This window comes from Haloferax sp. Atlit-6N, from assembly GCF_003383195.1.
Taxonomy (GTDB): domain Archaea; phylum Halobacteriota; class Halobacteria; order Halobacteriales; family Haloferacaceae; genus Haloferax; species Haloferax gibbonsii.
This window is the reverse complement of the sequence record NZ_QEQJ01000001.1, coordinates 389041-497113: the sequence shown is the minus strand read 5'-3', so window position 1 is coordinate 497113 and position 108073 is coordinate 389041. Positions and strand designations below refer to the sequence as shown.

Genomic DNA, 108073 nt, shown 5'->3' with positions numbered 1-108073 from the left:
ACGCCGACCTCCGCCTCGTTCTCGTCGATGATGGTCGTGCCGAGGCCGGGCGTCGGCTTGCCCATGCTGCCGGGTTTCACGTCGATGCCGGGGTAGTTCGTGAGGAGCGCGACCGTCTCGGTCTGGCCGTAGCCGTCTCGCGGGATGACGCCGAACGCCTCGCGGAACGCCTCGATGGGTTCGCGGTTGAGCGGTTCGCCCGCCGACAGCGCCTCTTTCAGTCGGAGGTCGTACGAGCCGAGGTCGCGCTGGGCGAACATCCGGTACTGGGTCGGGACGGCGCAGAGGCGGGTGACGCCCTCTTCTTCCATGATGTCGAGGAACGCGCCCGGTTCGAAGTCGCCGCGGTAGACGAACTGGGTCGCGCCGGTCGTCAGGCCGACGCCGACGGGGCTCCAGAACCACTTGGCCCAGCCGGTTCCGGTCGTCGCCCAGAGCAGTTCGTCGGAGAGGTCGTCGTCGGCCGTGACGCCCCACCAGTAGGGGGCGTTGACGAGTTCGAAACAGCGCATCCAGCGGTGGCGGTGGCGGACCGGCTTGGGCTGGCCGGTCGTCCCCGACGTGTAGTTGATGGACATCGGGTCTTCGGCCCGGAGGTCGGGGCCGTCGTGGTCGGCGGACTCGTCGGCGACGAGGTCGGAAAACGAGGTCCAGCCGTCGGCGTCGCCGCCGAGGACGACGAAGTTCGAAAGCGGCGTCTCGTCGCGCACCTCGTCGACCATGCCGACGAGCGACTCGTGGACGACGGCGGTCGTCGCCTCGCAGTCGTTCGCGCGGAACGCGATGTCCTTGGGCTTGAGCATCGAGGAACTGGGGACGAGCAGCGCGCCGCGCTTGAGCGCGCCGAGCTGGACGGCGAACACGTCGGGGTCGCGGGGAAGCAGGTGGATGAGCCGGTCGCCCTTCCCGACGCCCATGGATTCGAGCGCGTTGGCGAAGCGGTTCATGTCGTCCCGGAGGTCGCCGTAGGTCCGCTCCTCGCGGCCGCCGTCGGCGTCGCGGAACTTCAGGGCGACGCGGTCGCCGAAGGCGTCGGCGTGCGATTCGATGACCGCGGGGATGTTGTAGTCCTCGGGGATGTCCCACTCGAACGATTCCGACTCGGCCTCGTACTCGACTGCCATGGCTCGACAGACAGAACAGACCATAATAATTGTTCGTCCGGATTGTGCGAGGTCGCCGAGCCGTCAGGCCATCGGCGAGCCTTCCTGGGGGCCCTCACCGGGGGCGCTCACGCCCTCGTCGCCGTCGTCGGCGGACTCCCCGCGGAGCGCCAGCGCGAACGCGCCGAGGCCGACGAGCAGCACGACGAACTCGAGGACGCCCCCGAGGGGGACGAAGTCGAGGACGGCGAGGACGAACAGGCCGGCGAACAGCGCGGCCCAGCGGTTGTCGTAGTCCGCGAGCGACAGGAGCCACGTCCCGAGGACGAGCGCGCCGTAGATGCCCGCGACCCAGAGGGCGAGGACGAATCCGACCCCGCCGGCCAGCGAGAGCGGGATGCCCACGATGGTCAACAGCAGGAGCAGCAGGACGATGGGTATCGCGACGATGGCGAGGAGGCCGACGCCGCCGCTCCGCACGGCCTTCTTCGTCCCGAGGCCCGTCACGCGGCGGGCGAAGTCGGGAGCGACGAGGACGATAATCGCACCGAGGACGAAGTTGGCGAGCAGCCAGTAGCCCGAGACCACCCAGCCGGGGATGACCGGGGCTTCGAACTGGCCGAACTGGAACGGCGCGCCGGCGACGACGGGACTGGCGACCACGAGGTCGTCGACCTGTCGCACGCCGCCGTCGACGACGGCCGCGGAGTCGACGGTCGCGGTCGTCGCGTCGTATTCGAGCGAGCCGCCGACCCGAGCGGTCGGGCCGACGGCGAACTCGTCGGCCCCGACGCGGACGTTTCCGGCGACCGCGCCGTCGAGCTGGACGGTGCCGCCGGCGGCGTCTAACGACCCGCCGATGTCGGCGGTGTCGCGGACGAACACCGCGCCGCCCGCGAGGCTCACGTCGCCGCCGACGGTCCCTTCGAGGGTCGCGGAGCCCGCGACGCCGTCGAGGTTCCCGTCGACGGTTCCGGTCTCAGTCAGGAGGACGGTCCCGGCCGTCGCCGACACGTCGCCGGTCACCGTCCCGGCGATGACGACCGTGCCGCCGACGGCTTCGAGGTCGCCGTCGACGGTCTCGCCTTCGCCGACGACGACGGTCCCGCCGGCCGCCGGCCCTTGTTGTGCGGCCGCGACGCCCGCGAGCGACCCCACCACGAGGAGACTCAGGAGGACCGCGACCAGTTGTTTCGTTGTGAACATCGGAATCACCGAGGCAACGCCTCGGATGAATGATACGACTCGCAGCGGCATAAATCGAGAGAGACGGTTTCAAACCCCGAGAAACGGCCGTTTTACCTGAATCTCGTGAGTCGACGACCGGCCGAGAAGGGAGGGTCCCCGCCGCGGCTACCGCTTGGTCCACCTTTTTGCCGACTCGCGGGGATGTTCCGGCATGGAGTACACGACGCTCGGAGACACCGGCATGGAGGTCTCCCGCATCTGTCTCGGCTGTATGAGCTTCGGCACCCCGGAGTGGCGCGAGTGGGTCTTAGAGGAGGAGGCGGGCCTCGAACTGGTCGACCGCGCCATCGAACTCGGTATCAACTTCTTCGACACCGCGAACATGTACTCGAACGGCGAGTCCGAGCGCGTCCTCGGGAAGGCGCTGGAGGGCCGCCGAGACGAGGCCGTCGTCGCCTCGAAGGTGTACTTCCAGATGGACGAAACCGACCCGAACTCCGGCGGCCTCTCGCGGAAGGCCATCGAGCAGGAACTCGACAACTCGCTGGACCGCCTCGGGATGGACAGCCTCGACCTGCTGCAGATTCACCGCTACGACGACGACACGCCCATCGAGACGACGATGCGCGCGCTCGACGACGCGGTTCGCCGCGGCAAGACGCGCTACGTCGGCGCGTCGTCGATGTGGGCCCACCAGTTCGCCGAGGCGCAGTACACCGCCGACTCGCTCGGACTGGACCGCTTCGCCACGATGCAGAACCACTACAACCTGCTCTACCGCGAGGAGGAACGCGAGATGCTCCCCCTCTGCGAGAAGCAGGGCGTCGGCGTCATGCCGTGGTCGCCGCTCGCCCGCGGCTACCTCACCCGCCCCCACGAGGAGTTCGAGGCGACGACCCGCGGCCGGACCGACGAGCACGCCAAGGGCCACCCGTACTTCGAGGGCGGCGGCCGCGAAGTGAACGAGCGCGTCGAGGAACTCGCCGACGAGAAGGGCGTCAAGATGGCGCAACTCGCCCTCTCGTGGGTGCTCCACAAGGACTGGGTGGACGCGCCCATCGTCGGCACGAGCAGTATCGAACACCTCGAAGACGCGGTCGAGGCCCTCGACATCAAGCTCACGGACTCCGACATCGACTACCTCGAAGCGCCCTACCGGCCGGTTCGCGTCTCCGGGCACGACTAGGGCCAAGGGAAACAGCCTTCAGCACCCGCCGAGAGCGTCGGTTGTGTACCGGACACTCGCTCGAATCGCCCGCGACGAGCCGGAGACGGCGATTCTCGGCGTCGAGTCGCTCCTCGCGGCCGGCGTCCTCCTCGGCGTCGCGCTGACGCTCGTCTCGCCGCTCGCGTCGTCGCTCCCGCTCGCAGACGTCGGCTTCGGGCTCGCGGCCGCCGCGACGGTGCTTCTCACGGTCGTCTCGCTCCTGGCCGCGTCGCGGCGAATCGCCCTCCTTCTCACCGGCCGCGGCGGTCTGCGAATCGAGACGTTCTGGCGGCTCCTCGAACTGCTGCTCGCGTTTCTCGTCGCCGGCATCGTCGCGTTCGCGGTCCAGCTCGGCGAGTTCGCGGCGACCGTCCCCGACCCGCGGGGCGGCGGCGTCTTCGTCGGCCTGTTCTTGGCGTTCGTCCTCGCGGGCGTCGGCCTCGCCGTGGTCGTCTGCCTCCGCGGGATGTGGCTCGTCGTGAACGCCGAGCTTCAGTCGGCGCTCGACGGGGTCTGAGCCGCGCCGATGCCGTCGAGTCGCTTCACCGCCCGGAGCGCGACGACGGCGATTGCGACCTCGGCGAAGCCGACGACGAGGAACGACGGGAGGTAGCCGACCGCGTCGGCGACGACGCCCCCGACGAGGAAGCCGGCGAGGAAGCCGAGGCTTCCGAAGACGTTGAACCCGCCGAGGGCCGCCCCGCGCTCGCCCGGCTCGGCGAGGTCGGTCACGAGCGCCATCGTCGCGGGCGCGACGAGCGCGCCGAAGACGCCGACGACGACCATCAGGCCCGCCGCGAGTTCGAAGACGGGGGCGAGCCCGACCGCGATGATGGCAACCCCGTAGAGCATCGACCCCGCGACGACGGGGACGAACCGGCCGACGCGGTCGGACAGCGACCCGAGGGGGTACTGCAGGAGCGCGAAGGGGACGAAAAAGAGCGCGAGCACCCCGCCCGCGACGGCGGCGTTCGCGCCGAACGTCTCGCGGAAGTAGTACACGCCGACGAGGGCGAAGAAGCCGGCCGTCATGCGGTCGATGAAGCCGAAGGCGTAGGGGACCGCGAACGCCGGGCGCGCGGCCAGTTTCTTGAGGACGACGCCGACGCCCACGCGGGTCGAATCGGGCGTCCGGTCGGTGACGGTCGTGACGAGCAGCGCGACGGCGGTGAGCGCCGCGGCGGACGCGTACAGCGGCGCGAGCGGGTCGATGGTGGTGAGTTGGCCGCCGACGACCGAGCCGAGCGCCGCGCCGAGGCCGATGGCGATGCCCGCCGCGCCCATGTTCCGTCCGTTGCCTCCGGAGAGGTCCGCGAGCATCGTAATCGACAGCGAGAACGCGCCGATGGTCATCGCGCCGCCGACGAGGCGGACGGCGAGGACCGCCCCGAAGGTCGCGTCGAGCCACGGGAGCGTCGCGAGCGCGAGGAGCGCGACGTAGCTGGCCGCGCCGCCGAGCGCGCCCGCGACGATGAGCCACGTCCGCCGACCGAGGGCGTCCGAGAGCGCGCCCCAGACGCTGGAGAAGGCGACGAACGAGGCGAACTCCGCGACGAGAAAGAGCATCCCGGCCGAGAGGTCGTACTCCCCCTGTCCGCCGCCGAGGGCGGTCACGAGGTCGGAGACGCCCGGGTAGAGGAGCACCTGCGAGACGAGGACGCCCCAGACGGCGAGGGCGAGTGTCGCTCGTTCGCGGCGCGTCGAGTCCATACGGGGTCGGTCGGTCCGGACGAAAATAGCCCTGTCCTTGTTCGACTCGGTTGCCGTTACCCGAGGCGAACGGGGTCGAATTCGAGAAAGGCCGTCTCGTAGCCCTCGTGGCGGGCGACCTGCGGCGGCACGTCCACCGCGAGGTCCGCGGTCGCGTCGTCGCCGGCGAGCCCCGGAACCGACGCGCCGTAGTGGAAGCCGAGGTCGGCGTCGAGGCCGGGTTCGAGTCGGCCGTCGAAGCGGGTCGACCCGCCGGACGCGACGGTCGCGGTGAGCCCCAGCCGCGGGACGAGAAGGCGGTTGTAGGGCGTCTGCGGGGAGACAGCGAGGTAGGGGTCGTCGCCGAAGCGGTCGGCGTCGAGGACGGTGCCGACGAGTCGGAGGCTGCCCGTCGTCGCCGACCCGAGCGCCGTCCCCGGAAGCGTCTCGGGGGCGCGGCCGAGGGGAAGCCCGTCCATCTCCATCGGCTTGACCGCGCCGGGGTCGCCCTGCTGGTCGTCGAGCGTCGTGTACGGGAGGTCGTCGCGGTCGCGGGCGCTGTACTCGAAGTCCAGCGTCGCGGTCGCCGGGGAGTCGAACCGGCCGACGAGGTCGCCGAACAGGCGCAGGGAGGGCGCGCCCACGTCCACCGTCACCTCGTAGGTCCCGTCGCCGTCGAGGCCGAAGTTCGAACCGTAGTGAAAGCCCATCCGCTGGGAGAGCATCGCGTAGACGACCTCCTCGCTCACGAGGTCGCCGTCGCGGGCGATTTCGAGCGAGAGGCCGGTGTCGGGGACGACGACGCCCGTCTCGGCGTCCCAGACGGACGCCATGAGATGCACGTCGGCGCCGGCCTCGACCGAGATTTTCGACGTGCCGAAGCCGTCGCCCTCGTCGGACATCACCCAGAACCGGTGGGGATAGCTGTAGAAGACCCCCACCCGGAGGTCGCCGGCGTCCGCGCTCCCGACCATGCGCATCCCCTCGGTGTGGGTCGGGACGTACACCTCGTCGGGGCGGTTCGAGACGACCGGCGGTTCGTTCGACGTGTAGAGTCGACCGAGCTCGGCGAGACAGCCGGAGAGCCCGGCGGTTGCGACGGTCCCGCTCGCCGCGAGAAACCGACGCCGACTCGTCATGCCTCCCGGAGCGCGGTGAGGTCGTCGATGAGCGTCTGTTCGTCCGGTTGGTTGCCGCGGTAGGTCCGCTCGACGTAGCCGTCGCCGTTGACGAGCGAGACGAGCCCGAGGTGGGTGAACATGTAGTTGCCCTCGTCGTTCGGCTCGTTCTTCTGGAAGAAGACGCCGAACTGGTCTTCGACGACCGACTTCGCCTCGGCCTCGTCGGCGGGGCGGAGGAAGTGCCAGTTGCCCGCGTCCATGTCGACGTTCATCTGGTCGGCCTCCGCGCGGAAGGCGTCGGCGTCGTCGCGAGCGGGGTCGAACGTGATGGGGTAGAACGACACCTCGTCGGCGTAGCCCTCGCTGACCGAGTGAATCTGGACCTCTCGGAGCGCGCTGATGAGGACCGGACAGACGGTCATGCAGTTGGTGAAAAAGTACGTGTGGAAGTGCGGCACGTCGATGTCGCGCACGGACACCTCACCCCCCGCGATGGGGTCCGCGAGCGTCACGTCGGGGACCTGCTGTCCCCACGCCGGGTAGGGGAGGTCCTCGCTGGACACGTCGTTCTCGCGGTCGGGCTTCGACAGCGAGACGTTGGGATTGGCGTCGCCGCCGCCGAGACAGCCCGCGAGACCGAGCGCCGCGCCCGCCCCCGCGGCGCGGAGATACGTTCGTCGTTTCATTACCCACCGCTAGCGGCCCGATACTCAAATGCCGTTTGGTGTGCGTTTCGAACGCCAGCGCGCGTGTTCTCGTCTCGCACGACCGCGGCGAAATCTTCGACGCACACACCAGAACGGACTTCCCCGAGAGGTCCCTAGCCGGGGTATGTTCGACGGGTCTCCGTCCCGCCGGGAGTTCCTGAAGGCCGCGGTCGCGGCCGGGGGCGCGGCGGCGCTCTCCGCCTGCCTCGACAGGGCACCGGACGACCCCGTCCCGGCGGGGACCGACGCGTTCGAGACGCTCCCGAGCAGACAGCACGCGTGGAACGAGTTCTGCCGGGCTGACGACCACGGCAACGTCGAGATGCCCCGGCATCAGGTGCTTCTCTACCTCGACCTCGCGGGCGAAGGACCGCCCACCGAGGCCGACCGCGAGGCCGTCGAGAACGCCTTCCGCGTCCTCGACCGCGCCTACGAGCGGAGCCACGAGGGTGTCATCTGGTCGGTCGCCTACTCCCCGCGGTACTTCGACCGCTTCGACGACCCGCTCCCGGCGGGCGTGGACCTGCCCGAACCGCGGGCGCTGTCGCCCTTCGAGACGCCCGAGTTCGACCGGCAGGACGCGCTCGTCCACCTCGCGTCCGACCGCGCCGACGCGGTCCTCGAAGCCGAACAGGCGCTCCGCGGCGAGGTCGACGAGGCCAACGGCGTCGCCGTCGACGCCGACCTCTCGGGGGTCTTCTCAGTGGACTCCAGACGGACGGGCTTCGTCGGGGCCGGCCTCCCGGCGGAACACCAGTCCGACCTGAACGGCGTCCCCGACGGGAACCCCGTCCCCGAGGAGTCGCCGCTGTTCATGGGGTTCAAAGCCGGCTTCGCCAAGAATCAGGCCACCGAGGAGTACGTCACCATCGACGAGGGGCCGTTCGCGGGCGCGACCACGAAGCACGTGGCGAACGTCCGCCAGCGCCTCTCGGACTGGTACGACGAGGAAGACCGCTACCATCGGGTCATGAAGCTGTTTTCGCCTGCCCACGCCGAGCAGGACCTCGTCGAAGGCGTCGGCGACAACCTCGGCGACGACAGCGGCATCGACGCGATGCTCGACAGCCTCCGCGACGACGCCTTCGAGTTCGGCCACGTCGGCCACGCCCAGAAGGCCGCCCGCGCCAACCGCGACGACGAGGGCAACGTCAAACTGCTCCGCAGACACTTCGAGTCGGCCGACGACGGCGTGGCGAGCCTGCACTTCCCGTCGCTCCAGCGTGGCATCTCCGAGTTCGAGGCGGTCCGCGAGGCGATGAACGGCACCGACCTGACCGACGTGCCGACCGTCCGCCAGCGCGTCAACAACGGCATTCTGGAGTACATCTTCGTCAAGCGCCGCGGCAACTTCCTCGTGCCGCCGCGGGAGATTCGGTCGCTGCCGACGCCGACCGGCGAGGCTCCGGGGCTGGGCGACTGAGTCGGCCGCCGCGGGCTATCGGGCGGCCGACCGCCCGCCCCCTCAGACGTGTCCCAAGAACGACAGCGCCAGCCAAATCTGCCAGAGACCGGCGAGCACCATCACGCCCGCGGCGACCTTCTGGACCGAGCCGACGTGGCCCGACAGCGACCGGATTCGGTCGCCGCCGAGCGCGGCCGCGACGGTGACGACCGCGAGCGGGAGCGCGGCGGCCGCGGCGTAGGCCCCCAGCGAGACGACCGCCTGCGGGGTCGGGAGCGCGAGCGACTGCGTGACGACGCCGAGGAAAATCGGGACGACGCAGCCGGCGGCCGCGAGGCCGTACACCGCGCCGAAGACGCCGAAGCCGGTCACCGACGACCGGTACTCCGGGAGGACGACGTGGAGGCTCGGCGCGCGACCGGAGAACATGAGGACGCCGAAGCCGACGAGGGCCACGCCGACGAGCGGTTCGAGGAGCGCGAGGTGCGAGGCGATGCGGCCGCCGACGACCGCGAGCGCGCTCCCGATAGCGCCGAGGACGAGCAGGGCGGCGAGCGAGGCGACCGACCCGCGGACGGCCGCGCCGCCGAGGTCGGCCTCCTCGCGGGAGAGGTAGTAGCCGACGTAGCCCGGGAGAAGCGGGTAGGCGCAGGGCGCGAAGAAGGTGGCGACGCCCGCGCTGACGGCGAACGCGAGCGTGCCCGCGAACCCGGGGTCGAGTCCCAGCACGGGACCGAGACCGAACCCGGGCATCAGGCGACGTCCTCGACGGCGGCGCGGAGGTTCTCCTCGCTGGCGAGGCCGCGGTGGGTCCACGACACCTCGCCGTCGGCGTCGAAGACGACGAGGTACGGGAGGCCGTTCGCGCGGACCGCGCGCATCAGGTTACTGTCGGGGTCGTGGCCGACCGTCCAGTTCCCGTCGTGTTCCGCCCACCACGCGCGGATGTCGTCCATCGTGAGGCCGCCGCCGAGGCGCTCGTTCGTCACCGAGACGAACGCCACGTCGTCGCCGAACTCCTCGTGGAGCGTCCGAAGCGACTCCATCTGGGCGACGCAGGGCGCACACCACGTCGCGAAGAGGTCGAGGACGGTCGGCGTCCCGTCCGCCGGGATTTGTGCCTCGCCAGCCGTCGAGCCCTGCGCCTCCACGGTGTCGACGACGAGCGGGAGGTCGCCGGACCCGGACGACGCGGTGGCCGAGGCAGTTCCGGTGCCGTCGTCTCCGGTTCCGGCGGTCGTCGCGGTCGTCTCGGCGGACCCCTCGGGGGTCGAACCGTCGCCGAGACAGCCCGCGAGGCCGGCGACGCCCGCGCCCGCGAGAAGAGAGAGGAGGGCGCGTCGTCTCACCGGTCGTCACCTCGTCGGGGTCGGCGGAGCGGTCGCGTCGCGTGCATACTCGTGGCTAGTGAATCTCTGCGTAAAGAGTCGCTGGTGTCGTGCGCGAATCCCGCGAGAGAGGTAGTGTGCGAGTCGAAACCGGTTATCGAGCGTCCTCGACGGCGCTCTGGAGGTCGGACCACCGCGGGGGGGCCTGCTCGCCGTCGACGAGGACGGTCGGCGTCCCCTGGAATCCGCGCTCGTCGACGGCCTCGGTCCGCTCGGCCTCGATGAGCGGACGGTAGCGTTCCCGGGAGGCGGCCGCGGCGACCGAACAGCCGTCGAGGTCGGCGTCGTCCGCGAGCGACCGGAGCGTCGAGAGCGAGCCCTCGGCGTCGCCGCCGGTGAACTCCGACTGGTTCTCGTAGAGCGTGTGGGCGAACTCGAAGAAGGTCTCGTCGTCGGCCTCGTCCTGGACGGCGCGGGCCGCCGAAGCGCCCTTCCACGACCACCAGTCGTCGACCGGAATCGGGAGGTCGTGGTGGCGGTAGCGGACGACGCCCTCCGAGACGTACTCGGACCGGAGTTGCGGAGCGACCTCGACCGCGAAGGTCGCGCAGTGAGGGCAGGCGAAGTCCTCCCAGACGTCGACGACGACGCTCGCGTCCTCGGCCCCGATGACGGGCGTGGGGAGCGAATCGACCGTGTCGCGTGCGGGGACCTCGCAACCGATGGCGGCGACGGCGTCGTCGCCGGAACCGCCGCTTCCGCCGCCGAGACAGCCGGCGGTTCCCAGCGTCAGCGCACCCGCCGTGGCAGCGAGGTACGCGCGTCGTGTGTTGCGCATGGTCGGGGTCGGGGACGAACGAACTTAGATTCTCCGAGGCGAATCGCGGGGTTTCGGAGGCCCTTGCCGCTTTTCGTGGTTCGGTTCGGGAACCGCGGCGGCGGCGCGATGGACGGTCGGCGGCCTTTTGCCGGCTCTCTCCCGTCGTCGCTCGAACGACACCGCTTAAGCCTCGCGTGGCGTCACCCGACACGTGCCAACCGTCCACTTTCGCGGCCGGAAAATCGAGTGCGACCGCGGAGACGTGCTCCGCGACGTGCTTCGAGCGGCCGGCGAACCGCCGCACAACGGTCACTCGTCGTGGTTCAACTGCCGCGGCGGGGGCTCGTGTGGTACCTGCGCCGTCCGGGTTCGCGGCCCTGTGACCTATCGGACGAAAAAGGAGCGCCGCCGGCTCCGGTTCCCGCCGCACGACTCCGACTCGGGGCTCCGACTCGCGTGCCAGACGGTCGTCCTCGGCGACCTCTGGGTGGAGAAGTACCCCGGGTTCTGGGGCCAACGCGTCGAAGCCGACGAGAGCGAAACGGGAGACGCGCAGGACGCGGAAGACGCGCAGGACGCAGAAGACGCGCAGGGACCGACCGGCTGAGCCGGCGGCCCGGTCAGTCGCCGGCGACGTGGTCGTACCACGACAGCAGGTCGTCGCGGTCGCGGGTGTCCGGCGGGAGCTCCGAGACGCGGAACCACCGCGCGGCCGATATTTCCTCGTCGGGGTCGTTCACGCTGAGCTCCGCGGCCTCGTCGGCGCGGGCGCGGTAGACGGGCATCACGCCCCACGTCTGGTGGCCGTCGCAGCGGATGTCGACGCGGGTGGCCATCGCGAGGCCGCCGTAGTCGGCGGTGATGCCGGCCTCCTCGGCGAGTTCGCGCCGGGCGGCCTCGGTGAACCCCTCGTCGCCGTCGACGCCGCCGCCGGGGAGGACCCAGAGGTCGACGCCCTCGTGGCGGACGAGCAGTATCTCGTCGTCGCGGCGGCGGACGACGGTGTGGACGCCGTAGGGCGTCCCCGTGGACTTCACGCGGGCGGCGAGCGTGCGAAACCGCGGGCGGGAGACGCGGCGGGTGTGGACCGGTTCGAGGTAGTCGGCGTCGGCGTGGCTCCGGCGCAGGCGGTGGTAGGCCTGCTCGGCGCGCTGGCGCGCCTCGTCGGCGAGGAACCACAGGTCGTCGACCGTCATCGGCGCACGGCCGGCGGTCGATGTGCGAGCGGGCGACTCGGCATAGCTCACGGTTCGGCGCGGCTCCACAAATCGGCTTCGACACGCGCCGTCGCGAGGTGGAGCCGGCGACTTCGCGGCCAATCATCGCCCTTTTATCCGGTGACGCGGAACCTGTGCGTATGAGCTTCGAGAAAGACGACAAGGTCGTTCTGCACGACAAGCACAGCGAGTTCGACGGCGAGACCGGGACGGTCACGCAGGTCATCGAGAGCATGTTCGGCGAGCCGACCTACACCATCAGCTTCGACGAGGGCCAGGAGGTCGGCATCGCGCAGGACCAGCTCGAAGCCGCCGACGCCGACGACGAAGCCGACGAAGAGTAAGCGACCGACACCGACCGACGCCTCTTAGACCCACTATGCCACGCGTTCCGTTCCACTACATCGACCTCCGAACGTTCTGTTACGAGACGGAAGACGAAAAACGGGTCGAGGAGGCGCTGCGGACGTTCCTCCCCGACGAGTTCGACGTCGACCGCGTCGAGAGCACCGGCCACCACGGCGACCGCATCATCGTCTTCTCCGCGCGCGTCGAGCGCGCGAACGACGTGCGGCACGTCCTCGCCAAGATTCGCGACCTCCCCGACTTCGAGACGCTCCTCGACGAACTCGACCAGCGCGTCACGGACAACACGGAGTTCTTCCTGCGGCTGGACAAACAGGCCGCGTTCAAGGGCGAGGCCCGCCGCGGCGGCGGGCTCACGCTCCGCGCGAAAGTCGAGGCCTATCCGGCGAAGAAGGAGGCCGCGGTGGAGAACGCCCGGGAAGCCCTCCTCGGCGACGAGTAGGGCCGCGAGTCGGGCGAGCGCAGTCGCGCTATTTTACTGGTCTTTCCACTTGATGGAACAGCCCTGCGAGGGGGACTCCTCGACGGGGATGTCGTCGCCGGCGAGGAGCGCCTCGACGGCCGTGCGCATCTCGTAGTCGGTCACCTCGTCGTCGGGGCTCATCGCGTCGTCGATGCGGGAGTGGAACGCGAGTTCGAACCCGTCGCCGGTGTTCTCGAAGAGGAACGGGTCGGGCGTGCAGACCGCGCCGTACTCGGCGGCGACTGCCTGCGACTCGTCGCGGAGGTAGGCGGTGTACCCAATCGTGCCGTCCTCGACGAGTTCCTGCATCTTCTCGAAGGAGTCTTCGGGGCGGTCCTCGGCGTCGTTCGGGTTGATGCCGACGACCGCGAGGTCGTCGTAGGCGCTCGCGAGGTGGTTCAGTTCCTCGAACTTCGCCTTCGCGTACGGACAGTGGTTACAGGTGAAGACGACGAGGAGCGCGTCGTCGTCGGCGAACGACGAGAGGGAGTACGTCTCGCCGTCGGTGCCGGGGAGTTCGAAGTCGGGTGCGGCGTCGCCGCGTTCGAGTTCGGAGTCGGATTCCAGGAGTACCATGTCGGCGCGTTGGCCCGCGAGCATCAAAAGCGGTTGGCCCGCGGCAGTTCCGCGTCGCCTTCGGCGGCGGTGTGAGCCCGCTCAGTCGATGGAGACGAGGGCGATCGCGAGGACGGCGAAGCCGATACCGGCCGCCTTACGAACCGTCAGCGGCTCGCCGAGCGCGACGATGCCGACGACCGACGAGAGCGCGAGGAACATCCCGAAGATGGGGGCGACGATGGAGACGGGACCGAGCGCGAGCGCCCGGTAGTACGCGAGGATGCCGACCGCGAGGCAGACGCCAGCGCCGAGGACGTAGGGGAGCTTCGAACTCACGACCGAGTCCGTGACGCTCTGCCCGGAGACGACGATGACCCCGACGGTTCCCACGACGAGCACGCTGTTAGCGACCAGCGCGGCCACGTCGCTCGGAATCTTCCCCTGTCCCGTCGTCGCCACTTTCATCAGCGGCGCGACGAGGGAGTAGGCCCCGAGCGCGACGACCGCCCACGAGATGTAGTTCACGGATAGAACGGGGTCCCGAGTCGTGTATAGGGTTACGATTCGGCGTCGAAACCGCGCGAACGAGCCGGGATAACACGGGGACGGAATCGGAGTACTCAGTTTAGAATCAAGTACAAAATACGCCCCCAAGTAGACGAAGTAGACCATATACCGGCCACGTGCAAATTTTTATCAAGTATTATCGCATATTGGTGTGTATGTCCCAGGAAGTACAACCCTCGGTCATCGCGCACACGTGGGACGACCCGACTCGGTGTCCGTTCTGTCTCGACGAACTGGAGAGCGAAGGAGAGGGGTTCATGGACCACCTCGAAGAGAGCCCCATCTGTCAACAGGGGTTCGGCATGTGGCGCGACGCGGTCGCCGACGACGTTCGCGGCGAGTGGTCCGGATAGGCGGCCAAAAACGGTCGTTTTTCGCGACTCGGTCGGCTCACTCGGGAGCGACGCCGAGCTGCGACAGCATGGTCATGATGTCGGTGCTGTTCCACTCTTCGACGCACAGGCCGCCCTCGTAGCGTGCCTGCACCATACCCCACGTGTCCATCTTGCGGTGGGTCGCGGGGATGTCGCCGCGGGCGCTTCGGAGCGTCCCGTCGTGGGTGCCGGTCAGGTGATACCGGGCGTACACGCTGTCGTCCCGCGCCGCCACGTCGAACAGTTCCACGTGGAAGTCGGAGAAGGCGTCGTGGTACCGCCGGGCCCACTCCTCGACCGCGTCGGTCCCGATGATGCCGTCGGGGTCAGAGAAGGCGTGGACCTCGACCAGCGGGTCGTACTCCTCCCTGATGACCTCGTAGTCGCGTTTGTTCCACAGTTCGTCCGCCACGCGCAGGAACGACGCTCGGTGCTGTTGTTCTTTCTCGGATGTTGCTGCCATTTCCACCACCGTTCGGAGAGACGCGAGGCGACCGCTTAGTTATGAATTGTTGTCATCATGAACGTGGCCGGAGAAGGGAATCGGGATTCGGGCTCCCGCGACCGCGAAGTGTCAATGGAACTATCACCGCGGAGACGGAATCGCGGGGCATGTCCGCTGCTGTCTCGCCGATTGCGGTGTTCGTTCCGGCGCTCGTCTTCGGCGGCGCGGGGTTCGCGTTTCTGGGGCCGTTCGGTGCCGGGTTCGGCGCGGTCGTCGGCATCGCGCTCGGGGTGCTCGTGGGTCGAGGAGACGAGTACTGAGCGCGAACCACTGGAGTAACCGCCGCGAGCGAACGCGCCGTCGTCAGTCGCTCGGGGTCGCCTGCGGCCGCCGCGCCGACCCGTCGACCCGGCCGAGGAGCCACCGGGTCAACCCGAACGAGAGCAGGCCGAGGACCGCCACGACGCCGAAGGTGACGCGCACGCCGGCGAGGTCGATGAGCGCCCCGAACGCCGGTGGCGCAACGGCCCCGCCGAGCGAGATGCCGATGGTGACGACGGCGAAGTTCTTGCCGAGGTCGGCGCGCTCCGAGAGGCGGTCCGCGAGGGTCGACCGCGCCGGCCGGGAGACGCTGATGGTCCCGCTGAAGGGGAGAATCAACACGACGAGCGCGAGCGGGAGCGACCCGCTCGCCAGGAGCGCCGCCAGTCCGGCGAGCGCGGCGTAGCCGCCGAGGGCGACGTTGCCGGGGCCGACGCGGTCGGTGAGCGCGCCGCCGACGAGAATCGTCCCCGCGCCGACGACGAGCATCCCCGAGACGAGGAGGTTCGCCGCCCCCGGCGCGAGGTCGTAGCCGGCGGTGAGCAGTTGCGGCGAGTACGTCCGGATGCACCACGCGGCCGCCGAGGTGAGAAACGAGAGGAGCGCGAGGCCCATCAGCCCCGCCGACGAGAGGAGTGCCGACGCGCCCCGCCGAACGCCCGCGAGCGTGGGGCGAGACGACGGGCGGTCCTCCGTCGCCGGCTTCTTGATTCGCTCGGGGAAGCCGCGGGCGACCGGGAGCGCGACGAGCGCGAACGCCGCGCCGAAGACGGCGATGGCCGCGACGGTCCAGCGCCAGCCGAACCCGAGCGCGCCGACGCCGGCGGCGATGGCGTACGAGACGGCGAAGCCGAGCGACCCGCCGAGGGCGTGCAGCGAGTACGCCCGCCCGCGGTTCGTCTCCGAGGAGGCGGTCGCCAAAAGCGGGTAGTGCGCGGGGTGGTGGCCCGCGATGCCGACGCCGAGGAGCGCCTGCGAGGCGAGGAGCCACGGGTACGAGGGCGCGAGCGCGGTCGCGGCGATTCCCACCGCGCCGACGACGAGCGAGACCGCGAGGACGAGCGTCCGACTCCGCGCGTCCGAGAGGTAGCCGAAGGGGAGTTGCAGGAGCGTCACGACCCCGCCCTGAACGCCGATGGCGAGGCCGACGGCGGCGATACTCACGCCGAAGTCGTCGGCGACGAGGCCGATGACGGGCGCGAGCGCGACGAGGTAGGCGTGGTTGACGACGTGCGAGCCCGCGACGAGGCCGACCACGCGGCGCTCCTGTGTCTCCGTCACACCGGCCAATGGGGGGTGATTCGTGAAAAGCCCGCGGTCCGCGGCGATGTTGGTCCCGGGGTCGGATTAGCCGCGGCCGCGACGTTCCCCGCCGAGGCGCGCGCCGAGCCAGAGGTCGGCGAACGTGTCGAAGAAGTCCGCGCCGGTGTCGACGAGTTCGCGCTCGATGCCGAGCGCCTGACACCGCTCGTCCACCGCCGCGAGATGCGATTGGAGTCGGTCCGTGTACTGCCGCGCCGCCGACCCGCCGAAGTAGGTCCGGCGGGTCGCCTCGGACTCGGGGTCCTCGAAGATGGCGTCGCCCGTCGCCTCCGGGCCGAGTTCCTCGGGGGTGAGCACCTGCGCGACGAGCACGTCGTTCCGCGCGAGCGCGGCGAGGCCGGAAGCGACGTCGTCGGGGTCGAAAAGCAGGTCGCTCACGACCACCACGAGCGACCGCGAGCGGATGGTCTCGGCGTAGGTCGAGAGCGCGGCCGTGATGTCGCCGTCGCCGCCGGGCGTCGTCTCGTTGAGGCGCTCGACGAGCCGGAGCACTTCGCCGCGGCTCGACGCGTCGGTGTCGATGCGGTCGGGCAGGTCGCCGAGGAGCGAAAAGCGGAAGTCGTTGTTCTCCTCGGCCGTGAGGTGGCAAAAGCCGAGGCCGAGCTTCGCGCCGTACTCGAACTTGTTCGCGTCGCCCTCGCCGAAGTCCATCGAGGCCGAGGCGTCGAGGAGGACGTGGACCGTCAGGTTCCGCTCGGCCTCGAACCGCTTGATGAACAGCTCCTCGGTCCGGGCGTACACCTTCCAGTCGATGAGCCGCGGGTCGTCGCCGGCGGCGTACCGCCGGTGGTCGCTGAAGGTGAGCCCCTCGCCCACGTCCGGCGACTCCTGGTCGCCCTGCCGTCGGGCGTTCGAGACGCGCTTCAGCGAGGTGTCGAAGCGGTCGAGTTCGTCGAGGAAACCGGGGTCTATCATCGGTTCGTCACTCGTTCAACAGCCGCGCAATCACGTCGTCGGGGTCGAGCCCCTCGCGCTCCGCCCGGAAGTCGAGGATGATGCGGTGTCTGATGACCGGCGGGGCCATCTCGACCACGTCCTCCCACGAGACGTGGGTGCGCCCGTGGACGAACGCCCGCGCCTTCGCGGCGAGGACGAGCGCCATGCTCGCGCGGGGGCTCGCGCCGAACTCGACCTGCTCGTCTTCGCGGGTCTTGCGGACCAGTTCGATGGTCCGGTCGCGGATGTCGTCGGAGATGGGGACCTGCCGCACGAGCCGTTGGGCCGCGAGCAGGTGGGTCCGCGGCAGGACGCGCTCGACTTCGGGCGACGCGCCGCCCTCGGCGTACTGCTTGACGATGGACCGCTCCTCGTCGAACTCGGGGTAGTCGACGAGAATCTTCATCAGGAAGCGGTCGGTCTGCGCCTCGGGGAGCGGGTAGGTGCCGCCCTGGTCGATGGGGTTCTGCGTCGCGAGGACGAAGAAGGGGTCCGGAAGCTCGTAGGTCTCGCCCGCGGCGGTCACCTGCTTTTCCTGCATGGCTTCGAGGAGCGCGGCCTGCGTCTTCGGCGTCGCCCGGTTTATCTCGTCGGCGAGGACGACGTTGGCGAAGATTGGCCCGCGCTCGAACACGAAGTCCCGACCGTCCGGCGTCTCGCGGATGATCTCGGTGCCCGTGATGTCCGAGGGCATCAGGTCGGGCGTGTTCTGCACCCGCGAGAACTGCAGGTCCGTCGCGTCCGAGAGGGCGCGCACGAGCGTCGTCTTCCCCAGTCCGGGGTTCGATTCGAGCAGCGCGTTGCCGTCGCAGAGGACGCAGACGAGGAGTCGCTCGACCACGTCGTGCTGGCCGATGATGCGCTTTCCGACCTCGTCTTTGACCGCCGCGACGCTCGCCTGGAGGTCCTCGATGCTGAGGTCAAGGTCGTCGTCTGTCTCGACCGCGATATCGCCTTCGGCCGCGGTCTGCTGTCCGTCGTCTCCGAGCCAGTCTCGTTTGTCACTCATCGTCGTTCTCTCGTATCTTCAGGGTGTAGTCGCGAATCAGGTCGGCCTCTTCGAGCGTGTCGTCGGCGAGGTAGCCGGCGCGCTGGCTCTCGACGGCGCTGTCGCCGCCGTAGCCGGTCGAGTCGTAGGCCGCGGCCGACGACTCCGGTCCGTCGCCGCTCCCGCCGGTCCCGGCGACGGTGGCGTTCAACTGCTCCGAGCCGGCGTCCACGTCCTCGGGGTCGCCGAGAATCGAGCTCCCGTTCTGGAGCCCCGTCTCCTCGTCGGGTTGGTCGAGGCCCTCGCCCGCCGGCCCGCCGTCGCCGGCGAGTCCCTCGAACTGGATGTCCGAGACGGCCACCTGGATGCTCCCCGCCGAGAGGAGCAAGGCGACGAGCAGCGCGCCGACGATGCGGCGGGTCGGCAGGAGCTCAACCGACGACGACTCCCGCAGGCGGGACAGCACGTCGTCGTAGAGCGCGACCGACATGCGCGAGTCGCGGTTCGGGTTCCCCTCGTCGGCGACGAGGTCGCGGGCGGTCCGAAGCGCCTCGGCGACCGAGGGGTTCACCGCCTCGAACTGCTCGACCGGCGGTACCCGCATCAGGATGAGGTACTCCGCGACGCCGACGAGGAGGCCCACCGCGAGGGCGATCGGGACGGCGACGTGGACCGAGACGGCCGGGTCGACCCGCGGGAGGAAGCCGAGCGACACCGACGACTGGACGGGTAACTCGACGACCCGGAACGCGATGTTCGCCAACAGCGTCGCGACCGCGGCGTCGACGACGCTGGAGACGACGGCGGCCTTCACCGCCTCGCGGCGGACCTCGCTGACGGCGTCGGCCATCGCCTCGCGGCGGGTCGCTCCCGATTCCGAGGCGGCGGCCGTGTCTGGTGCGTCGGACGCGTCGGGTGCGTCGGAAGCATCAGGAACGTCGCTGCCGTCGGTGCCCGGTTCGGGCGGGGGTGATTCAGACACCGCTGCACACCGCCGGTTCGTTGCCGTCTTCGAACTCGGAACAGGCCCGCCGGAGGTCGGATTCGAGGTCGTCGACCCGGTCTTCGAGGTCGTCGATGTCGGACTGGAGCGTCTCTATCTGGGCCTCCAGTTCGGCGTTCGTCTCCTCCAGTTCCTCGTTATCCGTTTCGAGGCCGTCTATCTGGTTTTCGAGCCGGTTGCGCTGTTCTTCGAGTTCGTCGAGCGTCGCCGTGAGTTCGCTGATACGGTTGCGGGCGTCTCGGAGATTGCTTTCGGTCTCTTGGAGTTCGCTCCGCGTCGACGACAGCTCGCTTTGGGTCGATTCGAGCTGCGACTCCGTGTCTTCGAGGTTGTTCGCGACCTGCGAGACGTCGCCGCGGGTGCGTTCGAGGCTGCTGTTCAGCTCCTGGAGCTCCGCCTGCGTCGCCGACAGATTCTGTCGGGTTTGCGAAAGGTCCTGTTCCAGCGCCTCGTTTCGCTCGCGCAGTTGCTCGTTTTGCTGGTCGAGCGAATCGACCGAGTACTGGTAGAACATCGTCGCGCCGACGGTTCCGGCGGTGAGGAGGACGACGACGAGGACGAGACCGAGGTTCAGGGACCGACCCAGGGAACTCATATCAGACCACCTTCACTTTGCGTTCGACCCCGATACACTTGAAGACGCCGGACGAGCACCTCGGCGAGGTAGAGGAGGAACGCGGCGGCGACGAACGCGGCCGCCCAGTCGTCGCGGACGGGTTGGACGCCGGCGGCGTTGTCGCGGGCGGAGGCGGCGATTTCGGCCGCGTCCTCGGAGTCGTACATCGTCCCGCCGCTGTCGGAGACGGCGGCTTCGAGCGCGGCCGACCGACCGAACCCGGCGTACTCGGCGGGGTAGTTCACCGCGAAGGCCGTGTCGAGCACGTTCCGGTAGCCCGTCTCCGTGGGGACGACCGTCGCCTCGTAGACGCCGGAATCGACCGCCGAGAAGGACAGCCCCTCGACGCCCCGCGGGCGCTCGCCGCCGCGGTAGACGACGGTCGTCGGCTGGTCGACGCGGGTGTCCGCCACCTCGGCGACGCCGGTCGCCTTCCGCTCCGGGTCGCCGATGACGTAGTTCGTGGACTTCGTGAGCAGGAGCGAGTCGGGGCTCCGGAGCAGGCCGTCGAGCGTGCCGTCGCCCGCGTACGTGGTGATGGTGGCGACGCGGCCGAGGCCGTAGCGCCACGAGGCGACTGCGGGGGTCCCGTCGTCGGCCGCGACGAGGAAGTTCGCGCCGCTCCTGACCGACACGTCGTTGACGCTGCCGGGGTTCGCGGTCAGTTCGACGCCGGCGGTGACGAAGTCGTTCTGGTCGACGACCGTGAGACCGTCGCCGGCGTACTGGCGGTTCGACCCGCCGAAGAGGATGCGGAGTCGGTCGGTCTCGTCGGCCCTGAGGTAGTTCCCGCCGGACGCCCGCGCGATGGTCCGGAGGGTCTGTTCGTTCGGGCTCGGCCCGGTCCCGATGGTGATGACGCGGACCCCGTCGCGGCCGAGTTGGTCCGCGACCCTCGCGGCGTCCTGGAACCGGTCGTGTCCGTCGCTGATGAGGATAATCGTCCCGCGCCTGTCGCCGAGTTGCTGGGCCGCGCCCTCGAGGCCGACGGAGATGTCGGTCGCGCCGCCGGACTGGAGCCGGCGGATGAGGTCGGCTGTCGACTCGCGGTTCGGCCCGAGCGGGCGGAGCGGCGAGACCTCGTAGGCGCGGTAGTTGAAGCCGACGATGCCGACCTGGTTCTCGTCGCCGAGCTGGTCGAGCGCGTCGAGCGCGACCGACTTCTGGACGCGCATGCCGCTTTCCGCGCTGCCGGACACGTCGATGGCGAAGACGAGGTTCGTCTGCTGGGACGTGCCCTCGCCGGTCGTGACCGGGAGCATCGACGCGAGGCTCGACCCGTCGTAGCCGCCGTTTTCGAACGAGTTGCGCCCGCCGACGGTCAGGAGACCGCCGCCGTCGATGACGAACCGCTGGAGCGATTCTGTGTTGCCAACGTCCTCGGCCCGGATGTCCTGCAAGACGACGGCGTGGTACGCCGAGAGGTCGGCGGGGACGGCCTCGGCGGTCTCCACGTCGTACAGCTCCGAGAGGTAGTCGCGGAACGGGTAGTCCCCACGGGAGACGTACAGCACCCGCGGCGGCTCGACCACGCGGACGGTCTTGCGGAACACGTCGTTCGTCTGGAAGCGGTCGTCGCTCTCGATGCGGGCGGTGACGCGGTGGGTGCCGGTGGTCTCGAACGTCTGGGAGAACTCGACGCCGCCGGTCGTGTTGACCACCTCGCGGGCGACTTCCTCGCCGTCGACATCCACGACGAGTTCGACGGTCGCGCCCTCGGCGTCCTCGGGAACGACCCCGTCGACCTGCGCGAGGAACGCGTTCTCGACGCCGACGCTGGTCTTCGACGGGCCGCTGACGGTGACGTAGTGTTCGGCCTGGCTCGGTTCGAGCGCGACCGCGCTCACGGTCGCGTTGAGGTCGCGGGCGAGCGTCGTCGCGGACGCGAGGCTCCGCCCCGAGGTGACCCGCCCGTCCGAGACGAGGACGACCGTCCCGTCCGGTCTGAGGTTGGCCGCGACGGCGTCGCCGATGGGCGACTCCTCGCCGCGGGCGACCGTCGAGGTCGTGACGGGGACGCCCTCGGCCTCGATGTCCGCCGCGAGCTGCGACGCCACGTCCTCGGTGACGGCCGCACTGTCGGAGTCGTCGACGAGGAGCGTCACCTGCGGGTCGCCGTCGGTCATCCGCGTCGTGACGGTGTACGGGCCCGCGGCCGCGACGACCAAGCACAGGACGACGAGGAATCGGGACGCGAACAGGAGTCGCCGGGAGCGCCCGCCGGCGGTCCCGTCCGCCCCGCGGAAGATGAGTGCCCACGCGAGGAGCGCGGCCACCGGGAGCGCGACGAGGAACAGCGGGCGCTGCACGCCGATTGTCCGACCGGCGGCCTCGACGGTCCACGCGAGGGGAGTCAGCGGGGAGCCGGAGGCGACAGAGCCGAGCGCGGTCAGCGCGGCCGACGTCGATCCGAGCGCCGCCATCAGAGGTCACCCCGCCGGCGCAGGTAGGCCAACTCGACCATCGTCGCCGCGAGCGCGACCAGCGCGGCCCACTTGGTCAGCGGGTCCGGAACCTCGCGCTCTTCGACCCGCGTCGGGTAGTCCGAGGGGGCCGACTCGCCGTCGAGCGGCGCGGCGACTACGTCGGACTCGGCCTCGCTGAGGAGCGACGCCGCGAACCGCTCGTCGCCGACGCGGTAGAAGCCGGCGTCGGCGAGGCGGACCTCGGGGCCGGTCGCCTCGCCCGCGGGTGTCTCGACGGTCTGGTTCGCGCCCGCCGCGAGCGACCCGCCGGTCGCCCGGTTCAGCTCGGAGAGCGTCGAGCGCCCGGCGAGGTAGAACACCGAGCGCTTCCAGAACACGGGGTACTGGTAGTTGTACTTGAACGCCGAGCTGTCCTCCATGAAGCCGTAGTAGAGGACGCGGCCGGCCCCGCGGCGCTCGACGGCGACGAGCGAGGTGCCGCCGGTCGTGGTCACGAGCGACTGACCCGACCGGAGGTCGCCGGCAACGTACTCGGTCGGCGGCGGGAAGGTGATGTCGCGGGTTATCTGGTGGCTCTCGACGGTCCCGATGGTCGGGTTCGTCTCGATGCTCGCCTGCGAGACGAGCTGCAGGTCGCCGTAGTTCGGCGACTCCTCCTGTGCCTGAATCGCCACGCCGCCGCCGTCGGCGACGACCTCGCGGCCGGCCTCGACGTTGCCCGAGAGCAGGCGACCGGGGTTGACGTTGCTGTAGATGACCACGTCGTAGTTCGTCGAGACGGCCGTCGGCGGGTTGTCAACGGTCAGCGACACCTCGGGGATGACCGACAGCGCGGCCGTCAGGTAGCGGTTCTCGTCGTTCGTGAGGACGAGCACGTCCACCGAGGCGTCCTCGGGTGCCGCGACGTACAGCGCGTCGTCGGTCGGGAAGGCGTCGCCCGGCGAGAGTTCGGCGCGCCCGCCGCCCGCGGGGACCGGAAGCGTCGCGGTCGCCACGTCGCCGGGGTCCATCCGGACCTCCCGCGTGACGCCGGCGAGAGAGAGCGTCCGAGTCGTCGCCGAGTCGCCGTAGTTCTTCACCGTCACGGTGACGTTCGTGCCCGAGAAGCGCCGGTCGACGATACCGACGTTGCCCTGTCCGCCGCCCGCGAACTGCCGGAGTTCGACCACGAGGCCGCGGGCGCGGGCCTCGCGGACCGCGTCGCTCCACGGCGAGTCGTCGGCGAAGTCGCTCAGGACGACGACGCGGGCGTCCTCGCCGGCGATGGAGGCGGCGGCGGTAATCGCGGAGCGGAGGTCGCCGGGTGCCGCGCTCGCGCGCAGGCCGTCGAGGGCGGCGCGGGCGTCGGTCGCGCTCCCTCGGCGGAGCACCACGTTCGCGTTCGACCCCGCCGCGACGACCGAGGTCGTGCCGGAGACCTCGTCTCGCGCCGCGGCGAGAGCGCTGTCGAATCGGGTCCCTCCGCCGTCCCGGACGCCCATGCTCGCGCTCGTGTCCACGACGAGGACGGTCTCTTGGACCGTCTCCGACTCGGGAACCATCACGTACGGCGTCGCCAGCGAGCCGACGAGCGCGACGAGCGCGAGCAGTTGGATGAGGAGGAGCAGGCTCCGGAGCAGGCGGTCGAAGATGGGGTTCGACGCGTTTCGTCCCGCCGAGTCCGCGAGGAACCGGAAGGTCGGGAGGGTGCGCCGGACCGGCTCCGGCCGCAGCAGATAGAGGATGACGAGGGGGACCGCCCCCAAGAGGGCGACCAACCCGAGGGGAAACAAGAAGAACTCGTCGAGGGCCATGCCCGACCCGTGGCGCGCCTCCGGTATGTCTGTTTCCCTATTTGTTGACACGTTCCGAAATATCGACCTATCGGAATACGTGAATGTTCGGAGCGACCGCCCGCGGCGACTCACCCGTAGGATTACTGTCGGGAATTATATTGTCAAGCGAAAGTACGTCATTGCATAACAATGCACTCAAAGCATAACACGACACAATTTTATGCTCTAAAGTTATTTGTCGAGCTACGATGGGAACTGATAGGTACACACCGCGGTCGTACGACGACATCGCCCCGGAGCAGCGCCCGACGCTCAAACAGGCGCTCGTTCCGGTGCTCGGACTCGTCGCCTTCCTCGGTCTCGGGTCGGCGTGGCTGGGACTCGACCCGCACATCCCGCTCATCTGGAGTATCGCGCTGGTCGGTCTCCTCGGTCGTTTCGTCTGGGGCTACACCTGGGAGGACCTCTACGAGGGCATCGAACGCAGCCTGGCGATGGGGCTACAGGCGATTCTCATCCTGTTTGTCATCTACGGCGTCGTCTCGACGTGGGTCGCCGCGGGGACGATTCCGGCGCTGATGTACTACGGTCTCGACCTGCTGTCGCCGCAGGTGTTCCTGCCCGCGACGGCGCTCCTCGTCGGCATCGCCACCTTCGCCATCGGCTCGTCGTGGACCGCGGTCGGCACGCTCGGCGTCGCCTTCATCGGCATCGGCTCCGGCCTCGGCGTCCCCGAGCCCATGACGGCCGGCGCGATTCTCTCCGGTGCGTACGCGGGCGACAAGCAGTCGCCGCTTTCGGACACGACGAACCTCGCAGCCGCCGTCACGAACACCGACCTCTACGACCACATCCGCGCGATGCGAAGCGGGACGGCCGTCGCGTTCGGCCTCTCGCTCGTCGGCTTCGTCCTCCTCAGCCTCGGCATCACCGGCGCGATTCCGGCCGGCCAAATCGCCGAGATTCAGACCGCCCTCGCCTCCTCGTACGACATCACGCTCCTCGCGTTCCTGCCGCTCGCGGTCACGTTCGGCCTCGCCGCGGCGGGCTACCCCGCGCTGACGGTCCTCCTGGCGGGCGCGTTCGCCGGCGCGTTCACGAGCATCCTCGTGCAGGGCGCGTCGTTCGTCACGGCGTGGCAGACGTTCATGAGCGGCACCGGCCCCGAAACCGGCTCCGAACTCGTCAACAGCCTGCTCGCCTCCGGCGGCGTCTCCGGCTCCGCGTGGACTATCGCCGTCGTCGTCGCGGCGCTGACGCTCGGCGGCCTGCTCGAACAGACCGGCGTCCTCGCCGTCCTCGCCCACCGCCTCCAGCGCGGTATTCGGAGCCCGCGCCTGCTCGTCGCCTCCACCGGCCTCTCGGCGATACTGACCAACGCGCTCACCGCCCAGCAGTACATGAGCATCGTCGTCCCCGGCATGACGCTCCGCGACACCTACGACGAGTTCGGCCTCGACAGTTCGGACCTCTCGCAGGCCATCGAGTCCGCCGGGACGCCGACCGGCGCGCTCCTCCCGTGGCACGCCGGCGGCGCGTACATGGCCGGCGTCCTCGGCGTCTCGACGCTCCAGTACGCCCCCTACTACATGTTCGGCTACCTCTCGCCGCTCGTGCTGTTCGCCTTCGTCCTCGCGGGCGTCGGCTTCTCGGGGAACAGCACGGCACAGCCCGGTCCCGCCGCTCCGGCGGCGGACGACGACTGACGCGAACCCGCGCCGCGAACCGAACCGAAAACTCCCGTTTTTCTACCGCTCTAAGGCCGCCCTGAGCGCCCGCACCTCGTCGCGGACGGCGACCCACTGTTCGACCGTACCGGGGAGTTCGTCGCCATCGCGGTCGTCGCGTCCCTCGATTCGGTCGCGGACGGCACCGGGGTCGTCAACGTCCTCGAAGCGGATTGCGCCGCCGCCCGCGGCCTCGACCGAGACGGTCCCGTAGCCGAACAGCGACCCCGCGACGCCCTGCGAGAGCGCGCTGTTCTGGACGCGGTCGAGGGAGACGCGCTGGACGGTCCGAGACAGGACGCCCGACTTCCGGTAGAGCGCCCTGTCGGTGACGACGAAGCGCGTGTTGGTGACGCGGAGGTACGACCACGCCGGCAGGAGGAGTCCGACGAGGGCCGCGAGCGCGAGCGCCGGCGCGTCGTTCACGACGGCCACGGCGACGGCCGCGACGGCGATTGCGCCCCCGACGACCGCGGCGGGGATGACGGTCTGTATCCGCGGGCGACCCGCCCAGCGGACGGTCTCGTCGTCGCCGCGGGCCAGCCAGTCGTCGATGGCCGCGGCGGGCGCAGCATCGGCGTCGCCGGCCGTCGAGTCGGTCGCGGCGCGCTCGGACGGCGAGTCCGCGGGGCTCGAATCGCCGCCCGTCATCGCTCGTCGGTCGTCGCGTCGAACTCGAAGTCGCTCGGTTCGAGCGCGTCGGCCGACGCGTCGGCGTCGGAGTCGGAGTCGGTTCCGCCCTCGTCGGGACCGTCGTCGCCCGCGGCGGCGCCCTCATCGCCTTCGACGGCCCGCCGAATCGCGCGGAGTTCGGTCAGGATGTCGTCGAGGACGGCGGCCTTCCCCTCGGCGTCGGTCTCCGGCCCCGCGCGGCGCTTGATTCGCTCGTTGATGAGCGACTGGAGCGACTGCGGTTCGGCGACGTTCTGGAAGCTCATCTCGATGCCGCTCCCACCGGCGGTGCTGATGTTGACGGAGCCGTAGCCGAACTGCGCGCCGAGGAACGTCTGGCTGTAGGAAGTGTCTTGGACCTTGTCGAACTCGATGCGCTGGACGCTCCGAGAGAGGACGCCCGACTTCCGGTAGAGCGCGTCGGACGTGACGACGTAGTTCGTGTTCTTGTGCGAGAGGTACGACCCGACGAGAAGCGGGATGCCCACGAGGACGAGCGAGAGCGGGACGCCGACGATGAAGGAGGGCACGAGGCTGTAGGGATGCGGGGTGTCGGCCCAGAGCACCTCTTCGTCGTCGTCGAGGGTGAGCCAATCGAACTCGGCGTTCATGGCGGACACGTTTCCGCCGGCGGCGGAATAGTGTTCCGCCGGACGGGTCGGCGACGACGCCCGTCGCATGACACTGAGTGACACGACAATTCCGCCCGGTTGGGCAAACCATTTTACGGATGCCTGCAACGGACTGTCCATGGACAAGCAGTCACTGCTCGACTTGCTGCGTCACGACGCTCGCGAGAGCGTAGATGACATCGCCCGCCAGCTGGGCGCAGACGCCGAAGCAGTGGCAGCAGCGCTCGAGGAACTCGAAGAAGACGGGGTCATCCGCGGCTACCAGGCGGTCGTCGACTGGAACAACGTCGACGAGGAACACGTCCGGGCGCAGGTCGAAGTCGACGTCGAACTCGACCGCGAGACGGGCTACGAGGAGATCGCCCGCCGCATCGCGCGGTTCCCCGAAGTCGCCACGCTGCGACTCGTCTCCGGCGACTACGACTTCTTCATCGAGGTCGAGGGCGCGTCGATGCACGCCGTCTCGAACTTCGTCTCCGAGCGCATCGCACCCATCCCCGAGGTCACGAAGACGGTCACGCACTTCGTGATGGACTCCTACAAGGAGGAGGGCATCGAACTCGGCGACGGCGACGACGACGACCGGCTCTCAGTGTCGCCATGACGCTCGGCGACCAGCTTTCGGACCGCGTCGAACAGGTGCCGCCGTCGGGGATTCGGAAGTTCTTCGAACTCGCCGAGGAGGTCGACGACGTCATCTCCCTCGGCGTCGGCGAACCCGACTTCTCCGCGCCGTGGGCCGCCCGGACCGCCGCCATCGACTCGCTCGAACGCGGCAAGACCTCCTACACGTCGAACCGCGGGATGCGCGAACTCCGCGAGGCCATCTCGGAGCGCGTCACCCGCTACGGACAGGAGTACGACCCCGAAGACGAGATTATCGTCACGACGGGCGCGAGCGAGGCGGTCGACCTCGCGTTCCGGGCGTTCGTCGACCCCGGCGACGTGGTGGCGATTCCCCAGCCGTCGTACATCTCGTACACGCCGGGAGCCATCTTCGCCGGCGGCGAACCGCTGCCGGTGCCGACCCGCGCCGAAGACGAGTTCACGCTCACTCCCGAGGCGCTCGAAGCCGCCGGGGCCGACGAGGCCGACGTGCTGGTGCTCTGCTACCCGAACAACCCGACCGGCGCGGTGATGTCCGACGACGAACTCGCCGACGTGGCCTCGTTCGTCAGGGACCACGACCTCGTCGTGCTCTCCGACGAAATCTACTCGGACCTCCGGTACGAGGACGACCACGCCTCCATCGCCACCCACCCCGGCATGCGCGAGCGGACCATCGTGTTCAACGGCTTCTCGAAGGCCTACGCGATGACGGGGCTGCGACTCGGCTACGCCATGGGGCCTGCCGGAGCCATCGACGCGATGAACAAGGTCCACCAGTACGCGATGCTTTCGGCGCCCACGACGGCGCAGTACGCGGCGCTCGAAGCGCTGCGGTCGTGCGACGACTCCGTCGACGAGATGCGCCGCGAGTACGACCGCCGCCGTCGGTTCGTCCTCGCCCGCTTCGAGGAGATGGGACTCGACTGCTTCGAGGCGAAAGGCGCGTTCTACGTCTTCCCCGAGGCCCCCGACGGCGACGACGAGGCGTTCGCCGAGGGCCTCCTCGAAGAGCAGAACGTCGCGCTCGTCCCGGGGAGCGTCTTCGGCGAGGGCGGCGAGGGTCACCTTCGCGTCTCTTATGCGACGGGGATGCGCGAACTCCGCGAGGCGATGGACCGTATCGAGGCGTACGTCAGCGACTGAGACGACCCCATCTGTCCACCCCGCCCGTCGGCTCCACCCGTCCGCCCCGACCTGCCGGCAACTCCGTTTTTTGACCGACCGAGCGGCGCACCGTGGTGTGCGAAGGATTCACACATTTGGGGCGCGTACATCCAGCGATGTACGACGAAATCCTGCTCCCCGTCGACGGGAGTCCGGCGGCCGAACAGGCGATACCGCACGTGTTCGACCTCGCGGAGCGGTACGACGCGACGGTACACGTGTTGTTCGTCGTGAACACGACGCGGGACAACGCGGGTATCATCGGCGGGACGGTCCTCGAAACCCTGGAGCAGGAGGGCCAACGCGTCGTCGACGAGGTCGTCGAACGCGGCGAGAGCCGCGGCATCGAGACGGTCGGGGCCGTGCGGCGGGGCGCGCCCCACGAGACCATCCTCGACTACGCGACGGAACACGGCGCGGAGGTCATCGCGATGGCGACGCACGGCCGGACGGGCGTCGAACGCGTGCTCCTCGGGAGCGTCACCGAGCGCGTCGTCCGGACCGCGCCGGTTCCCGTGCTGACCGTCCGGGCGACGGGGTAGTCTGACCCGCCGTCTCGGGCGGTCGAAGCGGCCGAACACGCCCCAATCAGAGTGCACCATCGATAATGACACTTGGTGGCACATTTCGAGAGACCAACACGCAAAGTATTATTAAATATGGTTTCGTCGTGCAACACGAATGGTTTCGGGAGGTGACACGGACATCGCCGTGACGGAGGACACGTCCACGTTCCAACTCGGGCTGGACGACCTCAAGCGACGAGGGAGCGCGCTCCTCGTCGTCGGGTCGGTTCCGACTGAACTCTACTCACGCGCGTCCAAGCAGATGCTCGGCGCTCCCGACGAGCCTCGACGCCGCCTGTTAGTTCTCAACGACTCGACGCCGCTCGACACCCGCCTCGACACGGACATCCAACGCTCGAAGGAGTGGACCCGCGTGGTGCGGTACTCGACGCTCGAACGGAGCGCAGCGGCGTCGCCGTCACCGTCGGCCGCCGTACCGACTGCGGTCGAGACCTGCGAACGCCGGGTGAGCGGAGGCCTCGGCCAACTCGGCGCGGAACTCGCGACCGACGTGACCGAGTTCGACAGCCTCGCCGGGGGGCTCTCTCCGGCCGAACTCCGCGTCGCGTTCGACTGTCTGCCGTCGCTCCTCTCGCGGTACGAGCGGGACCACGTGTTTCGATTCCTCCACGTCATGACGTCTCACGTCCGCGCGCGAAACGGGATGGTCCACGTCTGGTCCCCCGGCGGCCGCGAGGACGAGATTAATCGGATGCTCGAACCGCTGTTCGACGCCGTCGTCGAACTCGACGTCGAGGGCGCGGAAGTCCGCCAACGCTGGCACCTCCGGCGGAAGGAGGTCTCGTCCGGCTGGTTTCCGTTGGAGCCGTGACGTTCTCGCGACCAATACGTTTTTTACCCTAATCGTGTCACATAGACTCAATGGAATCGTCCGGGCAGGGCAAGCGAGCTGACGCGTCTTCCACGCTGGAAGTCGGCTTTTCGCTCCCTTCGGAAGGCGCGGGGTTGGTCGTTCGGGATAACGTCGAACGCCACCAGTTCATGCTTCGCACGCCGTCGCCTGTCGCGCCCGAGCCGGCCGACCGGCGTCGGTTCTCGCTCCCGACGGACGCGGCGGTCCGCATCGAGACCGACCGTATCGGGTTGGCGGCGAACACGGTCGTCTGCGTCCGCGACGAGGCGGGGTCGATGCTCGCGCAGGTCGACCAGCAGGGACACGAGGAACTCGACGCGGCAACCTACAGCATCGAGCTCTTCGGTGCGGTCAAGACGTACCTCAGAGTCGAGGGACCGCTGACCGTCGACGCGAAGCCGCTCGAAACCGTCCTCTCGTTCGAGGAGCCGCAGACGGTGTACGTCGGCGCGCGGTCGTCGCACGAGAGCCCCGCGACGACGGTCACGACGACCGACGACCCGCTGGACGTGATGGAGGCCGTCTCGGCGTTCAGCTCCGCGCTCAAGACCACGAGCGTCGAGCGGTCGTACCCCACGCTCCGAGGTCACCCGCCGCTTCTCGAGTTGGGCGACGAACTCGACATCCCGGAGGGGCTTCACGTCCCCGAGACCGGCGTCCGAATCGAACTCCCGCCGACGCTGAGTCACATCTTCGTGGCGACGCCGTTGGCGTACTACCTCGGCGCGAGACTCGTCCCCGGTGACGCCCCCCGACTCGTCGCCGAAGACGGGTTCGTCCACGACTTCGACGGCCCCCACGGCTTCGAGGAGTCGGTCGCGCGCGCGCTCAAACGGACGTTCTTCCTCGACTGCGTCGTTCGGACGGAGGGCATCTACGACGTGCCGCTCCACGAGCGCCAGACGGTCGAGTCGCGGACGGACATCGACGTCGAGCGGCTGTACGACGCGTCGCTCGGCGAACAGCTCTCGGCGTACTTCGAGATACCCTACGAGCACATCGCCGACCTCGTCCCGGAGTGGAAGCTGACGACGCACGTCGCGCCGCAGACCGACAACATCGAGCTCCTGCCGTTCATCACGAACGACCTCGCGGTCGTCAGGACGCCCACGGGGACCGAAGTCCCCCACTCGGAGGTGCAAGCCGCCGTCGTCGACGATTTCCTCCGCGACGACATCGTCAGGAGCGCGGGCGCGACGACCCCGAACGAGACGTACGTCAAGCCCAGTTCGACCGACTCGGTCGAGCAGGCGTGGATAAGCGACGGAACGCCGGTCGGCGCGAGCAAGACCACTCCCGCCGCCTACCGGAACCGGCTTCAGCGCAAGCCGACGCAGGGAGACATCGGTATCACGGTCGTCTGCAACGACCCGGAGATGCTCGCCGAGACGGACATCGTCGACGACGTCTACGGCTCGCGCGACGGGCTGTCGTTCGACGTCGACGCCCACTACGACCTCAGCCGGGCGGAGCTTCGGGAGATACTCGCCGAGCCGACGGACTTCCTCCACTACATCGGCCACATCGACGACGACGGCTTCCAGTGTCGCGACGGCAGGGTCGACGCCGAGACGCTCGACCACGTCGGGACGGGGGCGTTCTTCCTCAACGCCTGCCAGTCGTACGACCAGGGACTCGCGCTCGTCGAGGCCGGCGCTATCGGCGGTATCGTCACGTTCAGCGAGGTCATCAACAGTCAGGCGGTCGGCGTGGGGCGCACGCTGGCCCGACTGCTTAACGGGGGATTCCCGCTGCAGGCGTCCCTCGACGTGGTCCGAACCGACAGCGACATCGCCCACCAGTACGGCGTGGTCGGGGACGGTGGGCTATCGGTCGTTCAGACCGAAAGTGGAGTCGCCGTACTCTGTGAGGTCGCACAGCTACCAGACGACGAGTACAGTCTCTCGTACAACTCGTATCCGACGTCTCGATGCGGACCCGGGTCGCTTATCATACCCGCCTTACCCGAGACGAACGAATACTATCTCTCCTCGCAGGGCCTCTCCGACATCAGGCTCACGGAGGCGGAGCTTCGAAACTTCCTCGCGTTAGAACAGATTCCGGTCGTCTACGACGATACGGTCTACTGGGACTGCGAATTCCTCTCGTGATTACGGGCCGTAGATGACTCCGGTGTTGCCGGCTGCCACGCTTCCCGCCTGTGAGAGCAGGAGCGTGAGCGTGAACAGGACGCCCATCATGCGGGGGTTCTGACGGAGGTACGCGACCATCTGGTTGCTGTCGTCGGACATGTGCACTTACCCCAAGGAGCGAGCGCGAAATATAATTTTTCGTGTATATCTGATATGAAAATAACTTAATTAAGTGAACACGTGTCGCAAGTAATCGTCGAGGTCGCAAACGGCGCTGTAGGCGCGCGAAAGCGGGAAAGAGAGGTGAAAGGGGTCGGCGACCGGAACGCCCGCACCCGATTAGGAGCTGTCGATGTCGACTTCGCCGCCGATGTCTCGGTAGACTGCGGAGATTCCCTCGGTCTCGTCGAGTTGGCCGAGCGTCTCGTCGAGCTCGCGCCGGAGTTCGGTCAACCGGGCGGTGAGCTGTTGATACTCCTCGTTTTCTTCGAGCGCCGCTTCGTCCTTTTCGGACTCTAAGAGCGCCTTCTTCGACGCGAGGGAAAACAGGTCCTGAATCCCTACGTCGTAAGCGTTTCGCAGGATGAGGTTAGAGACGGTGTCAGTCAGCGCTTCGCGCGAGACGGGCTTGACGAGGTAGTCGTCGAAGCCCATGGCGATGATATCGAAGTCGGGCTCGACCGCGGTCACCATCGCGACGCGGCACTCGAAGCCACGGTCCCGAATCTCCGAGAGCGCTTCGTCGCCCGAGAGGTCGGGCATTCGACGGTCGAGGAGAACAACGTCAACCTCGTCGTCGAGCTTATCGAGCGCCTCGCGGCCGCCGTAGGCGACACGAACGCTGTAGTCGTTCCTAAGCCAGGTTGCGTACAGATCGGCGAGGTCAGGCTCATCTTCAACGATGAGCACCAGTGGCTGTTCTGCGCTCATTGGTAGTGTAGGGGTGTTCCGGGGACGCTCACGAAACTCAATGTCGTGCAGTGGTATATCAAAATACCTCTTGTCTAACGCCGTCCGAAACTGCGCTTGTGCGCACTAATTGCCCCCCGGAGTTGTTATACATTCCGGCGAATCGAACAGATTTCACCTGTCAGATGTCTCTGATATCTCTTCGACGGTGATTCGGTTCGCCTCGACGTCCTCCAAGACCGCGCCCCACCCGCCGACGGTGTATGTCCTCTCGTCGGTCTCGACGGTCAGACAGACCTGTCCCGCGAGTTCGGAAAACGACAGCGTGTCCGTCGGCGCGGAGACCGCCGTGTAGTACACGTCGGTCACTTCGCCGGTGAACTCTATCGGGTCGCGCTCGTCGGTCTCGTAGCCTTTGATGTGGGTGATGATACGCTTCCCGTCGCGGATGAGCGGCTCCGTGTCCTGCACGAAGTGTCTGATGTCTGAATACACGAACGGGGGTTCGTCCGTCTGTGCGTCGTAGACGACTTCCCAGACCTCCCACAGCGCCGTCTGGAAGTACCAGTGGAAGACGTACGCCAGCGTGTAGTCGTCGACGAGGACGCCGTACTGGTTCATCGAGCTGTCGTGCGGCGCGAAACACGCGCCCGTCCGGTCGACGATAGCGACGAACGGCGTCGGGAGGGTTCGGTGTCTGACCTCCGTGGCGACTCCCTCGTACTCCTGTTCTGCGAGCGGTTCGAGTTCGTCGGTCCGCTCGGGATGCAACACGACCTTCACCAGCGCGCCGTTCTCGTACGCCTCCGAGAGCGCCGGCTTGAGTTCGTCGAACTGCTCGGGGGTGACGGACAGTTGCACCTCGCCGTCTGCCTCCCGAATCATCTCCTCGGCTCGGTTGAACACCGTCTCGAAGCGCTTGACGATGCTCAGCATGTGTCGGTCGACCGCGGGCTGCTGCCAGCGCGTCTCTATCTCGGAGGCGGCCTCGTCGAGCTGGACGGCGCGGCTCTTGAGGTCCTCCATCACCGACTTCGGGTCGCACGCCCGCGCGTGCAAACTGTCCTGTTCGTAGGTCTCGATGTAGCCTTTGGCCTCGAGGTCGCGGAGAACATCGTAGATACGGGCAGTCGGTACGGCGCAGGCGTCGGCGAGTTCGGTCGCACTCGCCGCGCCGAGCTGCAGAAGCGCGACGTAAGCCTCCGCCTGATACTGTGACAACCCGGCGTTCCGAAGTGCGGTCCGTAGCTCCGCGGTATCCATCGCTTGTAGATGCACGACATACATCCGTATTAATTATCCCATGTCCTCGTCCCGCTCGCGTGACAGGAAGTGGCCGCAGACGGGGGCGGAGCGTGCGGCGAGAGAAAGAACAGCGGAGCGGCGACCGGCAAAACGAGGTACGTCGGGGAACGGTTCGGGGGCGACGAAGCCGGGGTGCGGGAGAGCGCGTTACTCGCTCGGGCTGTAGTTCGGCGCTTCGTCGGTAATCATCACGTCGTGGGGGTGGCCTTCGGTCTGGCCGGCGGCGGAGACGCGGACGAAGCGGGCGCGCTCTTTGACCTCGGGGATGGTCTCGGCGCCGACGTAGCCCATGCCGGACTGCATGCCGCCGACGAGCTGGTGGAGCTCGGACGCGAGCGAGCCCTTGTACGGCGTCGCGGCCTCGACGCCCTCGGGGACGTACTCCTCGTCCTCGTTGTCCTCCTTGAGGTAGCGGTCGGCACCGCCGGACTGCATCGCGCCGACGGAGCCCATGCCGCGGTACTGCTTGTACTTCTTGCCGTTCATCGTGATGACGCGGCCGGGGGCCTCGTCGGTGCCGGCGAAGTAGGAACCGAGCATGACGGCGTCGGCTCCGGCGGCGACCGCCTTGATGGCGTCGCCGGAGTAGCGGATGCCGCCGTCGGCGATGACCGGGATATCGTACTCGGCGGCGACGTCGGCGACCTCCGCGACGGCCGAAATCTGGGGCATACCGGAGCCGGAGACGACGCGGGTCGTACAGATGGAGCCGGGGCCGATGCCGACCTTGATGCCGTCCGCGAAGTCGACGAGTTCGGCCGCGGCCTCGCGCGTGCCGACGTTCCCGACGACGACGTCCGCCTCGACGGACTCCTTGATCTCGCGGGCGGTGTCGATGACGTTGAGGTTGTGCGCGTGGGCGCAGTCGATGAAGATGACGTCGACGCCGGCGTCGTCGGCCATCTGCGCGCGCTCACCGTCGAACGGACCGACGGCGACGCCGCAGACGAGGCGACCGTCGTCGTCGCGGGCGGCGTTCTCGTGTTCGCGGCGCTGGAGGATGCCCTGCATCGTGACGAGGCCGACGAGGCGGCTGTCGTCGTCGACGATGGGGACGCGCTCAATCTTGTGGTCGTACATGAGTTCGAGCGCGTCGCGGGCGGTGACCTCGCGCTCGGCCGTGATGACCTCGTCCGTCATGGCCTCGCTGACCTCGTCGGACTCGCCGACCTCGAGGTACGGGCGGATGTCGGTGCCGGAGATGATGCCGAGGACCACGTCGTCGTCGTCGACGACGGGCGCGCCGGAGACGCCGGCGCGCTCCATCATCTCGTCGACCTCGCTGATGGTCTGGCCGGGGTTGGCCGTGACCACGTCTTCGCGGCGGATGACGAGTTCGTCGGCGCGCTTGACGCGCTCGATTTCGTGGACCATCTGCTCGGCGTTCATGTTGCGGTGGAGCACGCCGATGCCGCCCTCGCGAGCCATCCCGATGGCCATCCCGCTCTCGGTGACGGTGTCCATCGCCGCGGAGAGGATGGGAATGTTGAGTTCGACGTTCTTCGAGACGCGCGTCGACACGTCGGCGTCGTCGGGTTCGACGCGGCTCTCCATCGGGCGGAGCAGCACGTCGTCGAATGTGAGGGATTCGGGTACCCGTAGCTTCTCGGTGAAGGGTTCTCGGTCAGGAACGTCGTTCGCCATATCAAGCGTGGTTGCGGCGACGACAAAAGGGTTGCGAGATAGCACGGGCGTGTCGATGTATCGCAAACCAGTTCGGTGATATATGCATGTGCGTGATTATTCTTCGCATCGCCGGCGGACCGAGACGACCACCAGAACACGTGACGACACCCGCGAGCGACGGACGCCGTCGGCCGCGACCGCTCGGGGGTGTTCGTCCCCTCGTCACGGTGTACCGAATCACAAGACCATCGTGAATAATCACCATATTCACGAACTTGTACCACGGTATCTTCGATATTTCAATCTATATCCGACGAATCTTCAGCTCTTTTTATAAGGTAGACAGAGATACCTATGGTCCATGCGGTCGTATCCCACACAACGTTTAATACTCCTGTCCTAATGTAATCTTGTATGGACTCCACGCGTCCCGCCGCATCGCGCATTGCCGGTCAAACGACCTCCGACTCCGGCATTCTCTTTACAGCGATGTGGCAGACATTTAAACGGGAGTTCAATTTCGGACGAAATGGGCTTCGCGTGCAGAGCGCCAGCACGCCCCTGTCCGAATTGCGTTCGTATCGCCGCTTGGGCCATGGTGAAGGCCAGTAACATCGAATGAGTGTCTCACGCCACCCGGTCGCCCTTCGCCTCGAGCAACAGGTAGGGGGTGCCACCCGTCTGCTCGCAACCGTCATGGGGCTTCCCCTCATCGACGGCATATTCCCCGCGCTCATCATCGCGGGGGCGCTGACGACCTCAGCGGGCGACCCCTCGGTCGCGGGCATCCTCCAGACCGGCCTGCTCATCTTCGGTGGGTCCGCGACGGTCGCGGTCATCCTCGCCGAGATGGACGGCACGCGCCGCGAACAGCTCACGTCAATCCTCCTGCTCGGCGCGTTGCTCATCCCGGTCGCGGTCGCCGAGGCCGCCGTCGCGGAGACCATCGAGACGCTCCTGAACTTCGAGGTGTTCCACCGCTTCGCCGGCCTCGTCATCCTGGCCGTGGCGGCGAAGACGGCCTCCTCGAAGGTCGGCGAGTACCTGCCGTCGCCGAGCATCATCATCGGTCTCGGCCTCGTCGCGAGCTTCAATCCCGCCGGGTTCGAGCTCATCGTCAACCCCGACCCGATGCGCCTGCTCAGCGCCGGCGCGGCGGCCGGCACGGGCGTCGGCTTCGCCGGTGCCATCGCGCTGTTCGCCCCGCGGCTCCGCGGCAACGTCGACATCGACCTCTTCCGCTTCGGTAGCTCGGTCGCCCTCGGCATGCTGGCGCTCGACGTGCTCGGCCTGATGCCGACGCAGGCCCCCGTCGCTCTCGGCGTCCTCGGCGTCACCGCGCTGTTCGCGTTCGACCCCGGCTCCGACGGTGCGGACCTCGACGAGTTCGTCGACGACGCGTCCGACCCCGAATCGGCCACGCCGAACGCGAACGGCGCGGCCGCGGCCGGCCCGGTCGCAGACGGCGGCGACGACGTCGAGTCGTCCGAGGACTACGAGGCGTTGGTCGACAACGCGGACGAGACCGACGACGACTCGGAGCCGGGGTACGGCTACCCCGGCGAAGAGGAGTCCCGCGCGCCCTGGCTGTAATCCGCCGGGCGACTTTTTCTCCCGGCCGGCGAATCCCGTCGCATGCGACGGACCTTCGACGTTCGAACCGAGCGCCGGCTTCAGGTCATCGACGTGACGGACGAAGTCGCCGACGCGGTGTCCGCGAGCTACGACGGCGTCTGTACGGTTTTCTCGAAACACACCACCGCCGGCGTCTGCGTCAACGAGGCCGAATCGCGGCTGCTCGGCGACATCGAGTCGATGCTCGCCGAGGCGGTCCCCGACGACGGCTGGGACCACGACGAACTCGACGACAACGCCGACTCGCACCTCCGGGCGCTCCTCGTCGGCAACGGCGTCTCGATACCGGTCGCGGACGGCGGCCTCGACCTCGGTCGGTGGCAGTCCGTCCTCCTCGTGGAGTGCGACGGCCCGCGCACCCGGACCGTGACGGTTGCGACGCCCTGAACCGGACCGGGATGCGGCCGCGCGGACGCCCGCGGCGACGTGGACCAACCGCTGGCGGAGGGCTTACTTACTTCGGGACGGTTGCACGGGTATGAGCAACCGCGTCGTACAAGGACGGATGGTCACGCCCGAGACGCTCGCCGAACTCGTCGAGGGCGAGCGCCCGATGGACGCCGAGCCGATTCAGGACGCCGACTTCGACTGCCCGGAGTGCGGCGAGAACGTCATCCAGGTGGGCTACATGCCGAGCGTGACGGAGTTCGTGACGGCCTACAAGTGCCAGGAGTGCGACTGGGCCGACGACGACCGCGACGAGTAGAATCGAAACCCCTTTAAGAAAAATCGCCATACGAGAGAGTGCAGACAGCACGAATCGGGGCTGTGGCCAAGCCCGGCATGGCGACTGACTCCAGAGGCTTGGCGCCCGGGACGACACTCCAGCTGATATACTGAGCGGCCGACTGATCATCGGTCGTGTTGACGACCCTCTGGAGTTCCGAGGTGCCCACCGGAGATATCAGTCGATCGGGGGTTCAAATCCCTCCGGCCCCACTCTAACCTTAATCCTTTCGCAGGGTTTTAACAAGGAGCAGCGGCGCTGTAATCGACCCTGTGACGCGGGGGTGGCTCCCCGTGAGTGACTCTCCAAAACAGGAGAGTCACGGCGTCAGCGACGGGGACGGCGACCTCTGGTACGACGCCGAAGTCGACGAGTCGGAGCTTGCGAAGAAACGGGCTCACGAGTTCTCAGCGAAGCCGACTGAGCACGGCCGGAAGGTCGCGTTCAGCAGGCTCCCAGTCGAAGCGACTCGGTCCGGTGGTCGATACAAGAACTACTGGACGGACCCTGAACCTCCCTACGAAGCGAAGACTGACGTTCAAGATAGTCCCTCGCGCGACCCACCTTCACCAGAGAACGCGTGGCGACTCGTCGAGTACCGCTGTGGGCCCTGCCACAAGTGGTGCCTCGTCGATCACGGAGAGCGCGCCGCGAAACTGCGTCAATGCCGTGACTGCGCGCGGGTCCCTGCTGCGGAGGATGTAATCAAGGACCACCGAGTCACATCCTTGTTGTGGGCGCATTTGGCCGCCCGGGATTCCACCGCAAGGTCCGGAGAGGCGACGACCGTCCTGCCCGCGCCGAGCGCCCCGAGGCGCGGGAGGGAGGAGCCCGCCGGAAGCGAGGGCTCGCCCCTCGACCCGGAAGCCGGGCCGCACCGAGGGGTCCCCGACCCCGAGGGACGTGAAAAGCCCCAGCGGCGTCTGAGCGATTACGAAGTCGCGGACGACGGGGAGCGTGAGTAGCGATGGTGACCAGCCTTCCGGTGGGGTCGAAGGAACTCAACCGGGGGCTGAGCCTTGGCCCTCCAAGGAGACTAACTCTGTAGAGGCTCAACGCGAGCGTTCACGGGACTCTGACGAATCCGACGAACTCGTACACGAACGAGTTCTAGAGTTCGCACAGAAGTACCCGGAACTGGCCGAGACGCCCCTGTGCGAAACACACGGGCGCAAGCTGAGACGCATCGTTACGGAAGCGGACTGGCGAGACCAGTGGGTCGAACCAGAACAGCCCACCGAAAACGCGTTCCAAGTGACGGAGCTAGCGAAACGTGAAGCCTCGACGTGGGCGGACGCTCTGAGTGCCTTCCTCACCGCGCACGCACGGTACGACGGACTCCGCGCCCGGTTCGCCAACGAGCAGGGCGACGAGTTCGAGATACCGCTGGTAGATGCGTGGGGAGAAGAGTACTCGAAGAAACAGTACGCACGGGCGATGGCGCTCCAGCGCCAGATGGCCGGCGGCGACCGACCGAGTGGCGGTGAATCAATCGCGGCGTGGGACTCGCCCGCGACCGCGATGCTCACCCTCACCGCGTCGTCGGTTCCTGACGGGACTCGGGTACCGCCGGTAGAACATGCTGACGCCGTACACGACTCGTTCTCGTACGACGGCGTACGCGACACACTGCGCAACACGATGGAGTACCATCTTGGGCTCGACGCCGACCAGTGGGGCTACTGGCTACAGGCAGAGCCGCACGGAATGGGCGGCGACGGGAGCGGGATGAACGCGTGCTACACGCATCTCCACGTGGGCGTGTACTTCGATACGGAACCGCTTGGACTCGACGACGACCTGCACAGCGTCGGCTCCGAGTTCGAGCGGGTCATCGACAAACACGTCGAAGTGTGCGAGTACGCCGGTCGGTCGGCACACGACTACGATACGATAACCGACTACGTAGAGGAGTCGAACGGCTGTATCTCCCTGAACGCGAGCGTGGAGAACATGGGTTCGTACCTCGCGGCGTACATGGGCGGATACACCGAAGAACTCCTCGACAAGCCAATCGAGTACCTCGCGTGGGGCTCGATTTACTGGTCGGCGGCGCGCCGTCGTACCTCACGCTCGAAGGTGCTCACCGAAGCGATTGCCGCGGACGCCTGCGAACAGCGGGCTGAGTCCGACGAGTCGAACCAGACTGACGCGCACGGCGACGCGGTCGTGTGGGACGACGGCCGTGGCCCTGATGTCGTCTGCGAGTGCTGTGGTTCTGGATGGGCGATAGACCAGTCACGGCTCGACGCGCCCGTCTCCGACGACGACCTGAGCGACGCCCTCGACGCCGAAGGGAAGTCGGACGAGACTGAGCGCGAGCTGACGCTGGCCGAACGCTGGCCGACCGCGACCGCGGCGGCGAGCGTCGGAGAGTCGACCACGAAGACTCGAATACGGAAGCGCGTCGAAGCGGAGTTGAAGTACTGTAACGATGTACCAACGGTAGCCGGAATGCTCGGTCGGAACATGATAGACCCGAAGCACGCCGAGTTTGTCGAATCGGTGATGAACGGCGAGGACGACTCCGAACCGGAATCGTTCCGCCGGGCGTCGCTCGATTCCGAGTGGCACCTAGAGGCCATCGTCGACCGCGACGGCGAGGAGCACGCGCCGAACGGCGGCGGCGTCGACATGGCCCCGCTGAAGCTCCCGGTACAGCGCATCCTCGACGAGACGAGACTACAGCACAGTCTCGGACGTGGAGAGATGTGGCGGTGCTCGAAGTGTAACTTCGCGTACCACGACGACGGGACGATGCACGCACGTCACTTCGTCGGGGAGCACGGTATCACGGACCCAGAGAGCGCGGACCATGTCCTGCTGGTAGATGACTACTACGACGAAGACAGAGAGTGTATGCGGCACCCAGCGGAGCGGCACGACTCCAGATAAGGTCACTTATCAGGAGACGTGAATGCACAAGCAGAACGAGACGCATCACCAGCGAAACCACCGGTTTCGCCACCCATCCACCCGCCCCCTTTACGGGTCAGGGTGGTGGGTGCTCACTCGTCTAAAGTGAGTTCGCTAGCGTCAAGGTCACCAGAGAGGTACGCTCGACCCTTATCTGTAATTGCGTAGTACGCCTCTCGTTGCCGGACACGGTCGACTAAGCCCGTCTGTTCGAGCTTCTTTAGCCGTCTGTGGATGGTCGAGTACGAAACTGAAAATCCCTCTCGTTCGAGATTGATTTCCAGACCCTTGGGTGGAAGTGCAACGTCGTGCTCTTGGAAGTATTCGAGAATCGTGTCGTCGTTTCCCGTCATCCAAGAGACGCGTGGCCGCATGGTAGCACACGTTGTCAACAAGAGGGTATAATTGCAACTGGTAGGCGACAGTATGAAAAGAAATCTATCGTCTGTGAGTAGATTTCTTGCCAAGATATAAGTGATATCTGTCGTACTGTACCCTAACGGAAGCTACACGCGGACCTGACCGTGGTCGGGTCCATCCAGAATCAAAGCGGACCCAGTGCACCAACACTGGCCCGCGGTGGCTCCCGTAATCAAGCTACGGAAGCATGTTTACCAAGAATCCGAGGGGCCTTGAACCCCTACGAATCCCGGCAGAATCGACCTCGGCGGCACGTCTGAGTTTCACTTTCGCTAAAACCTTCACTTTCACTCCGGGGAGTGGATTCGGGGTTTATACGTCTACCCACCAACGTCTCTCTCGGTTGAAGGTCCGGCACGGGGAGAACGAGTCTGACAGGACTCTCCCCGCGCGTATCGGCCCCGATACCGAAGCCATCGAACCCAGAAATCAGGAATCCGGGAGTTCGGAGCCTCGGAACCAAGACCAGGAACCCATGACACCCTACGAAAGCCCCCACCGTAAGCGTAGCGAACGGAGTGTAGCCGAACCGGAGGTGCGGCACGATGAGTAAGGAACTCACCGTGCTTCAGCTGTCCGAGGAACAGCGGGAAGCTCTCGCCGACGGTCGAAGCGCGACCTTCGGTTTCGACGAGTCGATAATCTTCGTGACGCCGGAGGAGATCGACGCGGAGAGACTGGCCGAGTTCCTCGACGCCGAGGTGAACACCCGGCGGGTGACGCGGGAGGTGCTGTGATGAGCGACGAACTGCGGGACCTCTCACCGCGTGAAGCGCGTGAGCGGTTCCTTGCTCGACGGGCGCAGACACAGGCGAAAGCGACGATTCGGTCGTACCGGAATCGGCTGAACGCGTTCGTTCACTGGTGCGAGTCGGAGAACGTGGAGTCGATGGCGGACTTGAACGGCTGGCTCGTCGACGAGTATCAGGCGTACCGTGAGAGACAGGGCATGTCGCCGTCGACGGTGAAGGGTGCGGTTGTCGCACTGCGGCAACTGGTGAAGTACTGCCACCGCATCGAGGCCGTGGACCCGGACCTGCTGGACAAAATCAAGGTGCCGAAGCTGTCGAAGGCCCAGCAGACCAGCGACGAGACGCTGGCCGCTGAGGACGCGCTGAACCTGCTGTCGATGTACCGTGAGTCTCGTCGGCTCTACGGAACGGCGTGGCACGCGTTTCTGGAGGTGACGTGGCACACGGGCGCTCGGATGGGCGGCATCCGCGCGCTCGACCTCGGTGATTTCGATAGGGAAGAACGGTCGCTGGAGTTCCGTCACCAGCCGGAGACTGAGACGCCGCTGAAGAACAAGGAGGACGGCGAGCGTGTCGTCGGCCTCCCTGAGCCGGTGGTCGATGCTCTCGACGAGTACATCGCTCGTGAGCGGTCGGACAAGCGCGACGAGTATGGGCGTCAACCGCTGTTCTCCTGCCGACAGGGGCGACCGTCGCGGACGACGATTCGGTCGTGGTCGTACCTCGGGACGCAACCGTGTCTGTACAGAGATTGCCCCCACGGTCGGGAGCGTCACGCGTGTTCGTACACGACTCGCGGCGCTGGGAGTAAGTGCCCGTCTACCCGGTCGCCGCACGCGATTCGGACGGGGTCGATTACGTGGCAACTCGACCGCGGCGTGCCTATCGAACTGGTGGCTGAGCGTGTGAACGCGACGCCTTCGACGATTCGGCGGTACTACGATAAGGCGGACGTGCACGAGCGGTTCCGTGAGCGGCGTCGTGAACTGAGCGCATCTCTCGACATCCAGAACCATGACTGAGGGATGCGAGAGTTCGGCAGTTTCACGGGACACCGTGCCGCTGTCTGCCGATTTTACTCAACCCTCCGGCCCCACTCTAACCTTAATCCTTTCGCAGGGTTTTAACAAGGAGCAGCGGCGCTGTAATCGACCCTGTGACGCGGGGGTGGCTCCCCGTGAGTGACTCTCCAAAACAGGAGAGTCACGGCGTCAGCGACGGGGACGGCGACCTCTGGTACGACGCCGAAGTCGACGAGTCGGAGCTTGCGAAGAAACGGGCTCACGAGTTCTCAGCGAAGCCGACTGAGCACGGCCGGAAGGTCGCGTTCAGCAGGCTCCCAGTCGAAGCGACTCGGTCCGGTGGTCGATACAAGAACTACTGGACGGACCCTGAACCTCCCTACGAAGCGAAGACTGACGTTCAAGATAGTCCCTCGCGCGACCCACCTTCACCAGAGAACGCGTGGCGACTCGTCGAGTACCGCTGTGGGCCCTGCCACAAGTGGTGCCTCGTCGATCACGGAGAGCGCGCCGCGAAACTGCGTCAATGCCGTGACTGCGCGCGGGTCCCTGCTGCGGAGGATGTAATCAAGGACCACCGAGTCACATCCTTGTTGTGGGCGCATTTGGCCGCCCGGGATTCCACCGCAAGGTCCGGAGAGGCGACGACCGTCCTGCCCGCGCCGAGCGCCCCGAGGCGCGGGAGGGAGGAGCCCGCCGGAAGCGAGGGCTCGCCCCTCGACCCGGAAGCCGGGCCGCACCGAGGGGTCCCCGACCCCGAGGGACGTGAAAAGCCCCAGCGGCGTCTGAGCGATTACGAAGTCGCGGACGACGGGGAGCGTGAGTAGCGATGGTGACCAGCCTTCCGGTGGGGTCGAAGGAACTCAACCGGGGGCTGAGCCTTGGCCCTCCAAGGAGACTAACTCTGTAGAGGCTCAACGCGAGCGTTCACGGGACTCTGACGAATCCGACGAACTCGTACACGAACGAGTTCTAGAGTTCGCACAGAAGTACCCGGAACTGGCCGAGACGCCCCTGTGCGAAACACACGGGCGCAAGCTGAGACGCATCGTTACGGAAGCGGACTGGCGAGACCAGTGGGTCGAACCAGAACAGCCCACCGAAAACGCGTTCCAAGTGACGGAGCTAGCGAAACGTGAAGCCTCGACGTGGGCGGACGCTCTGAGTGCCTTCCTCACCGCGCACGCACGGTACGACGGACTCCGCGCCCGGTTCGCCAACGAGCAGGGCGACGAGTTCGAGATACCGCTGGTAGATGCGTGGGGAGAAGAGTACTCGAAGAAACAGTACGCACGGGCGATGGCGCTCCAGCGCCAGATGGCCGGCGGCGACCGACCGAGTGGCGGTGAATCAATCGCGGCGTGGGACTCGCCCGCGACCGCGATGCTCACCCTCACCGCGTCGTCGGTTCCTGACGGGACTCGGGTACCGCCGGTAGAACATGCTGACGCCGTACACGACTCGTTCTCGTACGACGGCGTACGCGACACACTGCGCAACACGATGGAGTACCATCTTGGGCTCGACGCCGACCAGTGGGGCTACTGGCTACAGGCAGAGCCGCACGGAATGGGCGGCGACGGGAGCGGGATGAACGCGTGCTACACGCATCTCCACGTGGGCGTGTACTTCGATACGGAACCGCTTGGACTCGACGACGACCTGCACAGCGTCGGCTCCGAGTTCGAGCGGGTCATCGACAAACACGTCGAAGTGTGCGAGTACGCCGGTCGGTCGGCACACGACTACGATACGATAACCGACTACGTAGAGGAGTCGAACGGCTGTATCTCCCTGAACGCGAGCGTGGAGAACATGGGTTCGTACCTCGCGGCGTACATGGGCGGATACACCGAAGAACTCCTCGACAAGCCAATCGAGTACCTCGCGTGGGGCTCGATTTACTGGTCGGCGGCGCGCCGTCGTACCTCACGCTCGAAGGTGCTCACCGAAGCGATTGCCGCGGACGCCTGCGAACAGCGGGCTGAGTCCGACGAGTCGAACCAGACTGACGCGCACGGCGACGCGGTCGTGTGGGACGACGGCCGTGGCCCTGATGTCGTCTGCGAGTGCTGTGGTTCTGGATGGGCGATAGACCAGTCACGGCTCGACGCGCCCGTCTCCGACGACGACCTGAGCGACGCCCTCGACGCCGAAGGGAAGTCGGACGAGACTGAGCGCGAGCTGACGCTGGCCGAACGCTGGCCGACCGCGACCGCGGCGGCGAGCGTCGGAGAGTCGACCACGAAGACTCGAATACGGAAGCGCGTCGAAGCGGAGTTGAAGTACTGTAACGATGTACCAACGGTAGCCGGAATGCTCGGTCGGAACATGATAGACCCGAAGCACGCCGAGTTTGTCGAATCGGTGATGAACGGCGAGGACGACTCCGAACCGGAATCGTTCCGCCGGGCGTCGCTCGATTCCGAGTGGCACCTAGAGGCCATCGTCGACCGCGACGGCGAGGAGCACGCGCCGAACGGCGGCGGCGTCGACATGGCCCCGCTGAAGCTCCCGGTACAGCGCATCCTCGACGAGACGAGACTACAGCACAGTCTCGGACGTGGAGAGATGTGGCGGTGCTCGAAGTGTAACTTCGCGTACCACGACGACGGGACGATGCACGCACGTCACTTCGTCGGGGAGCACGGTATCACGGACCCAGAGAGCGCGGACCATGTCCTGCTGGTAGATGACTACTACGACGAAGACAGAGAGTGTATGCGGCACCCAGCGGAGCGGCACGACTCCAGATAAGGTCACTTATCAGGAGACGTGAATGCACAAGCAGAACGAGACGCATCACCAGCGAAACCACCGGTTTCGCCACCCATCCACCCGCCCCCTTTACGGGTCAGGGTGGTGGGTGCTCACTCGTCTAAAGTGAGTTCGCTAGCGTCAAGGTCACCAGAGAGGTACGCTCGACCCTTATCTGTAATTGCGTAGTACGCCTCTCGTTGCCGGACACGGTCGACTAAGCCCGTCTGTTCGAGCTTCTTTAGCCGTCTGTGGATGGTCGAGTACGAAACTGAAAATCCCTCTCGTTCGAGATTGATTTCCAGACCCTTGGGTGGAAGTGCAACGTCGTGCTCTTGGAAGTATTCGAGAATCGTGTCGTCGTTTCCCGTCATCCAAGAGACGCGTGGCCGCATGGTAGCACACGTTGTCAACAAGAGGGTATAATTGCAACTGGTAGGCGACAGTATGAAAAGAAATCTATCGTCTGTGAGTAGATTTCTTGCCAAGATATAAGTGATATCTGTCGTACTGTACCCTAACGGAAGCTACACGCGGACCTGACCGTGGTCGGGTCCATCCAGAATCAAAGCGGACCCAGTGCACCAACACTGGCCCGCGGTGGCTCCCGTAATCAAGCTACGGAAGCATGTTTACCAAGAATCCGAGGGGCCTTGAACCCCTACGAATCCCGGCAGAATCGACCTCGGCGGCACGTCTGAGTTTCACTTTCGCTAAAACCTTCACTTTCACTCCGGGGAGTGGATTCGGGGTTTATACGTCTACCCACCAACGTCTCTCTCGGTTGAAGGTCCGGCACGGGGAGAACGAGTCTGACAGGACTCTCCCCGCGCGTATCGGCCCCGATACCGAAGCCATCGAACCCAGAAATCAGGAATCCGGGAGTTCGGAGCCTCGGAACCAAGACCAGGAACCCATGACACCCTACGAAAGCCCCCACCGTAAGCGTAGCGAACGGAGTGTAGCCGAACCGGAGGTGCGGCACGATGAGTAAGGAACTCACCGTGCTTCAGCTGTCCGAGGAACAGCGGGAAGCTCTCGCCGACGGTCGAAGCGCGACCTTCGGTTTCGACGAGTCGATAATCTTCGTGACGCCGGAGGAGATCGACGCGGAGAGACTGGCCGAGTTCCTCGACGCCGAGGTGAACACCCGGCGGGTGACGCGGGAGGTGCTGTGATGAGCGACGAACTGCGGGACCTCTCACCGCGTGAAGCGCGTGAGCGGTTCCTTGCTCGACGGGCGCAGACACAGGCGAAAGCGACGATTCGGTCGTACCGGAATCGGCTGAACGCGTTCGTTCACTGGTGCGAGTCGGAGAACGTGGAGTCGATGGCGGACTTGAACGGCTGGCTCGTCGACGAGTATCAGGCGTACCGTGAGAGACAGGGCATGTCGCCGTCGACGGTGAAGGGTGCGGTTGTCGCACTGCGGCAACTGGTGAAGTACTGCCACCGCATCGAGGCCGTGGACCCGGACCTGCTGGACAAAATCAAGGTGCCGAAGCTGTCGAAGGCCCAGCAGACCAGCGACGAGACGCTGGCCGCTGAGGACGCGCTGAACCTGCTGTCGATGTACCGTGAGTCTCGTCGGCTCTACGGAACGGCGTGGCACGCGTTTCTGGAGGTGACGTGGCACACGGGCGCTCGGATGGGCGGCATCCGCGCGCTCGACCTCGGTGATTTCGATAGGGAAGAACGGTCGCTGGAGTTCCGTCACCAGCCGGAGACTGAGACGCCGCTGAAGAACAAGGAGGACGGCGAGCGTGTCGTCGGCCTCCCTGAGCCGGTGGTCGATGCTCTCGACGAGTACATCGCTCGTGAGCGGTCGGACAAGCGCGACGAGTATGGGCGTCAACCGCTGTTCTCCTGCCGACAGGGGCGACCGTCGCGGACGACGATTCGGTCGTGGTCGTACCTCGGGACGCAACCGTGTCTGTACAGAGATTGCCCCCACGGTCGGGAGCGTCACGCGTGTTCGTACACGACTCGCGGCGCTGGGAGTAAGTGCCCGTCTACCCGGTCGCCGCACGCGATTCGGACGGGGTCGATTACGTGGCAACTCGACCGCGGCGTGCCTATCGAACTGGTGGCTGAGCGTGTGAACGCGACGCCTTCGACGATTCGGCGGTACTACGATAAGGCGGACGTGCACGAGCGGTTCCGTGAGCGGCGTCGTGAACTGAGCGCATCTCTCGACATCCAGAACCATGACTGAGGGATGCGAGAGTTCGGCAGTTTCACGGGACACCGTGCCGCTGTCTGCCGATTTTACTCAACCCTCCGGCCCCACTCTAACCTTAATCCTTTCGCAGGGTTTTAACAAGGAGCAGCAGCGCTGTACCGCCGGTTTAGCGGAAACCGGGAGGTGCGTTCTCTGTGAGCGATTCTCCACCAGAGAAGAGCGGCAGCGCCGTTGTGGAGGACGGATTAACAGCTCGGTAGGCCAGCCAGCACAGGTTATCCCCGAGAGCCACGAAGCGACCCTCACAGTAGAAACACGAGGGAACCCAGCGCGAACCCCACGGCCACCGCGGCCGTCAACCGAAACGCCTGCTCGTCGGGCACGCGGAAGACGCCCGCCGCCATCACCGAGATGGACCCGCCGAAGAGGCCGCCCCGAAACATCTCGGCAACCCCCGTGACCGAGTCCCTGGGGACCAACACCTGAAGCGCGACCAACCCCGCGAGCCCGAGGAGGACTAACGCGCCGTCGCGCCGGACGTCCCGCGGTTGCTTCTCCATACCCCGCAGTTGTTGTCGCTCGTTTGAAAACTATTGGCGTTCGGTTCGGTTCCGATACCACAAAGATACCAATAAACTATAGGCGCTTGGAGCGACGGCGCGGTATGGTACGGGACACAGCGCGCCGACTCGCGGCGTATCTGAGCAGGCGAATCGGCGACGGACTCCGGACGGTTGTCATCGCCGACGACGACGGGTACGAACTGGAGTATCTCCGCGACGACCTCTCGGAGCGATACACCAAAGAGACGTTGACCGAAGTCGTCTCCGACCTCCGCGTCGAGACGCCGTTTGCGACGCCCGGCATCGACACCCATCCCATCGGCGAGCGCCGCGCCGTGGTCCACTACTACGAGAACGCGTTCGTCCTGCAGTTTCCCTTCTCCGAGGCGGAGCGAATCATCATCAGCATCGGGACCGACGCCGGGACGGACCTCCTCCAGTTCATCGAGGACTGCCGGCGAATCGTCGACCGGGGCGGCTGAGCCTCGGTCCGTTGGTTGTCGAAGGTCCGACGACGCCGGGACGGTCCCCGGGCGACGCCGGCGCTGCACAACGATTTTCTCTCACGCGCCCGACGTGAGAGTGATGGAACTCGTCTCTGTCGCCGCGCTCGCCGAGAACCGCGTCATCGGCCGCGACGGCGAACTCCCGTGGCCGAGCATCCCCGCCGACAAGGAGCAGTACCGCGCCCGCATCGCCGACGACCCGGTGGTGCTCGGTCGGACGACGTTCGAGTCGATGCTCGACGACCTGCCGGGGAGCGCCCAAATCGTCATGAGCCGAAGCGAGCGGTCGTTTTCGGTCGACACCGCTCACCGCGCGGCGAGCGTCGAGGACGCGGTCGACATCGCGGAGTCGCTGGGCGCGGAGACGGCCTACGTCATCGGCGGGGCCGCCATCTACGCGCTGTTCCAACCGCACCTCGACCGGATGGTGCTGAGCCGCGTCCCCGGCGAGTACGAGGGCGACACGTTCTACCCCGAGTGGGACGACGACGAGTGGGAGCTCGACGACGAAACCGACTACGAGGGCTTCACGCTCCAAGAGTGGGTCCGCGTCGACCGCGACTGAGACCGTACCGGTCGCCTCCGAGTGCGCCCCCTGTGCGTTTCTGCGCCCGCGGCGGCTACTCGTGGGCCCCGTGCGACCCCGCGTCGTCGGCGTCGACGAGGTCTAACAAAAACGAGCGAATCTCCGCGGCCGTCTCGTCCCACGTCGGGTGCGCGAGAAAGCGGTCGCGGGCCGAAAGCGAGAGCGACAGCAGTCGCCGACGGTTCCGACACAGCGGAGCCACGGCGTCGGTGAGTTCGGCCGAATCGGTCGGGTCCACGACGAAGCCGTCCTGTCGGTGGGTGACGAGTTCGCTCGCGCCGCCGGCCGAGGAGACGAGCGCCGGCAGGCCGAACCCCATCGCCTCGACCGCGGCGATGCCGAACCCCTCGTAGTGGGAGGGGAGCGCGAACAGGTGGGACTCCCGGAGCGTCGCGGCGAGGTCGGCGTCCGACAGCCGGCCCGCGAAGGTCACGCGGTCGTCGATGCCGCTGTCGGCGGCGAGGTCCGAAAGCGAGTCGGCGTAGTCGGCGTCGACCGCCGCGCCGACGACCGTCAGCTCCCAGTCGCCGCGGACGCGGGCCAGCCCGCGGAGCAGGCCGTCGACGTTCTTCCGGGGTTCGAGGTTACAGACCGTGACGACCCGGAGCGGCCCGTCGGCGGCGCGGGCCCGTATCTCGTCGTCCCCGAGGGGCGCGCCGAACGACGAAAAGCGGTCGCCGGCCGGGCGCGCCACGACGCTCGGTTCGGGGTCGGTGACGGCCGCGACCGTCTCCTTCGTCGTCTCGCTGTTGAACACGAACGCGTCCGCGGAGCGGAGATACCGGGTCTCGACGGCGCGTCTGGCGTGTCGTCGCCACGCCCGGAAGCGCTCCAGCGAGTTGAGGTGGTGGACGACCGAGACGACCGGGACGTCGTCGTCGAGCGCGGCGTTCGCGCCGACCAGCGAGGGGTGGCACAGTTCGTCTTGCAAGAGCACGTCCACGTCGAGGCCGCGGAGGCGACGCGCGGCGGAGACGTTGTCTCGGAGTCGCTTTCGGTACGACCGCTCGGGGAGCGAGACGACGGTCACGTCGTCGCCGGCGGCGCGGAGCCCATCGACGAGTTCGGAGTCGTAGCGATAACCGCCCGAGCGGTCGTCGAGCGGGCCGTAGACGACGATTCCGACCCGCACGTCAGAGCGGGGTCTCGTAGGTCGCGCTCGCGGTGTCGTCCTCCCAGATGCGAACGGAGACGTGTTGGGGCGCGTCGAGCGACGCCGCCTCGACGAACTGTTCGCACACCTCGCGGGCGAACCGCTCGACGCTCGGGTTCTGCCCGGCGAACTCGACGAGTTCGTTCATGGTCTCGTCGCGGTAGCGAGACAGCGTCGCGTCCAGCGCGGCCTTCACGTCGTCGATGTCGACGAGATAGCCGTACTCGTCGAGTTCCGGCCCGGAGAGTTCGACCTCGACGGTGAACGCGTGGGAGTGGAGCTCACCCTCCGGCCCGGGGTTCGGAACCGTCAGGTAGTGCTGGGCGATGAGGTCCCTGCGAACCGAGACGCGGTACATGAACTGTCAAGCGTCCCGGTAGGTAAAGAGGATTTGGACGGCCTCGTCGGGGGCGTCTTCGAGGAGTCGGTAGGCGCGCTCGGCGGACTCGACGCCGATTCGGTGGGTCACGAGCGGGTCCAAGGGGAGGTCTTCGAGGTGGTCCCACGCCAGCGAAAAACGGCGGTCGGCGTCCCAGCGCCCACGGAGGTCGGGGTCGATGGTGCTGACCTGACTGCTCTCGACGCTGATGCGCGAGCGGTGGAACCGCCCGCCGAGGTCGAGCGTGGCGGGCTTGGTCCCGTACCACGACCCGACGACGACCCGGCCGTCGTACCGCGTCACCGACAGGGCGTCGTCGAGCGCGTCGGGGTCGCCCGAGAGTTCGAGCGTCAGGTCGGCCCCGTCGGCGGGGGCGTCCAGCGACTCGGGGTGGACCGCCTCGTCGGCACCCAGACTCTCGGCGATTGCTCTGCGCTCGGCCACGCAGTCGACCGCGGTCAGGCTCCCGAGCGGGAACTGCGCGAGGAGCGCGGTGGTCACGAGGCCGACGACGCCCTGTCCGAAGACGACGACGTGTTCGCCGATGAGCGGTCGACCGTCCATCACGAAGTTGAGCGCGGTCTCCATCGTCGGCAGGAGCGCGGCGCGCTCGTCGGTCACGTCGTCGGGGACGGAGATGAGTTCCGAGGGGGACGCCAGAAATCGGCTCTCGTGGGGGTTGAACGCGAAGACGCGGCTTCCGAGCCGCGAGTCGGGCACGTCGTCGCCGACGGCCTCGATTTCGCCGACGGCGGCGTAGCCGTAGCGGAGCGGAAACGAGAGGTCGCCGTCGAGTGCCGCGATGGACTCGTCGGCGGCGAGGTCGGTCGGGGCCTCGCCGCGGTAGACGAGTCGCTCGGTCCCGGAGCTCACGGCGGAGGTCAGGGTGCGGACGCGGACCTCCTCCGGTCCGGGGGCGGGAACGTCGCGGTCGCGGACCTCGACGCGTTCGGGGGCCACGAAGTAGACCGCGCGACCCTCCATCGTTCAGTCGTCTGCGGTCTCAACCGCGGCGTCGGCGAACTCGACGGTCGTGCCGCGGTGGCGGCAGTCTTCGAGCGCGTGCTTCGCCGCGAAGCCGGCCTCGTGGGCGTTCGACGCCGTGCCGACGCCGACTTTGAGTTCCACGTCCGCCTCGGCCTCGACGTGGTCGATGGCGCCGCGGTACTGGTCTTCGGTGAGGTCGGGCGTGACCGAGATGATGTTGTCGCCGCCGACGAAGAACGACAGCGCGCCGTGTTCCTCACGCAGGTAGCGCATGAGCGACGCGTAGCCCTGTTCGATGTGGATGAACGTGTCGAACTCGTTGAGGCGGTCGGTGTACTTGCCGGTCGCGTCGTTCACGTCGAAGTGCGCGATTTGGAGGTCGGTCGCCGAGCGGTCGGCCTCGGGGAGCGTCTCCCCGGAGAGCACCTCGCGGCGGTCGCCGTCCTGTGCGCTTCCGGCGCGCTGGATGCGGTCGGTGGCGCGTTCGAGCGCGACCGCGGGCGACCGGTCGACGCCGATACCGAGACTGAGCGTTACGGGATAGCGATTTCCGATAGATTCCTGCAGCAGTTCGTGGTCGTCGCGGTCGAGCCCGTTCGTGACCGCGACCATGTTGTCGAACCGGGTGAAAAACGCGTACCCGTCGCGAGAGCCGACGAACTGGGCCAAGTCGGCGAAGAGCCGCGACTGGAGCGTCTGGAGGTCCATCTCCCGCCGCGGGTCCGGGGTGACCGTCCACGGCCCGTAGTTGTCGATTTGGACGAGTGTCAGCTGCGTGTTCGTCACGGTAGACGAGTAGGGCGACGCGCATATTGGTCTTTGGTTCTGTGACGGTTCCGCCGCTACGTCGAACCCGACGCACGTGACGCTCGCGGCGCGCTCACCGCCGACGCGAGCGCGTCACGCCGTCAGAGTCGTCGGCGACTCAGGTCGACGACTCGCGAATCGTCCGGCTGGCGACCACGTCGAGGACCGCCCACGTCAGCACCCACACGACGAGCGCCGCGAGGACGATGGCCGTCGTCGACAACAGCGGGACGACGACGGAAAACGTGGCCACGATGGAGTAGGTCAAAAACAGCGCGACCATCGCCGTCACGAGCCCGTAGACGCCCATGGCGCTGTTGCCGGTCGCCGGCCCGCGCAGCCACCCGACCAACCGCTTCGAAGAGACACCCATACGATGACATATGCCACCAATGAACATAATAGTTCTCTCGGGCGAACGTTCAACAGCCCCGCCTCCCTACCGAGGACGATGGACTACCGAGGCGTGGTTTTCGACGTTGACGGAACGGTCGTCCGCGGCGACGAAGCGATACCCGGCGCGCTCGACGGCCTCGCCGCCGTCGACGCCGCCGGGCTCGACCGACTGTTCGTCTCGAACAACCCGACGAAGGCCCCCGTCGCCTACGAGGCGCGGCTCCGTCGGGCCGGAATCGACGCGACCGCCGACGAGATCGTCACCTCCGGCACGACGACGACGGCGTACCTCGCCGACAGACACCCCGGCGCGCGGACCTTCTGCATCGGCGAGCCGGGCTTCCACGACCAACTTCGTGACGCCGGGTTCGAACTCGTCCGTGCCGGCGACGACCCCGAGGTCGTCGTCGTCGCCATCGACCGCGAGTTTCACTACGACGACCTCCGCGACGCCAACAACGCGCTCCGCTCCGGGGCCGCCTTCTACGGCACCGACCCCGACGTCATCATCCCGACCGCGGACGGCGACATCCCCGGGTCGGGCGCGATTATCAACGCCGTCGCGGGCGTCGCCGAGCGCGACCCCGACGCGATTCTCGGCAAGCCCTCGAAGGTCGCTCAAGAGTTCGTCCTCGACAAGTTGGGCCTGCCGCCCGAGGAAGTCCTCATCGTCGGCGACCGTCTCGATACCGACATCGCGTTCGGCCTCGATGCGGGCATGGGCACCGCGCTCGTCCGAACCGGCGTGACCGACGAGGCGGCCCTCGCGGCGAGCGAGTACGAACCCGACCACGTCCTCGACGACCTCGGTGACATCGGGCGCATTATCTCGAAATAGCCGGCCTCAGCCGCTCTCGCGGCCAGACCCTGACTCCCGAGCCGCCGCTATTCCCACCTACACAATCATTATCGTTCTGACGCGACAACTACCGCGTGGGTGATGCCCATGTCCGGAAAGAAGATTCTGCTCCTCGCCGGCGACTTCGTCGAGGACTACGAGATTATGGTACCGTTCCAGGCGCTGCAGATGGTGGGTCACGAGGTCCACGCGGTGTGTCCCGAAAAGGAGGACGGCGACCGGTGTAAGACCGCCGTCCACGACTTCCGCGGCGACCAGACGTATCTGGAGACCCGCGGCCACGACTTCGCGCTGAACGCGACGTTCGCCGATATCGACCCCGCGGACTACGACGCGCTCGTCGTCCCCGGCGGGCGCGCCCCCGAGTACCTCCGCGGCTACGACGAGGTGCTCGACGCCGTCCGGCACTTCTTCGACGAGGGGAAGCCGGTCGCCGCAATCTGTCACGGGCCGCAGATTCTCGCCGCCGCGGGCGTCCTCGACGGCTACGAGATGACCGCCTACCCGGCCGTTCGCGCGGAAGTCGAGCGCGCGGGCTGTTCGTGGGTCGACGAGGTGACCGTCGACGGCAACCTCGTCACCGGGCAGGCGTGGCCGGACCACCCCGAGTGGTTGGCGGCGTTCCTCGACGTGCTCGGCACCGAAATCAGCCACGAACCGGCCGCCGCGGCCGCTGACGACTGATTGGCCGCGGCGCTCACGCGGTATCACGCGTGAGAATGTCTGACAAAGATTTTTATTAGGTGCGACGAAGGGAGTGGTATGGAAGAGCCGAACAGCCCATACTTCCGCGAACAGGTCGACGACGTCGTCGAATCGGACCCCCAAGACCGCGAGGTTATCATCGTGGAAGGCGAGGCTATGAGTCTTCGAAGCTATAAGAAGCGCCGCTACTGACCCGGCGGGGCGTCTCCGAACCCGCCGCGACACCCGCCGCTGGCGGCTTCGACTTCTGCGAAAAGAATGCGTATCGGCCCGAGCGGCGAGCGACGCTTAGAACGCGTCGCCGACGACGGTCACGTCGGCCTGCAGTTCGCCGCGGAGCGCGTCGTGGACGTGGCAGATGTCCTCGGCGAGTTCCGTGATTTCGGCGAACTCGTCGTCCGCGAGGTCGGACTCCACGTAGACGTCGAAGCTGATGCGCTCGAGGTCGTCGCCGTCGTCGAGGTCGGCGTCGGCGTCGATCTGGACCTTACCGAGGTCGTCGAAGCCCGTCTTCTGACCACCGACGCGGAACGCGGGGAGGAAACAGGAGGCGTACGTCGCGACGAGCGCGGCGTTCGGGTTCGGGCCCGTCTCGTCGGTCGCGTCGATCTGGAGGTCGAAGTCGCCGACCTGGCTCGTGCATGCGAAACCTTCTTCGCTGACAGTAGAGGTCTGGATGTCGGACATTCGTTCCGAGGAAAGGAGCGACCGACCCTAAAAGTTCCTCAATAGGACAACGGTGTGCACAAGCGACGACCCGAGACGGGCCGTCGCCGAGCGAGGCGCGGGGTTATTCGAGCGTGAACGACTCGTCGCCGTCGAGGGCGTGGACCTCGGCCTGACTGCCGGCGGCCTTCACCTCGCGCTCGAAGTCGCGCACGTCGATTTCGATGGCCGGGAACGTGTTGTAGTGCATCGGGAAGACGTGGTCGACGCCGAGCCAATCGGCGGCGACAGCGCCCTGCCACGGGCCCATCGTGTAGTGGTCGCCGACCGGGAGCGCGGCCGCGTCGGGTTCGAAGTACGCGCCGAAAATCTCGCGCATGTCGGTCATGAGTCCCGTGTCGCCGGCGTGGTAGAACGTCGTCGAGTCGGCGTCGGTCTCCTGTGTCGGCAGCGTATCGCTAATCATGTAGCCGCCGGGCATCCCGGCCTCGTGCTCGTAGCCGGTGTTGATGCCGTTGGTGTGGTCGGCCCGGACCATCGTGACGAACGCGTCGCCGAGTTCGACCGTCCCGCCGATGTTCATACCGATAGTGTCGTCGACGCCCATCTCGGCTTCGACGTAGCCGGTGAGTTCGGGCGTGCCCACGACCGTCGCGCCGTCGAACTCGCCTGCGTGGGCGATGTGGTCCGCGTGCCCGTGGGTGAGAAGCACGTAGTCCGGCGTCTCCACGTCGCTCGGGTCGAGAGACGTGGCGGGGTTGTCGAAGAACGGGTCGATGAGAAGCGAGGTGTCTCCGACCGTGACGTACCACGTCGAGTGACCGTGCCAGGTGAGTTCCATAGCACCCGAACGTTACACGCGAAATACACAAAAAGCTATTCGCAGGGGGCGGTGTGACCGCTTTTCGGCGGGCGCGCTCGTCGGGGATTCGTAGCGACGTTCCGGGAGTTCGTGGCGACGTTCGAGGAGCCGGCCCCGCCGCTCTCGTCTCGAATCCGACAGCAGAATCGGCCGCCCGAGTCCACTCGAACGAACTGTCCGGGACGGCCGATACACGCCCGTCACCCCACGGCCACAAAAGGGATGAGAATCGTGCAAGAATGTCCCACGTCACCGAGCGACTCGCGCGATGTAAAAGCCTATCACGCCCCCCGCCGACGCGTGGGGCATGCATCACGTCCGATTCCGCGACCCCGCGGGCGCGGTTCGAACCGGCGAGTGGCACGGCGATTCGGTCTCCTTCGGCGGCGAGCGCTACGACCTCGACGAGGTCGACGTGCTTCCCCCGTGCGAGCCGTCGAAAATCGTCTGTATCGGCCGCAACTACGCCAAGCACGCCGAGGAGCGCGACGAGGAGGTCCCCGACCGGCCGCTCCTGTTCCTCAAGCCGCCGAACGCGGTCGCCGGCCACGGCGACACCGTGACGCTCCCCGCGGGCAAGGAGAACGTCGAACACGAGGCCGAACTCGCCGTCGTCATCGGCGAGCAGTGCCGAAACGTCGCGCCCGAGGACGCCGAGGCGGTCATCGCGGGCTACACCGTCATGAACGACGTGTCCAACCGCGACGACCAGGATATCGAGACGAACTGGGTCCGCGGGAAGGCGTTCGACGGCTCCGCGCCCCTCGGGCCGGCCCTCGCCGACCCCGACCACCTCCCCGATGACGCGAGCATCTCGCTTCGCGTGAACGGCGAGACGCGGCAGGACTCCAGCATCGAACACCTCATCTTCTCGATTCCCGACCTCGTCGCCGAAATCACGTCCTACATGACGCTCGAACCCGGCGACGTCATCTCGACCGGCACGCCCGAGGGCGTCGGCCCGCTGGAAGACGGCGACCGCGTCGAGGTCGAAGTCGAGGGCGTCGGCGTCCTCGAACACCGCGTCAGACAGGACTGACCCCGACCGACGGTCCGTTTTTTCATCGTCGAGCCACGACCCGACCGTATGCGTGTTCCCCGGTTGACACTCGTCGGCGTCGCGATGCTCGCGCTCAGCGCCGTCGCGGGCGTCGCGCTCCTTCCCGTACTCCCCTCCTCGGTCGCGGTTCACTTCGGAACCGGCGGCGAGGCCGACTCGTTCGTCGCCGCCCCGCTCGGCGTGCTTCTCATCCCAGTCGTCGGCGTCGGCGCGCTCGTCGTCACCCGACTCGCCGGAGCGACGGGACGCGGAACCAGCGTTCCGCCCGTCTTCGATACGATACTGGCGACGTTCCTCGCGTACGTGCAGGCGCTCGTCCTCGCGTACAATCTCGGTGCGCGGTTCGATATGCTCGTCGCGGTCGTCCCCGTCGTCGTCACGTTCGGCGTCGTCGCCGTCGTCCTCGACCGCGTGGGACGAGAGGACAAACCCTATAATTAGGCTGGCCTAATTCCCGCCGAATGCGACTGACTCGACGGGACGCGCTGGCCGTGCTCGCCGGTCTCGGCGTCACCGGCGGGGCCGTGTCGCTGACGCAGTTCGACCCGCCGACCGCCGATTCGACCGGCAACGAAGGCGGGTCGACCGGTACGGGGGGAGCGGACGCCGGCAGCGACGACACCCCACCGGCCGCGGTGCGCGAGACGATGGTCGCCGCCGCCGAGGCGGTCTACCCGAGCGCGGCCGAGGGCGTCTCGGAGTTCGTCGAGGCCTACGTCGTCGGGCGCGCGCGAGACGACTCGCGTCGGGCCGCGATGGTCGACGCCGCGACCGAGTTGGACGACGTCGCCCGCGACTGGGAGGGCGCGGCCTTCGCCGACCTCCCCGCGGCCGACCGCGACCGCCTGCTCCGCGAACTCGGCGTCGACGCGGCCGACCCGATTCCGGACGGCACGCTCTCCGAGCGCCTCCGGTTTCACGTCGTGAACGAACTGCTCTACGCGTTCTACGCCTCGCCGACCGGCGGCCGCCTCGTCGGCATCGAGAACCCCATCGGCCACCCCGGCGGGGCCGAGAGCTACCGGCGGGCGACGATAGACGAGACCGAAACGGCCGACTCCGGGGGCGAGACCGGTGGATAGGACCCCCGTCGCCGACGCCGACGTGTGTATCGTCGGTGCCGGGCCCGCCGGCGGTCTCGTGGCCCATCGGCTCGCCGAGTCGGGCGCGACGGTCGTCGTCCTCGAAGCCGGGCCGCGGTTCGACGGCGACAGGCGGGAGCAACTGGAACAGCACATCCGCCCCGGCCTCGACGGCCCGTGGGAGATGGGCGGCCCGCGGGACGCGTTTTCCTCCACCGGCGACTCGTTCTACCCGCTGAACGCCGCCCGCGTGAAGGGCGTCGGCGGGTCGACGCTCCACTGGCAGGGGATGGTGATGCGCCTCCACGAGCGCGACTTCGAACTCGACACCAGACACGGCGTCGGGGCCGACTGGCCCGTCGGCTACGACGACCTCCGGCCGTACTACGCCGCCGCGGAGCGCGAGTTCGGCGTCGCGGGCGCGGCCGACAACCCCTACGCGCCGCCGCGGGACGAGCCCTATCCGCTTCCGGCCTTCCGGCCGTCGCACTCGGACTCCATCTTCGCCGAGGCCTGCGAGCGCCTCGGCATCGACATGCACTCGGTGGGCAACGCCCGCAACTCCGAGCCCTACGACGACCGGTCGCCCTGCGTCGGCTACGGGACGTGCAAGCCGGTGTGTCCCTCCGGCGCGAAGTACACCGCCGAGTCCCACGTCGAGAAGGCGGAGGCCGCGGGGGCGCGAGTCATCGACCGGGCGCGGGTCCGGCGACTCGAACACGACGAGGCGGGCGAGCGCGTCGTCGCCGCCGCCTACACGACCCCCGACGGCGAGACCCACAGACAGGAGGCGACCCAGTTCGTCCTCGCCTGCGGCGGCGTCGAGAACGTCAGACTGCTGTTGCTGTCCGACTCCGACCGCTACCCCGACGGCCTCGCCAACTCCTCGGGCGCGGTCGGTCGGTACTTCATGGACCACCTGTTCGCCGGGATGGGCGGCCGCCTCGACCGACCCACGCGTCAGAACCACGTCGGCTTCAACACCAGCGAGTGCCACCAGTTCTACGACGACGCCGACCCGGTCAACGGCCTCAAACTGGAGTTTCTCAACTACGCCGGCCCGTCGCCGGTCATCGACGCCCTCCACGCCGACACGTGGGGCGACGACCTGCTCGACCAGTTGGACGAGAGCTACGGCACGCACGTGTCCATGGGCGCGCTGGTCGAACAGCTCCCCCGCGAGGACAACTACGTCGGCCTCGACCGGGAGACGACCGACGACCTCGGCGACCCCGTCCCCGAAATACACTGGTCCGTCGACGAACAGACTGACGCCGCGCTCTCGCGGGCCAACGAGATTCAGGCGCGCGTGCTGGACGAACTCGGCGTCGAGGACCGCTGGACGGTCGGCCCCGACGAGACCGGCCCCGCGTACCACCACATGGGGACGACGCGGATGGGTGACGACCCCGAATCGAGCGTCGTCGACGCCGACTGCCGCGCCCACGACCTCGGCAACCTCTGGATTTCGGGGTCGAGCGTCTTCCCGACCGGCGGGGCGATGAACCCGACGCTCACCATCGCGGCGCTCTCGCTTCGGCTCGCCGAGTCGCTTCGGGCCGAACTCGAATGAGGACCTCACCGTCCCGGAGTACGCACGCTTAAGAACCGCGACCCGCATTTTCCGACCATGCAACCACGGGACCTCTCCGCACACGCTCCCTACGTACCCGGCCGCGGGACAGAGGAGGTCGCCCGCGAACTCGGGATGGACCCCGAGGACCTGACGAAACTCTCCTCGAACGAGAACCCCCACGGCCCGAGTCCGAAGGCGGTCGCCGCCATCGAGGACGCCGCGCCGACCGTGAGCGTCTACCCGAAGACGGCCCACACGGACCTGACCGAGCGCCTCGCCGACAAGTGGGGCCTCGAATCCGAACAGGTGTGGGTCTCGCCCGGCGCAGACGGCTCTATCGACTACCTGACGCGCGCGATGCTCGAACCCGACGACCGGATTCTCGAACCGTCGCCCGGCTTCTCGTACTACTCGATGAGCGCCCGGTACCACCACGGCGACGCCGTCCAGTACGAGGTGTCGAAGGGCGACGACTTCGAACAGACCGCCGACCTCGTCCTCGACGCCTACGACGGCGAGCGCATGGTCTACCTCACGACGCCGCACAACCCGACGGGCTCCGTGCTCCCGCGGGAGGAACTCGTCGAACTCGCCGAGTCCGTCGAGGACCACACGCTCCTCGTCGTCGACGAGGCCTACGGCGAGTTCGCCGACGTGCCCTCGGCCATCGACCTGCTCTCGGAGTACGACAACGTCGCGGTCCTGCGGACGTTCTCGAAGGCGTACGGGCTGGCCGGCCTCCGCATCGGCTACGCCTGCGTGCCCGAGGCGTGGGCCGACGCTTACGCCCGCGTGAACACGCCGTTCGCCGCCAGCGAGGTCGCCTGCCGCGCCGCGCTCGCCGCGCTCGACGACGAGGAACACGTCGAGAAGTCCGTCGAGTCGGCCCGGTGGTCCCGCGAGTACCTCCGCGAACAGCTCGACGCGCCGACGTGGGAAAGCGAGGGCAACTTCGTCCTCGTCGAGGTCGGCGACGCGACCGCCGTCACCGAGGCCGCCCAACGCGAGGGCGTCATCGTCCGCGACTGCGGGAGCTTCGGCCTGCCTGAGTGCATCCGCGTCTCCTGCGGCACCGAAGCACAGACGGAGCGCGCCGTGGACGTGCTCAACCGAATCGTCTCGGAGGTGCCGCCGGCGTGAGAGTCGTCGTCACCGGCACCCCCGGCACCGGCAAGACCACCGCCACCGAGCGCGTCGCCGACGACCTCGACCTCGACGTGGTCCACCTCAACCGACTCGTGAAGGACGAGGGCCTCTGGAGCGAACGCGACGAGGAGCGCGACACGCTCGTCGTCGACCTCGACGCCGCCCGCGACCACCTCGGGGACTGGGACGGGCTCGTCGAGAGCCACCTCGCACACCACTTCGAGGCCGACCGCGTGGTCGTGCTTCGGTGTCGCCCCGACATCCTCGAACAGCGGCTCCTCGACCGCGGCGAGTCCGAGGCCAAGGCCCGCGAGAACCGCGAATCGGAGGCGTTGGACGTGATTCTCGGCGAGGCCGTCGAGTTCCACGGCGAGGACTCGGTGTACGAGGTAGACACGACCGACCGCGACCCAGACGCCGTCGCCGACGACATCGCGTCGGTCGTCGCGGGCGAGCGAGAACCCTCGGCGGGGACCGTCGACTTCATCGACTACCTATGACGCTCGACCAGTACCGCGACACCGCCGACAAGCTGCTCGCCCCGTTCGTCTCGGTCGCCGACGCCGCCGGCCTCTCGCCGAACGGCGTGAGCGTCGTCGCCTTCGGGTTCGCCGTCGCCGCCGGCGTCGCCTTCGGCCTCGCCGACCCGCTTTGGTACGGCCTCGGCGCGGTGTTCGTCTTCTGTAACGGCTGGCTCGACCTCGTCGACGGCGCGCTCGCCCGCGAGCAGGGCGTCTCCTCGAAGGCCGGCGACCTGCTGGACCACGTCCTCGACCGCTACGCCGACATCGTCGTCCTCGTCGGCCTCGCCGCCGGTATCGACTCGTTCGCGCTGGGTCTCGCCGCCGTCACGGGCGTCCTGATGACCTCCTACCTCGGCACGCAGATTCAGGCGGTCGGGCTCGGCCGCGCCTACGGCGGTCTCGTCGGGCGCGCCGACCGACTGGCGCTCATGGGCCTCGTCGGCCTCGCGTCCGCCGTCTACACCGGCACGCTCGGCGGGTTCACGCTCGTCGGCTGGCTGCTCGTCTTCTTCGCCGTCGTCGGCCATCTCACCGCCGCCCAGCGCTTCTGGGGCGCGTGGAGCGACCTGAGGTAACCCGACCGACTGCCCGAGGATGTTGCCCGCTACCGCGGATTTATATGTTTCAGATTATCACCAGAGAACGAATCGAATGAGACACAACCGCGCAACACACACTCACATACTCGCGCAATTTCGCCACCGGGCCCCACGATATCTGTTTTCTCGAACCGAGAGTGAGCGCCCTCGGTGCTCGGCCCTCGTCGAGTGATGTTCGTCCTCGACGCGGCGGGCGTCGTCGTCCACGCGGGAGAGGGATTCGCGGCACACCTCGGGACGGACACCGAGGCGCTCCGCGGGCGACCGTTTTCGGACCTCCTCGCCGACGGGGACTGGCCGGAGGTTCGCGAGGCCGCGGACGCCGTGCGAGCGGCGAGCGGGTGGGAGAGTCGTCGGTGCCGCTGCCGGCTCTCGGGAGTCGGCGGCGGGGCGACCGGAGCCGTCGGGGTCGAAATCGAGTTCGCCCCGTACCCCGGCGGGGAAGTCGGCAGTGGCGGAGCCGGTGACGGAAGCGGAGACGCCGACAGCGTCGCCACGGGTGCGGGCCGGGTCGTCGGCGCGGTCTGTCGCGAACTGCCGGAGCCGGCGGCCGCGCGACTGCACACGGAGCGCGACCGGTTCGACCACCTGTTCGACCTCGTCGACGACGCGGTCATCGAGTTCGAAATCGTCGGCGTCGAACCGATTATCCGGGCGGTCAATCCGGGGTTCGAGGCCGTCTTCGGCTACGACGCGGCCGAGGTACGCGGCGAGTCGCTCAACGACTTCATCGTCCCGCCGAACGCCGACGACGAGGCGGTCGACTTCGACCAGCGGACCGCCGACGGCAAGGCCAACCACGCCATCGTCACCCGCCAGACCGCGTGGGGGAGACGGGAGTTCCTCTATCGCGGCATCCCCTACAGCCGCGGCGACGGGAGGCGGTACGGGTTTTCCATCTATTCGGACATCACCGGTCAGCGCCGCGCCAGAGAGCACCTACAGGTGCTCCAGCGCGTCCTCCGGCACAACCTCCGAAACGAGATGAACGTCGTCCTCGGCATGGCGGAAGAGATACGCGAGGCGACGGCGGACCCGCGCGTCGACCACGCGGCCGCGCGAATCGCCCAGCACACCGAAACCCTCCTTCGGGTCAGCGAGAAGGCTCGGACCGCCGCCGCCGTCCTCGACGACCAACGACCCGACGAGGTGGTCGACGCGACCGCGACGGTCCGCGCGGTCGTCGAGTCGCGGCGAACCCGATACCCCGCGGCGACGTTCGACCTCGACCTCCCCCCGTCGCTCCCGGTCTCCGTCGGGCCGAAACTCGCGCAGGCGCTCGCCAACGTCGTGGAGAACGCGCTGGAACACACCCCCGAGGACGTGACGGTCCGCATCGAGGCGGCGGCGTGCGAGAACGACGCGACCCTCCGCATCAGCGACGACGGCGACGGTATCCCCGAAATCGAGTGGGCCGCCGTCTTCGGCGACGAGGACATCACGCAACTCAGCCACGGTTCGGGGCTGGGGCTGTGGGTCGTCAAGTGGGTTGTCGAGTCCGCGGGCGGCCGAGTCGACTACGACCGAAGCGACGGGTGGAGCACCGTCCAACTGGCGCTTCCGCTGGCGGACGAGGCGCGGTGCTGACTGTCCCGGAACCCCGCCAAAACTACTATGAGGTGACACGAACGACGACGATTCGTGCCCCCCATCGTTCCGTCGCCCGCGGAGGCGACGCTGTTCTTCGTCCCGGTCGTCGTCCTCGTCGCCACGTCGCTTTGGGTCTCGCAGAACGCCGCCGCCCGCGGCCACGGGTTCCCGAACCTCCTCGGGGCGCTCGTCGCCTTCGTTCCGGTCGGACTGGTCGCGTACCTTTTGTTTTTCGTCAGCGGGTCGTCGAGGCGGCGACCGGCGTCGAGGACCGAACGCGCCGCGCTCGCCGTGATGCTCGCCGGTGTCGCCTCGTACGTCGCCGGCGCGTTCACGCTCCCGCCCGACCCGTTCACGCAGGGGCGCTGGCTCATCGTCGCGTTCGTCGCGCTCCTGCCGGTCTCGTACGTCGTCGTCTATCGGCGAGGCCACCGCGTCGTCACGCGACCCGTCCGTCGCCAGATTCGAGCGCGCATCGGGCGCGAGTGACGCGGACGGTCGCGTTTCGGTCGCGTTTCGGTCGCGTTTCGGTCGCGTCAGTTGCGCCTCGGTCGCGTCGGGTTAGTGGCCGGTGGCGTGCCTTTTATACGCGGCGGGCGGGTACGTGAGTGTATGCCTCAGTGCGAGATGTGCGGCTCCGACCAAGCCTCTCTGAAGACTGTGAAGGTCGAAGGCGCAGAACTGCAGCTGTGTGACGACTGCGCCGAGTTCGGCACGGAGGTCCGCACCGAGTCGACTTCCAGCGCGAGCACGAAGTACTCCACCTCCTCCTCGTCGGGCTCGAACTCCTCTCGCTCCTCGGGGTCGTCTTCCTCCTCGTCGTCGAAGCGGCGTCGCCGCGACATGTTCGACGACATGGACGAAATCGCGACCGACTACGACGACCGCATCCGGCAGGCGCGGGAGTCCCGCGGAATGAGCCAAGAGGAACTCGCCCAGTCGCTCAACGAGAAGGCGAGCCTCATCCGCAAGCTCGAACGCGGCGACATCATGCCGCCGGACTCCGTCCGGAAGAAAATCGAGCGCAAGCTCGACATCTCGCTGGTCGAAGGCGAGAGCGACGACGACTCCGAGTGGTCCGGCGGCGGCTCCACGACGACCACCCTCGGCGACGTGGTCAAGCGCAAAGACTGACGCGACCCCGCCCCAGCGACTGCCGCCGACGCCGACACCGCCGATGCCGGTGCCGACGGCCCGTCCCGGGAACCGCGCGGCCGAATCCCCCGTTCCGTTTATCACGATTTTCCGCCCGCGAGACGCCGTCTCGTGGCAATCGCGGCCCCGAAAACCAATTTATTAGTCTCGCCGGACGCGACTTCGACTGTGTTCATCCTAGTCAACCTCAAGGCGTACCCGTGTGACCCGATCGAAGTCGCCACCGCCGCGCGCGACGTGGCCGAGGAGTCCGGCGTCCGCATCGCCGTCTCCCCGCAGGCGGCCGACATCTCCCGCGTCGCCGACACCGGCGTCGAGACGTGGGCCCAGCACGTCGACCCGAACGGCCACGGCAGCCACACCGGCAGCACCCTCGCCGAGGCCGTCGCCGAGGCCGGCGCGGTCGGCACGCTCATCAACCACTCCGAAAAGCGCCTGAAGCTCGCCGACATCGACGGCTCCGTCCAGGCCGCCGAGCGAGCGGACCTCGAAACCTGCGTCTGCGCCAACAACCCCGCCCAAATCGGCGCGGTCTCCGCGCTCGGCCCCGACTCGGTCGCCGTCGAGCCGCCGGAACTCATCGGCGGCGACGTCTCCGTCGCGACCGCCGACCCCGGCATCGTCACCGACGCCGTCGACGCCGCGGCCAACGTGGACGACGACGTCGATGTCTACTGCGGCGCGGGCATCTCGACCGGCGACGACGTGGTGACCGCCGAGGAACTCGGCGCGTCCGGCATCCTGCTCGCCTCCGGCGTCGCCAAGGCCGACGACCCGCGCGCGGCGCTCGAAGACCTCGTCTCCGGACTGTAAGCGCGTCAAAACTCTCCTTCCGACCGACGGCCCGCGTGTCGACGTCTACTCGCCGTCGGCTTCTTCTTCGACGAACGACGCCTCGATAGCCGCGACCGTCTCCCGGAGTTCGTCGTCGCCCAAGAGGTCCGCGTACTCGTCGCTCACGAGGTCCGGCAGCGCGTACTCGTACTTCCCGCGGCCGGCGTGGCGGATGAAGCCCGCCCGGCGGAGCGACCGGTTCCGGCCGTAGGCGAGGTGCTGGTCGCCGGTCTCGCCCGCGGCGACGTGGGCGGCGAGCGGGTCGGAGATGCCGCGTTCCCGGTAGTGCGCGAGCATTCCGTGGTGGACGTCTCCCAGCGCGTTCACGATGGCCGTCATGCGGTCGACCACGTCGCGGCGGCTCTCCGCGCCCGGCGCGGGGTGGAGTTCCGCCGGCTCGAAGTCGCCCATCTCGGCGGCCGCCATCCACGACTCGTCGTCGGCCGGCGCGGCCGCAGCGCCCGCGTCGCCCGCGCCGTCGGCCTCCGCCTCGTCGCTCTCGGAGAGCAGTCCGTGCGTCGGCCACGGCGGCCCGGACGGCGCTTCGAGCGGTCGCCGAGGCGGTGTGTCGCCGGCGTTCTCGGTCCCGTCGCCGCCCTCAGCGGCGGCGTCGGCCGCCGCGTTCGCCACGTCGCCGTCGGTGGCCTCGTTGTACTCGCCGAGCGCGGCCTGCTTTTCGGTGGGGCGGTTGAGGTTACGGCCGTCGCCGCCGCGGTAGGGCGCTTCTGCCTTCTGGAACATCGCCTGCGCGAACTGGTCGGCCATCCGCGAGAGGTCTCGCGCCTCCTCCAACTCGCGTTCGAGCTGTCGAATCTTCGCGTCCTTCTTGTCTATCTCCTGTCTGAGGTCGGCGATGCGGCTCTCCTGTCTGGCCTTCTCGTCGGAGATCTCCTTGAGGTCGGAGACGAGGTCGCCGTCGACGGACTTCAGGTCCGGACGCTCGAAGTCGTCGAGGCCCGGCGTCGCGCCCGCGTCGAACGTCTGTTTCTTGTGGAACTGCACGCGTCGAATCGACTCGGACCAGTCGGTGACGAGGAAGCCCTCGCCGTTGCCCATGTCCTCGATGGCGTCGGCGTACTCCGACCCGAGGATGCGCCCGACGACCTTGGTGTCGTTGCGCCACGTGAGGCGGTGCCAGACGAGCCAGTCGCACTGGGTGATGAAGTCCTTTTTCACGTCGGCGGGGCGCTGGGAGATGCCGACGACCCCGAGGCCGTGTTTGCGACCGCGCTTTCCGATTTTGATGAGCATCTTGCCCGCCTCGTCCATCCCGCCCTTCTCGGGGATGTACTCGTGGCACTCCTCGATGAGCATCAAAAACGGCTTCTTGAGCTTCTTCTCCTTCGCGAAGAGGTGTTTCGCGACCTCCGTCACCAGTTCGTCGGAGGCCGCGTCGTCGAGGTAGCCGGACACGTCGAGGATGATGGGAACGTTCTGTTCGAGCGCGAGCGTGGCGAGTCGCTCCGCGTGCTCGGGGCTCACCTGGATGTCGCACTCCTCGTCGGCCCCGGCGTGGAGCAGTTCGAACTCCTGTTTGAGGCCGTAGTACTCGCCGTCCGTGTCGACGATGAGCACCGGGAAGTTGGCCGACAGCAGGTTCTCGATGATGACCGACGCCGTGTTCGACTTGCCCGACCCGGACTTGCCGGTGACGAACCCCCGACCGGTGAGGATGTCGACCACCGGCAGGTCGACCGTCGTCCCCGGCTCTTCGACTCCCTCTCCCCCTGGACCGTCGCTGATCTCGGCGACCGAGATGGTTTCCGTGTCCGAATCCGTCATCCGGTTTGGTGGACTCCCTCGGAGGCCATAGTTCCTCCCCCTCGCCCCGTCGGTCCCGCGGCGTCAGTCGAACTCGACGAGCGACGACTGGCCCTCGTGCGAGCGGGTTCCACCGCCGGCGTTCGGGGGCTCGTCGTCGCTGGTATCGTCGCTGGCGCCGTCGCCGACGCGGTCGTCTGAGATGTCGTCGCCGCCGGCCCCGGCCGACTCCCAACCGTCGAGGCTCGACTGGTCCGCGTCCGCGAACGAGAGCTTCGAGACGCGGACGCCGAGCTTTCGGACGGTCGTCTCTTCGAACTCGGCGTCGAGTAAGTCGAGCGCGACCGACTCGACGAGTTCCGGGTCGTCCACGGGCCCGGAAAGCGACGTCGCCCGCGTGTTGATGTCGAACGGCGGGACGACCACCTTGATGCCGATGGTCCGGTACATCGCCCCGCGGGAGTTCGCGCGGTCGGCCACGTCGGCCGCGAGGGCGCGGACGACCTCCCGCTTGTCCCCGATGTCGTCGGTCGGCTCGGTGAACGCAGACTCCCGCGAGAGGCTCTTGGGCCGGCCCGTCGGCGTGACCGTCCGGTCGTCGTAGCCGCGGGCCCGCTCGTGGAGTTCGCGGCCGCGGGAGCCGAACTCGGCTTCGAGGACCGAGGCGTCGGCCTCGGCGAGGTCGCCCGCCGTCTCGATGCCGAGCGAGCCGAGCTTTCGGGCCGTCACGGGGCCGACGCCGTGGACCTCCTCGACAGGGATGGGTGCGAGAAAGGACCGCACCTCGCCGGGGCGGACGACGACCAGCCCGTCGGGCTTGTCGAAGTCGGAGGCGATTTTCGCGGTCGACATGTTCGGCGCGACGCCGATGGAGGCCGCGACGCCGACCTCGCGGGCGATGCGCTGTTTCACGTAGCGGGCGAAGCCCTCCGCCAGCGTCCGGTCGCCCGAGGCAGCGAGGTCCCACGCGGTCCGGTCGGTCACGTCGAGGTAGGCCTCGTCGATGCTCACCTCGCGAACCACGTCGGCGCAGTCGTGGAGAATCGCCTTCACGTCGGCGGCGACCTCCTTGTAGAACTCGAGGTCGACGGTGCGGTAGTGGCCCGCCGCCGCGGGGTCGCCGTCGGGGCCGAGACCCTCGATTCGCGGGAGGCGTTCGAGCGCGGTCGAAATCGGCTGGGCGCTCTCGACGCCGAACTCGCGGGCCTCGTAGCTCGCCGTGGCGACCGCGCCGTGGCCCTCGCCGGGTTCGTAGCCCATGCCGACCACCACCGGCTCGCCTTCGAGCTCGGGCTCGCGCAGGCGCTCGCAGGCGGCGTAAAAACAGTCCATGTCGACGTGAAGGACGATGCTGTCGGGGCCGTCGTCGGCGGTCGTGCCCGGCAGCGTCTCCTCCGCCATGGTCGAGGGGACGGGCGCGACGTACCTGAAGCTTCAGATAGCGCGGCGAAAGTAAAGCGACGGGGAAGGACGCGGCGGGTCGGTCGCGGCGGACGAAATCGGTCGCGTTACTTCAGTCGCTCCTGCAGGAACGAGGGGTGTGCGGCCGTGACGCCGTCGATAGACAGAATCTCGTCGGAGATGACGTCGCCGAGGGAGTCGCCGTCGACGGCGCGGACCTCGGCCATCAGCATGTGGTCACCGGAGGACGTGTACAGCGCCTCCACCGAGTCGAGTTCCTTGAGGATGCGCGTGACCTCGACGTAGCGCTCGCTGGTCGCGTCGATGCCGACCATGGCGATAGACTGCCCGGCGAGTTTCTTCGGGTCGATGTCGGCCGAGTAACCGATGATGACGCCGTCGTCCTCGAGTTTTCGGATGTACTTCCGAACCGTCGGCTTCGACACGTCCGCCCTGTCTGCGATCTGGGCATACGACGCCTTCGCGTCTTCCTCCAAGACCGCGAGGATGCGTCCTTCCGTGGACGTGGTTTCCATGCCCGTTGGTTTTCCGACGGGAGAAAAATATCTTGCGAATCCGAAAAGGGTTCTCGGTCACATCGAACCGGCGCGGCCGCCGGCCGTGAACCGAGCGCCGACTACCGCGTCGTCGGCGTTACTTGTGCTTGTCGAGGAAGTTGTCGAACGTCCGCTCCCACTCGTAGGAGTCGTCGAAGTAGCGCTCCGCGAGCGGCTCTTCGGGCATCTCGCCGATGCGCTGTTTCTCCTGCTGGTAGGACGGGCGGTCTTCGTCGACGTAGTACCGGCCGGTGAGGACGGTGCCCTCGTGGAGGGCGTTCTCCGTCTCGAACATCATCTCCGAGGCCTCCGAGCGGTTCGTGTTGTCGAACTCGTAGTCTTCGGAGTCGTTGATGTCGATGTACGGGACGTACTGACGGGCGTCCTTGTTCCACGTCGGACACTGCGTGAGGAAGTCGACGTGGGAGAAGCCGTCGTGCTGGATGGCTTCCACGATGATGTCCTTCGCCTGGTTCGGGTTGACGGCGGCCGTCCGCGCGACGTACGACGCCCCGGCGTTCAGGGACATCGAGAGCGGGCGGAGCGGCGTCTTAGCCGAGCCGTGGGGCTGGGTCTTCGACTTGTGACCCATCGGCGACGTGGGCGAGGTCTGGCCCTTCGTGAGGCCGAAGATCTCGTTGTTGAACACGATGTAGGTGATGTCGTGGTTCTCACGAGCGGTGTGCATGAAGTGGTTGCCACCGATGCCGTAGCCGTCGCCGTCGCCGCCGGCGGCGACCACGGTCAGACCGGGGTTCGCCAGCTTCGCGGCGCGGGCGATGGGCAGCGAGCGGCCGTGGATGGTGTGGAACCCGTAGCTGTTGAAGTAGCTGTTGAGCTTGCCGGAACAGCCGATACCGGTCGTCACCATCATCTCGTCGGGCGAGAGGCCGAGTTCGGCCGCCGCGCCCTTGAGCGCCTTGAGGACACCGAAGTCACCGCAGCCCGGACACCACGTCGGCTGGGGTTCGAGTCCGGGGGTGAACTCGTTTTGGTCCTGCTCCGTTTCTTCACCGATTGCGCTGAATGCACTCATGATTTATTCACCCACCTTGGGGACGAACTTCGTGCGGTTGTCTGGGAGCTCCTCGCCTTCGAGGAGCGCCGTCTCGAAGCCCTCGACGATGTCGGCGGGCTCGAACGGGTTGCCGTTGTACTTGAGGAGGCTCGACATCTGGTCGCCGTAGCCGCCGAGTTCCTTGGAGATGAGTCCGCGGAACTGGGCGGAGGCGGTCATCTCGACGACGAGCGCCTCGTCGACGCTGTCGAGGAAGTCCGCGACCTGCTGTTTCGGGAACGGCATCATCTCGGAGACGCCGAGGACCTTGACCGAGTGGCCCTTCTCGTTGAGAACGTCGGCGGCCTCTTCGACGGTGCCCTGCTGGCTGCCGAAGGTGATGAGGCCGAGGTCGGCGTCTTCGTCGCCGTAGACCGTGTTGAACTCGCCGTCGGCGTCGAGTTCGGCGCGGATGTTGTCGACCTTCTGCATGCGGCGGTTCATCTGCGCGACGCGGTTCTCGGGGGACTCCGAGATGTGACCCGCGGGCATGTGCTCGTTACCCGTGGCGAGGTAGCGACCGCCCTTCTGGCCCGGCAGCGAACGCGGCGAGACGCCGTTTTCGGTGTCGTGCTGGAAGCGCTGGTACTTGCCGGAGTCGTCGTGCGGCGCGTCTTCGAGTTCCGCTTCCGTCAGGACCGAACCGAGGTCGGCGTTCGGCTCCTCGTCGAAGACCGACGCCGGGACGTTCGAGAGTTCGCCCCCGAGCTTCTGGTCGTAGAGGACGATGGACGGAATCTGGTACTCGTAGGCGATCTGGAACGCCTTGCGCGTCTGGTAGTACGCCTCGGCGGCGGTCCCGGGCGCGAAGACGATGCGGTGGGAGTCGCCCTGCGAGGTGTACAGGACGTGTTCGAGGTCGGACTGCTCGGGCTTCGTCGGCATGCCCGTCGAGGGACCGGCGCGCATGGCCTCGACGAGGACGAGCGGCGTCTCGGTAATCTCCGCGAGACCGAGCGGCTCGGACATGAGCGAGAAGCCGCCACCGGAGGACCCGGACATCGCCTTGACGCCCGCGTGGGAGGCACCGATTGCCAGCGCGGCCGCGGCGATCTCGTCCTCCACCTGCTCGGAGATGCCGCCGAGTTCGGGGAGGTTCTGGGTCATGATGGTGAAGACTTCCGTCCACGGGGTCATCGGGTAGCCCGCGATGAAGCGGCAGCCTTCGTCGATGGCACCGTACGCGATGGCGTCGGAGCCGGAGAGAAGCACCTGCTCTTCGTCGTGTTCGCCGGTCGGCGCGGACACGTCGGGAGCCTCGACGTCGTACTCCTCTTGGACCATCTCGTAGGCGTCGTCGAAGACGGTCAGGTTCGGTTCGAGAATCTTGTCCGGCATCGCGTCCGACATCAGGCTCTTGATGACGTCGGGTTCGATGTCGGCGATGGCGCACGTGACGGCGACACCGGCGGTGTTGCGCATGACCTCGCGACCGTGTTCGCGGGCGATGGTGCGCAGGTCGATGTCGTAGACGTGCCAGTTGTTCTCCTCGACGCGCTCGTCGAAGTCCTCGATCTCGGAGGCGTCGAGCAGACCGGAGTCGTAGACGATGACGCCGCCTTCGTTGAGTTCGTCGAGGTTCTCCGAGAGCGGCTTGATCTCCTCGTTGCCGTAGTAGGCACCTTCGCTCGGGTTGCGGGCGAAGGAGTCACCGAGCGCGAGGAGGAAGTTGTACCCGTCGCCGCGAGACTTGACGGGGTCTGCGCTCACGCGCACTTCGGTGTACGTGTGGCCACCGCGGATGCGCGATGGATAGTGGCGATGCGTGAAAACGTGTAGCCCCGCTCGCATCAGGGCTTTGGCGAAGTTCTGGCTCGTCGAGGCGATACCGTCACCGGAACCCCCTGCGATCCGCCAGATAAGTTCGTGGTCAGTCATATGTTGAGCTCACGGCCCCGCTGGGGCGCTACCTGAAAAGTTGGGGAGGGTCCGATTAAAGACTTTGCTATGGATTAACAAGGAAAGATAATGAAGGACTTAATATTGTTAAACTGACTCACCCTCCCACCGTCAAAAGTGGACGAACGGGCTGTCACGCCCGCCGAATAGAGTGAACGATAACGCGGAATCGGATTCGCTACTCGTTGTCCGGACTGGACGGGTGGTACGGCGTGTCGTACTCGCCGGCCTGCCCGTCGAGGCGGTCGGGGTTGATGCGTCCGCCGAGGAGCATGAAGTCGAGGATGGTCACGTAGAGCATCGCCTCGACGACCGGGACGCCGCGGGGCGGGAGGACGGGGTCGTGCCGGCCGACGACCTGAATCTCCTTTTCCTCGCCGGTCTCCCAGTCCACGGTCCGTTGCTTCTTCGGGATGGACGTGGGCGCGTGGAGCGTCAGTTCGCCGTACACCGGTTCGCCGGTCGTGATGCCGCCCTGGATGCCGCCGTGTTTGTTGCCGACCGGACGGGGGTCGCCCTCCTCGTCGAACTCCCAGTTCTCGTTGCGGTCGTGGCCGGTCCACTCGCGGGCCTCGCGGCCGAGACCGAACTCGAACGCCGTCGTCGCCGGCACCGACATGAGCGCCTGCCCGAGTCGGGCCGAGAAGGAGTCGAACCGCGGCGCGCCGAGGCCGCGAGGGACGCCCTGCGCCTCGAAGTATATCGAGCCGCCGATGGAGTCGCCTTCCTTCTGGTACTCCTCGATGAGTTCCTGCATCTCCGCCGCGGTCTCGGGGTGCGCACAGCGCACGTCGTTTTCCTCCGTGTGCTCGCGCAGGTCGTCGAAGGAGACCTCCGGCGCTTCCACGTCGCCGATCTGGTTCACGTGCGCCTTCACCTCGATGTCGTAGTCGCTCTGCTCGATGACCTGCTTGGCCACCGCGCCGGCGGCGACCCAGTTCACCGTCTCGCGCGCGGACGAGCGCCCGCCGCCGCCCCAGTTGCGCGTGCCGAACTTCGCCGAGTACGTGAAGTCGCCGTGGGAGGGCCGCGGCGCGGTCACGTAGGGCTCGTACTTGCCCGAGCGGGCGTCCTTGTTCTGGACGACCATCCCGATGGGCGTGCCCGTCGTGTAGCCGTCCTGCACGCCGGAGTTGACGACGACGGCGTCCGGTTCGCCGCGGCTCGTCGTAATCATCGACTGGCCCGGCTTCCGTCGGTCCAGTTCGTGCTGCACGTCTTCGACCGAGAGCTCCACGCCGGCGGGACAGCCGGACACCGTGACGCCCATCGCGTCGCCGTGGCTCTCGCCGTAGGTGGTCATCCGAAAGAGACGACCGAATTCGTTGCCGTTCATTACCCGCCCCTCGGGTGGCCGCCCATTTAGTGTTTGTAGAAAGGTGCAATCGTGGGCGGTGGTTCGGCGACCCCACGTTCATGGTCGACGACGACGAATCCGCCGTATGGAACCGACGCCCCCCACCGGCCCCGCCGCCTCCGACCTCGACTCCGACTCCGACGCCGCGTCCGGACTCCGCGGCCGCTTCGAAGCGGCGTTCTGGGAGCGCCACGCCAACCCGTGGAGCGCCGGCACGCGAATCCTCGTCTATCCCGTGTTGATGTACGCGGTCTACCGACGGAACCGCCGGCTCTTTCTCGCCGCCGTCGCGTTCACCGCGGTCAACCCGGTGTTGTTCCCGCGGCCCGCGCGCACGGACAACTACCTCAGCCGAATCGTCCTCGCCGAGCGCGAGTGGCTCGACGCCGAGCGCGGGACGATGGGCCTCGACTACCCGAACGTGCTCAACGTCCTCAACGTCCCGGTCACGCTCTACGCCTTCGTCTCGGCGATTCAGCGCAACCCGGTCGGCACGCTCCTCGGTACGCTCGGCGTGATGGTCCTCAAGCTCTGGTGGGTCGACGCCGTCGTGCGAGAGACGGGCGTGACGGGCCACGGCCCCGAGGAAGCGAAGTCACCGGAGTGAGTCCAGTGTCGCCGTGGCAAACGGAATCAGCATCTCGTCGGGGTGGAGTCCGCCGTGCATGCCGACGAAGCCGAGGTTCCCCGGCTCCTCGTCGCCGTACCAGACGCCGAGGTTCCGGTGGACGACCACGAGGTCGCCGAGTCGTCGCTCGAACGTCGGCGAGGGGGCGGGGCCGAACAGTTCCCGCTCCAGCACCTCGCGCTTCCGGAACACCCGCGCGTCCAACTCGGTCGTGAGCAGGTCGTAGACCGGTTCGATTCGGTCGTCTCTCAGATGGAGGTGGACGTTCCGCGGGCTCCCCGAGAACCGAATCGGCGTCCCGTCCGTGAGCGTCCGCAGGTCGGAGACGAGGTCGAACGGCGGCTCCGAGAGGTCGGGGTTGCGCTCGGGGTCGGTGTCGACGAGGCCGTGGTCGGCGGTGAGACAGACGAGCGTCTCGCCCGCGTCGTCTTCGTCGGTCGCTTCCGCGAGCGTCGCTATCGCGTTCTCCACGCGGTCGAAGGTCTCGTCGACCGTCTCGCGGTACGCCTCGGAGTCGACGCCCTCAGTGTGCGCCACGGCGTCGGTCTGCGGAAGGTACGCGAAGACGTAGGACGGGTCCACGGCCGACTCGACCGCCTCCTCGAAGGCGTCCGAGAACGTCGAGAGGTCCTCCGGGTCGTAGGTGTGCGGGACCGTCTCCTCGGACGGGAACGGCGTCACGTGGTGCGTCTCGACGCCCGCGGCGGCGAGGTCGGGATAGACGCTCTCGCAGTCGGCCACGTCGGCGCGGTCGATTCGCTCCGGCTGGGTGCCGTCCTTCCGGAGGAAGGGCAGCGCCTCGAACATCTCGTCGGCGTCGGGGTCGTAGACGTTCCAGCCGACGACGCCGTGCTCCGACGGCAACGCTCCCGAGTGGAACGTGTTCATCGCGGCGGCCGTCTCCGACGGGAAGACGGTGGTGAGCGGGGTGACGCGGCCCGCGCGCTCGAACTCCCGGAGGAAGGGAATCCGATCGCGCTCGCCGTCCCACTGGGCGAGGCCGAAGCCGTCGACGAGGAAGACGATCACCCGTGACACGTCGTCGTAACCCGCGGTGGCTTCGGCGGGGAGCCGCGGTCCGACGTCCGCGCCGAGCAGGTCGGCGAGGGTCCCCGGAATCCGCGAGAAACACCAGTCGTCGTAGGCCGGCAGGAGATAGTCGCCGTCCGACTGTCGCTCGCGGAGCGCCTGCGCGTCGGCGTCGAACATACCACGGTCGGCGTCCGGGCGGGCGAAAAAGATTTCGTCGGCCGGGGGCTCGGTGCCGCTCTGGCCAGCCGAGGTGGGCGGTGCGCCCCGGTCAGTTCTCGGTCATCTCGGCGCCGAGGTCGGACATCGCCTCGAAGAAGTTCGGGAACGACACGTCGACATGCTCGCTGCCCGCAATCGTCGTCTCGCCGTCCGCGACGAGGCCGGCGACCGCGAGCGACATGACGATGCGGTGGTCGCCGCGGCCGTCGACCGCCGCGCCGACGAGGTCGGTCTCGCCGCCGTGAACCGTGAGCCTATCTTGTTGTTCGGTGACGTTCGCGCCCATCTTCGCGAGTTCCTCAGCCATCGCGCTCACGCGGTCGGTCTCCTTGTACCGGACGTGCTCGCAGTTCTCGATGACCGTGTCGCCGTCGGCGATAGCGCCGAGGACCGCGATGGTCGGGAGCAGGTCGGGCGTGTCGCCCACGTCCACGGTCGTGCCGGTCAGGTCGGCCGCGGAGACGGTCAGTTCGCCCGCGTCCTCGTCCCAGTCCACCGTCGCGCCCATGTCGCGGACGATGTCGACGATGGCGCTGTCGCCCTGTGCGGACGGGCGCGCGCCCTCGATGACAACGTCTTCGCCCTCAGCGCCCGCGACCGCGCCGGCCGCGAGCAGGTAGGAGATAGACGAGAAGTCGCCGGGGACGCTGTACGCGCCGCCCTCGGGGGCGTACGACTGGCCGCCGGGAACGGAAAAGCCGTCGTCGGTCCGGGTCGCTTCCACGCCGAAGTCGGCGAGGAGTTCGAGCGTGATATCGACGTACGGCGAGGACTTGAGTTCGGTCGTGAGTTCGACGTCGATGCCCTCCTCTGTGACCGCGCCGGCCATGAGGAGCGCGGTGATGAACTGCGAGGACACGTCGCCGGGAATCTCGACCGTGCCGCCGGTCATGCCGTCGCCGACGACGAGCGGGGCCTGCCCGTTTCGGCGCGTGCTCTCGGCGCGGCCGTCGAGGTCGAAGACGGCGTCGAGAAGTGGGCCGTGGGGGCGCGACCGGAGCGAGGCGTCGCCCGTGAGGACCGTCAGACCGTCGCCGAGGGCCGCACAGCCGGTGACGAGGCGCATCGTCGTCCCCGAGTTCTCGCAGTTGACTACGTCGCCGGGCGTGCCCGGGCGACCGCCGAAGCCGGCGACCTCGACCGTCTGGCCGTCGCGGTCGACCGACCCACCGAAGGCCTCGACCGCGCGCATGGTCGCCTTGGTGTCGGCGCTGACGAGCGCGTCGCGGACGACCGCCTCGTCGCTGTAGCCCGCGGCGAGGACGGCTCTGTGGGTGTAACTCTTCGACGGCGGCGCTCGGGTGCGTCCGGCGACCCGAGACGGGGAGACGTGCGCGTCCATACGCGAGGGGTCGGCAGGGTCCGGTATCAGGGTACCGGACGCGGCGACGTTCTCCCGGACGGCGACGGAGGCGCGGTCACTCGGTTTCTTGTTTGCCAACAAACATATATCGCGGGCGAGCGTACTGTGTTCGGGATGAGCGCCGCGGGCCGCGGCGTTCCGCCGCACCCCGCGCGCGACGAGTTCCGGCGGCCGATTCGCGGCGCGTCTCCCGCCCGAAGAGGCGTGTCGCGGAGTCGATACCGGAACCCGCCGACCGCGACGCGAGAGCTTTACTACCGGCCGGGCGAACCCCGGAGTATGGAACCCGATTTCTCACCGCTGGCCGAGTTCCTCGGCGACGAGTTCGACGGCTATCTCATCTCGGCCGACGGGAGCGACTCCAACCAGCTGTACCTCTCTGGGTTCGACGCGCCGGACCCGTACGTGACGCTCTACACGCCGGAGGGAATCCACCTCCTCGTCTCGACGCTGGAGTTCGGCCGCGCGAAGAAAGAGAGCCGCGCCGACACCGTCTCGCGGCTCTCCGACTACGACTACCGCGACAAGCACGCCGAACACGGGGCAGTCGTCGGGAAGGCGAAGACGGTCGCGGCGTTCCTCGCCGACTACGGGGTCGGGTCGCTCGCGGTCCCCGCGGACTTCCCGCTCGGCACCGCCGACGCCCTGCGCGAGGAGGGCGTCACAGTCGAGGCCGAGGCCGACGACGTGCTCACGAACATCCGCGCGGTGAAGTCCGACGAGGAAGTCGAGCACATCCACGCCGCACAGGACGCCAACGAGGCCGCGATGCGGGCCGCCGAGGGCCTCATCCGCGCCGCCGACGTGGCCGAGGACGGCACGCTCACCTACGAAGGCGACCCGTTGACGAGCGAGCGCGTCAGGGAGGAAATCGAGGTGACGCTCCTGCGACACGGCTGCGCCCTCGACGAGACCATCGTCGCCTGCGGGGCCGACGCCGCCGACCCGCACGACCGCGGGAGCGGCCCGCTGCACGCCGATGAGGCCGTCATCATCGACATCTTCCCGCGCGACAAGGAGACGAAGTACAACGGCGACATGACCCGGACGTTCGTGAAAGGCGAGCCGTCGCCCGAGATACGCGAGTGGTTCGACCTCACCGAGGAGGCGTTCGAGGCCGCTCTCGACGCCGTCGAGCCGGGCGCGACCGGTAAGGACGTACACGATGCCGTCTGCGACGTGTACGAGGCAGCCGGCGAGAGTACGCTCCGCGCCGACCCCTCGGCCGAGACCGGATTCATCCACAGCACGGGTCACGGCGTCGGCCTCGACGTGCACGAACTCCCGTCGCTGAGCCCGAGCGGCGAGGAGCTTCGCCCCGGTCACGTCATCACCATCGAGCCGGGGCTGTACGACCCCGAAATCGGCGGCGTCAGAATCGAAGACCTCGTCGTCGTCACCGAAGACGGCTACGAGAACCTGACTGAGTACCCGGTCGAACTCGTCGTCGAGTAGCCGGCGCGAGAGCGCGGAATCGGAACGAGCGCCGAATCCGAATCCGAATCGGCGTCGGCGGAGAAAATCAGCTATCGAGGGCGTTGTCGCCGGTCGAGCCGCAAGCGGCGGGCGCGTCGGTCCAGCCGGAGTTGGCCTCGCGCCACTGTTTTAGCAGGTCTTCCAGCGCATCGCCCGTCTCGGGCGTGAGTACGCCCGCTGCCTGCCGGACGACCGTCCCGTCCTCGATGAAGAGCGCGTAGATGTTGCCCTCGCCGAGCAGTCCGAGACGGCGCTGGAGCGCGGTCTTGTCCACCCGCGCGATGAGCGCGTTGTCGTGGGTGCGGCTCCGAGCGGCACCCGGCGACATTCCGCCGCCGGACATCGGTGGCATCATCCCGCTCCGTCCGCCGAGGACGAGCAGTTCGTAGTACTCGAAGTGTCCGTACGTCTCGCACAACTCCGTTGCGAACCCGCGCCACGACCCGACCAGCGACTGCTGGCGGCGGTCGAAACTGATGAGCACGAGCGTCTGTTCACCCTCTAAGTCGTCCGGCAGGACGACTTTCTGGCCGCTCGTATCTCGTGTCGGGAGGCGAGGGAACTCCATGGGCTAGGCGATTCTCCACCAGTAGATAAGTCTAATTGCCGATTCGACAAACCGTCGCGTCGAGAGGACTGTCTCTCTAGCTGCGACGACGTATGAACTCATCGCGAGTGGTTTCGAGTTCATTCGTTATAAACGTCCGCTCCCGAGACTCAGCGCCGATAATCGGGGTCAGCGTTCGTATTCGGGGTCGAACAGTTGGGCCGACATCGGTCCCGGTTCGCTTCCCTCGACGACGGCGTACGAAGAGAGGTCGTCGACGCCCGCCTCGGACAGCAGTTCCTCGTCGTAGAACGCATTACCGGTGCAGTCAGTCGGGTCGCGCGAGAACAACTCGGCGACGGCGTCGCACAGTATCTGCGGGGTGCGCCAGTCCTCGGGCGTGCCCATCCCGAAGTGTCGCGTCGCCTCGGACTCGATGGCGGAGACCGGCCACAGTGCGTTCACGCCGATGTCGTCGGCGTCGAGTTCGCCCGCGAGCGACTGCGCGATGAACGTCATGCCGTACTTCGAGAGCGCGTAGGCGACCTTGCCCGGGGCGGGGCGAGCGGGCATCGGCGGCGAGAAGGTGACCACGTGGGCGTGGTCGCTCTCGCGGAGGTGCGGGAGCGCGGCGTGCGTCGTCGCGTACGCCCCGCGGGCGTTCACGTCCATGAGGAGGTCGAACCGCTTCGGCGGCGTGTCCTCGAAGCCCGCGATGTGAATAGCGCCCGCGTTGTTGACGACGAAGTCGATGCCGCCGAAGGCGTCGACCGTCTCGTCGATCGCGGTCTGCACGGAGGCGTCGTCGCGCACGTCGAGTTGACACCAGATGGAGTCGCCGCCGCGCTCGCGTATCTCCTCCGTCGTCTCGACGATGGTCCCGGGGAGGTTCTCGCGCCCGTCGACGGTCTTGCCCGTCGAGACGACGTTCGCGCCCCGGTCGGCCAGGTCGAGCGCGATGGCCTTCCCGATGCCGCGACTGGTTCCCGTGATGAAGGCCGTCCGACCCTCGAAATCCACATCATCGAATGCCATAGTTTCCTATCGGTCATCGACCACTTGATGGTTCGTACACCGGGCGTCGGTTGAACGTGGTTTGCGGGCCGGGTGCAGGTGGGCGTCTCGCCACACCCGCCGCCACCGATTCCCTTTTGGCCGCTGCACCTCCACACCCGTACCGATGGACGTGCTCATCGTCGGCGCGGGCGCAATGGGACGCTGGTTCGGCCGCACCGTCGACGCCGACCTCGCGTTCGCCGACGCGGACCCCGAGAGCGCGGTCGCCGCAGCGGACGCGCTGGGCGGCCGGGCGGTCCCGCTGGACGGCGACGAGCGGTTCGACGTGGTCTGTCTCGCGGTTCCGATGCGACTCGCGGCCGACGCCGTCGCCGACAACGCCCACCGCGCGGACGCCGCGATGTGCGACGTGACCGGCGCGATGAAACCGCCGGTGGCGGCGATGCGCGACCACCTCCCCGACCGCGAGCGACTCAGCCTCCACCCGCTTTTCGCGCCGCACAACGCCCCCGGCAACGTCGCCGCCGTCGCCGACGAATCGGGGCCGAAGACGGACGCCCTGCTCGCCGACATCGACGCGGCCGGCAACCGCGTCTTCGAGACGACGCCCGAGGAACACGACGCGGCGATGGAGACGGTGCAGGCGGCCGCCCACGCCGCCGTTCTCGCGTTCGGCCTCGCCGCCGACGACGTGCGCGAGGAGTTCGCTACGCCGATTTCGGCCGCGCTCGACGAACTCGTCGCCTCGGTGTCCGGCGGCACCCCGCGCGTGTACGCGGACATCCAATCTTCGTTCGGCGGCGGGGCCGACCGCGTCGCCGACGCGGCCCGCGCGCTCGCAGCGGCCGACGACGAGGCGTTCGCCGACCTCTACCGGCGCGTCTCCCGCGGCGACACCGGAGTCGGCGCGGGTGCCGACCGCGTCGCCGACGACCGCACCCGCGACCAGACCGACAAGCACGACCCTATCGAGTGACGAGTGAAGGGAGACACCGACGCCGACGCCCCGTCGCGGGCCCGATTCCCGCCGCGCGGGCGACGGCGACTCGCTCCACAGCCCACCGATGATAGACAGAGACGCCGTCCGCGACAACGCGAAGTACCTCAGAAACGTCCGCCCCATCGACCCCGACGAGATAGCCGACTACATCGAGGGCGCGCCGCACCCCGCCGTGGTGAAACAGACGCTCCGCGAGGAGGCCCACGACCTCGGCCTCTTCGAGCGCGACGACGGCACGTTCGTCCCCGCGAACGACGACCCCGCGCCGTTTCAGAACTGGTCGCCCGCGGCCTTCCCCGACGACTACTCCTTCGCCCTCGAAGACCTGCTCATCGGGCGCTACGGCGCGAACTGGCACGTCGACGACTCCGGCGACCGCCTCCGGGAGCGCGTCCGCCAACTCAAGGAGGACTACTACCGGGGCAACCCCGTCGAGTACGACGAGGACGCCGCGCTCGGCTACGGGATATACCACCTTCCGGACTACTACGCCGCCGTCGGCTACGTCCTCTCGGACCTCGCCGAACGGAGCCTGCTCCCCCGTAATCCCCGCGTGCTCGACGTGGGTGCCGGAACCGGCGGCCCCGCGCTCGGTCTGCACGACTACCTCCCCGACGACGCCGTCGTCGACTACCACGCGGTCGAACCGAGCGCCTCCGCCGACGTGCTCGACCGGATGCTCGGCGAGACGCGCCGGAATTTCCGGACGACCGTCCACCGCGAGACCGCCGAGGCGTTCGACCCCGACGGCGAGTACGATATCGTCCTCTTCGCCAGCGTCCTGAGCGAGCTCGACGACCCGGTCGCGGTCGTCGAGAAGTACCTCGACGCCCTCGCCGACGACGGCGCAATCGTCGCCATCGCGCCGGCGGACAGAAACACGAGTATCGGCCTCCGCGAGGTCGAACGCGAGGTCGCGCCCGCCGACGGCGACGTGACCGTGTACTCGCCGACGCTCCGCCTCTGGGACGGCTACGCGCCCTCGGACCGGGGCTGGTCGTTCGACGTGAAGCCGGACCTCGACGTGCCGGGGTTCCAGCGCCGCCTCGACGAGGGTCGCGACGGCGACGAGGACGAGGGAACCTTCGTCAACGTGGACGTGCAGTACTCCTACAGCGTCCTCCGGACCGACGGCGAGCGTCGCCTCGACGTTCGCGGGAACCCCGCGCGGTTCGCCAAGATGGCCGAGATGGAGCGCCACGTCACGAACCGCATCGACCTCCTCGCGGTCAAACTGAGCCACGACCTCTCGGAGGGCAACAACCAGGTGTTCAAAATCGGCGACGGCAGCGAGGCGGTCGACCACTACGCCGTCCGCACGCGCGAGACCGTGCTGAACGCCGACGTGGCCGACGCCGACTACGGCGACGTGCTCGTCTTCGAGAACGTCCTCGCGCTCTGGAACGACGACGAGGAGGCGTACAACCTCGTCGTCGACGACGAGACGCTCGTCGACCGCGTCGCCTGAGCGGGGCGCGTCGGCCGCCGCCGTTCCTCGGGACACGTTGCGTCCGACGGGTGGCTTTTTGCGCGCTCCGTCCCCAGTCGGACCATGAGCGAACCCAGCATCCTCCTCACCAACGACGACGGCATCGAGAGCGTCGGCTTCCGCGCGCTCTACGACGCCCTCTCGGAGTTCGCCGACGTGACGGCGGTCGCGCCCGCGACGGACCAAAGCGCGGTCGGCCGGAAGATGTCCACCGACGCGGTCGTCACCGAGCACGAACTCGGCTACGCGCTGGAGGGGACGCCCGCCGACTGCACGGTCGCCGGCTTAGAGGCGCTGTGTCCCGACGTGGACATGGTCGTCTCCGGCATCAACAAGGGAGCCAACATCGGCGCGTACGTCCTCGGCCGGTCGGGGACCGTCAGCGCCGCCGTCGAGGCCGCGTTCTTCGACGTGCCCGCCATCGCCCTCTCGCTGTACGTCCCCGCCGGCGGCGACCTGCCGTGGCACGAGAAGGCGACCGACCCGCGGGACTTCCGCGAGGCGACCCACGCCGCGTCGTACCTCGTCAAACACGCCGAGCCGGCCGGCGTCTTCGAGCAGTGCGACTACCTCAACGTCAACGCGCCCATGCGCGACCCCAGCGGCGACCCGGCGGACATGCAGGTGACCGTCCCCTCGGAGCTGTACGACATGACCGCGGAGTTCGAAAACGGGACCGTGAAGCTCCACGACCGCGTCTGGGAGCGGATGCGAACCGGCGACATCCCGGACCCCGACGGCACCGACCGCCGGGCCGTCGTCGAGGGCCGCGTGTCGGTCTCGCCGCTGACCGCGCCGCACACGACCCACCGCCACGAGGCGCTGGACGCGCTCGCCGAGACGTATCTGGAGTGAGCGCCTGAGGGCAACAAAACGTATGTCGGCGGGGTCTGAAACCCCGACGAGACCGATGACCCTGTTTCTCCAAGCCGCCGCCGAGTCGGGGAGCGTCACCGGCTTTCTCGCCACTATCGCGGTGCTGTTTAGCATCCCGCTCGTCATCCTCCTCCTCGGGCGACTGTTCGAGCAGTTCTTCTGAGGTCCGCGACTGCGGAACACCTGCCGACCGGACGGGACGGTTCATGTGGCGGTTCACGAGACGATTCACGTCACTGCACCTCCCACGCGACCCGACTTTCCACCGTCGCCTTTTCAACCCATTAGTGTGGGGTAGTTAACATGAACCGCAACGAACTCAACGAGTATCTGAAACAGCGGCCGCTCTTGGGAGGTCTCTGGGTCGTCGCGGTGCTCGGTGCGGGTACGCTGCTGTGGCTGAAACTGCTCCGACCGGCGCAGTCGGTCGTCGACATCGTTTCGAACACCGGCTACCAGTTCGTCTTTCTCGTGATGGGCGGACTCTGTTACGTGGCCTTCGTCGGCTTCTCTCGGGCGGTGAACTGATTTCTCACTCCGCCGCCCGGCGACTGTCCACCAGCAGTTTGTACGCGAGGCCGACGACGCCGGCGAACACCGCGAGCGCCCCGGCGAGCGAGGCGAGGATTCCGAGAGCGAACATCAGTCCGAACCCGTAGCCCGCGAGGGCGACGCTCCCGACGGTCAAAAACACCCAGCCGCCGAGGATGACGGCAAAGAGCGCGATGGCGTCGTCTTCGGTCGCGTAGCGGAGAGCGTCGCGGGCGGAGACGCGTGACATACCGAACGCGTCGCCGAGGTCGGAGTTGGACCTTTCGGTCGACCGACACCAAAGATTGAATCCCGGGCCGGCCGACGGACGCGTATGTCCGAAGCAGATGCGGTCGAGCGCGTGGACGAGCCGGGAACCGTCGAGTCGCTCGCCGCGGACCTCCGCGCGCTCGGCGTCGCGGCCGGCGACACCCTCCTCGTGCACTCGTCGCTCAGTTCGCTCGGCTGGGTCGCCGGTGGCCCGCAGGCGGTCGTGGACGCCCTCGAGACGGTGCTGACCGACGACGGGACGCTGGTCATGCCGACCCACACGGGCCAGTACACCGACCCGTCGGCGTGGGAGAACCCCCCGGTCCCCGACGGCTGGGTCGACGTCATCGGCGAGTCGATGCCGCCGTTCCGCCCCGACGTGACGCCCACTCGCGGGATGGGCGCGGTGCCCGAGTGCTTCCGCAACTACCCCGGCGTCGTCCGCAGCGAGCACCCGACGGTCTCCTTCGCGGCGTGGGGCGCGGCCGCCGAGGAAATCGTCGGCGGCCACGAACTCGACGACGGCCTCGGCGACGGGTCGCCGCTGGCGCGGGTGTACGACCGCGGCGGCGACGTGCTCCTGCTCGGCGTCGGCCACGGGAACGACACCTCGCTCCACCTCGCCGAACACCGCGCGGACTTCGAGAAGACGCGGACGACGGAGCGCGCGCCGCTGCTCCGAGACGGCGAGCGCGTCGTCGTCGAGTACGAGGACATCGAGGTCGAGACCGACGACTTCGAGGAAGTCGGCGAGGCGTTCGAGACGGCCGTCGGCGCGACCGAGGGCTCGGTCGCGGCCGCGACGGCGACGCTCCTCGACCAGCCCGCGCTGGTCGACTTCGCCGAAGACTGGTTCGAGTCGAACCGCTGAAGTGGAGTGCTGCGGCCGACTCGGTCGGCTCGCGACGACGGACGCGATGCTGGATTCGACGCGCCCGCTCGCCCGCTCGCCCGCTCAGGCGAGCGTCGCGGTCAGCGTGATTTCCGGTCCGGCGAGCGCCTTCGACACCGGACAGCTCTCCTTCGCGCGCTGGGCGAGTTCGGCGAACGTCTCCTCGTCGATGTCGGGCACGTCGGCGTCGAGCGTCAGGTCGATTCGAGAGATTTCGAAGCCGCCGCCGTCGGCCGGGTCGAGGTGCACGTCGGCCGATGTGTGGAGGCTCGTCGGCGCGTAGCCCTCGCCTTCGAGGAACGCGGTCAACTGCATCGAGAAACAGCCGGAGTGGGCCGCGCCGATGAGTTCCTCGGGGTTCGACCCGAGTTCGTCCTCGAACCGCGTCGGGAACGTGAACGTTCCCTCGACGGTCCCGCTCTCCGTCGAGAACTCGCCGCTGCCGTCTTTGCCACCGGTCCAGGTCGTCTCCGCTTTGTGCGTGGGCATCTCACGCACGCCTACGGTCGCCAGCGATATGGAGGTGACGACGAGGAGCGGTTCGAAGAAGGTCGGCGGGACTCGGCGGGGCTCGGCCGGAGCCGGGAGTCGGGGCGGGGCGCTACAGGCCGCTCCAGAGCGCGGCGACCCCGAACCCGACGATGACGACGCCCGCGAGTTGGTTCACCCGCCGGAGGACCGCCGGGGTGACTCGCTCCCGGACGCGGTCGACGGCGGCGCTCAGGACGAGCCACCAGAGCGCCGACCCGGCGAAGACGCCCGCGACGAGGACCGCCGCCGCCAGGTAGTCGCCCGAGACGCCGACGCCCAAGCCGGCGAAGATACCCACGAAGGCGAGTATCGTCACCGGGTTCGTCAGCGTCAGGAGGAACGTCGACCCGAAGTCGGCGACGAGCGTCCGGGGGTTCGAGTCGGGCGGTGCGACGGCCGACTGCTCGGTCGTCGGTGCCGACTCGACGGACGCCGGGTCGCCTCGAATCGACTGCAAGCCGATGTACAGGAGGATTACCCCGCCAGCGAGGGCGATTCCGTTACGGTGTCCGAGCAGGACCGACGAGAGCGCGGCGAGGCCGAACCCCGCGATGGCCCCGTAGACCGCGTCCGCGGACGCCGCTCCGAGTCCGCTGACGAAGCCCGAGAGACGGCCCTTAGAAAGCGTTCGCTGGATGCACAGGACGCCGATTGGACCGACCGGTGCGGCTATCGAGACGCCGAGAACGAGTCCGCGGACGAAGATTCCGATTGTGGTCGTTAATAGACATCACCTCGTGGCCGCTTCGATGCGTCGCCGGGTGATAGCTCTATCGCCGGGGGTCGAACGCGGACCGGTCCGGGGCGAATCGGATGCCGGCCCACCGGCCGAGACCTGCCAATCAATCGAGTTTCTGCGCGAACTCCACCTGCTTTTCCTCGAAGCCGGCGTCCTCGTAGAACGACCGCGCGCCGCGGTTGTCCCACTCGCAGGAGACCTTGAGGTGGTCACAGCCCGACTCGCGGGCCCGCCGTCTCACCTCGTCGACGACCGCCGAACCGTACCCTCGCCCCCGGTGGCCGTCTTCGACGTACAGGTTCACCAGCCGCGTGTATTTCGAGTACTCCCGCGAGGGGTGCTCGCCGAGCCGCGTCGTCGCGAACCCGACGACCTCGCCGTCGACCTCGACGAGGTACTCGGTCACGCCGTCGCTGTCGAGGTGCGCCCGGAACGGGTCTTCCGGCACGTCGGTCGAGGATTCGTAGACGAGCCCGTTGAGGTCGGCGTACCGCTCCATCTCCGTCGCGAGGTCGTACCACAGCTCGACGAGTCGGGGAACGTCGTCCGCCGTCGCTTCTCTCAGTCGCATCGGTCTGTCGTCCGTGGGGATGCCCGCCGACGCAATCAACGTTGGTGCCGGCCGACGGAGGCCGATTAGAACACCCCTGTGATGAAGCCGAGACCCATCAGGACCAACACGGCCGCGGAGAACGCCGGGAGATACGGCGTGTACTTCTCCACCTCGTCTTCGTACTGCTGGTAGCCGGCGATCAGCAGCATCGTCAGCCCGACGATGCCGACGATGACGGTGACGGCGTAGGCGCTCATCAGTTCGAGGCAGTAGTTCGACCCGGCGCAGAGCGCGATAATCTCGAACTCCTCCTCGTGGGCGAACCCGAGGACGAACGCGAACCACGCGATGCCGAGGAGGCCGCGGTCCGCGGCTTCGTCGAGGTCGCCGTGTGAGTGAGAGTGGGAGTGCCCGCGGTCGTGCGAATGGCCCTCCTCGTGCGAGTGACTGCTCTCGTGTGAGTGGTCGTGGTCGTGAGTGTGCCCCTCTCCGTCGTCGTGCCCGTGAGTCCCGTGAGCGTGTCCGTGAGTGTACTCGCGGATGCCGAGCGCGATGAGTAAGACGCCGGCCACGAGGCTGACCTGTCCGCCGATTTGGACGCCGCCGAGTATCGTGATCGGCTCGTTGACCTGCGTGAGGTCGAAGTACTCCTTCGCGTAGAAGAACACGCCCACCATCGCGATACTGCTGACGAGGTGGCCGACTCCGAGGATGAAACTCGCCGCGAACCCGTACACCCACTTGTTCGCTTGGTCGAGCGCGTACGAGGCCGCGACGGGCCAGCCGTGACCCGGTTCGACGCCGTGGATGGCTCCGAGAGCCACCGCGCCGACGACGAGCCCGAGCAGTTCGTTCGAGGCCATGTACTACCGTATTCGTGGAAAACGAGAGGTATAGGGGTTGTTAATACCGAATCGGGGGTGTCGTCATAACGGGAACTCTTGTAGCTGCGCACGTCAGTTCGAGCCGATGCGGACGAGTTTCAACATCCCCGACGAACTGGTCGAGGAGTTCGACCGGGCGTGGCGCGACGAGGGCATCGAAAACCGGTCGCGGGCGGTTCGAGAGGCCATGCAGGAGTTCATCGAGTCCCACGCCCGACTCGAAGACGTGTCCGGCGAGGTCGTCGCGCTCGTCGGCTTCGACTACCGCCACCACGACGTGATTCGCGAGCTGCACGGGGCGCAACACGAGTTTCAGGACGTCATCCTCAACACGAGCCACACCCACCAAGGCGAGTGGTGTCTCGAATCGCTGTTCTGCCGCGGCCCCGCGGAGCGCGTCCGAGAGCTAACGTACCGACTCCGGGACTTCGACGCGGTCCGGCGGGTGAAGGTGATGGTCATCCGCGAGTGACGCGGCGTCAACGGCCGCGTCGCGCCGAGCTACCGATGCTGCCGCTGTTCGGCCCGTCAAGCCTTCACTTGGTGTGACAGATTCCGTCTACTTCGCCGCATCCTGTCTGGCACGGGGGAGCGACGGTGGTTTACCGGCGACTAACGAAGCAGCCGGTAGATGAACTCGAAGCGGTGGCTCCAACGGCATCAAGTTGCCGTCTATGCAGCCTTCGTTCTCTCGGCCGTCGGAGTCGGCGTCTATCTTCCGAACTCGGCCCCGCTCTCCGAGTCGCTCATCGACCCGGTGCTGGCCGCCCTGCTCTACGTCACGTTCCTCGAAATTCCGTTCGTTCGGCTCCGTCGCGCGTTTCGGAACGGGCGGTTTGTCGCGGCGGCACTGGGTATGAACTTCTTGGTCGTCCCCGTCGTCGTCTGGGGACTCACTCGGTTCCTCCCCCAGCGACCGGTCATCCTCGTGGGTGCGTTCATGGTGCTTCTGACGCCGTGTATCGACTACGTGATTACCTTCACCGAACTCGCAGACGGCGACGCCGAGCAGATTACAGCGACGACCCCGGCTCTGATGCTCGTCCAACTGTTGTTGCTCCCGCTGTACCTGTGGCTGTTCATGGGTTCGACGGTCGCAGCGGTCATCGAACCGGGGCCGTTCGTCGAGGCGTTCCTGGTACTCATCGCGCTCCCGTTGACGCTCGCGTGGCTTACCGAAGCGTGGGCGGAACGGTCGTCGAGGGGCGACGCGTGGCAGGAGGCGATGGGGTGGGTACCGGTTCCGATGATGGGCGCGACGTTGTTCGTCGTCATCGCGTCGCAGCTCCCCCGGGTGCAGGGTTCGATCGAGGAGATTGCAGTCGTCATTCCGGTGTACGTCGCCTTCCTCGTCGTCATGCCGATACTCGGACGACTCGCGGCGGGAGTCTTGCAGATGGATGCCGGGGAGGGCAGGGCGCTCGTGTTCACGTCGGTCACCCGTAACTCGCTGGTCGTCCTGCCGCTTGCACTTGCGCTTCCGGCGGGTTACCGACTGGCACCTGCGGTCGTCGTGACCCAGACGCTCGTCGAACTGGTCGGGATGGTCACGCTCACGCGAGTCGTCCCGGCGTGGCTCGTCCCGGACTCGCCGAAGCGACTCTCACTTCCCGAACTGGTGACTCGCGAGTGAGGTCCGTGGAAACCGTATCCTCGTGACTATGGGAACCGTGTCCTCGCGAAGACCGAGGAACAACAGAACAACGGCCCAAAGAAGAGTCGACTAACAGAACTCCGATGTGCGGTCTTGGAACCCCGAAACCGGCTACCGGTTCTGCCGCTGTTCGGCCTTGTTCAGCGAGCTGAAATCCATTATGCGGAACTGCGCACTTTTCCGGTTTTTCTTCACTTCCAGACGTGGAAAATCACACCGTCTCGAATGATTCGATGACCTCACTGGTCGTGAACACTGGCACGAGGTCTTGTTCATCGAAGTCAGAATCGTCGCTCCACACACCTGCGTCACGAGCGAGCGCGCAGGCTACGTACAGCACGTCGTCGGGGTCGGTGTCGCCTATCGCCTCTTTCGCTTCCTCAATGTACGGGTAGAACTCGCTGGCCGGTACCGTCTCGATGTACTGAAACAACAGTTCGATGAACTGCTGTACTCTGTCTGAACCCATCCCTGATTTCTCAACGATGAGGTCTTCGTAGTTCCCGATTTCGTCGTGGACGAACTCGGGCGTCAGGAGTTCCGGTTCGAGCGTGACGATGAGTTCACGAGTTTTCGAGTGAGCGATGAGTGCAGAGATGACGACGTTTGCATCAACGACCAACTTCATCCGTCAGAATTACTCCGACTCTTCTTCGACGCGCTTCCGTGCGCTCTCGTTGATTTTGGCGGCTATCTCGCTCACATCCGCATCGGTGAGTTCACTGTCGGCGGTGAGTTCGTCCATCAGTTCGAGTTTCTCGATTTTGCTTCGGATGGCCTGCCGAGTGACCTCGCTCCAGTTGATTTCCGGGTGTTTCTCCATCTGCTCCTTGAGAGCGTCGTCAACGCTGACCGTGATGGTGGGCATACAGAAAACTGTGGCGGCACAGAATACTGTGTTTTTCGGTGCCACCACGTTTGTCAGAGGTTTGTTTATGTCGCTCCGATAACTGTTCAACACGTATGCCCTCCGAACGGTATCCGAACGTAGACGTTACCGGTGATTCTCAACCGAGGGACGTACCGTTTCGAGTCAGAGCCGAGAAGTTACGCGATTTCTCACCCGATTCCCCCGCTCGGGTTCGCGGGTCGTTCGAGAACTGCTCTTCGATGGAGCAAACGGTTGGTTTCGGGCCAATCCAACCGTTCTCTACTATTTGGTGTGAAGGCGAGTGCCTGCTCGTCGTGATTCCAATTGACAGAGAAATTCAACGATACGCTCTCGGAACCGACGAGCAGATTATTCCAGACGAACCGGTCGAAGGTTGCTGGGAGACGAACATCGTTCGCCTCATCCGCCACGACGTTCTGCGATGGCAGTCACTCGATGCGGGCGAATGTATTCAGACCGAGTACGCCGTACTCCACTACCCTGAACAGGAGATACTGGAGGCGACAACAGACAAGTGGGTCGGCTCTCAGTCCGAGAGCGACGACTGTCTCCAAGCAGGCGAGTACCGTTTCGAGGAATCGTTCCAGCCAAAGTTCGGAACGAAGGCGACGTGGGAGGAGTTCACGTGGGGGTTCACGATTACTATCGAGGAGTGAACAACAATCGGAAAATCACGATATAGTGCCTGAAATACTCGAAATCGACGTTTTTTAGCGAGATTGCCGTTGCTCCGCCTTGTTCATCTCGATGAGCAGCCGGAAAATCGCCTTCACGAGGTTCGAGTCGACCTCGAAGTGGGCCGCGTTCTGCCCGGCGCGCTCCATCACGCGCTCTTCTTGGGACTCGTCGGTCGTCGGCAGGTCCTTCTCGGCTTTGACCTGCGCGACGGTGTCGGCGACGTAGGTCCGGCGGGCGATGAGTTCGACGATGCCGCGGTCGATATCCTCTATCTCCTCGCGGAGTTCGTCGAGCGACATGTCCTGGAACGGTTCGGCTGCGGTGTCGGTGTCGTCTGTCATTGGATTCGTGCTCCGTCGGTTCGGGTGGTCGTCAGTCGGGTCTCTCCGTCGCGGGCGTCCCATAGTTCTCTGACGCGTTCGAGGTCGGCGCGGTCGCCGACGGCGACGACGCTCGGGCCAGTCCCGGACAGCGAGACGCCGTCGGCGATGGGCATCGCCTCGACGGCGGGGTCGGTCGGGAAGTCCAGGGCGGCCGAGAAGGCGAGGCCGTTGACGGTCATCGCCTCGGCGTAGCGGCCTTCGAGCGCGAGGTCGGCGACGAGGTCGGCCATCGGGGCGACGTTCTCGCAGCGACTCACGTCGGCGTCGGCGCTGTAGGCGCGCTCGGGGGGCGTCCACACGAGCACGTCCCAGTCGACCTCGTCGCGGACGATGAGTTCGTCCTCGGTGTTGTCGGTGACGACGACGCCGCCGACCATGGAGGCCGAGGCGTCGTCGAACGCGCCGGTCGCCGTGACGCCGACCTCGCGGGCGGCGCGGACGCCCATCCGGCAGGCGTCGAGCCGGGAGATGTCGGCGTCCGGGCCGGGGCCGACCGAGCGACCGAGCGCGGAGAGCGTCGCCAGCACCGTCGCGTTGGCCGCGGCGCTGGAACTCTTGAGGCCGGCGGCCATCGGCAGGTCGCTTTCGGTCTCGACGGTGCCGCCCTCGCCGTCGCCGAACGCCTCGACCACAAGCTCGACGCAGCGCTCGATGAGCCGCGTGTCGGCGTCCGGGGCCTCCGCGATGCTGCCGCGGACCGCGCCGGAATCGTCCAGTTCGACCGACGCGGTGGTCTCCGCGTCGATGGCGAACGCGGAGCCGGTCGCCGTCGCGAGGGCGTTCAAGACGGTGCCCGCCCCGAGGGCGGTGGCTCGGCCGTGCATACTTGCCGGAGGTCGGCACATCGTGTTATGTGTGGCGGTCCGTGCCGTTTTCGCCCGTAGGTTCGGGGACCGACGCGGCGGCGGCGCGTTCGATTCCGACGCCAGCGGGTCGACCCGAGACGCGACGTTTTTGCCGTCCCCGCGGCAACGGTGAGCCATGAGCGCCCGCAGCGATATCGCCCCGAGCACACTCGGCGTCGAACTCCACGACTACGGCGTCGAAGTGGAGTACATCGACAACCGAACCACGGTCTACCGGGGCGTCCCCGAAGCGGTCACGGGAACGCTCGCCACCGCTCCCGGCAAGGAGGTCCACGTTCTCGTCACCGACCCCACCGAGACCGAGGGCGTCATGATGTACGTCAACGACCTCAAGAGCCACGACGACGTGCTCGAATCGAGCGGCGTCGGCCGCGTCATCCTCGGCGAGGGCGAAGAAGAAGAGCTGTTCCCCGGCGTCCTCGTCCGGCGTGTGCCCGGCCACCGATTCGAAATCGAGGCCGACCCCGCGGTCGCCCGCGGCCGCGTGTTCGTCTTCGTCGAGGACGACTGGGCCGAGCACTCCTACGAGTTCGTCACCGAGTGATGCTCCGGAAGCGCTGGGAGCCGCTGGAAAAGCGGACCATCGGAAAGGCCCCGGAAGCCTACGGCTACTACGAACTCGGCGACGCGGACGGCGACCTCGTCGGCCGCGGCGTGGGCGTCCTCCGCGACGAACTGAAGGAGGCGCTCGCCTATGGCGACGCCGAGCGCGTCCGCTGGGAGCGTGCGACATCGCTGGACCACGCCGAGCGACTCGCAGACGAACACGACCCGGTGTAGCCGCCCTCGCACCCGCCGCGCGCCGCTACTGCAAGTACGACGGACTGTCCGTGTCGCAGTTCTCCTCGTGGGCCTCGGCGTCGGTCTCCACGTCGAACAGCATCCCGCACTCTTCGCATCGGTACCACGTCACACCGTCTTTCTCCGTCGTGGCAACCATGCGTATTGTTACCGCGCCGTCCCGGAAAACGGTTACTCCGGGCGAACCCTCAAGGGTCGAGCGGCCGAACCGGGGGGTATGTCAGAAGATGGGGTGACGCTCGTCGTCCGCGCCGCGGAGAAACGCGACGCGGGCCGCGGCATCGCCCGCCTCCCCGAGGCCGCCCGCCGTGAACTCGGCGTGCTCAGCGGCGAGACGGTCGTCATCGAGGGGTCCCGAGAGACGGTCGCGAAGATGTGGCCAGCCCGCCCCGGCGCGGCGGCGGGCGAGATGCTCGTCGACGCCGACACGCGGGCCAACGCCGGCGTGAAAATCGGCGACAGCGTCCGCGTCAGGAAGATAGCCGTCGAGGACGCGCGCTCGGTGACGCTCGCCGGACCCAGCGCCTTCGAGCGGACCAGCGTGGACCGCGAGACCATCGAGGAGGTCGTGAAGGCGGAGCTTCGGAACCGGCCGCTCCGCGAGGGCGACCGCGTCCGCGTCGAGCGACTCGGCGGGGCCGCCCTCGTCGTCAGCGAGACGAAGCCTGAGGGCGTGGTCCGCGTCACCGACGCGACGGCGGTCTCCGTGACGGCGACGAGTTCGAAGGGCGCGAGCGAGACCGTCCGCGACGCCGTCAAGAGCGTGACCGGCGGCGACGGCGGCGACGCCGGGAGCCGCGGCCGGGCGACGGGCGTCACCTACGAGGACATCGGCGGCCTCGACGACGAGCTCGACCTCGTCCGCGAGATGATAGAGCTCCCGCTGTCCGAACCCGAGGTGTTCGCCCATCTCGGCATCGAGCCGCCGAAGGGCGTCCTCTTACACGGCCCGCCGGGCACCGGGAAGACCCTCATCGCGAAGGCCGTCGCCAACGAGGTCGACGCGAGTTTCACCACGATTTCGGGCCCGGAGGTGCTCTCGAAGTACAAAGGCGAGTCCGAAGAGAAGCTCCGCGAGGTGTTCCAGTCGGCCCGCGAGAACGCGCCGGCCATCATCTTCTTCGACGAAATCGACTCCATCGCGTCGAAGCGCGACGACGGCGGCGACCTCGAGAACCGCGTCGTCGGCCAACTGCTGTCGCTCATGGACGGACTCGACGCCCGCGGCGACGTGGTCGTCATCGGCGCGACCAACCGCGTCGACAGCCTCGACCCGGCGCTCCGCCGCGGCGGGCGCTTCGACCGCGAAATCGAAATCGGCGTCCCGAACGAGGCGGGCCGCCGCGAGATTCTCGACGTGCACACCCGGCGGATGCCCCTCGCCGAGGGCGTGGACATCGACCGACTGGCCTCTCGAACCCACGGCTTCGTCGGTGCCGACCTCGAATCGCTGGCCAAGGAGGCCGCGATGACCGCGCTCCGGCGCGTCCGCCGCGAGGGCGGGGGCGGGGACGGTGGCGGGAAGGTCGCCGTCGCGGACATGACCGTCACGCGCGCCGACTTCGAGTCGGCGATGGCGACGGTCGAACCCTCGGCGATGCGCGAGTACGTCGCCGAACAGCCGACCGAGGGCTTCGAGGGCGTCGGCGGCCTCGACGACGTGAAGCGGACGCTCGAACGGGCGGTGACGTGGCCGCTGACCTACGCGCCGCTGTTCGAGGCGGCCTCGACCGACCCGCCGACCGGCATACTCCTGCACGGTCCACCGGGGACGGGCAAGACGATGCTCGCCCGCGCCATCGCGGCCGAAAGCGGCGTCAACTTCATCCACGTCGCCGGCCCCGAACTGCTGGACCGCTACGTCGGCGAGTCCGAGAAGTCCGTCCGCGAGGTGTTCGACCGCGCCCGACAGGCCGCCCCGAGCATCGTCTTCTTCGACGAGATAGACGCCATCGCAACCGACCGCGACAGCGCCGGGTCGGACTCGGGCGTCACCGAGCGCGTCGTCTCCCAGCTCCTGACGGAGATGGACAACGCCGCCGACAACCCGAACCTCGTCGTCCTCGCGGCGACGAACCGCCGGGACGCGCTCGACCCCGCGCTCCTCCGACCCGGCCGGCTGGAGACCCACGTCGAGGTTCCCGCCCCGGACATCGAGGCACGCCGCGCCATCCTCGACGTGCACGTCCGCGACAAGCCGCTCGGCACCGACGTGGACCTCGGCGACGTGGCCGCTCACATGGACGGCTACACCGGGGCCGACGTGGCCGCGGTCTGCCGCGAGGCGGCGCTCCGTGCGATTCAGGACGTGGCCGACGCCTACGAGGGCACCGAGGCGAACGACCACGCCGACGAGGTGCGCATCACCCGCGCGCACTTCGATGCGGCGCTGGAATCTGTCTCGCCGACACAGGTCTGACGGGGCCGACCGCCGGAGAACCTCCGTTCCCGCTCACCTGCGAGATTATCTCGTTTCGCCGCGTACTGTGTCTCATGTTCACTCGCAACAGAGGTGTGTCGTGAACGCGGCGTGGCGGCGGAAGGTCCGCCGAGAGTGGGACGCGCTCACCGGCGGCCCGCTCTCCGCGACGTGGTGGGTCACGAAAGCCGGCCTTCGAGTCGCGTTCGCCGAGGCCACATTCATGTTCCTCGTGTTGTTGAACAACGACGCGGACGCGGTCTCGGCCGTCGCCGACGGCGAGGCATCGGTGTTCTCGCTCGTCGCGGTCGTCCTCGGGTCGCCCGAGTACCTCGCCATCGCGGGTATCGTCTTCGCCGTCGCGCTGTTCCTCCCGTTCCTTCCGCGGCGCAACGAGGCGACCAATCGCTGGGAGTAGGCCGTAGCGCGTGGGAAGAGACGGCCGGCGACGACCTCGCCCCGAAGTGCCACCGCGAAGTGCCGCAGGGACCGCGCGGTTCACGCCAGTCGCGCCCGGTAGTAACTCGACTCGGTGTTCGGCACGGTCACCTCGCGCACGTCGAGGCCCGCCTCGGCCGCGACCGCCCGGAGCCGGGCCGGCGAGACGAGAACGAAGTCGAGCATCGGCCCGCGGAGGTCGCCGTACTCGACGCGGAACGACCGTCGGGCGACGCCTTCCCGCGGGTCCGACCGGTAGCCGAAAAAGCGCTCGGGGTCGATGCGCGTCGGGTCGTACGAGTCGACGACGACCTCGCCGGCGGACGAAACGAGGTCGGCAAACGACGCGAGGAGGTCGGCGAGTCGGTCCAGCGAGCCCGCGAGTCCGACCTGCGTCCCGTTGGCGAGGACCGTCTCGAAGCCTCCTGCCGGCAACCCCGCCCGACTCGCCTCGACCGGCGGGTCGAACATGTCGCCGACGACCGCCGCCTCGACGCCGCGCTCGCGGGCCGCGCGAACCGCGTTCGGGCTCACGTCGAAGGCGACGACGTCGCCGCGCCCCTGTACGGCGAGGGCGTGCTGGCCCGCCCCGCACCCCACGTCGAGGACGGGCGTCCGAAGCGAGTCGACGAACTCGCGCTTCGCGGCGGGCCACCGCTCCGACGGGACGAGATAGTTCTCGTAGATGTGCGCGTCGCCGGCAGTACCACGGGCGTCGTCGCCGGCGCGGTAGACGCACGGGGCGCGCAGACAGCCGCGAACCCGGTCCAACATCGCCAGTCCGAGGGCGTCGTCGGGCATGACGAGTCGTTCGTCGCCCTCGTGTAAACTATAGTTAATGTGCTGTTAGATAGCACTCACCATGAACTGACGGGAGCGTCAGTCCAGCCGGTCCAAGTCGCCGTGTAGCTCGCGGTTCATCACGTCCGCGACGAACAGTCGGATGCGCTTGTGGAGTTCCGCTTCGGTGTCGTAGGTCTCGACGCGGAGGTCCCAGCGGGCGCGCGCCGCGCGAATCATCTCGCTCGTGACCGTCGCTTCGTGGACGAAGACGATTCTGTCGCCGTGCGTCTCGGAGAGCCGTTCGAGTATCGACCCCGCCTCCTCGCCGACGCCGAAGTTGTGGCCGAGAAACGGCAGCACGAACACGGTGGCGTTGCTCGCCTCGGCGAACGCGAGCGACTGCGTGGCGGCGTCCACCTCGTCGGTGCTGAGGTCCGCGTCGACGGCGAGAAAGGCGTTGACGCCCGGGTCCGCGCGGAGGCTCCCTTGCACCCGTCGGAGGAGCGCGAGCGCGTCGTCGACCTCGTCTCGCGCGGCGAACAGCTTTCGAATCGGTCCGGGGAGGTCCTCGATGTCGATGGCGGCGAGTTCCTCCTCTGAGAGGACGTAGTTGAGGTTGAACGACTTGTACGGACCCATCACGTAGACGAGAAACCGGTCGTAGGTCGTCCGCCCGAGCGCCGCCCGTATCTCGTCGCGCGAGATGGCGTCCGTCATGGACACACGTACCGCACGGTAGTATATAAAATTCGGATTTTTCAGCGAAGTTCGACTCAAGAACCGTTAAATCGATACGCTCCGTCTAGCGAACCGAGATGGCGACGAACGACCCGGTCGATTCGGACGGGCTGCCCGAGGACCCCGCCGAGTTGCTGCCGCCGACGAGCGTCCTCACGCTGGACGAGTACCTCGACATGCAGGCCGCACTCGGCGACCGGACGCGCTTCACCCTGCTGTACCGACTGGTCCACTTCGGCGAGCGAAGCCCGAAAGCGCTGGCCGAGGCGCTCGACGTGCAGGCGAACACGCTCCACTACCACCTCAACAAACTCGTCGACGCCGGGTTGGTCGAGAAGCGAAAACGGTCGCAGGCCGACGACGAGGGGCTGTTTTCGTACTACCGCGCCACGTCGCTCGGCTCCGACATCCTCGAACACGGCGTCGAGGAGCTCATCCGGCGCGAGCGCGACTACCGGGACGCCTACGCGTCGGAATAGCGGCGTCACGGACCGACCGGCGCGTCTCAGCTCCCACCCGCCCGCTGCCGAAGCCGCCGCCTATTTGGCGCTCGCTCGCGCAGGCTGAAGCGATGTCCAATCTCCTCCCCGAGGAAGCAAAAGAAAAGCTCGTCACCGTCTGCCGCACGGCCGTCGGCGACAGCCTCCGGTCGCTCACGTACTTCAGCCGCTTCGACTACGTGCAGGTGTACCTCCGCGAGGACCTCGAACAGGAGGCCGACCTGAACTCCTTTATCGGCAACGAGTGGCACGACTTCAAGATGACCCAGGACGCCTACCGCGGCTCCGAACTCGGCGACTACGAGTACACGATTCGCGTGTTCGAAAACGGCTACCTCGTCCGCATCACCGTCGAGGACTTCGGCGTCTTCGTCACGACCGACGGCATCTCGATGCAGGACTTCGAGGCGCTGGCGGCCGCGACGACCGAGATTCTCGACGAGTGGGCCATCGAGGAGTAAGCGGCCGAACCGGAATCCGTCCCGTCAGTCCCAGAACGACTGGGTTCGGGCGTACTCGCGCTCCCGTTCGAGGATGTCGCGGTAGAAGTCGTCTTCGTCCTCGCGGAGCTTGTTGATGATGCGCGCGGCGTTGTGCGGGCCGACCCCGCGGGCCGCGAGCGCGACGACCGCCCGCTTGCCGTGGGCCTGCACCAGACTCGCCGAGCGGTACGCCCGCTTCGTCAGTCGCTCCTGTTCGTCGTCTTTCTCCGGCGCGCGGACCGCTTTCACCGCCTCGTCGTCCCACGGATTGAGCGCGGCGACGCGGGTCGCGCCGCACTCGGGGCACTCCACGGGGGCGCGGACGCGCTTTACCTTCGTCTTTCGAGTCCAGTCCTTGCAGTGGAGACACGCCAACAGCACGCGGTCGTTCTGAATCCGGTCCCGAACCGTCTCGATGACGCTCGCGTCGGCGTTCTCGGGGACGAGCAGGTCGGTTCCCGACCCGCGGCCGCCGGTGCCGATGGCGGTGGGTTCGCGGGCAACGGCGAGTTCCACGTCGCCCTCGCGGACGCGCCGGAGCAGTTCGACCGTCTCCTCGACGGCGAGGTCGGTGTGGAACACCTCGCGGACGGCCTCGTCGTAGACGGGCGTGTCCTCCAGCGCGGCGAGGAGTCGGTCGCCGCCGAAGCGGCCCTTGCCCTGATAGCGCTTGAGCGCGCCGAACTTCGCGGCCACCTGCGCGAGCGTGAACTTCAGCGAGTCCGATCGCTTGAGCGCGAGTTCGAGCAGCGCCTCGACGTGGTCGGGGTCGGTCTCGCGGAGCACCTCGGCGAACGTCGTCGGGCGGACCTTCCCGGGCACGTCGAACTCGACGCGGTAGGGGTCGACCTCCATGCCGACCGAGGAGCCGGTCCGCTGGCCGATGAGCGCCGACAGGAGCCGACCGAGCGTCTCGTTCACCCGGTGGCCGTACGGCGAGTTCAGCGTCACCTTCCGGGGCGAGCCTTCGAGGACGAGCCTGTTCGCCGTCGGAATCGGTGCGTCGGCTTCGACCTGTCTCTCGATGGGGCCGAGCGCCGAGCGGACCGTGGCCTCGTCGGTCGGATAGCGCATGGCGATGTCGCGGGCGACGGCCTCGCGGTCGGCCCCGGATTCGAACTGCGGCGCGGCCATGTCGCGGAGTTCGCCCACCTCGCCGGCGACCGGCGCGGGCACCGGAATCTCCGAGCCGACCCACGACGGCACCTCGCCGCCGGGGTCCTCGATGGGCGAGACGTTCACTCGCGCCTCCTCCTCGTCCACGTCGTTGACGCGCCACATCTCGCCGCGCTGGATGAACGTCGCGCCCGGCGAGGCGAAGTTGAGGACGAACTTCTCGTCGAGCGTCCCTATCTGCCGGCGCGAGGAGATGTCGTGAACGTCGTAGGTCTCCTCGTCGGGAATCATCGAGAGGTTGGCGTAGAAGTACTGCCACGTGCCGCCGGACTTCTCGAGGAGGTCTTTGTCCTCGTCGAGCCAGAGGAGGCGGTTCCCCGAGAGTTCGCGGACGACGGCGCGGAAGTCGTCCTCGGCGAGGTCGCGGAAGGGGTACGCCCGCGTGATAATCTCGTAGGCGCGACGGGCCGACACGTCGCCGTAGTCCATGACGACGCCGACGATTTGGTTAGCGACGGTGTCGAGGCTCCCGTGGTGGACGCGGGCGGGTTCGACCTCGCCGGAGACGGCCCGCCGGGCGATGGCGAGCGCTTCGAGCGTGTCGTCGGGGTGGTCGGTGACGACGGTCCCGCGGGAGACGACGCCCAGGCGGTGCCCCGCGCGGCCGACGCGCTGGAGGAGCCGCGACACCTCGCGCGGGCTGTTGTACTGGACGACGTGGTCCACCCGACCCACGTCGATTCCGAGTTCCATCGACGACGTGCAGATGAGCGCGTCCAACTCGCCGGCCTTGAAGCGGTCTTCCACGTCGATTCGAACGTCCTTCGACAGCGAGCCGTGGTGGACCTCGATTGGGTCGCCGAGCGCCTTGAACCGCGAGCCGAGCGCCTCCGCGGTCTGTCTGGTGTTGACGAAGACGAGCACGGACTCGTGGTCGCGGACGACGTCTCGAATCGTCCGGACGTGGCTCGCTATCTCGGGGTCGGTGGCGAGTTTGCCCGCCAGCGCCTCGTCCTCGTTCGTCACCTCGGGGCGGACGACTTCGAACTCGACGCGGTTGTCCACGTCGACCTCGATGACCTCGAACGGTCGGTCGCCGGTCAGGAACTTCCCGACCTCCTCGGGCGACCCGACCGTCGCCGAGAGCCCGATTCGCTGGAACGGCCCGGCCAACTCGCGGAGGCGCTCTAACCCGATTGTCAACTGCGCGCCGCGCTTGGCCGACGCGAGTTCGTGGACCTCGTCGACGACGACGTGGTGCACGTCCGACAGCGCCGTCCGCAACTTCTTCCCAGTGAGCATCGCCTGCAGCGTCTCGGGCGTCGTCACCAGCACGTCCGGCGGGTCGTTGGCCTGCTTCTGTCGCTGGTACTGCGTGGTGTCGCCGTGGCGAACGTCGATGTCGACGTCGAGCTGTTCGCCCCACCAGTCGAGCCGCTGGCGCATGTCGCGGTTCAGCGCCCGAAGCGGGGTGATGTAGAGCGCCGAGATACCGAATCGGTCCTCGGCGTCGGCGATGGCCGAAAACACCGGCAGCATCGCCGTCTCCGTCTTGCCGGTGCCCGTGGGCGCGATGATGAGGCTGTGTTTCCCGTCGGACAGCGGGGGAATCGCCCGGCGCTGCGGCTCGGTGGGCGTCGTGAATCCGCGCTCCGAGAGCGCGTTTCGAACGGGCGACGAGAGCGTCGCGAAGGCGTCCATTCCGGCGGCGGCCTCGCCGTCTGGCATCGCCCGAGGTTACGGTTCGAAGCGATTAAGCGCACCGCTCGGGGCGGTCCCGACCGGGAGATTCATGTCGCCCGTGAATCAATTTCGGGCGTGTCCCCGAAACGAGTCTACTGGTCCGCGTTCCTCGTCTTCGGTCTCTGTGCCGCCGTCGATATCGCGCTCGACGTTTCCGCGGGAGACGTGGGTATCAACACCGCCGCAGCGGCCGCGGGCGTCGTCGTGGTCGGCTACGCGTCGGTCGTCGCCCTCCGCGACCCCGACCGTGCTCGGGTCCCGTCGGACTGGGGCCCGCTCGTCTACCTCGTCATCGTCGGCGCGGCGCTCTACGCGTTCGGCGTCGCCCTCCAACTGTACTCGGTGGTGATGTGACTCCCGAACGGTCGTTCTGGCTGTCGCAGGCCGGCTTCACCGGCGGCAATCTCCTTATCGTCCTCGGCAATCAGCGGGGCGACCTCGCGGCGTGGCAACTGGTCTTCGCGGCGGTGCTGGTGCTCACGACCGTCTGGTTCGTCGGCTACGCCGTGCAAGAACGAGAGGAGGGCGTGCCGGAGTTCTTCCGCGAGTGGACCGGCTGGCAACGACTCGCCAACGTGACGGCCGTCTCCGTGTTCGTCCTCGGCACTCTCACGTTCGCCTTCGCGTAGGAGTCGAAAAAAGCGGGAAGTCGCGTGTGACGACCGCGACGATTTCGGCCCCTCAGACGTTCCGGTAGTCGCCCAACCGCGTGCCGTCGAGCAGGTAGGCTTCCCCGTCCGCGAGGCCGTCGGGCAGGAACGGCGAGAGAAATCCCTGACCGGGGACGTTGACCCACGTCCCGCCCGAGGTGTCGTTGAACGCCGGGAACACCACGAGTTCGGCGTCGGCCCGCGCCACCTCCGCGGGGTCGACCTCGTAGTGCTCCGCGAACACCTCGGGAGCGAGAGTGCCGCGGAGCCAGACGCGCTCTTTCCGCGCGCCGCCGACCTCGTCCTCCAGCCTGACCGCCGGGTGCTCGTGAGCCGAACAGACCACGTCGGCGGCGAGCACCTCCCGCGAGGGCCACGTGTGGCCGTGGCAGAATCCCACGTCGCCGAGGCGGACGCCCGCGGGGTCTGTCACCTCCACGTCGTCGCCGAAAAACGCCGCGAGGCCGCCGTCGTGGTTGCCGGGGACGACCGTCAGTTCGGCGCGGTCGGCCACGGCGTCCGCGAACTCGCGCAGTTCCTCGGCCTCGTCTCCCTTCGGGTCGCCGATGCGGTGGCCGAGGTCGCCGAGGACGACCAGTCGGTCGGCGTCGGTCCGGTCGAGAAGCGACAGCAGGCGCTCGCGGCGGACCGCGGCCTTCGACGGGAGTTCCACCCCGCGTTCGTACCGCAGGCCGGCCTCGATGCCGGCGTGGTAGTCGGCGACGACGAGCGAGCGCTCGGGGAACCCGCGTCTGCTCGTCCGCGCCACCGCGGCCGGGTGGCCGGGAATCGGTTTGACGAGCGGTCCGGGCACGGCCTCAGATGGCCTTCAGCACGCCGTCCTGCGGCTCGTAGCACCGACCGCCGAGGAGCGCCTCCTGGATGGCGTCTTCGACCGCGCCGGGGTCCGCGCCGTACTCGTCGACGACGGCCGCGACGACCTCGTCGTGGGACGCGCCGTCGCCGTCGTCGAGGTCGTCCATGGCGTCCACGACGACCGATTCGAGGTCGATGTCCTCGGCGGCTTCGTCGGCGTCGGCCTCGCTCTCGGCGTCGTCCGACCCGACGTCGAGCGTCGGCTCGGGTTCGGACTCCGGTTCGGCGTCGACCGCCGGTTCGGGTTCCGGGGCGGCGTCGGCCGCGGGTTCCGGCTCCGGTTCGTCGGCGACGGGTTCGGATTCGAGTTGCTCGGTGAGGTCGTCCGCGTCGGGCACGTCGATGTCCGCCTCGCCGGCGGGGTCGACGTCCGCGCCGGAGGTGAACTCCGTGCCGAACTCGGACTCGATTTCGGCCCGCTCGTCCTCGTCGAGTTCGTACATCCCGTCGGGGTCGACCGACTCGTCGGCGTCGGTGGTCGCGGAGTCGGTCGCCGCGTCGGTGGACGACTCGTCGGCCGCCGCGGCCGACGCGTCCGTCTCGGGTCCGGGGTCGTCGAAGCCGTCCTCGAAGTCGCCGAGCGTGCCGTCGTCGGAGCCGCCGAAGGTGTCGGCGTCGGCCGTCTCCGCGTCGGTGGTGTCGTCCTCGAAGTCGCCGAGCGCGCCGTCGTCCGAGCCGGCGTCGAAGTCGGGCTCCGAGTCGGCGTCGAGCGAGTCGGACGCGAGGTCGGGTTCCGCCGCGGGTTCCGGCTCTGCGTCAGCTGTCGTCGACGGCGCGGTCTCCGGTTCTGACTCGGACGCCGGCTGGTTCTCGGTCGCGGTGGTCGCCTCGGCGGCGACGGGTTCCGAGTCGGGCGCGGGCTCCGACTCGGGTTCGGCGTCCGCGACGGAGTCGGTCTCTGGCTCTGCGACGGGCTCGGACTCGATGTCGGCGTCGGCCCCGGCGTCGAGCTCGGATTCCGCGTCGGCGTCAGCGACCGACTCGGCGTCCGGGTCGGCGTCGAACTCGCCCGCGTCGGGCTCCGAGTCGTCGAGTTCGTCCCCGTCGTCCGCGTCCGCCTCGTCGACCTCGATATCGACGCTCGCGGCCGGTTCGAGGTCGAGTTCGGGGAGCGGGCCGAGGACGGCGTCCCCGCCGTCGCCGGGGGCGACGTCGAGGGGGTCGACTTGGTCGCGGTCGCCCGCGACGAGTTCGAGCGCCTGCACGGCGACTTCGCGCAGGGCTTCGAGGTAGGTTCGGGTCGTCCCGTAGTGGTCGATGGCGCGGGGGACGCCCTCCGCGAGCGTCGAGTCCACGCCGCGCGCTTCGAGCGCGCGAGTCAGGTCGTCGCCGCGGTGGGACATCGACAGCGCCTCGTCGAACACCGCGATACGGCGGAGCGTCGCCTCGGCGGCCGAGACGATCCAGCGGTCGCGCACGTCGGCGTCGACGGTGTTGACGCTCTCGGGGCGGACCGAGGAGTAAACCACGTCGGCGTCGTCCGGTTCGTACGTCCGGGCCTTGCCCGCGAGCGAGACGAACGCCGGGGGCGTCGCCGCGTCGAGGTAGGCCATCGGCTCCGGCTGGTACTGCCCGGCGTAGGTGACGAACGCGCCCGTCGGGTCCGCGATGCGCCCGCGGAGGACCTCGTCGTTGACGTGTTCGACCTCGGTGAGCACGCCCGCGACGAACGTCCGGTTGAGTCGCGCGCCGGTGGGCGTGACCACGTAGTTCGGCGCGCGCTCCTCGTCGCTCTCGGAGTACGAAAGCGAGGCGTCGTCGAACTCGGCGGCGAAGACGCGGTAGGCGATTTCCCGCGTGCCGACGACCGGCGAGGCGCTCATGCGCGCACCTCCGTGAGGAGGGCGGCCGCGCGTTCGGCCGGGTCGTCGTCGGTCTCCTCGAACTCGTCGGCTTCGAGGTTCGCGCCGTACTCGTCCACCGAGAGGTTCCCGCGGACGCGGTACTCGCGACCGACGAGCGTGTCGGCGATGTCGTCGGCGACGACCTCCTTGTCCATCGCCTCGCGGGCGGCCTCCATCGCGTCGGCCATCGTCCCGCCGTAGATCTCCTCTGTGAGGTCGCGGTCGAGGATGGCGGTCACCGTGCCGGTGCCGTCGTCGAGAATCGCCTTCACGCGCATGTCGTCCTCGCCGTCGACCTCGCCGTGTTGTCGGCACTGGCCGTTCTGGACGACGCGACTGCATTTGGGACAGCGCTCGATGAGTCCGGAGCCGTCGCGCACTTCGAGGACGTTGCCGAGCACTTCCACGTCGAACATCCCGCCGGCGTCGACGGCCTCGCCGATTTTCAGGCGGGGCGCGGAGTCGGTCACGGCGACGGGGTCGTCGAGGGCCTCGAGCGTCGTGAACTCCGAGAGGTTCACCTGCGGCACGCCGCGGAACTCCCGGACGTACACGTCCGAGAGACGGACGCTCGCGCCCTCTTTCACGTCGGGGCGCGGTGCCCAGTCGGTGAAGGGGAGCCGGCCGGTCTCGTCGGCGACGACGCCCGAGAGGATTGTCGTCTCGCCGTTGCGGCCGTCGATGGTGCGCGAGTCGACTTCGAGGACGCGGACCTCGACGGTTCGGCCGCGGTCGCCGGCCTGCAGGTCGATGAGGTCGGCCTCGCCGCCGATGCGGTCGTCGTAGGGCGTCTCGACCGTCTCGGACTCGACGCCGACCGTCGAGGACGCACCGATGTTCAGTTCGGGCTTCCCGTCCCACTCGCGGACGCCGGCGTTACCGATGACGACGGAGTCGCCCGGTTCGAAGCCGAAGTCCTGCCACGCGGTGTAGGAGATGACGCCGGACTCGTCGGCGAGTTCTCCCTCGCGGATGGTCTGTTCGTCGCCCTGATAGACGATAGAGCGGGTGCCCACGGTGAGCACGCGGACCGTCACGGAGACGTTGCCGCCGTCGGGGTCGATGTCGGCGATTCGCTTCGTCGAGGGCGCGCCGTCGCTGCCGCCGGAGCTTCCGCCGCCGTGCTTGCGGCGGACGCTCTGTTTCGCCTCGTCGAGCGGGACGCTGTACTGCAGGAGGTTCTGCAGGTCGGATTTGACCTCCTCTTTGTCGACACCGAGGGCGGAGGCAAGCTCCTCGGCGTGCTGGTCGAGTTCCATCGAGTCGGGATTCGCCCCCGTCGGATAAAAAGTGTTGCCGGGCGTGCGGGCGGCGACCGGCGGGCGAATCACTAAGTGCTCGCGTGTCAGTTGGAGTCGTATGTCGAACGACGAGACCCCGGACGCCGACGCCGACGACGAGGAGGTCTCCTTCTCCGTGACCATCGAGGACGGCTGGACGACCATCGTGATGGAGGGCGACAAGGACACCGCGGTCGTCGTCCGCTCGGCGTCCGGCGAGCGAATCTACCTCCCGCCGGAGGGATTCGACGCCGAGGCGGCCACCGACAGCGCGTACCAGTCGTCGGACAGCCCCTACCAGTCGGCGTACGACTCGCCGTACCAGTCGGTCCAGACCGACGACTCGCCGTATCAGTCCGCCCGCGGCACGATGCCGCGAGAAGGGATGGTGCCGACCCGCGGTGGCTACCGGATTCGCCACCCCGAGCCGGTGACCGACGTGCGACTCCTCCGCTGAACGGGGGTCGCCCGCTCAGTTCGCGTCCGCCTCGTCGGCGTCCGCGTCGCTGGCTTCGACTTCGTTTTCCGCCCCGGCCGAGACGTCGGTGTCCCCGTCGAGGATGCTGTGGTAGTACTCCACCGTCTCGTCGACGACCCGGTCCCACGTGTACGGTTCGTACTCCGGCTTCCCCTCCAGCGAGAGGCCGTACTCGATGCCGTCGGCGATAGAGCGCGAGTCGGGTTCGACCTCGATGACGCAGTCCTCGGGGAGGACCTCCGCCGCGCCGCTCTCGGTGGCGACGACGCGCGTGCCGGTCGAGAGCGCCTCGACGATGGTGATGCCGAACGGCTCGGACAGCGACGGCGAGACGAACAGGTCCGCCGAGGCGTAGTAGTCGCCGAGGGCCTCCTCGGGGACGTAGCCGGCCCACTTGATGCGGTCTTCGACGCCGAGCAGTTCGGCGAAGCGCTTGAGTTGGGCGGTGAGGTGACCCGACCCGCCCATGACGAGCGTCACGTCGTCGCGGGCGAGTTTCTCCATCGCGTAGACGAGGTGCGAGATGCCCTTCTGGTCGGTGTGCCGGCCGACGAAAAACAGCATCTTCCCGCCGATGCCGAGTTCCTCCTTGAGGTCGCGCCCCGTCGTCTCGCACTCCGAAAAGCCGTTGTAGATGACGTGGCAGTCGCCGCCGTACTCCCGTTTGACCTTGTCGGCGAGGAGTTCGCTCACCGCGAGCAGGTGGTCACAGCGCTCGGCGATTCGGCGCTCGGTCTCGACTTCCCGCTGCGGCGGGTCGATGTTGCGGTCGGACGAAAGCGAGTGGAACGTGGTCACCCACTC

The 108073-nt window shown here is 67.7% G+C and carries 124 protein-coding genes and 1 tRNA gene (2 of these 125 running past the window's edge); 63 read left to right on the top strand and 62 right to left on the bottom strand.

The window, feature by feature from the left end:
• Together DEQ92_RS02520 and DEQ92_RS02515 are read right to left on the bottom strand one after the other, a co-directional pair.
• Nucleotides 1-1124: the 5' portion of an acyl-CoA synthetase gene (locus DEQ92_RS02520; protein ID WP_115820381.1), read on the bottom strand. 484 nt of this gene lie to the left of the window's left edge; the window shows 1124 of its 1608 coding nt (coding positions 1-1124); its start codon is at nt 1122-1124; its stop codon lies beyond the left edge, outside the window.
• 63 nt (nt 1125-1187) lie between these two features.
• On the bottom strand, nt 1188-2309 hold the full coding sequence (locus tag DEQ92_RS02515) for a polymer-forming cytoskeletal protein (RefSeq protein WP_115804761.1): 1122 nt from the start codon (nt 2307-2309) through the stop codon (nt 1188-1190).
• Between the two features lie 193 nt (nt 2310-2502).
• Between DEQ92_RS02515 and DEQ92_RS02510 the strand changes: the two genes are divergently transcribed.
• Entirely contained in the window at nt 2503-3477 is a 975-nt protein-coding gene (locus DEQ92_RS02510) for an aldo/keto reductase (RefSeq protein WP_115820380.1), read from the top strand.
• A gap of 43 nt (nt 3478-3520) precedes the next feature.
• Entirely contained in the window at nt 3521-4015 is a 495-nt protein-coding gene (locus tag DEQ92_RS02505; RefSeq protein WP_050458951.1) for a hypothetical protein, read from the top strand.
• Here the strand turns inward: DEQ92_RS02505 and DEQ92_RS02500 are convergent.
• The 3 genes from DEQ92_RS02500 to DEQ92_RS02490 are packed head-to-tail and all read right to left on the bottom strand — an operon-like array spanning nt 3991 to nt 6994.
• Nucleotides 3991-5208: an MFS transporter gene (locus DEQ92_RS02500; protein WP_004977333.1), complete on the bottom strand. Its 1218-nt coding sequence runs from the start codon at nt 5206-5208 to the stop codon at nt 3991-3993. The genes DEQ92_RS02505 and DEQ92_RS02500 overlap by 25 nt on opposite strands.
• Before the next feature lie 56 nt (nt 5209-5264).
• Nucleotides 5265-6326, bottom strand: coding sequence for an iron transporter (locus DEQ92_RS02495; protein ID WP_115804764.1), 1062 nt, complete (start codon nt 6324-6326; stop codon nt 5265-5267).
• Nucleotides 6323-6994, bottom strand: coding sequence for an SCO family protein (locus DEQ92_RS02490; protein WP_050458954.1), 672 nt, complete (start codon nt 6992-6994; stop codon nt 6323-6325). The genes DEQ92_RS02495 and DEQ92_RS02490 overlap by 4 nt, the downstream gene beginning before the upstream one ends.
• Nucleotides 6995-7139: 145 nt before the next feature.
• Here DEQ92_RS02490 and DEQ92_RS02485 point away from each other — a divergent pair, with 145 nt between their 5' ends.
• Entirely contained in the window at nt 7140-8438 is a 1299-nt protein-coding gene (locus DEQ92_RS02485) for a twin-arginine translocation signal domain-containing protein (RefSeq protein WP_115820379.1), read from the top strand.
• Between the two features lie 42 nt (nt 8439-8480).
• Here the strand turns inward: DEQ92_RS02485 and DEQ92_RS02480 are convergent, their stop codons facing one another.
• From DEQ92_RS02480 to DEQ92_RS02470, 3 genes are all read right to left on the bottom strand, one after another.
• Nucleotides 8481-9173, bottom strand: coding sequence for a cytochrome c biogenesis CcdA family protein (locus DEQ92_RS02480; RefSeq protein ID WP_004977329.1), 693 nt, complete (start codon nt 9171-9173; stop codon nt 8481-8483).
• Nucleotides 9173-9769 (bottom strand): TlpA disulfide reductase family protein, encoded by a 597-nt coding sequence (locus DEQ92_RS02475; protein WP_115804766.1) that lies wholly within the window; start codon nt 9767-9769, stop codon nt 9173-9175. Before DEQ92_RS02475 ends, DEQ92_RS02480 begins: the two co-directional genes overlap by 1 nt.
• A gap of 133 nt (nt 9770-9902) precedes the next feature.
• Nucleotides 9903-10586 carry a DsbA family protein gene (locus DEQ92_RS02470; RefSeq protein ID WP_115804767.1) on the bottom strand — a complete coding sequence of 228 codons (684 nt, stop codon included), beginning with the start codon at nt 10584-10586 and terminating at the stop codon, nt 9903-9905.
• Nucleotides 10587-10779: 193 nt separating this feature from the next.
• On the opposite strand from DEQ92_RS02470, the gene DEQ92_RS02465 reads away from it, so the two are divergent.
• On the top strand, nt 10780-11175 hold the full coding sequence (locus DEQ92_RS02465) for a 2Fe-2S iron-sulfur cluster-binding protein (protein ID WP_115804768.1): 396 nt from the start codon (nt 10780-10782) through the stop codon (nt 11173-11175).
• Nucleotides 11176-11188: 13 nt separating this feature from the next.
• Here DEQ92_RS02465 and DEQ92_RS02460 read toward each other — a convergent pair whose 3' ends face one another.
• Nucleotides 11189-11764 (bottom strand): NUDIX hydrolase, encoded by a 576-nt coding sequence (locus DEQ92_RS02460; protein WP_004977325.1) that lies wholly within the window; start codon nt 11762-11764, stop codon nt 11189-11191.
• A 161-nt stretch (nt 11765-11925) separates the two neighbouring features.
• Here DEQ92_RS02460 and DEQ92_RS02455 point away from each other — a divergent pair, with 161 nt between their 5' ends.
• Together DEQ92_RS02455 and DEQ92_RS02450 are read left to right on the top strand one after the other, a co-directional pair.
• On the top strand, nt 11926-12129 hold the full coding sequence (locus DEQ92_RS02455; RefSeq protein ID WP_004977323.1) for a hypothetical protein: 204 nt from the start codon (nt 11926-11928) through the stop codon (nt 12127-12129).
• 35 nt (nt 12130-12164) lie between these two features.
• Complete coding sequence (locus tag DEQ92_RS02450) at nt 12165-12593, top strand: RNA-binding protein (RefSeq protein ID WP_004977322.1); 429 nt, start codon at nt 12165-12167, stop codon at nt 12591-12593.
• Nucleotides 12594-12626: 33 nt separating this feature from the next.
• Here DEQ92_RS02450 and DEQ92_RS02445 read toward each other — a convergent pair whose 3' ends face one another.
• Nucleotides 12627-13190: a thioredoxin family protein gene (locus DEQ92_RS02445; protein ID WP_115804944.1), complete on the bottom strand. Its 564-nt coding sequence runs from the start codon at nt 13188-13190 to the stop codon at nt 12627-12629.
• 81 nt (nt 13191-13271) lie between these two features.
• Nucleotides 13272-13697 (bottom strand): EamA family transporter, encoded by a 426-nt coding sequence (locus DEQ92_RS02440; protein ID WP_004977319.1) that lies wholly within the window; start codon nt 13695-13697, stop codon nt 13272-13274.
• Between the two features lie 197 nt (nt 13698-13894).
• Between DEQ92_RS02440 and DEQ92_RS02435 the strand changes: the two genes are divergently transcribed.
• Nucleotides 13895-14092, top strand: coding sequence for a hypothetical protein (locus DEQ92_RS02435; protein WP_004063678.1), 198 nt, complete (start codon nt 13895-13897; stop codon nt 14090-14092).
• 37 nt (nt 14093-14129) lie between these two features.
• On the opposite strand, the gene DEQ92_RS02430 is transcribed toward DEQ92_RS02435, so the two are convergent.
• Complete coding sequence (locus DEQ92_RS02430; RefSeq protein ID WP_004977317.1) at nt 14130-14576, bottom strand: ester cyclase; 447 nt, start codon at nt 14574-14576, stop codon at nt 14130-14132.
• Between the two features lie 149 nt (nt 14577-14725).
• Here DEQ92_RS02430 and DEQ92_RS23720 point away from each other — a divergent pair, with 149 nt between their 5' ends.
• Nucleotides 14726-14878, top strand: coding sequence for a hypothetical protein (locus DEQ92_RS23720; RefSeq protein WP_187367324.1), 153 nt, complete (start codon nt 14726-14728; stop codon nt 14876-14878).
• Between the two features lie 43 nt (nt 14879-14921).
• On the opposite strand, the gene DEQ92_RS02425 is transcribed toward DEQ92_RS23720, so the two are convergent.
• The 7 genes from DEQ92_RS02425 to DEQ92_RS02395 all read right to left on the bottom strand — a co-directional run bounded on the left by DEQ92_RS02425 (nt 14922) and on the right by DEQ92_RS02395 (nt 23964).
• Complete coding sequence (locus DEQ92_RS02425; protein WP_115820378.1) at nt 14922-16160, bottom strand: MFS transporter; 1239 nt, start codon at nt 16158-16160, stop codon at nt 14922-14924.
• Between the two features lie 66 nt (nt 16161-16226).
• On the bottom strand, nt 16227-17117 hold the full coding sequence (locus DEQ92_RS02420) for a DUF58 domain-containing protein (protein ID WP_004977312.1): 891 nt from the start codon (nt 17115-17117) through the stop codon (nt 16227-16229).
• Between the two features lie 7 nt (nt 17118-17124).
• Nucleotides 17125-18147 (bottom strand): MoxR family ATPase, encoded by a 1023-nt coding sequence (locus tag DEQ92_RS02415; protein WP_004977310.1) that lies wholly within the window; start codon nt 18145-18147, stop codon nt 17125-17127.
• Nucleotides 18140-18976 (bottom strand): hypothetical protein, encoded by an 837-nt coding sequence (locus DEQ92_RS02410; protein ID WP_004977307.1) that lies wholly within the window; start codon nt 18974-18976, stop codon nt 18140-18142. The genes DEQ92_RS02415 and DEQ92_RS02410 overlap by 8 nt, the downstream gene beginning before the upstream one ends.
• Before the next feature lie 124 nt (nt 18977-19100).
• Nucleotides 19101-19724: a chromosome partitioning protein gene (locus DEQ92_RS02405; RefSeq protein WP_115804769.1), complete on the bottom strand. Its 624-nt coding sequence runs from the start codon at nt 19722-19724 to the stop codon at nt 19101-19103.
• Nucleotides 19721-22168, bottom strand: a complete 2448-nt coding sequence (locus DEQ92_RS02400; RefSeq protein WP_115820377.1) for a VWA domain-containing protein — start codon at nt 22166-22168, stop codon at nt 19721-19723. Before DEQ92_RS02400 ends, DEQ92_RS02405 begins: the two co-directional genes overlap by 4 nt.
• On the bottom strand, nt 22168-23964 hold the full coding sequence (locus DEQ92_RS02395; RefSeq protein ID WP_115820376.1) for a BatA and WFA domain-containing protein: 1797 nt from the start codon (nt 23962-23964) through the stop codon (nt 22168-22170). Before DEQ92_RS02395 ends, DEQ92_RS02400 begins: the two co-directional genes overlap by 1 nt.
• A 230-nt stretch (nt 23965-24194) precedes the next feature.
• On the opposite strand from DEQ92_RS02395, the gene nhaC reads away from it, so the two are divergent.
• Nucleotides 24195-25652, top strand: coding sequence for a Na+/H+ antiporter NhaC (gene nhaC / locus DEQ92_RS02390; RefSeq protein WP_115820375.1), 1458 nt, complete (start codon nt 24195-24197; stop codon nt 25650-25652).
• Between the two features lie 42 nt (nt 25653-25694).
• On the opposite strand, the gene DEQ92_RS02385 is transcribed toward nhaC, so the two are convergent.
• The gene (locus tag DEQ92_RS02385; RefSeq protein ID WP_004977298.1) at nt 25695-26324 is read right to left on the bottom strand and encodes a PH domain-containing protein; all 630 of its coding nucleotides are present in this window, start codon (nt 26322-26324) and stop codon (nt 25695-25697) included.
• Nucleotides 26321-26956, bottom strand: a complete 636-nt coding sequence (locus DEQ92_RS02380) for a PH domain-containing protein (protein WP_115820670.1) — start codon at nt 26954-26956, stop codon at nt 26321-26323. The genes DEQ92_RS02385 and DEQ92_RS02380 overlap by 4 nt, the downstream gene beginning before the upstream one ends.
• 139 nt (nt 26957-27095) lie before the next feature.
• Between DEQ92_RS02380 and DEQ92_RS02375 the strand changes: the two genes are divergently transcribed.
• The 5 genes from DEQ92_RS02375 to DEQ92_RS02355 all read left to right on the top strand — a co-directional run bounded on the left by DEQ92_RS02375 (nt 27096) and on the right by DEQ92_RS02355 (nt 32301).
• The gene (locus DEQ92_RS02375; protein ID WP_004977292.1) at nt 27096-27581 is read left to right on the top strand and encodes an Lrp/AsnC family transcriptional regulator; all 486 of its coding nucleotides are present in this window, start codon (nt 27096-27098) and stop codon (nt 27579-27581) included.
• Complete coding sequence (locus DEQ92_RS02370; RefSeq protein ID WP_115820374.1) at nt 27578-28729, top strand: pyridoxal phosphate-dependent aminotransferase; 1152 nt, start codon at nt 27578-27580, stop codon at nt 28727-28729. Before DEQ92_RS02375 ends, DEQ92_RS02370 begins: the two co-directional genes overlap by 4 nt.
• A 137-nt stretch (nt 28730-28866) precedes the next feature.
• Nucleotides 28867-29292 (top strand): universal stress protein, encoded by a 426-nt coding sequence (locus DEQ92_RS02365; RefSeq protein ID WP_004977289.1) that lies wholly within the window; start codon nt 28867-28869, stop codon nt 29290-29292.
• A gap of 139 nt (nt 29293-29431) precedes the next feature.
• A complete protein-coding gene (locus DEQ92_RS02360; protein WP_004977286.1) occupies nt 29432-30148 on the top strand; it encodes a hypothetical protein in 717 nt (238 codons plus the stop codon).
• Nucleotides 30149-30282: 134 nt separating this feature from the next.
• A complete protein-coding gene (locus tag DEQ92_RS02355; RefSeq protein WP_115820669.1) occupies nt 30283-32301 on the top strand; it encodes a hypothetical protein in 2019 nt (672 codons plus the stop codon).
• On the opposite strand, the gene DEQ92_RS23715 is transcribed toward DEQ92_RS02355, so the two are convergent.
• The 4 genes from DEQ92_RS23715 to guaB all read right to left on the bottom strand — a co-directional run bounded on the left by DEQ92_RS23715 (nt 32302) and on the right by guaB (nt 36141).
• On the bottom strand, nt 32302-32442 hold the full coding sequence (locus tag DEQ92_RS23715) for a hypothetical protein (protein WP_008093006.1): 141 nt from the start codon (nt 32440-32442) through the stop codon (nt 32302-32304). It lies immediately after the preceding gene.
• A gap of 180 nt (nt 32443-32622) precedes the next feature.
• Nucleotides 32623-33213, bottom strand: coding sequence for a HalX domain-containing protein (locus DEQ92_RS02350; protein WP_004977278.1), 591 nt, complete (start codon nt 33211-33213; stop codon nt 32623-32625).
• Nucleotides 33214-33366: 153 nt separating this feature from the next.
• Nucleotides 33367-34455, bottom strand: coding sequence for a TrmB family transcriptional regulator (locus tag DEQ92_RS02345; protein WP_115820373.1), 1089 nt, complete (start codon nt 34453-34455; stop codon nt 33367-33369).
• Between the two features lie 189 nt (nt 34456-34644).
• Nucleotides 34645-36141, bottom strand: a complete 1497-nt coding sequence (gene guaB, locus DEQ92_RS02340; RefSeq protein ID WP_004977276.1) for an IMP dehydrogenase — start codon at nt 36139-36141, stop codon at nt 34645-34647.
• Nucleotides 36142-36537: 396 nt separating this feature from the next.
• Between guaB and DEQ92_RS02335 the strand changes: the two genes are divergently transcribed.
• From DEQ92_RS02335 to DEQ92_RS02305, 7 genes are all read left to right on the top strand, one after another.
• Entirely contained in the window at nt 36538-36735 is a 198-nt protein-coding gene (locus tag DEQ92_RS02335) for a hypothetical protein (protein WP_081605248.1), read from the top strand.
• A gap of 84 nt (nt 36736-36819) precedes the next feature.
• Nucleotides 36820-37716 (top strand): DUF5794 domain-containing protein, encoded by an 897-nt coding sequence (locus tag DEQ92_RS02330; RefSeq protein ID WP_004977275.1) that lies wholly within the window; start codon nt 36820-36822, stop codon nt 37714-37716.
• A 42-nt stretch (nt 37717-37758) separates the two neighbouring features.
• Nucleotides 37759-38145: a secondary thiamine-phosphate synthase enzyme YjbQ gene (locus tag DEQ92_RS02325; protein ID WP_115804774.1), complete on the top strand. Its 387-nt coding sequence runs from the start codon at nt 37759-37761 to the stop codon at nt 38143-38145.
• Between the two features lie 91 nt (nt 38146-38236).
• Entirely contained in the window at nt 38237-38464 is a 228-nt protein-coding gene (locus DEQ92_RS02320) for a DUF5795 family protein (RefSeq protein ID WP_013035372.1), read from the top strand.
• 56 nt (nt 38465-38520) lie between these two features.
• Nucleotides 38521-38697: transfer RNA gene (locus DEQ92_RS02315), tRNA-Trp, on the top strand.
• Between the two features lie 81 nt (nt 38698-38778).
• A complete protein-coding gene (locus DEQ92_RS02310) occupies nt 38779-39450 on the top strand; it encodes a hypothetical protein (RefSeq protein ID WP_115820668.1) in 672 nt (223 codons plus the stop codon).
• A gap of 289 nt (nt 39451-39739) precedes the next feature.
• Entirely contained in the window at nt 39740-41380 is a 1641-nt protein-coding gene (locus DEQ92_RS02305) for a hypothetical protein (RefSeq protein ID WP_115820372.1), read from the top strand.
• Nucleotides 41381-41493: 113 nt separating this feature from the next.
• Here the strand turns inward: DEQ92_RS02305 and DEQ92_RS02300 are convergent, their stop codons facing one another.
• Nucleotides 41494-41754, bottom strand: a complete 261-nt coding sequence (locus DEQ92_RS02300; protein WP_170076504.1) for a winged helix-turn-helix domain-containing protein — start codon at nt 41752-41754, stop codon at nt 41494-41496.
• Nucleotides 41755-42366: 612 nt separating this feature from the next.
• Between DEQ92_RS02300 and DEQ92_RS02295 the strand changes: the two genes are divergently transcribed.
• The 4 genes from DEQ92_RS02295 (at nt 42367) to DEQ92_RS02280 (ending at nt 46352) form a co-directional block, all read left to right on the top strand.
• On the top strand, nt 42367-42558 hold the full coding sequence (locus DEQ92_RS02295; RefSeq protein WP_006600359.1) for a hypothetical protein: 192 nt from the start codon (nt 42367-42369) through the stop codon (nt 42556-42558).
• Complete coding sequence (locus DEQ92_RS02290) at nt 42558-43595, top strand: site-specific integrase (RefSeq protein WP_115820370.1); 1038 nt, start codon at nt 42558-42560, stop codon at nt 43593-43595. Before DEQ92_RS02295 ends, DEQ92_RS02290 begins: the two co-directional genes overlap by 1 nt.
• A gap of 155 nt (nt 43596-43750) precedes the next feature.
• Nucleotides 43751-44422, top strand: coding sequence for a hypothetical protein (locus DEQ92_RS02285; RefSeq protein WP_115820668.1), 672 nt, complete (start codon nt 43751-43753; stop codon nt 44420-44422).
• Nucleotides 44423-44711: 289 nt separating this feature from the next.
• Nucleotides 44712-46352, top strand: coding sequence for a hypothetical protein (locus DEQ92_RS02280; protein ID WP_115820372.1), 1641 nt, complete (start codon nt 44712-44714; stop codon nt 46350-46352).
• Between the two features lie 113 nt (nt 46353-46465).
• Here DEQ92_RS02280 and DEQ92_RS02275 read toward each other — a convergent pair whose 3' ends face one another.
• A complete protein-coding gene (locus DEQ92_RS02275) occupies nt 46466-46726 on the bottom strand; it encodes a winged helix-turn-helix domain-containing protein (RefSeq protein WP_170076504.1) in 261 nt (86 codons plus the stop codon).
• 612 nt (nt 46727-47338) lie between these two features.
• Between DEQ92_RS02275 and DEQ92_RS02270 the strand changes: the two genes are divergently transcribed.
• On the top strand, nt 47339-47530 hold the full coding sequence (locus DEQ92_RS02270) for a hypothetical protein (protein WP_006600359.1): 192 nt from the start codon (nt 47339-47341) through the stop codon (nt 47528-47530).
• On the top strand, nt 47530-48567 hold the full coding sequence (locus DEQ92_RS02265; RefSeq protein ID WP_115820370.1) for a site-specific integrase: 1038 nt from the start codon (nt 47530-47532) through the stop codon (nt 48565-48567). The genes DEQ92_RS02270 and DEQ92_RS02265 overlap by 1 nt, the downstream gene beginning before the upstream one ends.
• A 269-nt stretch (nt 48568-48836) precedes the next feature.
• Here the strand turns inward: DEQ92_RS02265 and DEQ92_RS02260 are convergent, their stop codons facing one another.
• A complete protein-coding gene (locus DEQ92_RS02260; RefSeq protein ID WP_004977273.1) occupies nt 48837-49094 on the bottom strand; it encodes a hypothetical protein in 258 nt (85 codons plus the stop codon).
• A gap of 104 nt (nt 49095-49198) precedes the next feature.
• On the opposite strand from DEQ92_RS02260, the gene DEQ92_RS02255 reads away from it, so the two are divergent.
• Nucleotides 49199-49579, top strand: a complete 381-nt coding sequence (locus DEQ92_RS02255; protein ID WP_004977272.1) for a hypothetical protein — start codon at nt 49199-49201, stop codon at nt 49577-49579.
• 103 nt (nt 49580-49682) lie between these two features.
• Nucleotides 49683-50168 (top strand): dihydrofolate reductase HdrA, encoded by a 486-nt coding sequence (hdrA, locus tag DEQ92_RS02250; protein WP_008093022.1) that lies wholly within the window; start codon nt 49683-49685, stop codon nt 50166-50168.
• Between the two features lie 55 nt (nt 50169-50223).
• Here hdrA and DEQ92_RS02245 read toward each other — a convergent pair whose 3' ends face one another.
• From DEQ92_RS02245 to DEQ92_RS02225, 5 genes are all read right to left on the bottom strand, one after another.
• Complete coding sequence (locus DEQ92_RS02245) at nt 50224-51321, bottom strand: glycosyltransferase family 4 protein (protein ID WP_004977270.1); 1098 nt, start codon at nt 51319-51321, stop codon at nt 50224-50226.
• A 1-nt stretch (nt 51322) separates the two neighbouring features.
• A complete protein-coding gene (locus tag DEQ92_RS02240; protein ID WP_004977269.1) occupies nt 51323-51700 on the bottom strand; it encodes a 6-carboxytetrahydropterin synthase in 378 nt (125 codons plus the stop codon).
• A 6-nt stretch (nt 51701-51706) separates the two neighbouring features.
• Nucleotides 51707-52705, bottom strand: a complete 999-nt coding sequence (locus DEQ92_RS02235) for a zinc-binding dehydrogenase (RefSeq protein ID WP_004977268.1) — start codon at nt 52703-52705, stop codon at nt 51707-51709.
• Between the two features lie 3 nt (nt 52706-52708).
• Nucleotides 52709-53494, bottom strand: a complete 786-nt coding sequence (locus DEQ92_RS02230) for a GTP cyclohydrolase III (protein WP_115820369.1) — start codon at nt 53492-53494, stop codon at nt 52709-52711.
• 139 nt (nt 53495-53633) lie between these two features.
• The gene (locus DEQ92_RS02225; RefSeq protein ID WP_049905228.1) at nt 53634-53888 is read right to left on the bottom strand and encodes a hypothetical protein; all 255 of its coding nucleotides are present in this window, start codon (nt 53886-53888) and stop codon (nt 53634-53636) included.
• Nucleotides 53889-53966: 78 nt separating this feature from the next.
• On the opposite strand from DEQ92_RS02225, the gene DEQ92_RS02220 reads away from it, so the two are divergent.
• From DEQ92_RS02220 to DEQ92_RS24385, 3 genes are all read left to right on the top strand, one after another.
• Nucleotides 53967-54749: an HAD-IIA family hydrolase gene (locus tag DEQ92_RS02220; protein ID WP_115804775.1), complete on the top strand. Its 783-nt coding sequence runs from the start codon at nt 53967-53969 to the stop codon at nt 54747-54749.
• Nucleotides 54750-54857: 108 nt separating this feature from the next.
• Nucleotides 54858-55454 (top strand): DJ-1/PfpI family protein, encoded by a 597-nt coding sequence (locus DEQ92_RS02215; RefSeq protein WP_004063616.1) that lies wholly within the window; start codon nt 54858-54860, stop codon nt 55452-55454.
• Nucleotides 55455-55532: 78 nt separating this feature from the next.
• Nucleotides 55533-55667, top strand: coding sequence for a hypothetical protein (locus DEQ92_RS24385; protein ID WP_004968055.1), 135 nt, complete (start codon nt 55533-55535; stop codon nt 55665-55667).
• 96 nt (nt 55668-55763) lie between these two features.
• Here the strand turns inward: DEQ92_RS24385 and DEQ92_RS02210 are convergent, their stop codons facing one another.
• Both DEQ92_RS02210 and DEQ92_RS02205 read right to left on the bottom strand, forming a co-directional pair.
• A complete protein-coding gene (locus DEQ92_RS02210; protein WP_004977258.1) occupies nt 55764-56162 on the bottom strand; it encodes an OsmC family protein in 399 nt (132 codons plus the stop codon).
• Nucleotides 56163-56265: 103 nt separating this feature from the next.
• Nucleotides 56266-56982 carry a metal-dependent hydrolase gene (locus tag DEQ92_RS02205; RefSeq protein ID WP_004977257.1) on the bottom strand — a complete coding sequence of 239 codons (717 nt, stop codon included), beginning with the start codon at nt 56980-56982 and terminating at the stop codon, nt 56266-56268.
• Between the two features lie 328 nt (nt 56983-57310).
• Here DEQ92_RS02205 and DEQ92_RS02200 point away from each other — a divergent pair, with 328 nt between their 5' ends.
• The 11 genes from DEQ92_RS02200 to tpiA all read left to right on the top strand — a co-directional run bounded on the left by DEQ92_RS02200 (nt 57311) and on the right by tpiA (nt 66548).
• Nucleotides 57311-58042, top strand: coding sequence for a fumarylacetoacetate hydrolase family protein (locus tag DEQ92_RS02200; protein ID WP_115804776.1), 732 nt, complete (start codon nt 57311-57313; stop codon nt 58040-58042).
• A 63-nt stretch (nt 58043-58105) separates the two neighbouring features.
• Entirely contained in the window at nt 58106-58504 is a 399-nt protein-coding gene (locus DEQ92_RS02195) for a DUF1648 domain-containing protein (RefSeq protein WP_082220685.1), read from the top strand.
• Between the two features lie 20 nt (nt 58505-58524).
• The gene (locus DEQ92_RS02190) at nt 58525-59145 is read left to right on the top strand and encodes a gluconate 2-dehydrogenase subunit 3 family protein (protein WP_115804777.1); all 621 of its coding nucleotides are present in this window, start codon (nt 58525-58527) and stop codon (nt 59143-59145) included.
• A complete protein-coding gene (locus DEQ92_RS02185) occupies nt 59138-60718 on the top strand; it encodes a GMC family oxidoreductase (protein ID WP_115820368.1) in 1581 nt (526 codons plus the stop codon). Before DEQ92_RS02190 ends, DEQ92_RS02185 begins: the two co-directional genes overlap by 8 nt.
• 57 nt (nt 60719-60775) lie before the next feature.
• Nucleotides 60776-61861 carry a histidinol-phosphate transaminase gene (gene hisC / locus DEQ92_RS02180; RefSeq protein WP_049905226.1) on the top strand — a complete coding sequence of 362 codons (1086 nt, stop codon included), beginning with the start codon at nt 60776-60778 and terminating at the stop codon, nt 61859-61861.
• On the top strand, nt 61858-62367 hold the full coding sequence (locus DEQ92_RS02175; protein WP_004977250.1) for an adenylate kinase family protein: 510 nt from the start codon (nt 61858-61860) through the stop codon (nt 62365-62367). The genes hisC and DEQ92_RS02175 overlap by 4 nt, the downstream gene beginning before the upstream one ends.
• A complete protein-coding gene (locus DEQ92_RS02170; protein ID WP_115820367.1) occupies nt 62364-62966 on the top strand; it encodes a CDP-alcohol phosphatidyltransferase family protein in 603 nt (200 codons plus the stop codon). Before DEQ92_RS02175 ends, DEQ92_RS02170 begins: the two co-directional genes overlap by 4 nt.
• A 195-nt stretch (nt 62967-63161) precedes the next feature.
• Nucleotides 63162-64577: an ATP-binding protein gene (locus DEQ92_RS02165; protein ID WP_115820667.1), complete on the top strand. Its 1416-nt coding sequence runs from the start codon at nt 63162-63164 to the stop codon at nt 64575-64577.
• Nucleotides 64578-64631: 54 nt separating this feature from the next.
• Nucleotides 64632-65069 (top strand): hypothetical protein, encoded by a 438-nt coding sequence (locus DEQ92_RS02160; protein WP_115804781.1) that lies wholly within the window; start codon nt 64632-64634, stop codon nt 65067-65069.
• Between the two features lie 123 nt (nt 65070-65192).
• The gene (locus tag DEQ92_RS02155; protein WP_081909201.1) at nt 65193-65714 is read left to right on the top strand and encodes a multiprotein bridging factor aMBF1; all 522 of its coding nucleotides are present in this window, start codon (nt 65193-65195) and stop codon (nt 65712-65714) included.
• A 189-nt stretch (nt 65715-65903) separates the two neighbouring features.
• Nucleotides 65904-66548, top strand: coding sequence for a triose-phosphate isomerase (gene tpiA, locus DEQ92_RS02150; protein WP_004977244.1), 645 nt, complete (start codon nt 65904-65906; stop codon nt 66546-66548).
• 45 nt (nt 66549-66593) lie between these two features.
• Here tpiA and DEQ92_RS02145 read toward each other — a convergent pair whose 3' ends face one another.
• The 6 genes from DEQ92_RS02145 to aroC all read right to left on the bottom strand — a co-directional run bounded on the left by DEQ92_RS02145 (nt 66594) and on the right by aroC (nt 74580).
• Nucleotides 66594-68351 carry a helicase HerA domain-containing protein gene (locus DEQ92_RS02145; RefSeq protein ID WP_050458982.1) on the bottom strand — a complete coding sequence of 586 codons (1758 nt, stop codon included), beginning with the start codon at nt 68349-68351 and terminating at the stop codon, nt 66594-66596.
• 63 nt (nt 68352-68414) lie between these two features.
• A complete protein-coding gene (gene dinB / locus DEQ92_RS02140; RefSeq protein WP_115804783.1) occupies nt 68415-69731 on the bottom strand; it encodes a DNA polymerase IV in 1317 nt (438 codons plus the stop codon).
• 107 nt (nt 69732-69838) lie between these two features.
• Entirely contained in the window at nt 69839-70267 is a 429-nt protein-coding gene (gene lrpA1, locus DEQ92_RS02135) for an HTH-type transcriptional regulator LrpA1 (protein ID WP_004043634.1), read from the bottom strand.
• Between the two features lie 118 nt (nt 70268-70385).
• Complete coding sequence (locus tag DEQ92_RS02130) at nt 70386-71324, bottom strand: thiamine pyrophosphate-dependent enzyme (protein WP_004977240.1); 939 nt, start codon at nt 71322-71324, stop codon at nt 70386-70388.
• A 3-nt stretch (nt 71325-71327) separates the two neighbouring features.
• Nucleotides 71328-73223: a 2-oxoacid:acceptor oxidoreductase subunit alpha gene (locus DEQ92_RS02125; RefSeq protein ID WP_049905225.1), complete on the bottom strand. Its 1896-nt coding sequence runs from the start codon at nt 73221-73223 to the stop codon at nt 71328-71330.
• A 199-nt stretch (nt 73224-73422) separates the two neighbouring features.
• A complete protein-coding gene (gene aroC, locus DEQ92_RS02120; protein WP_004977238.1) occupies nt 73423-74580 on the bottom strand; it encodes a chorismate synthase in 1158 nt (385 codons plus the stop codon).
• A 106-nt stretch (nt 74581-74686) separates the two neighbouring features.
• On the opposite strand from aroC, the gene DEQ92_RS02115 reads away from it, so the two are divergent.
• Nucleotides 74687-75208, top strand: a complete 522-nt coding sequence (locus DEQ92_RS02115; RefSeq protein ID WP_049968400.1) for a DUF6653 family protein — start codon at nt 74687-74689, stop codon at nt 75206-75208.
• Here DEQ92_RS02115 and DEQ92_RS02110 read toward each other — a convergent pair.
• Together DEQ92_RS02110 and aroA are read right to left on the bottom strand one after the other, a co-directional pair.
• Nucleotides 75197-76438: an alkaline phosphatase family protein gene (locus DEQ92_RS02110; protein ID WP_115820366.1), complete on the bottom strand. Its 1242-nt coding sequence runs from the start codon at nt 76436-76438 to the stop codon at nt 75197-75199. The genes DEQ92_RS02115 and DEQ92_RS02110 overlap by 12 nt on opposite strands.
• 91 nt (nt 76439-76529) lie before the next feature.
• Nucleotides 76530-77822 (bottom strand): 3-phosphoshikimate 1-carboxyvinyltransferase, encoded by a 1293-nt coding sequence (aroA, locus tag DEQ92_RS02105; protein ID WP_008093066.1) that lies wholly within the window; start codon nt 77820-77822, stop codon nt 76530-76532.
• A 300-nt stretch (nt 77823-78122) separates the two neighbouring features.
• Between aroA and DEQ92_RS02100 the strand changes: the two genes are divergently transcribed.
• Nucleotides 78123-79298, top strand: coding sequence for a Xaa-Pro peptidase family protein (locus tag DEQ92_RS02100; RefSeq protein WP_008093067.1), 1176 nt, complete (start codon nt 78123-78125; stop codon nt 79296-79298).
• Nucleotides 79299-79365: 67 nt separating this feature from the next.
• Here the strand turns inward: DEQ92_RS02100 and DEQ92_RS02095 are convergent, their stop codons facing one another.
• The gene (locus DEQ92_RS02095; RefSeq protein ID WP_115820365.1) at nt 79366-79887 is read right to left on the bottom strand and encodes a hypothetical protein; all 522 of its coding nucleotides are present in this window, start codon (nt 79885-79887) and stop codon (nt 79366-79368) included.
• Between the two features lie 168 nt (nt 79888-80055).
• Nucleotides 80056-80901, bottom strand: a complete 846-nt coding sequence (locus DEQ92_RS02090) for an NAD(P)-dependent oxidoreductase (RefSeq protein WP_115820364.1) — start codon at nt 80899-80901, stop codon at nt 80056-80058.
• A gap of 145 nt (nt 80902-81046) precedes the next feature.
• Between DEQ92_RS02090 and DEQ92_RS02085 the strand changes: the two genes are divergently transcribed.
• The 5 genes from DEQ92_RS02085 (at nt 81047) to DEQ92_RS02070 (ending at nt 84776) form a co-directional block, all read left to right on the top strand.
• The gene (locus DEQ92_RS02085; protein WP_004977231.1) at nt 81047-81859 is read left to right on the top strand and encodes a prephenate dehydrogenase/arogenate dehydrogenase family protein; all 813 of its coding nucleotides are present in this window, start codon (nt 81047-81049) and stop codon (nt 81857-81859) included.
• 88 nt (nt 81860-81947) lie between these two features.
• Entirely contained in the window at nt 81948-83351 is a 1404-nt protein-coding gene (locus DEQ92_RS02080; RefSeq protein WP_004977229.1) for a small ribosomal subunit Rsm22 family protein, read from the top strand.
• Between the two features lie 84 nt (nt 83352-83435).
• Nucleotides 83436-84227 (top strand): 5'/3'-nucleotidase SurE, encoded by a 792-nt coding sequence (surE, locus tag DEQ92_RS02075; RefSeq protein WP_050458986.1) that lies wholly within the window; start codon nt 83436-83438, stop codon nt 84225-84227.
• A gap of 55 nt (nt 84228-84282) precedes the next feature.
• Nucleotides 84283-84411 (top strand): hypothetical protein, encoded by a 129-nt coding sequence (locus tag DEQ92_RS24380; RefSeq protein WP_255564049.1) that lies wholly within the window; start codon nt 84283-84285, stop codon nt 84409-84411.
• A 140-nt stretch (nt 84412-84551) separates the two neighbouring features.
• A complete protein-coding gene (locus DEQ92_RS02070; protein ID WP_050458987.1) occupies nt 84552-84776 on the top strand; it encodes a hypothetical protein in 225 nt (74 codons plus the stop codon).
• A 4-nt stretch (nt 84777-84780) separates the two neighbouring features.
• Here the strand turns inward: DEQ92_RS02070 and DEQ92_RS23710 are convergent, their stop codons facing one another.
• Entirely contained in the window at nt 84781-85029 is a 249-nt protein-coding gene (locus DEQ92_RS23710) for a hypothetical protein (protein WP_193363462.1), read from the bottom strand.
• Nucleotides 85030-85113: 84 nt separating this feature from the next.
• Here DEQ92_RS23710 and DEQ92_RS02060 point away from each other — a divergent pair, with 84 nt between their 5' ends.
• Nucleotides 85114-85920, top strand: a complete 807-nt coding sequence (locus DEQ92_RS02060) for an aminoglycoside N(3)-acetyltransferase (RefSeq protein WP_115820363.1) — start codon at nt 85114-85116, stop codon at nt 85918-85920.
• A gap of 84 nt (nt 85921-86004) precedes the next feature.
• On the opposite strand, the gene DEQ92_RS02055 is transcribed toward DEQ92_RS02060, so the two are convergent.
• From DEQ92_RS02055 to DEQ92_RS02040, 4 genes are all read right to left on the bottom strand, one after another.
• A complete protein-coding gene (locus DEQ92_RS02055; protein ID WP_004977224.1) occupies nt 86005-86430 on the bottom strand; it encodes an OsmC family protein in 426 nt (141 codons plus the stop codon).
• A gap of 112 nt (nt 86431-86542) precedes the next feature.
• Nucleotides 86543-87109, bottom strand: a complete 567-nt coding sequence (locus tag DEQ92_RS02050; RefSeq protein ID WP_233510312.1) for a LysE family translocator — start codon at nt 87107-87109, stop codon at nt 86543-86545.
• 205 nt (nt 87110-87314) lie between these two features.
• Nucleotides 87315-87782: a GNAT family N-acetyltransferase gene (locus DEQ92_RS02045; RefSeq protein ID WP_004977221.1), complete on the bottom strand. Its 468-nt coding sequence runs from the start codon at nt 87780-87782 to the stop codon at nt 87315-87317.
• Nucleotides 87783-87847: 65 nt separating this feature from the next.
• Nucleotides 87848-88627 (bottom strand): hypothetical protein, encoded by a 780-nt coding sequence (locus DEQ92_RS02040; RefSeq protein ID WP_004977219.1) that lies wholly within the window; start codon nt 88625-88627, stop codon nt 87848-87850.
• Nucleotides 88628-88733: 106 nt separating this feature from the next.
• Between DEQ92_RS02040 and DEQ92_RS02035 the strand changes: the two genes are divergently transcribed.
• Together DEQ92_RS02035 and DEQ92_RS02030 are read left to right on the top strand one after the other, a co-directional pair.
• A complete protein-coding gene (locus DEQ92_RS02035) occupies nt 88734-89120 on the top strand; it encodes a CopG family ribbon-helix-helix protein (protein ID WP_004977218.1) in 387 nt (128 codons plus the stop codon).
• Nucleotides 89121-89279: 159 nt separating this feature from the next.
• Nucleotides 89280-90281, top strand: coding sequence for an arsenic resistance protein (locus tag DEQ92_RS02030; RefSeq protein WP_004977217.1), 1002 nt, complete (start codon nt 89280-89282; stop codon nt 90279-90281).
• A gap of 232 nt (nt 90282-90513) precedes the next feature.
• Here the strand turns inward: DEQ92_RS02030 and DEQ92_RS02025 are convergent, their stop codons facing one another.
• The gene (locus tag DEQ92_RS02025) at nt 90514-90930 is read right to left on the bottom strand and encodes a PIN domain-containing protein (protein WP_115820362.1); all 417 of its coding nucleotides are present in this window, start codon (nt 90928-90930) and stop codon (nt 90514-90516) included.
• 9 nt (nt 90931-90939) lie between these two features.
• On the bottom strand, nt 90940-91170 hold the full coding sequence (locus tag DEQ92_RS02020; protein WP_115820361.1) for a hypothetical protein: 231 nt from the start codon (nt 91168-91170) through the stop codon (nt 90940-90942).
• Between the two features lie 95 nt (nt 91171-91265).
• Between DEQ92_RS02020 and DEQ92_RS02015 the strand changes: the two genes are divergently transcribed.
• Complete coding sequence (locus DEQ92_RS02015) at nt 91266-91850, top strand: hypothetical protein (protein ID WP_115820360.1); 585 nt, start codon at nt 91266-91268, stop codon at nt 91848-91850.
• A 54-nt stretch (nt 91851-91904) separates the two neighbouring features.
• Here DEQ92_RS02015 and DEQ92_RS02010 read toward each other — a convergent pair whose 3' ends face one another.
• Both DEQ92_RS02010 and DEQ92_RS02005 read right to left on the bottom strand, forming a co-directional pair.
• On the bottom strand, nt 91905-92213 hold the full coding sequence (locus DEQ92_RS02010) for a chorismate mutase (RefSeq protein WP_115820359.1): 309 nt from the start codon (nt 92211-92213) through the stop codon (nt 91905-91907).
• Nucleotides 92210-93079 carry a shikimate kinase gene (locus DEQ92_RS02005; RefSeq protein ID WP_008093099.1) on the bottom strand — a complete coding sequence of 290 codons (870 nt, stop codon included), beginning with the start codon at nt 93077-93079 and terminating at the stop codon, nt 92210-92212. Before DEQ92_RS02005 ends, DEQ92_RS02010 begins: the two co-directional genes overlap by 4 nt.
• Nucleotides 93080-93236: 157 nt before the next feature.
• Here DEQ92_RS02005 and DEQ92_RS02000 point away from each other — a divergent pair, with 157 nt between their 5' ends.
• Both DEQ92_RS02000 and DEQ92_RS01995 read left to right on the top strand, forming a co-directional pair.
• A complete protein-coding gene (locus tag DEQ92_RS02000; protein ID WP_115819180.1) occupies nt 93237-93665 on the top strand; it encodes a DUF5796 family protein in 429 nt (142 codons plus the stop codon).
• Nucleotides 93665-93901 (top strand): hypothetical protein, encoded by a 237-nt coding sequence (locus tag DEQ92_RS01995; RefSeq protein ID WP_008093103.1) that lies wholly within the window; start codon nt 93665-93667, stop codon nt 93899-93901. Before DEQ92_RS02000 ends, DEQ92_RS01995 begins: the two co-directional genes overlap by 1 nt.
• 25 nt (nt 93902-93926) lie before the next feature.
• On the opposite strand, the gene DEQ92_RS24375 is transcribed toward DEQ92_RS01995, so the two are convergent.
• On the bottom strand, nt 93927-94061 hold the full coding sequence (locus tag DEQ92_RS24375; RefSeq protein WP_008093105.1) for a hypothetical protein: 135 nt from the start codon (nt 94059-94061) through the stop codon (nt 93927-93929).
• A gap of 78 nt (nt 94062-94139) precedes the next feature.
• On the opposite strand from DEQ92_RS24375, the gene DEQ92_RS01990 reads away from it, so the two are divergent.
• Together DEQ92_RS01990 and DEQ92_RS01985 are read left to right on the top strand one after the other, a co-directional pair.
• Nucleotides 94140-96341 carry a CDC48 family AAA ATPase gene (locus DEQ92_RS01990; RefSeq protein WP_115820358.1) on the top strand — a complete coding sequence of 734 codons (2202 nt, stop codon included), beginning with the start codon at nt 94140-94142 and terminating at the stop codon, nt 96339-96341.
• Between the two features lie 100 nt (nt 96342-96441).
• Nucleotides 96442-96759 (top strand): hypothetical protein, encoded by a 318-nt coding sequence (locus DEQ92_RS01985; protein WP_049968407.1) that lies wholly within the window; start codon nt 96442-96444, stop codon nt 96757-96759.
• A gap of 80 nt (nt 96760-96839) precedes the next feature.
• On the opposite strand, the gene DEQ92_RS01980 is transcribed toward DEQ92_RS01985, so the two are convergent.
• Together DEQ92_RS01980 and DEQ92_RS01975 are read right to left on the bottom strand one after the other, a co-directional pair.
• Nucleotides 96840-97580 (bottom strand): bifunctional 2-polyprenyl-6-hydroxyphenol methylase/3-demethylubiquinol 3-O-methyltransferase UbiG, encoded by a 741-nt coding sequence (locus tag DEQ92_RS01980; protein ID WP_115820357.1) that lies wholly within the window; start codon nt 97578-97580, stop codon nt 96840-96842.
• 78 nt (nt 97581-97658) lie between these two features.
• Entirely contained in the window at nt 97659-98279 is a 621-nt protein-coding gene (locus tag DEQ92_RS01975; protein ID WP_004977204.1) for a hypothetical protein, read from the bottom strand.
• 98 nt (nt 98280-98377) lie between these two features.
• Here DEQ92_RS01975 and DEQ92_RS01970 point away from each other — a divergent pair, with 98 nt between their 5' ends.
• Both DEQ92_RS01970 and DEQ92_RS01965 read left to right on the top strand, forming a co-directional pair.
• Nucleotides 98378-98779: a helix-turn-helix transcriptional regulator gene (locus DEQ92_RS01970; protein WP_004977202.1), complete on the top strand. Its 402-nt coding sequence runs from the start codon at nt 98378-98380 to the stop codon at nt 98777-98779.
• A 92-nt stretch (nt 98780-98871) separates the two neighbouring features.
• Complete coding sequence (locus tag DEQ92_RS01965) at nt 98872-99261, top strand: hypothetical protein (protein WP_004977200.1); 390 nt, start codon at nt 98872-98874, stop codon at nt 99259-99261.
• 24 nt (nt 99262-99285) lie between these two features.
• Here DEQ92_RS01965 and DEQ92_RS01960 read toward each other — a convergent pair whose 3' ends face one another.
• Nucleotides 99286-102126 carry a DEAD/DEAH box helicase gene (locus DEQ92_RS01960; RefSeq protein ID WP_115820356.1) on the bottom strand — a complete coding sequence of 947 codons (2841 nt, stop codon included), beginning with the start codon at nt 102124-102126 and terminating at the stop codon, nt 99286-99288.
• 90 nt (nt 102127-102216) lie between these two features.
• Here DEQ92_RS01960 and DEQ92_RS01955 point away from each other — a divergent pair, with 90 nt between their 5' ends.
• Together DEQ92_RS01955 and DEQ92_RS01950 are read left to right on the top strand one after the other, a co-directional pair.
• On the top strand, nt 102217-102495 hold the full coding sequence (locus tag DEQ92_RS01955) for a hypothetical protein (RefSeq protein ID WP_004977195.1): 279 nt from the start codon (nt 102217-102219) through the stop codon (nt 102493-102495).
• On the top strand, nt 102492-102770 hold the full coding sequence (locus DEQ92_RS01950) for a hypothetical protein (RefSeq protein WP_004977194.1): 279 nt from the start codon (nt 102492-102494) through the stop codon (nt 102768-102770). The genes DEQ92_RS01955 and DEQ92_RS01950 overlap by 4 nt, the downstream gene beginning before the upstream one ends.
• 52 nt (nt 102771-102822) lie before the next feature.
• On the opposite strand, the gene DEQ92_RS01945 is transcribed toward DEQ92_RS01950, so the two are convergent.
• Genes DEQ92_RS01945 through DEQ92_RS01935 form a run of 3 tightly spaced genes read right to left on the bottom strand, consistent with a single transcriptional unit; the run spans nt 102823 to nt 106770 of the window.
• The gene (locus DEQ92_RS01945) at nt 102823-103605 is read right to left on the bottom strand and encodes a metallophosphoesterase (protein WP_004977190.1); all 783 of its coding nucleotides are present in this window, start codon (nt 103603-103605) and stop codon (nt 102823-102825) included.
• A 4-nt stretch (nt 103606-103609) separates the two neighbouring features.
• Nucleotides 103610-105490: a rpa-associated protein gene (locus tag DEQ92_RS01940; RefSeq protein WP_115820355.1), complete on the bottom strand. Its 1881-nt coding sequence runs from the start codon at nt 105488-105490 to the stop codon at nt 103610-103612.
• A complete protein-coding gene (locus DEQ92_RS01935; RefSeq protein ID WP_004977188.1) occupies nt 105487-106770 on the bottom strand; it encodes a Single-stranded DNA binding protein in 1284 nt (427 codons plus the stop codon). The genes DEQ92_RS01940 and DEQ92_RS01935 overlap by 4 nt, the downstream gene beginning before the upstream one ends.
• A gap of 100 nt (nt 106771-106870) precedes the next feature.
• On the opposite strand from DEQ92_RS01935, the gene DEQ92_RS01930 reads away from it, so the two are divergent.
• Nucleotides 106871-107248, top strand: a complete 378-nt coding sequence (locus DEQ92_RS01930) for a hypothetical protein (RefSeq protein WP_004977185.1) — start codon at nt 106871-106873, stop codon at nt 107246-107248.
• Between the two features lie 15 nt (nt 107249-107263).
• Here DEQ92_RS01930 and DEQ92_RS01925 read toward each other — a convergent pair whose 3' ends face one another.
• Nucleotides 107264-108073, bottom strand: the 3' portion of a protein-coding gene (locus DEQ92_RS01925; RefSeq protein WP_115820354.1) for a glycosyltransferase family 4 protein. The gene runs 300 nt beyond the window's last position; 810 of the gene's 1110 nt are visible here — the last part of the coding sequence; its start codon lies beyond the right edge, outside the window; its stop codon occupies nt 107264-107266.

Coding starts and splice junctions, on each gene's coding strand:
- DEQ92_RS02035 (WP_004977218.1), top strand. CDS start 88,734: ATGCGGACGAGTTTCAACATCCCCGACGAACTGGTCGAGGAGTTCGAC.
- DEQ92_RS02420 (WP_004977312.1), bottom strand. CDS start 17,117: ATGATAGACCCCGGTTTCCTCGACGAACTCGACCGCTTCGACACCTCG.
- DEQ92_RS02060 (WP_115820363.1), top strand. CDS start 85,114: ATGTCCGAAGCAGATGCGGTCGAGCGCGTGGACGAGCCGGGAACCGTC.
- DEQ92_RS01940 (WP_115820355.1), bottom strand. CDS start 105,490: ATGAGCGCCTCGCCGGTCGTCGGCACGCGGGAAATCGCCTACCGCGTC.
- DEQ92_RS02170 (WP_115820367.1), top strand. CDS start 62,364: ATGACGCTCGACCAGTACCGCGACACCGCCGACAAGCTGCTCGCCCCG.
- DEQ92_RS02385 (WP_004977298.1), bottom strand. CDS start 26,324: ATGACGGGCGGCGATTCGAGCCCCGCGGACTCGCCGTCCGAGCGCGCC.
- DEQ92_RS02445 (WP_115804944.1), bottom strand. CDS start 13,190: ATGGTACTCCTGGAATCCGACTCCGAACTCGAACGCGGCGACGCCGCA.
- DEQ92_RS01990 (WP_115820358.1), top strand. CDS start 94,140: ATGTCAGAAGATGGGGTGACGCTCGTCGTCCGCGCCGCGGAGAAACGC.
- DEQ92_RS02205 (WP_004977257.1), bottom strand. CDS start 56,982: ATGGAACTCACCTGGCACGGTCACTCGACGTGGTACGTCACGGTCGGA.
- DEQ92_RS02515 (WP_115804761.1), bottom strand. CDS start 2,309: ATGTTCACAACGAAACAACTGGTCGCGGTCCTCCTGAGTCTCCTCGTG.
- DEQ92_RS02260 (WP_004977273.1), bottom strand. CDS start 49,094: ATGGAGAAGCAACCGCGGGACGTCCGGCGCGACGGCGCGTTAGTCCTC.
- DEQ92_RS02125 (WP_049905225.1), bottom strand. CDS start 73,223: ATGACTGACCACGAACTTATCTGGCGGATCGCAGGGGGTTCCGGTGAC.
- DEQ92_RS02485 (WP_115820379.1), top strand. CDS start 7,140: ATGTTCGACGGGTCTCCGTCCCGCCGGGAGTTCCTGAAGGCCGCGGTC.
- DEQ92_RS01970 (WP_004977202.1), top strand. CDS start 98,378: ATGGCGACGAACGACCCGGTCGATTCGGACGGGCTGCCCGAGGACCCC.
- DEQ92_RS02090 (WP_115820364.1), bottom strand. CDS start 80,901: ATGGCATTCGATGATGTGGATTTCGAGGGTCGGACGGCCTTCATCACG.
- DEQ92_RS02430 (WP_004977317.1), bottom strand. CDS start 14,576: ATGGCAGCAACATCCGAGAAAGAACAACAGCACCGAGCGTCGTTCCTG.
- DEQ92_RS02275 (WP_170076504.1), bottom strand. CDS start 46,726: ATGACGGGAAACGACGACACGATTCTCGAATACTTCCAAGAGCACGAC.
- DEQ92_RS02225 (WP_049905228.1), bottom strand. CDS start 53,888: ATGGGTGTCTCTTCGAAGCGGTTGGTCGGGTGGCTGCGCGGGCCGGCG.
- DEQ92_RS02460 (WP_004977325.1), bottom strand. CDS start 11,764: ATGACGGTCGACGACCTGTGGTTCCTCGCCGACGAGGCGCGCCAGCGC.
- DEQ92_RS02335 (WP_081605248.1), top strand. CDS start 36,538: ATGGACTCCACGCGTCCCGCCGCATCGCGCATTGCCGGTCAAACGACC.
- DEQ92_RS24385 (WP_004968055.1), top strand. CDS start 55,533: ATGGAAGAGCCGAACAGCCCATACTTCCGCGAACAGGTCGACGACGTC.
- DEQ92_RS02155 (WP_081909201.1), top strand. CDS start 65,193: ATGCCTCAGTGCGAGATGTGCGGCTCCGACCAAGCCTCTCTGAAGACT.
- DEQ92_RS23715 (WP_008093006.1), bottom strand. CDS start 32,442: ATGTCCGACGACAGCAACCAGATGGTCGCGTACCTCCGTCAGAACCCC.
- DEQ92_RS02255 (WP_004977272.1), top strand. CDS start 49,199: ATGGTACGGGACACAGCGCGCCGACTCGCGGCGTATCTGAGCAGGCGA.
- DEQ92_RS02005 (WP_008093099.1), bottom strand. CDS start 93,079: ATGCACGGCCGAGCCACCGCCCTCGGGGCGGGCACCGTCTTGAACGCC.
- DEQ92_RS01935 (WP_004977188.1), bottom strand. CDS start 106,770: ATGGAACTCGACCAGCACGCCGAGGAGCTTGCCTCCGCCCTCGGTGTC.
- DEQ92_RS02095 (WP_115820365.1), bottom strand. CDS start 79,887: ATGGAGTTCCCTCGCCTCCCGACACGAGATACGAGCGGCCAGAAAGTC.
- hdrA (WP_008093022.1), top strand. CDS start 49,683: ATGGAACTCGTCTCTGTCGCCGCGCTCGCCGAGAACCGCGTCATCGGC.
- aroC (WP_004977238.1), bottom strand. CDS start 74,580: ATGAACGGCAACGAATTCGGTCGTCTCTTTCGGATGACCACCTACGGC.
- DEQ92_RS02450 (WP_004977322.1), top strand. CDS start 12,165: ATGCCACGCGTTCCGTTCCACTACATCGACCTCCGAACGTTCTGTTAC.
- DEQ92_RS02360 (WP_004977286.1), top strand. CDS start 29,432: ATGGTTTCGGGAGGTGACACGGACATCGCCGTGACGGAGGACACGTCC.
- DEQ92_RS02270 (WP_006600359.1), top strand. CDS start 47,339: ATGAGTAAGGAACTCACCGTGCTTCAGCTGTCCGAGGAACAGCGGGAA.
- DEQ92_RS24375 (WP_008093105.1), bottom strand. CDS start 94,061: ATGGTTGCCACGACGGAGAAAGACGGTGTGACGTGGTACCGATGCGAA.
- DEQ92_RS02490 (WP_050458954.1), bottom strand. CDS start 6,994: ATGAAACGACGAACGTATCTCCGCGCCGCGGGGGCGGGCGCGGCGCTC.
- DEQ92_RS24380 (WP_255564049.1), top strand. CDS start 84,283: ATGACCCTGTTTCTCCAAGCCGCCGCCGAGTCGGGGAGCGTCACCGGC.
- DEQ92_RS02040 (WP_004977219.1), bottom strand. CDS start 88,627: ATGGCCTCGAACGAACTGCTCGGGCTCGTCGTCGGCGCGGTGGCTCTC.
- DEQ92_RS02320 (WP_013035372.1), top strand. CDS start 38,237: ATGAGCAACCGCGTCGTACAAGGACGGATGGTCACGCCCGAGACGCTC.
- DEQ92_RS01960 (WP_115820356.1), bottom strand. CDS start 102,126: ATGCCAGACGGCGAGGCCGCCGCCGGAATGGACGCCTTCGCGACGCTC.
- DEQ92_RS02145 (WP_050458982.1), bottom strand. CDS start 68,351: ATGACGGATTCGGACACGGAAACCATCTCGGTCGCCGAGATCAGCGAC.
- DEQ92_RS02070 (WP_050458987.1), top strand. CDS start 84,552: ATGAACCGCAACGAACTCAACGAGTATCTGAAACAGCGGCCGCTCTTG.
- DEQ92_RS02240 (WP_004977269.1), bottom strand. CDS start 51,700: ATGTACCGCGTCTCGGTTCGCAGGGACCTCATCGCCCAGCACTACCTG.
- DEQ92_RS02495 (WP_115804764.1), bottom strand. CDS start 6,326: ATGACGAGTCGGCGTCGGTTTCTCGCGGCGAGCGGGACCGTCGCAACC.
- DEQ92_RS02300 (WP_170076504.1), bottom strand. CDS start 41,754: ATGACGGGAAACGACGACACGATTCTCGAATACTTCCAAGAGCACGAC.
- DEQ92_RS01965 (WP_004977200.1), top strand. CDS start 98,872: ATGTCCAATCTCCTCCCCGAGGAAGCAAAAGAAAAGCTCGTCACCGTC.
- DEQ92_RS02110 (WP_115820366.1), bottom strand. CDS start 76,438: ATGTTCGACGCCGACGCGCAGGCGCTCCGCGAGCGACAGTCGGACGGC.
- DEQ92_RS02500 (WP_004977333.1), bottom strand. CDS start 5,208: ATGGACTCGACGCGCCGCGAACGAGCGACACTCGCCCTCGCCGTCTGG.
- DEQ92_RS02115 (WP_049968400.1), top strand. CDS start 74,687: ATGGAACCGACGCCCCCCACCGGCCCCGCCGCCTCCGACCTCGACTCC.
- DEQ92_RS01980 (WP_115820357.1), bottom strand. CDS start 97,580: ATGCCCGACGACGCCCTCGGACTGGCGATGTTGGACCGGGTTCGCGGC.
- surE (WP_050458986.1), top strand. CDS start 83,436: ATGAGCGAACCCAGCATCCTCCTCACCAACGACGACGGCATCGAGAGC.
- DEQ92_RS02015 (WP_115820360.1), top strand. CDS start 91,266: ATGCCCTCCGAACGGTATCCGAACGTAGACGTTACCGGTGATTCTCAA.
- DEQ92_RS02045 (WP_004977221.1), bottom strand. CDS start 87,782: ATGCGACTGAGAGAAGCGACGGCGGACGACGTTCCCCGACTCGTCGAG.
- DEQ92_RS02220 (WP_115804775.1), top strand. CDS start 53,967: ATGGACTACCGAGGCGTGGTTTTCGACGTTGACGGAACGGTCGTCCGC.
- DEQ92_RS02215 (WP_004063616.1), top strand. CDS start 54,858: ATGTCCGGAAAGAAGATTCTGCTCCTCGCCGGCGACTTCGTCGAGGAC.
- DEQ92_RS02455 (WP_004977323.1), top strand. CDS start 11,926: ATGAGCTTCGAGAAAGACGACAAGGTCGTTCTGCACGACAAGCACAGC.
- DEQ92_RS02085 (WP_004977231.1), top strand. CDS start 81,047: ATGGACGTGCTCATCGTCGGCGCGGGCGCAATGGGACGCTGGTTCGGC.
- aroA (WP_008093066.1), bottom strand. CDS start 77,822: ATGGACGCGCACGTCTCCCCGTCTCGGGTCGCCGGACGCACCCGAGCG.
- DEQ92_RS02370 (WP_115820374.1), top strand. CDS start 27,578: ATGACGCTCGGCGACCAGCTTTCGGACCGCGTCGAACAGGTGCCGCCG.
- DEQ92_RS02165 (WP_115820667.1), top strand. CDS start 63,162: ATGTTCGTCCTCGACGCGGCGGGCGTCGTCGTCCACGCGGGAGAGGGA.
- DEQ92_RS02290 (WP_115820370.1), top strand. CDS start 42,558: ATGAGCGACGAACTGCGGGACCTCTCACCGCGTGAAGCGCGTGAGCGG.
- DEQ92_RS01930 (WP_004977185.1), top strand. CDS start 106,871: ATGTCGAACGACGAGACCCCGGACGCCGACGCCGACGACGAGGAGGTC.
- DEQ92_RS02210 (WP_004977258.1), bottom strand. CDS start 56,162: ATGTCCGACATCCAGACCTCTACTGTCAGCGAAGAAGGTTTCGCATGC.
- DEQ92_RS02400 (WP_115820377.1), bottom strand. CDS start 22,168: ATGGCGGCGCTCGGATCGACGTCGGCCGCGCTGACCGCGCTCGGCTCT.
- hisC (WP_049905226.1), top strand. CDS start 60,776: ATGCAACCACGGGACCTCTCCGCACACGCTCCCTACGTACCCGGCCGC.
- DEQ92_RS02345 (WP_115820373.1), bottom strand. CDS start 34,455: ATGGATACCGCGGAGCTACGGACCGCACTTCGGAACGCCGGGTTGTCA.
- DEQ92_RS02200 (WP_115804776.1), top strand. CDS start 57,311: ATGCATCACGTCCGATTCCGCGACCCCGCGGGCGCGGTTCGAACCGGC.
- DEQ92_RS02480 (WP_004977329.1), bottom strand. CDS start 9,173: ATGCCCGGGTTCGGTCTCGGTCCCGTGCTGGGACTCGACCCCGGGTTC.
- DEQ92_RS02265 (WP_115820370.1), top strand. CDS start 47,530: ATGAGCGACGAACTGCGGGACCTCTCACCGCGTGAAGCGCGTGAGCGG.
- DEQ92_RS02510 (WP_115820380.1), top strand. CDS start 2,503: ATGGAGTACACGACGCTCGGAGACACCGGCATGGAGGTCTCCCGCATC.
- DEQ92_RS02025 (WP_115820362.1), bottom strand. CDS start 90,930: ATGAAGTTGGTCGTTGATGCAAACGTCGTCATCTCTGCACTCATCGCT.
- dinB (WP_115804783.1), bottom strand. CDS start 69,731: ATGGCGGAGGAGACGCTGCCGGGCACGACCGCCGACGACGGCCCCGAC.
- DEQ92_RS02395 (WP_115820376.1), bottom strand. CDS start 23,964: ATGGCCCTCGACGAGTTCTTCTTGTTTCCCCTCGGGTTGGTCGCCCTC.
- DEQ92_RS02325 (WP_115804774.1), top strand. CDS start 37,759: ATGCGACGGACCTTCGACGTTCGAACCGAGCGCCGGCTTCAGGTCATC.
- DEQ92_RS02470 (WP_115804767.1), bottom strand. CDS start 10,586: ATGCGCAACACACGACGCGCGTACCTCGCTGCCACGGCGGGTGCGCTG.
- DEQ92_RS02415 (WP_004977310.1), bottom strand. CDS start 18,147: ATGAGTGACAAACGAGACTGGCTCGGAGACGACGGACAGCAGACCGCG.
- DEQ92_RS02010 (WP_115820359.1), bottom strand. CDS start 92,213: ATGACAGACGACACCGACACCGCAGCCGAACCGTTCCAGGACATGTCG.
- lrpA1 (WP_004043634.1), bottom strand. CDS start 70,267: ATGGAAACCACGTCCACGGAAGGACGCATCCTCGCGGTCTTGGAGGAA.
- DEQ92_RS01975 (WP_004977204.1), bottom strand. CDS start 98,279: ATGACGGACGCCATCTCGCGCGACGAGATACGGGCGGCGCTCGGGCGG.
- DEQ92_RS02410 (WP_004977307.1), bottom strand. CDS start 18,976: ATGGCCGACGCCGTCAGCGAGGTCCGCCGCGAGGCGGTGAAGGCCGCC.
- DEQ92_RS02235 (WP_004977268.1), bottom strand. CDS start 52,705: ATGGAGGGTCGCGCGGTCTACTTCGTGGCCCCCGAACGCGTCGAGGTC.
- DEQ92_RS02365 (WP_004977289.1), top strand. CDS start 28,867: ATGTACGACGAAATCCTGCTCCCCGTCGACGGGAGTCCGGCGGCCGAA.
- DEQ92_RS02375 (WP_004977292.1), top strand. CDS start 27,096: ATGGACAAGCAGTCACTGCTCGACTTGCTGCGTCACGACGCTCGCGAG.
- DEQ92_RS02130 (WP_004977240.1), bottom strand. CDS start 71,324: ATGAGTGCATTCAGCGCAATCGGTGAAGAAACGGAGCAGGACCAAAAC.
- DEQ92_RS02435 (WP_004063678.1), top strand. CDS start 13,895: ATGTCCCAGGAAGTACAACCCTCGGTCATCGCGCACACGTGGGACGAC.
- guaB (WP_004977276.1), bottom strand. CDS start 36,141: ATGGCGAACGACGTTCCTGACCGAGAACCCTTCACCGAGAAGCTACGG.
- DEQ92_RS02080 (WP_004977229.1), top strand. CDS start 81,948: ATGATAGACAGAGACGCCGTCCGCGACAACGCGAAGTACCTCAGAAAC.
- DEQ92_RS02055 (WP_004977224.1), bottom strand. CDS start 86,430: ATGCCCACGCACAAAGCGGAGACGACCTGGACCGGTGGCAAAGACGGC.
- DEQ92_RS02380 (WP_115820670.1), bottom strand. CDS start 26,956: ATGAACGCCGAGTTCGATTGGCTCACCCTCGACGACGACGAAGAGGTG.
- DEQ92_RS02000 (WP_115819180.1), top strand. CDS start 93,237: ATGAGCGCCCGCAGCGATATCGCCCCGAGCACACTCGGCGTCGAACTC.
- DEQ92_RS02020 (WP_115820361.1), bottom strand. CDS start 91,170: ATGCCCACCATCACGGTCAGCGTTGACGACGCTCTCAAGGAGCAGATG.
- nhaC (WP_115820375.1), top strand. CDS start 24,195: ATGGGAACTGATAGGTACACACCGCGGTCGTACGACGACATCGCCCCG.
- DEQ92_RS01995 (WP_008093103.1), top strand. CDS start 93,665: ATGCTCCGGAAGCGCTGGGAGCCGCTGGAAAAGCGGACCATCGGAAAG.
- DEQ92_RS02330 (WP_004977275.1), top strand. CDS start 36,820: ATGGGGCTTCCCCTCATCGACGGCATATTCCCCGCGCTCATCATCGCG.
- DEQ92_RS23710 (WP_193363462.1), bottom strand. CDS start 85,029: ATGTCACGCGTCTCCGCCCGCGACGCTCTCCGCTACGCGACCGAAGAC.
- DEQ92_RS02030 (WP_004977217.1), top strand. CDS start 89,280: ATGAACTCGAAGCGGTGGCTCCAACGGCATCAAGTTGCCGTCTATGCA.
- DEQ92_RS02350 (WP_004977278.1), bottom strand. CDS start 33,213: ATGAGCGCAGAACAGCCACTGGTGCTCATCGTTGAAGATGAGCCTGAC.
- DEQ92_RS02190 (WP_115804777.1), top strand. CDS start 58,525: ATGCGACTGACTCGACGGGACGCGCTGGCCGTGCTCGCCGGTCTCGGC.
- DEQ92_RS02405 (WP_115804769.1), bottom strand. CDS start 19,724: ATGAGTTCCCTGGGTCGGTCCCTGAACCTCGGTCTCGTCCTCGTCGTC.
- DEQ92_RS23720 (WP_187367324.1), top strand. CDS start 14,726: ATGTCCGCTGCTGTCTCGCCGATTGCGGTGTTCGTTCCGGCGCTCGTC.
- DEQ92_RS02100 (WP_008093067.1), top strand. CDS start 78,123: ATGGAACCCGATTTCTCACCGCTGGCCGAGTTCCTCGGCGACGAGTTC.
- DEQ92_RS02295 (WP_006600359.1), top strand. CDS start 42,367: ATGAGTAAGGAACTCACCGTGCTTCAGCTGTCCGAGGAACAGCGGGAA.